Below are 112,599 nucleotides of genomic sequence, written 5' to 3' on the forward strand. Positions count from 1 at the left end.
TCACCGCGGAGAGCCACAATCCGGAATGGGACGTGGACGGGCTCGTCCGCACCGTGGCAGTGGACACCCTGCGCGCCACGGAGGGGTACCAGGCCCGGACCTTCGGCGATGAGACCCTGTACTCCACGCTGACCGGACGTCGTTCCGAGCCAGTTACGGTCGCACTGGGGCACGGCATCAGCGGACGCGCGTACACGGTCCTCGATGAATCGGACTTCCTCACCTACACGAAACTGGTCTTCGAGTGGCAACCGGAGGGGGATATCGCAGAGAAGATCACCGTCATCGCAGTGGATGACCACCGTCCGGAGGCGCGGTTCCCGCAGCTCGCCCCATCGGTGACGCGCATGCTCGCCCAGGTGGCGACGATTCTCCTGCGCGGGAACGCCGTCACAGTGGACAACGACACCGAGTACAAGGATCTTGACCTGGTCACCCAGGTCGGCCGTGACATCGTCTCCGCCGCTGAAAGGAAATCCTGATGAGTTCCATGCACACGGGCAGCCACCCGGTCCTGCCCCTTGAGGCTGATGCGCAGCAGAAGAAGGCCGCACTCATCGACGCCATTGACGGTCTCCGGGTGCGGGACCCGCTGCTGTCGGCTGCGGTGGCCTTCACCAGGAACCAGCAGGTCCTCTTCCTCTCACTGGTGGTCATTCTGGTGGCCGCCATCGTTTTCCGGCCGTACTGGGCCTTGATCGGCGTCGCGGGGGTCTGCACTTTCATATATCTGGTGACCCTGCTGGACCGGTTCATCATGTTCTCCCGTGGGCTGCGGGCGGACGCGATCCTCCGGGTCTCCGATGAGGAGGCGCTCGCCATTGCGGAGGAGCGGTTGAAGTCCTATACGGTGCTTGTACCGGCCTACGGTGAACCCGAGGTGATCGCCCAGCTGCTGGATGCCATGCGCCAGTTCGACTACCCGCGCCACCTCCTCCAGGTCCTGCTCATGCTCGAGGAGGATGATCTGCCCACGATTGCGGCGGCGGAAGCCGCCGGTGTGGACCAGGTGGCCACCATCATCAAGGTTCCACCCGCCCAGCCGCGAACCAAACCGAAGGCCTGCAACTACGGTCTGCACTTCGCCACGGGGGAGATCGTCACCATCTTCGATGCGGAGGACATGCCCGACCCCCTGCAGTTGCGGCGGGTGGTCGCAGCCTTCGAACGCTCGGCCCCCGGAACAGTGTGCATCCAGTCGCGGCTGTCGTACCGCAACGCCCGCCAGAACCTGCTCACCGCCTGGTTCACCATCGAATACGACGTGTGGTTCAACTTCCTCCTGCCCGGGGTGATGCGGATGAACGCCCCGGTTCCTCTCGGGGGGACCTCGAACCATCTGCTCACCAGTGTGCTGCGCGATCTCGGTGCGTGGGACCCGTTCAATGTCACCGAGGACGCTGATCTCGGGGTGCGCATCGCAGCCAAGGGTTACAGCACAGCGGTGCTCGACTCGGTGACGTGGGAGGAAGCCAACTCCGACACTATCAACTGGCTGCGCCAGCGTTCCCGCTGGTACAAGGGATACCTGCAGACGTGGCTGGTGTACATGCGCAGACCCGGCTGGCTTGTCTCCGAGCTCGGTCTCATCCCGGCGGTCCGCTTCACCTTCCTCATGGCAGGCACCCCTGTCATCGCGGTGCTCAACCTGCTGTTCTGGTATCTCTCCCTGACCTGGGTGCTCGGACAACCGGACACCATTGCCGCGATGTTTCCGCCGGCGGTCTACTATCCGGCTCTGGTCTGCCTGGTCATCGGCAATGCCGCCACTATGTACATGAACCTCATCGGTTGCCGGGAGGGCCGTGACCCGCTGCTGGTCATCGCAGTGCTGACTTTTCCGCTCTACTGGCTGCTCATGAGTATCGCGGCGTTGAAGGGGACGTGGCAGCTGATCACGCGGCCCTCCTACTGGGAGAAGACCGCCCACGGACTGGAGGCCTGAGCGTGGCCACCACCCGCAGTACTCCGCGTCTGCCGCTGCTCTCCCCGGTCCCGCCCACCACGACAGTGCCGGGTTTCCCTGAGCGGAGAGGCTGGCGGCGCCAGGCCGACGTGGCCTTCGTGTTCTATCTGGCCGTCTATCTGGTGATGGCGGTGTGGCTCGCCCTCGATGTCGGCTATGTCCTGGGGGATGCGCTCTCAAGGACCCAGGGCGCATTGTCCGTGCTCTACTCCCGTAACCCGGACCTGTCGGTGATCGGTTTCATCTTCACCCCACTGACGACCATCGCCCAGCTCCCTTTCGTCGCGCTCTCCCCGTGGGTGCCGGAGCTGACCCGCGCCGGGCTGGCGGGGGCGGTGGTCTCGGCGCTGTTCATGGCCGGGGCGGTGCGTGAGGTGTGGCTGATCGCGGGCGAGAGGAATGTCCGTCACTGGTTCGCGGTCTGCGCAACGACTCTGTTCGCCCTGAATCCTATGATCGTGCTGTACGGCGCGGTGGGGATGAGTGAGGCCCCTTTTGTATTCGCCACCCTCTGGGCCACGCGCCGGCTGATCAGGTGGAGCTCCACCGATGACGTCCATGACCTCATCGCCGCGGGTTTCGCCCTGGCTCTGGCCTTCCTGGCGCGTTATGACGCCCTCGTCATGGCGTTCGCGGCGATGCTCACTGTGGGTGTCCTGGCATGGTTGGGCAGGCGGCGGATCGGGCGGACCGACTGCATCGGCTTCGCGGTCCTGGACATGATCGTCCTGGTCTGGCCCATCGGATTGGCCTTCCTCACCTGGACGGTGTCCAGCTGGCTGACCACGGGGGAGCTGCTGGCCCAGTTCACGTCCACCGCGGGTAACGCCGCGATCATCGCGGCGGCCGGGGGAGGTGCCACCGGGCTCCCGGCGCTCTCGGAGGCCTCCTTCCGGTCCTTCCTTGTGGCGCCGGCCCTCCTGGGGGTGCTGGCCGTGGCGGTGGTGCTGTCGGTCCGCCGCCGGGACCCGGAGACGGTTTTCCCTGTGGTGATGATGTTGACCGTCATCGTCTTCCAGATCGTCACTTATGCGGCGGGCTCGACCTTCGGGCTGCTGCGGTTTTTCATCGCGGGCATCCCGTTGACGATCGTCCTGCTCATCCAGCTCCATGCCCCGGCCGGACGTTTCCGCTCACTGCGGCCCGGCGCCACCTACCGCGACCGCTCGGCATTGGTCCCCCTGACGCCGGCGGTGGCGGTCACCATGTCTGCCCTGGCGCTGTCCGGGACCCTCCTCACAGCAGGGGCGATGACCAGCCAGAAATGGGCACCGCAGGAGTTCGCGCTGCGGCAGGCGGTGCCCGGGGTTGATACGGGCACCCTGGCAGAACAGGGGGACAGAGAGCGGGTGCTGAGGACGTTCAGCACGGAGGCCCACATCGCGCGGCACCTGGATGCCATGGGTCTGGACGAGGGTGAGGTCCTGGTCTCCACCACCTACGGTTTCGCCGTCCTCACTGCCTCGGAGAATCAACGGCAGTTCGTGATCCCCTCCGATACGGACTTCATCACGGTCCTCAACCGACCGGCGCAGAGCGGCGTACGCTTCCTGCTGGTTCACCCGGCGGAGGGCCGCGGTGCATTGGACCCGGTCAACCTACGTTATCCGGGCATCTATGAGACAGGCAGCCACATCGCCACTCTCGAGCTGGAGTTTCCCAACCAGGGGGAGGGGCAGCCTGACTGGCGCCTGTACCGGGTGCTCAGCACCCCGGACTCCCCTTAGCCCGGCGGATCAGGCCAGGGAGAGGAACATCTTCTCCAGCTTCTTCTCGTCGTAGGCGTCCGGTTCGTCGGTGAAGCACTTCTTCATGCCGGTGGCCACGACGAGGTAGCCGGCCCGGTCGATGGCCTTGGCCACGGCGGCCAGCTGGGTGACCGCCTCCTCGCACTCGTGGCCCTCCTCGAGCATCCGGATGACGGCGTTGAGCTGCCCTGCGGCGCGCTTGAGCCGGGTGGTGGCGGGCTTGGCTTCCTCAGGGGTGAGCTTCATGCCGGTTTTCTCCTCGATTGTCAGTTCCGTGGTCAAAGGTGTGCAACCACTCTAACCCTGATCGTGCGGGGCATATTCCCAGGTCATGAAACCACCGTCGAGGTTGGCGGCTTCAACGCCGTGGTTCTCCAGCAGCGTGACGGCGACATGGCCGCGCAGGCCAACGCGGCAGAAGACCAGCGCCCGGCTGTCGCGGAGCTCCTCAACCCGTTCCCGCATCTCATCGACCGGAATGTTGACGGCACCGGGGATGGTGCTCTTCGCGAACTCGCCCGGGGTGCGCACGTCGACGAGCATCCAGCCGTCGGCGACCATCTCCTCGAGCTCGTGCCACTGCACGGTGCGCTCGCCGGCGACCATGTTGTCGTTGACGTAGCCGAGGAAGTTGACGGGGTCCTTCGCGGAACCGAACTGCGGCGCATAGGCCAGCTCGAGGTCCGCCAGGTCGGTGGCGTTCAGTCCGCCGCGCATGGCGGTGGCGATGACGTCGATGCGCTTGTCCACACCCGCCATGCCCACCCCCTGTGCGCCCAGGATGGCGTTGGTGTCGGCGTCCACCACCAGCTTGAGGTGGAGGGTCTCGGCGCCGGGGTAGTAGCCGGCGTGGTCGGCCGGGTGGACGTGGATGGCCCGAATGTTCTTCCCGGCGGCTCGTGCCCGTCGTTCGTTCCAGCCCACCGAGGCGGCGGCCATACCGAAGAGACCGACGATGGCGGTGCCCAGGGTCGTGGTGCGGCGCACGTCGCGGCCGGTGATGATGTCCGCGACCAGCCGACCGTGGCGGTTGGCGGTCTGCGCCAGGGGGACGAGGGTGTCCTCGCCGGAGACGGCGTCGGCCTTCTCCGCGGCGTCGCCGAGGGCGAAGATCGCCGGGTCCGAGGTGCGCTGCTGGTCATCCACCTTGATGCCGCCGCGTTCGCCGACCTCAAGGCCGGCCTCGGCGGCCAGCTCGCTGGCGGGGCGCACACCGATGGAGGCGATGACGAGGTCAGCGGGGACGGTGCGGCCGTCGGCGAGTTCGAGGGCGTCGCCGGCGATGGTTTTCGTGCCCGCGCCGGTGAGGATCTGCACGCCGTGTCCGGCGAGATGCTTCTCGACGATCGCGGCCATCTCCTCATCCAACGGCGCCATGATCTGCGGGGCGCGCTCGATGACGGTGACCTCAAGGTCGCGGTGGCGCAGGTTCTCGGCCATCTCCAGGCCGATGAAGCCGCCGCCGATGATCGCGATGGACTTCACCTCCGGGGTCAGTGCGGCTTTGATCGCGTCGACGTCCTCGACTGTGCGCAGGTGCAGGGCCCGTTCGATACCGGGGATAGGCGGGATGACCGGGGTTGCGCCCGGGGAGAGGACCAGGTGGTCGTAGGCGATCGTTTCGCCGGTGTCGGTGGTGACGGTATTCGCGGCCCGGTCGATGGCGGTGGCACGCGTGTTCACGCGCACGTCCAGGTTGAAGCGGGCCCTCAGGGATTCGGGTGTCTGCAGGAGCAGGGACTGTCGCTCCGGGATGACGCCGGAGACGTGGTAGGGCAGGCCGCAGTTGGCGAAGGAGACGTGGCCGGAGGCCTCGAGGACGATGATCTCCATCTGCTCGTCGCGGCGGCGCAGCCGGGCTGCGGTGGACATGCCGCCGGCGACGCCGCCGACGATGACGGTGGTGGCCATGGTGGGCACCTTCCTATCGTGCGGAGTGGTCGCAGGTGCACCACTGGTCGGCAGCGACCCGGGCACGGACCTGGTCGACGTGCTCACCGCAGCCGGACCAGGTGGTCTTGTTACAGATGGAGCAGGGGACGGGACGGCACATGTTGTTCTCCTGGGGGTAGAGGATGTTGACGCTTTCTAATATACCCCCAGGGGTATATTAGAGGGTAAATTCGGGTTTCGGGGTGGGGCCGCGGGGTGGGGCCGCGCAACAAGTTACCTTGACGCGTCAATCCCAAGGGTGCGAACAGGGACAATGCGCACCGGTGCACCTGCGGTCTGTCAGATATTGCGCACTGGCTCCGGGCGGGTGGTGAGATTTTCAGGCACCCCCAGGCCCCGCCCCCGCCGCAGCCCGGTCAGCGATCAAGCAGACGCAGCAGGTCCTCCTGCACCTCGCGGCGGCGGATCTTGCCCAACTGATCCCGGGCGAGCTCCTCGAAATGGTAGAAGGTGCGCGGGACCTTGTAGCGGGTGAGACGCTCGCGGGCGAAGTCCTTCAGTCCCTCCGGATCGAGGGCGGCACCCTCGCGCAGGGTCACGCAGGCCACGACATCCTCGGAACCGTCCTCGCGCGGACGGCCCACCACCGCCAGGTCGACGATGTCCGGGTGGGCGCGCATCGCCTCCTCGACCTCCGCCGGGTAGACGTTGAAGCCGCCGGTGATGATGACCTCCTTGATGCGGGCCACCAGACGGATGAAACCGTCCTCCTCCATGACACCCACGTCACCGGTGCGGTACCACTCCCCGTGGAAGCTGGACTCCGTGGCCTCGGGCTGATTGAGGTAACCGGGGAATACCTGCGGCCCGCGGACGAGAATCTCACCCTCGGTGCCGTCCGGCAGGGTCACGTCGAGGTCCTCCGGATCGGCGATCCGCACCTCCGTGTCCGGGAAGGGGATGCCGACGTAGCCGGGGCGTCGCTTGCCGTTCATCGGGTTGCCCACGATGACCGGGGAGGTCTCGGTCAGGCCGTAGCCTTCCACGAGGCGGCCGCCGGTGGCGCGCTCCCACTTGTCCACGGTTGACACCGGCAGGGTGGCCGCACCGCAGAAGGCGTTGCGGATGCCGGAGATGTCCACGTTGTCCTGCTCGGCAGCCTCGACGATCTTCTCGTAGAGGGTCGGCACACCCGGCAGCCAGGTGGGGGTGTGTTTCTTGATCACGTCCATGATCAGCGGGATCCGGGGCGCGGGCAGCAACACCATCTCACCGCCGATGTACACCGACAGGGTGCCCACCATCGTCAACCCGTAGGCGTGGAACATGGGCAGTGCGGCCAGCATCCGTTCGTCCTGCTCACCGAGGCCGGGCACCCAGCTCTTGCCCTGCAGCAGGTTGGCGAAGAGGTTGCCGTGGGTCAGCTGCGCCCCCTTCGGCGCGCCGGTCGTGCCGGAGGTGTAGAGGATCAGGGCGATGGAGTCCCGGGTCACTGACGGCTCAGAGGCGATGTCCTCGCCCTCACCGCCGATGGCGGAACCGATGAGCACCTCCCACGGCACGGTGTTCGGGGCCGGGGAGGACAGGGCCTCCCGCTGTTCCCGGATCTTCTTCACCGGCAGTTTGAGGGCCATCTGCTTGACCTTGGGCATCGCCTCGATCATGTTGACCGAGATAATGGTCTCCAGAGAGGTGGAACCGCGGAGTTTCTCCAGGGTGGGGGCGGCCTTGTCCCAGGCGATGGCCACGCGGGCGCCGTGGTCGGCGAAGGGTCCCGCCAGTTCGTGGGCCGTGTAGAGCGGGTTGTGCTCCACGACGGTCGCCCCCAGCTTGAGCACAGCGTAGAAGGCTGCGATGTGCTGGGGGCAGTTCGGCAGGATGATGGCGACCTTGTCACCGGGTCGCACCCCGAAGGCGCGCAGCCCGGCGGCGGCCCGGCGGACCTGGCGGTCGAGTTCGGCATAGGTCTGGGTACGGCCGAAGAACCAGGTAGCGGACTTCTCGGCGTTGATGGCGAGGTTGTTGTCGTAGACGTCGAGCAACGTTGTGTCGTCATAGTCGAGGGAATGGGGTGTCCACTCCGGATAGTGCTGCAGCCATGCCTTGGTCTCAAATGCCGACATCAGTGCGCCTTCCAGTCAGGTTCCGTGGTGACGACCAGTATAACGACGCGCACACCTATCATTGGAGGCATGCGCGTTGCGATGATCTCCATGCACACGTCACCGCTACAACAGCCGGGTTCCGGCGATGCGGGCGGCATGAACGTCTATGTCCTCAACACCGCACGCCATCTGGCCCGGCAGGGGGTGGAGGTGGACATTTTCACCCGGGCCACCCGGCCCAGCCAGGGTGAGGTCGTGAAGGTGGAACCCGGACTGCGGGTGGTCAACATCGTCGCCGGGCCCTATGACGGACTGGAGAAAGAGGCCCTGCCCACGCAGCTGGCGGCCTTCGCTGGCGGGCTCGTCCAGTTCCACCGCTGCAATGACGTCGACTACGACCTCATCCACTCCCATTACTGGCTCTCCGGCCAGATCGGCTGGCTGCTGCGGGACCTGTGGGAGGTGCCGCTCGTGCACACCGCCCACACCCTGGCCGCGGTGAAGAACGCCCACCGCAGCGCCGACGACTCCCCGGAATCAGAGGCCCGACGCATCTGCGAGCAGCAACTGGTGGACAATGCCGACGTCCTGGTGGTCAACACCCAGGAGGAGACCAATGACCTCATCGACCACTACGACGCCGACCCGGAGCGCATCGCCGTGGTCTCCCCGGGCACCGACACGGAGCTGTTCACCCCCGGCACCGACCGCAACACGGAACGTTCCCGCCGCCTGCTCGGCATCCCGTTGGACGCGGAACTGGTGGCTTTCGTCGGCCGGCTGCAGCAGTTCAAGGGGCCGCAGGTGCTCATCCAGGCCACCGCTGAACTGGTCCGGCGCAATCCTGGGCGCAAGCTGCGGGTGATCATCTGCGGCGGGGCATCCGGAGCGGGGGCCACCGAGCGGCAGTACCTGGATCTGGCGGAGGAGCTGGGGGTGGCGCGCCGGGTGCGTTTCCTGGATCCGCGTCCGCCGGAGGAGCTGGTGACGATCTACCAGGCCGCTGACATTGTCGCGGTGCCCAGCTACAACGAGTCTTTCGGACTGGTGGCGATGGAGGCGCAGGCCTGCGGTACGCCGGTCATTGCGGCCCGGGTGGGTGGTCTGCCTGTCGCCGTCTCCGAGGGGGAGACGGGGCTGCTTGTCGACGGCCACGACACCGCCGACTGGGCGGACGCCATCGAGCAGCTCCTCGACGATGACGACACCCGCCTGCGGATGGCGGGCGAGGCGGTCCTGCATGCCGCGAACTACTCCTGGTCGGCCTCCGCCTCCCAGCTGGCCTCGGTGTATGCCGACGCGTTGAGCACCGAGATCACCGACTGCCTGCCCCGCCGGGAGCGTGCCGGCGGCTGAGGGTGTGGACGGGGGTTGTCACCGGCGTGCGATTCCCGGCGGCACCGGTGCAGGCATGGCATATTAGGAGTATGACCAACGGAAAGCTCATTCTTCTTCGCCACGGCCAGAGTCAGTGGAACAAATCGAACCAGTTCACCGGCTGGGTGGACGTCGACCTCACCGAGCAGGGTGTGGCTGAAGCGATCCGCGGCGGCGAGATGCTCAAGGAGGCCGGCATTCTGCCGGAGGTCGTCTACACCTCCCTCCTGCGCCGCGCCATCCGCACCGCCAACATCGCGTTGAACGCCGCCGACCGCCACTGGATCCCCGTCATCCGGGACTGGCGTCTCAACGAGCGCCACTACGGTGCGCTGCAGGGGCTGAACAAGGCGGAGACCAAGGACAAGTACGGCGACGAGCAGTTCATGGCATGGCGCCGCTCCTACGACACCCCGCCGCCGGAGCTGGCCGATGACGCCGAGTACTCCCAGTCCGATGACGTCCGTTACGCGGACCTGGAGTCCATTCCGCGCACCGAGTGCCTGCTCGACGTGGTCGAGCGCTTCATCCCGTACTACAAGGAGGAGATCGAGCCGCGCGTGAAGAACGGGGAGACCGTCCTCGTCGCCGCACACGGCAACTCCCTGCGTGCGCTGGTCAAGTACCTGGACAACATCTCCGACGAGGACATCGCCGCGCTGAACATCCCGACCGGCATTCCGCTGGTCTACGAGCTCACCGCCGACGGCTCCGTGGTCAACCCGGGTGGCACCTACCTCGACCCCGAGGCCGCTGCCGCCGGTGCGGCCGCTGTCGCCGCCCAGGGCGGCAAGTAGTCTGTAGCGCGTGTCCCCTGTCCTTGCGTTCCTGTTGGGCGTCGTCGTCGCCGGCGTCGCCCTTCCGGCGTTGAACGGGGCGCGTAAGCGCATCATCCGCCACCGTTCCTCAGCGACTCTCGAGGACAACCAGGTCACCACCGTCGGTCAGGTCCTGCATCTGGCCATCCAGGGTTCGCCCACCGGTATCACTGTCCTCGACCAGGGCGGGGATGTGATCCTGTCCAACGCCCGCGCCCATGAGATGGCACTGGTCCATGACCGGTCCGTCAACGATGAGGTGCGCAGGGTCGCGGCGGAGGTGTTCGCGGACAAGGAGACCCGCTCCCTCGACCTGGCGATCCCGAAGCGGCGCACCGGCAACCGTGTCTCGTCGGTACGCGCACTGATCAAACCCCTCACCCTCGTTGATGACCGTTTCGTCATCGTCTACGGCACCGACGAGAGTGAGAACATCCGCATGGAGTCCGCGCGCCGTGACTTCGTGGCCAACGTCTCCCATGAGCTCAAGACCCCCGTCGGCGGCATGGCCCTGCTGGCGGAGGCACTCATGGAGTCGGTGGACGACCCCGAGCACGTCGAATACTTCGGTCAGCGCCTCCATAAGGAGGCCCACCGTATGGCCGACATGATCAACGAGCTGATCTCCCTGTCGAAGCTGCAGGGAGCGGAACCCCTCCCCGAGATGGAGCCCATCTCGGTCGACGCGGTCATCGACGAGGCATTCACCCGTAACCAGGTCGCCGCGGACAACGCCGAGATCACCCTGACCAAGGGTGCCGAATCCGGTGTCCTGGTCATGGGTGATAAATCCCTGCTGGTCACGGCGGTGTCGAACCTCATCTCCAACGCCATCAACTATTCCCCGCAGTCGGTGCCGGTCTCGGTGTCCCAGAAAGTCACCAGCGATGATGTGGTGCTCATCCGCGTCACGGACCGGGGCATCGGCATTTCCCCGGAGGATCAGAAACGGGTCTTCGAACGTTTCTTCCGGGTGGACAAGGCCCGTTCGAGGTCCACTGGCGGTACGGGGCTGGGGTTGGCCATCGTGAAACATGTGGTCGCCAACCACGGGGGTAACATCAAGTTGTGGTCCCGCCCCGGCACCGGGGCCACGTTCACCATCGAACTTCCTATCTATCATCCTGATCCGGCGCCGACGGCGATCCCGCCGGCGGGGCAGGATGAAGAGGCAACGTCCACCGGGCCCCTGCGTCAGGCTGTGTCCCGGGTGGCGACACGTCGAAAGGACAAAGCATCATGACGACCATTCTCATCGTGGAAGACGAGGAGTCCCTCGCGGATCCGTTGGCCTTTCTGCTGCGTAAAGAGGGTTTCGATGTGATCATCGCCGGTGATGGCCCCACCGCGCTCGTGGAGTTCGCGAAGAACGACATCGATATCGTCCTGCTCGACCTCATGCTGCCGGGTATGTCGGGCACGGACGTGTGCAAGCAGCTGCGGACGACCTCATCGGTTCCCGTCATCATGGTCACCGCCCGCGACTCCGAGATCGACAAGGTTGTCGGACTGGAGCTGGGTGCGGACGACTACGTGACCAAGCCCTACTCCTCCCGTGAGCTCATCGCCCGCATCCGCGCGGTCCTGCGTCGCGGGGCAGACAACGACGCGGCAGCCGAGGAAGTCGATGAGCAGGTCCTCGAGGGGGGCCGGGTCCGCATGGACGTCGAACGCCACACCGTCACCGTCGCCGGGGAGCCGGTGTCCATGCCGCTCAAGGAGTTTGACCTCCTTGAGTACCTGCTGCGCAACGCCGGCCGGGTGCTCACCCGTGGCCAGCTCATCGACCGGATCTGGGGTGCTGACTACGTCGGTGACACCAAGACCCTCGACGTGCACGTCAAGCGTCTGCGTTCCAAGATCGAGGAGGAGCCCTCGCGCCCGAAGCAGCTGGTCACCGTCCGGGGTCTGGGCTACAAGTTCGAGGCCTGATCCCGGTTCCGGCTCGCCGGGTGCGGGGCGCTGAGGCCGGCGGCGGCACGGCGTCGGCAGTGGTCGGCGAGGATCCCGTATGAGGGCGCGCCCATCAGTGCGGTGAGTTCCTGCTTCATCGACACCCACACCGGGTCCGGGTGGGTGTGGCAGGAGCTGGAACTGGAGCACCACCAGTCGAAGTCCTCACCGCCGTTGCCCCAGGCGCGGCGGTCGTATTCGCCGATGGTGGTGCGCAGGATCTCCTGGCCGTCGGTGCGCTCCTCGTAGTCCTCGTGGCGGCGCAGCGGGACCTGCCAGCAGACCTCGGGCTTCTCGACGGTCAGGTCACGGCCCTCCGCCACCGCCCACTGGTGGATGGCGCAGCCGGTTCCGGTCGCCCACCCTTCACGGTTGGCGAAGATGCAGGCCCCGCCGACGGTCTTCGTCTTCAGGGAGGGCTCGGGGTCACCGTCCTCGTCGTCGAGTTCGCCCCACTCCAGCCAGGGTTCGAGTTCGATGGCCTCGCCGCTGGCGAGATGCTCGTCCACCCCCTTTGGGCGGTGCTGCCAGTATTTCGCGGGCATGTCGGCGACGGCGTTGTAGAGCTGGTCCCGGTCGGTCTCGTCAGCCAGATAGGCGCCGTGGACGCAGCAGCCGATGTCTGTCTGTTCGAAGTCGATGCCCTGACAGGTATCGGTGCCGAAATGGCAGGTCCAGTGCGATTCGACCCATGTCAGGTCAACGCTGAAGGTGTGTAGCGGATCCTCTGGATTGACGAACTCGAACCATTCTCGGGGGAAATCGGGGGCTTCTTCACCACCGGACAGAATCTGCTTGCCGGCGGGGGATGACTGTGGGAAACCCAGAAAAACCTGGGAGGAACGTGGGCGATTCACACTTCCCCACGCTAGACCGTCTACCCTTGAAGGCGTGCGACTAGGTGTATTGGACGTGGGCAGCAACACTGTCCACATGGTGGCGGTCGATGCCCGCAACGGTGGTCACCCGACCCCGATGAGCGACTGGAAGACGAGTCTGCGTCTCGTGGAGCTCCTCGACAGTGACGGGGCGATCGATGACAAGGGCATCCGACGCCTGACGAAGGCCGTGGCCGAGGCAGCGGACCTGGCGGGCACTCTCGGGTGCCGGGAGATCATGCCCATCGCGACCTCCGCGGTGCGTTCGGCCACGAACTCGGCGGAGGTCCTGGACGCCGTGGAGCGTGAGACCGGCGTCCGGCTGGAGGTCCTCTCCGGGGAGGACGAGGCCCGACTCACCTTCCTCGCCGCCCGCCGCTGGTACGGCTGGTCCGCCGGGCGCATCACCAACCTCGACATCGGCGGGGGTTCCCTGGAGCTGTCGACCGGTTCCGACGAGACCCCCGATGTGGCGATCTCACTCGACCTCGGCGCGGGCCGCTTGACCCACCACTGGTTCGACACCGATCCGCCGGAGCGCAAGAAGGTCAATCTCCTGCGCGACTACATCGACGCTGAACTGGCTGAACCCGCCCGCCAGATGCGCGCCTACGGCGCCGCCGGGCTCACGGTGGGCACCTCGAAGACCTTCCGCACCCTGGCCCGCCTCACCGGCGCAGCCCCCAGCGCCGAAGGCCCCTACACCAAGCGCACCCTGACCGCCCCGGGCCTGCGCCAGCTCATCGCGTTCATCTCCCGCATGACCGCGGCCGACCGCGCCGAGCTGGAGGGCATCAGCTCCGACCGTTCGCACCAGATCGTCGCCGGTGCCCTCGTGGCGGAGGCCAGCATGCGCGCACTCGGCCTGGAGATGATCGAGATCTGTCCGTGGGCACTGCGTGAGGGTGTCATCCTCCGGCGCATCGACAAGGGACTCACCGAGATCCCCCAGGAAAGGAAGTGACATGAGCGACAAACAGTTGACTGTCGCGGAGTTGCTCGCGCGTGCCGGCAGGGAGAAGGAGGGGGAGGAGACCCCCCGACGCCGTCGCCGCAGCCTGGAGGAAGGCGGGATCTCCGTCGCGGAACTGACCGGCTCCATCCCGGCCGTCAAGGAGAAGCCCGTCGAGTCGAAGCACTCATCGGTCCCCATCGACGGTCCGGAGCCGGAATCCCGACCGGAACCGGAGACCGGGGAGGAAGAGACCACGCCTGAGCCGGAGGAGTCGACACCGGCCACCGACCAGACGGTCGTGCTCGACAAGGTCGGGACGGAGCTCCCGGAACCGGAGCCCGAGTCCGCTCCGGAGCAGACCGGTGTGATCGCCCCGGTCGACGCCCCCGAGGAACCGGAGGAGCCGGAGGCGGAGGACGTCGACGCGCAGCTGGCCGGGGAGGAGACCTCCGGGGTCGAGGAGAAGACCTCGCTCACCGGGGTGATCCTCATGACGGCCATCGGTGTGGTGCTCGGCGTGGTGATCTTCAAGGGTTTCGAGATGCTGTGGGAAAGCTTCTCCCGGCCGGTGGTGGCCATCCTGGCTGTCCTCGTGACCGCCGGCATGGTGGGTGTGGTCAAGGCGCTGCGCACCACCAATGATGCCCTGTCGATGGTCCTGGCCGGTTTCGTCGGTCTGTTGATGACCTTCGGCCCCCTGGCCATCGTCATGCTCTGAGCCTGTGTTGTGGCACCCTGGGGTGCATGACAAAAATTGTGGTAATCGGAGGCGGGAAGATCGGCGAGGCGCTGATCTCCGGTCTCGTCAACGCGGGCACTGACCCCCAGTCAATCACCGTGACCAACCGCCGCCCCGAGCGCGGCCGGGAGTTCCGGGAACGCTACGGGGTGCGTGACCTCACCGACAACAGGCAGGCCACAGAGGACGCTGACGTAGTGTTCCTCTGCGTGAAGCCCTACCTGATCCTCGACGTCCTCGCGGAGATCAACGCGGCCGTGGAGGAGAACGACACCGCCACCGTGCTGGTCTCCATGGCCGCCGGTGTGACCTTGGGTGCCATGGAGGAGGCCGTCGTCGCCGGCACCCCCGTCGTGCGGGTGATGCCGAACACTCCGATGCTCGTCGGCCGCGGCATGAACGCCCTTGCCGCGGGCCGCTTCGTCACCCCGGAACAGCTCGACGACGTCACCGGGCTGCTTTCCGCGGTGGGGGAGGTGCTGCCCGTCGCGGAATCTGACATGGACGCTGTCACGGCTCTCGCGGGTTCCTCGCCGGCCTATTTCTTCCTCGTCGCCGAGGCGCTCATCGACGCCGGCGTCTCCCTGGGCCTGAACCGTCAGGTCGCCGAGAAGCTTGTCACCACCTCCGCCGCGGGGGCGGGCATCATGCTCTCCGAGTCCGGCCAGGACCCCACGACCCTGCGCACGAACGTGTCCTCCCCGGCGGGCACCACCGTTGCCGCACTGCGCGAACTCGAGGAATCCGGCCTGCGGGGTGCCTTCTTCCGGGCGACGGAGGCCTGCGCGAAGCGTTCCGCGGAGCTCGGCAACCCCTGATGTGTGGGTGGCCGGGACAAGGGCGGGAGAAAATACGGCACTTAAGTCGCAACCGTCACACAATTCACGCTAAGCTTGTCCAAGCACGTGCGTGTCCGATCTGCGGGAGGGGAAGCCTGCAGCGCGCCACCTGCTGAAGGGTTGATGAATATGGTTAATGCAGACAAAGGAACTTTTCTGACGGTCGCGGAGGTCGCAGAGATCATGCGGGTCTCCAAGATGACCGTGTACCGGCTGGTTCACGCAGGTGACCTGCCGGCCGTTCGCGTGGGACGTTCGTTCAGGGTCCACGAGAAGGCGGTCAACGACTACCTCGACTCTTCGTACTACGACGCCGGATAAGGCTCCCCTCCGCCTGCGGCGCCGGTCACTTCTTTGTGGGTGGCAGGCGCCGCAGGTCTTTTTGGCCGGGGGCCCGGGCGTCGGTATGATGGATCCCATTCGTGCCGACGGTCCGGACGCGCAGCCAGCGCAGTCGAGAGTGCACCTCGAGGTATGTCGGCAGGTTACGTACGTACTCACTCACTATCTGAGGAGACCCCATGGGTTCAGTCATCAAGAAGCGCCGCAAGCGCATGTCCAAGAAGAAGCACCGCAAGATGCTGCGTCGCACCCGCGTTCAGCGCAGGAAACTGGGCAAGTAGTTTCCCGGTGTGCCGGAGGCCGCCGTCCCACCCCTTCGCGGGGGAGGGACGGCGGCCTCCGGTCTTTCACGGCCATGCAACCGTCGCCGGCTACTGGGCCTGCTTCTCCCGGCGGAACACCCGCCAGCTGCCCAGGCTCGCGGCGGCGGTGACCACAGCGGGCAGCCCCCAGGTGCGCACGGCCCGGCGGACGCTGCGATAGTCCCGGATGGCCCAGCCCCGCTGTTGGGCCTCCCTGCGCAGCTTCTTGTCCGGGTTGATGGCCACCGCGGTGCCGACCATGGACAGCATGGGGATGTCGTTGATGGAATCGGAGTAGGCGGTGCAGCGGGCCAGGTCGAGTTGTTCGATGGCGGCGAGGGCAGCCACGGAGTGTTTCTTGCCCGGGCCGTGGAGGATGTCGCCGACGAGGCGTCCGGTGAAATGCCCGTCCTCCACCTCGGCGACGGTACCCAGCGCGCCGGTGAAGCCGAAGCGCTCCGCCAGGATCTGGGCCAGCTGCACGGGGGTGGCGGACACGAGCCACACCTGGTGGCCGGCGGCCAGGTGCATGTGGGCCAGTTCCCGGGTGGCGGGCCAGGCCTTGTCGATCATGGAGGAGTCCACGATCTCCTCGCACAGCTCCACCAGTTCAGCGACGCTCTTGCCCTTGATGAACTCCAACGCCTGGTTGCGTCCCTCGGCCACATCGGCGGCGTTCTCGGAGCCGGTGATGCGGAACTTCAGCTGTTTCCAGGCGATGGGCAGGATCTCGGAGATGCGGAAGTACTTCTTCCGGAAGAGCCCCATTGCAAAGACGATGAGCGAGGACCCCTGGATGAGGGTGTTGTCCACGTCGAAGAAGGCTGCCGCGCCGACATCCTGGGGGACATCGGGGTCGGGTGTGCTGATGTGGATGCCACCGGCGGCCTCGATGGAGCCACTGACGGAGTCGACGCCGGAGGAGAAGGCATCCAGCTCAATGCCGAACGTCTCCTGGACAGCGGCGGCAGCCGCGGCTTCACCTGCGGTGCGCTGGGACTCCTCGTCGATGGGCGGGAGCGCGCGGTCCTCGAGGAATCGGCGGAGATTGCCGCGGGTGGCGCTCCAGCTGGCGAGGAATTCCTGGGGGGTGCCCGGGAAGAGGGGATCGTTGGGGGAGGGGCTCACTGCGCGTTCCGAGCCTTCCTGTGTGCGGGGTGGGTGGGGTCGGGCGGTATCGTGTCCATGGTAGGCGTGAGACGGGTGTTGTGCCCGGCTGAAGGAGACTGGTGGACGATGGCACAGACGGTGGAGTTGATGGTGCGGACGACCTGCGGGTCGTGTGCGCGGGTGGAGCAGCAGATCACCCCCGTCGTGGAGGCGGCCGGGCTGGAGCTGTCGGTGCTCAACGTCGACCACGATCCGGAGCTGGCGATGGAATTCGGGGACCGGGTTCCGGTGGTGGTCATCGACGACGAGGAGTTCGCCTGCTGGGAGGTGGACAGTGACGAACTGGCTGCTGCCCTCGCCTGAGCTGACGGACCCGATGGGGGTTTCCTGTGGATCGGGGGTATCCTTTTGTATGATCCACCCCGACGGCGCCTGCACGGAGCGTTCTCGGGGACCTGTCCCTGGCATGTCCGTGAAGCTGAAAGCGGTGAAGGAAAACGTGAGTGTGCTCGTCGTGGGAATGTCGCACCGGTCGGCGCCGGTGGCGCTGCTCGAGCGGCTGAGTATGGACGAATCGGTCCGGCACGACACAACCTCCCAGCTCGTTGAGCGGCCCTCGCTCAGCGAGGCAATGATCGTCTCGACCTGTAACCGGCTGGAGATCTACTCCGTGGCCAACTCCTTCCACGCCGGCGTGGATGACGTGGTTGAGGTGCTGCACGAGATCTCGGACGTCGACATTGAGACCCTGCGGGGTTACCTCTACGTCCGCTACGCGGATGCTGCGGCCGAACACATGATGGTCGTCGCCTCCGGTCTGGACTCAATGGTGGTCGGCGAACAGCAGATCATCGGCCAGGTGCGCACCGCGTACCAGGAGGCCACCGAGAAGGGCACGGTCGGTCCGGCGCTGCACCGCCTGGCGCAGACCGCTCTGCAGACCGGCAAACGCGTCCATTCGGAGACCGACATCGACGACGCCGGTGCGTCGATGGTCTCCGTGGCCGTGGACGAGGCCCTGGAGAACCTCCACATCGAGGACCTCGGTGGTAGGACCGCCCTGGTGCTCGGAGCCGGGGCCATGGCCTCGCTGGCGGCCACCCACCTGGGGCGGCTGGGCGTCGACAAGCTCATCATCGCCAACCGCACCCGCGAGCGTGCGGAGCGGCTGGCGGAGCATGCCCACCAGGCCGGCGTCGCCGCCGAGGTCGTGGACTTCGAGGACCGTGCCTCCGTGCTCTCCCACGTCGATCTGGCGGTCTCTGCCACCGGTGCGGATGAGTTCACCATCACCGCCGCCGACATCCCGGCGGAACGCCCCCGGGACCTCATGCTCATCGACTTGTCGATGCCGCGTGACATCGAGGACGGGGTCGCCGCACTCGACGGCGTGCACCTGGTCAACATCGAACGCCTCCACCAGACGATCTCCGGCCGCGGGGACAAGGACACCGGCCACAGGGCCGCGCTTGAGATCGTCGCTGAGCAGCTGCGCGAGTACAGTTCGGAGCAGCGCATCCGGGATGTGGTGCCGGCGGTCTCGGCGCTGCGCCGGCATGCGGCGGAACTCGTCGAGGACGAACTGGACCGTCTGCGCGCCCGCGTCCCGGAGGTGGACGGGCCGGATTTCGCGGAGGTCACCCGCACGGTACGCCGGGTGGTGGACAAGCTCCTCCACGAGCCGACGGTGCGCGTGAAGCAGCTCGCCGCCGAGTCCGGCGTCGTCTCCTACGAGTCCGCGCTGCAGGAGCTGTTCGGACTCTCGACGGAGGCCCCGGCCGTGGCCGTCTCCGTCTCTGAACTGCCTGAGGGCAAGCTCACCACCAAATAAATGATGAACCCGAAGGAGATCCGAGGAATTTGAAGACCCTGAAGATCGGCACCCGCCGCTCCAACCTCGCCACCACCCAGTCCGGGCACATGCGTGACGCCCTCATCGCCGCCGGCTACGACGCCGAGCTGCACCTGGTGACCACCGCCGGCGATGTCAACATGGCACCTGTCGAACGCATCGGCGTCGGAGTGTTCACCCAGGCGCTGCGCGAGGCCCTGCATGCCGGGGAATGTGACATTGCGGTCCACTCCTTCAAGGATCTGCCCACTGCCCCGGATGAGCGCTTCCACCTCGTTGTGCCGGTGCGTGCCGACGCCCGCGAGGCCCTCATCGCCCGCGACAAACTCACCCTGGCGCAGCTGCCGCAGGGGGCCCGGGTGGGCACCTCCGCGCCGCGCCGCATCTCCCAGCTCAAGGCCGTGCGCCCTGACCTGGACATCCGCCCGCTGCGCGGCAACATCGAGACCCGCATGGGCTATGTCACCGACGGTGAACTTGATGCCGTCGTGCTGGCCTACGCCGGTCTGTCCCGCGTCGGGCTGGGGGAGCGCGCCACCGAGGTCTTCGGCCCGGACGTGATCCTGCCTGCACCGGCCCAGGGTGCCCTGGCCGTCGAGTGCCGCACCGACGATGAGGAGGCCCGCGCCGCCATCGACCTGCTTCTCGACGCCGCCGCCTACACCTGCGCGAACACCGAGCGCATCGTGCTCAACCGTCTCGAGGCCGGCTGCACCGCCCCCGTCGCCTCCCATTCGACGATCGACGCGGACGGCACCATCCACCTCACCGCGGGTGTCTTCGCCCTTGACGGCTCCACCCAGCTGGTCTACGAGGGGTCCGGCACTGATCCGGTGGCCCTCGGTGAGGCTGCCGCGGCTGATCTTCTGGGCCGCGGCGCGGCGGACCTGATCGACCGTTAGCCGTCGGGCGTATACACTCGCCAGCATCATGGCTGTTCTGAAGATCAGCGACCGGCAGGTGACGGTCGCCCTCGACTGGTGGGAGAAGCTCGCGGCACGACGTTCGCACTTCACCATCCCCACCCGTGTGATCACGGGTGTCTCCGTCGTCGATGACGCCTGCGGGTTGGCGCGCGCCGTGCCCGCCGGGCGGCGTGCCCCCGGCACCCGCATCCGGGGTCTCACCAACACCGGTACGTTCACCGCGGTTGACGGCACCGGCGCCAGCACCTTCGCGGTGTGCCACGGCAGTGGGCCGGGCATCATCCTCGAGCTGAAGTCCGCCACCGTCAACCGCATCATCATCTCCACCCCCAGGGCGGAGGACTACGCACGCGAGCTGTCCATACTCGTGGGCTGAGTCCCGAAAAAACCGCCGTCGCGGGGCTGCTGCGCAGTAGTCCGGGAAACCGGGCTTTTTCGTATTCCGGCGTTCCTAATTTAAGGTGTGAATACCACACTGTGTACGCCCCCGAATGATATGGCCCCCTTTGAAGCCCTCCGACGGGGCGTGCATCCGTGTCATGCCCTGTTGTGAGTAGTCCACACTAGAAAAGATCTGTATGAGCATGGTCCCCCAGACCTCCCAGCCGGGAAAGGTCGTCTTCGTCGGCGCAGGCCCCGGAAACCCCGAACTGCTTACCGTTCGTGCCCGCGAGGTCCTCGCTGCAACATCCATCGCCGTGACCGACCCGGGCGTGCTCAGTGGTGTGCGCGAGGTGGTGGCGTCCGCGCTGCCCGTTCCCCAGGAGCGTCTCGACGCCGCCGAGGCCGAGTACGAGCGCATCTGCGCCGAAGCCAAGGAGGCCGGCGCCCGCCGTCGTCCCCCGCGCCCGCCGGCACCGACCGCCGCTGACATCCGCGAGGTGGCGTCCACCCGGCCCGAGGAGATCGCGGCGCAACTGCGCGGTGCCCTCGCCGAGGACAACGGCGATGTCATCCGCCTGGTCACCGGCAACCCCCTGACGCGTGACTCCACGATGGCGGAGATCGCCGCGGTCGCTGCCGCCGGTCTGGAGTTCCAGGTCGTGCCGGGTATGTCCCTGCCTTCGACTGTCCCGTCCTTCGCGGGCATCGGTCTCGGCTCCACCTACACGGAGACCGACGTCACCGACAACAACGTCGACTGGGATCAGCTGGCCAGCGCCCCGCAGCCCCTGGTGCTGCAGGCCACGGCCGATGACCTGGCCACCATCGCCACCGAGTTGAGCGCCCGCGGCATGGGTGCCGAGACGCCGGTCTCCGTCACCGTCAACGGCACTACCCGCCTGCAGCGCACCCACGACGCCACCCTGGGCACCCTGGGTCGGCTGGATGCCGAACTGCCGGGCCAGCTGGTGGTCACCCTGGGCAAGGGTGTTGACGACCGCACCAAGTACTCCTGGTGGGAGAACCGTCCGCTGTACGGCTGGCGGGTGCTGGTGCCGCGCACCAAGGAGCAGGCCGCCGCGATGAGCGCGCGCCTGTCCGGTTACGGCGCCATCCCGCAGTCGGTGCCGACGATCTCCGTCGAGCCGCCGCGTAACCCCGCCCAGATGGAACGCGCCATCAAGGGCATCGTCGAGGGCCGCTACCAGTGGGTCGTTTTCACCTCCGTCAACGCGGTGTCCGCCGTGTGGGAGAAGATCGTCGAGTTCGGTCTCGACGCCCGCTCCTTCGCCGGTGTCCGCCTGGCCGCCGTGGGCACCAAGACCGCCCAGGCGATCCGTGACCTGGGCATGACCCCGGAGCTGCTGCCCGCCGTGACCCGCCAGAACGCCGCCGGCCTGGTGGAGGTCTTCCCCGAGTACGTCGAAGACCTCGACCCGGTGGCACGCGTCCTGCTGCCGCGCGCCGACATCGCCACCGATGTCCTCGTCGACGGTCTGCTGGAGAAGGGCTGGGAGGTCGACGATGTCGTCGCCTACCGCACCGTCCGCGCGGCCCCGCCGTCGGCGGAGATCCGCGAGATGATCAAGTCGGGTGGATTCGACGCGGTCTGCTTCACCTCCTCCTCGACGGTGAAGAACCTCGTCGGTATCGCCGGCAAGCCGCATCCGCGCACCATCATCGCCTGCATCGGCCCCATGACCGAGGCCACCGCCAAGGAGATGGGACTGCGCGTCGACGTCGTCCCCGAGATCGCCGAGGTCCCCGATCTCGTCGACGCCCTCGCCCACCACGTCGCCGGCCTCCGCGCCGCCGGCCAGCTCCCCCCGCCGCGTAAGAAGCGCCGCACCCGCCGCAAGGCGGAGTGACGGACGGGGCCGGGGACGTAGGCCAGAGGTTTCCCCCATAACGGAGCAACCGGTGACCAGCCGAGAGCCGGTCACCGGTTGTTCCGTTATGGGGGTAGTGTCAACCTGCTGGGAATACCAGAACTAGCCCCGCAGGCACGAGGATCCTGCCCGTCTCCTTGGACGGGAGCCTGCAACAGGCCGATCCTGTGACGATTGAACTTTCACTCATCCTCGGGGGCGAGCGTCACCGTAGTGCCCAGGAAATCTGGACGGAAAGGGACCTGACAGGACAGCCGGGAGCAGTCAGCCTGGAAGCCCTCTGCCTCCTCCAGCAGTTCAATCTCGTCCTCGCTCCGGTCGTCGAGACTGTCGAAGACCTCCTTTTCCACGTACACATGGCAGGTTGCGCACGATTCTGTGCCACCGCAGGATGCCAGGACCGGGAGATCATTGTCCCGGAGGGCCTCCATCAGGGACTGGTCGTCCTCCCATTCGATGACATGGGACTCTCCCTCACGGTCGATGACGTTGATATTCGGGTTGGACATGATGTTTCCTTTCAGGAGATTAAGCGTTGACGAGGAGGAGGGCGGCATCCATCAAGGGAAGTTCAGGGTCGGCGGCTGTTTCAAGATCGAGTACGTTCCCGGCGGCAATCAGCTTCTTCCCCTGCTTGAAGTCGGTTAGTCTGCCGATGGTGTCGATGGCGGCGAGCCGGTTCTCTCGCAGGTACAGAACGGAGAATTTTCCGTCCGTGACGCTGCCCCGCAGGACGACCCGGTCATCCGGGTGGCGTACTCCTGCAGTCTGGAGTCGTTTCCCGTGTTGGACCGTCCAGAACCAGGCGATTTCGGGGTTGACCGGTTCAGCCCCCATGATGCTGCGGGCCGCCTGGGTGGCCTGGTGCACGGCATTCTGGATGCATTCGAGTCGGCGGTCCACCTTCTCGAAGGGGCAGACTGAGCGTGTGACATCCCCGATCGCATAGATATAAGGGTCCGAGGTACGACCGTGGTCATCGACGAGGATGCCGTCCCGACATTCCAGCCCAGCCTGTTCCGCCAGCTGCTGATTGGGTATCACCCCGATACCGACGACCACACAATCGGCCTCGTGGCTTCCGCCGTTGTCGGTGAGCACCCGTTCCGCACGACCTGAACCCTGGATCTCGGTGACGCCGGTGGTGAAATGGAATTTGGTGCCGGCCTGCCGATGCAGATCCTCAAAGAAATGGGAGACGGGCTCCGAGGTGACACGTGCCATGATGCGGTCCTGGAACTCGATGACGGTGGTTTCACATCCGGCCTTCGCTGCTGCCGCAGCGACTTCCATACCGATGTAACCGGCTCCGATGACAACAATTTGTTTTCCGGGTTGCAGTGACTCCCTGAGCTGGTTCGCATCCTCATGGGTTTTGAGCAGCTGGACGCCAGGGAGATCGCCTCCCGGGACGGGCAGGGTACGCGCCGTGGCTCCCGTCGCGATCACCAGCCGGTGGTACGGCTGGGTGGTTCCATCGGAGAGCCGGACGAACTTCTGTCCCCGGTGGATTTCTGTGGCTGTACGACCGGTGATCAGACGGATACCTTTGTCCTCGAACCACTGGGGCTTTCGGAGGAGCGGGGCCGTTCCGTTGGAGCCTGCCTGCAGAACATCCTTCGACAGAGGTGGACGCTCATAGGGGGCGGTGGACTGTTCGTCGATCAGCACCACCCCTCCTGACCAGTTCAGTTCCATCAGGCGTACTGCCATGGTGACACCGGCATGACCGGCACCAACGATGACGATGGGGTTGTCTGCCATGTTCTTTCCTTCCTAACCGACGAGTGCACGGTCGCGGGCGTACAACCGGACGGGGAGTTTCTCGGTGCCATTGCTGATGTTGTTGCCATGTGCGTACTCGATGACGCCCTCCGGGTCGAGTTCGATCTTCTCGACCATGCTGGACAGCAGCTCAACGGTGACGGTGGTTTCCAGGCGGGCCAGGGGAGCACCGACACAGCTGTGGACTCCGTGCCCGAAGCCGAAATGACCGTCGGTCTCCCGATCCATGTTGAAGACATCTCCGTCGGGGAATTTCTCGTGATCCCGGTTTGCAGCGGCAACCATCAAGCGGACAACCGCATCCTTCGGGATGGTCACCCCCGCGACTTCCACCGCCTCCGTGGTTCGGCGGACGGTGCGGTGGATGGGGCCCCGGAAGCGCGCCAGTTCCTCGACGAATTTCTTGATGTCCTCGGGGTTGTTGCGGAGGCGGGAAAGAAGGTCCGGACTCTCGTGGAACTGCAGGAACGCCGCCGCCATCAGCAGTGTGGTGGTGTCGTGACCGGCCACGAACATGAAGGAGCACAGCTCGGAGGCCTCCTTGTCGTTAAGCAGGCCTTCCTTCCACATCCGGGCGATATGCCCACCAACCGCCTCACTTTCCTCCTGGTAGAGGCGCTCGAGGTTGTTCAACAGGTAAGCCAGGAACTCCTTCGTGCTCTCCTCAGCGGTTTCATTACCGGGGGCGTTGCGGGCGAGTTGGGCGAAAAAGGTGAAGATCTCATCCGACCAGAACTTCATCTTGCCGATGTCGGCGGCAGGTACATCGAGGATGCCGCTGATGGTGGCGATGCTCAGCTGCAGGGTGTAGTCGGCGACGGCATCGCCTCCGCCCTTCTTGATCATCTTCTCGAGGAGTCCGGTGCCGACCTCACGGATGCGATCTTCCATGATGCCCACCGCCTTGGGGGTGAATGCCCTGGCGACCACCTTGCGCAGGCGAGCGTGGTTCGGGGCATCGAACAGGGTGAGAAAGGTCAGCGGCACCGGTTGAATCACCTCAGAGGAGAATATCTTCGGCGCGCGGAGGGCTTTGCGGACGTCCTCGTAACGGGTCAGGAACCAGACGTCGGCCCCGGGAGTGGCAGCCCTCATCACCGGTGCATTCTCCCGCATCCAGGCGTAATGACGGTAGGGATTACCCTGGGAGCCGTCTTCGTCGATGACCCGGTAGGGAGCCAGATCCTCCGGCCAGTTCAACTCATGTGAATACGGGGGAATCTGGGTGAGGGTTTCCGGATGCGTAGACATGGACTCTTCCTTTCTGAGAAGAACTGTGGGGGATGAATGGTGGGGCGGTCGTTGCTGGCTCGGCGCTGGGAGCGGGGAATGTCTCATCCGGCGTTCACCCGCTGTCCTGATTGCACTTCGTTGTTCAGCTTGGCGATGTCGCGACCCATCCGGTAACCGAAGACCAGGGCGGGGCCGATGTGGGAGCCGTAGCCGGGGTAGCCACCGCCGAAGACGGAGACCGCGGCTGAACCCACTGCGAACAGTCCGGGGATAGCCCGGCCATCGGCGTCGGTCACCGCTGAGTGGTCATCGACGTCGAGGCCGGCGAAGGAACCGAGATCGCCCATCCGGATCTTCACTGCGTAGTAGGGGGCCTTCTCCAGGGTTGCCAGGTTCGGGTTCGGCTTGTGGGTGGGGTCACCCCGGAAGTGGTTGTAGGCGGTGGACCCCCGGCCGAAGTCCTCGTCCACACCGCTGCGGGCGAAACCGTTGAAACGGGTGACTGTCTCCTCCAGGGTGGCCGGATCTGCACCGATCTTCCCGGCCAGCTCGGCAAGAGTGTTGGCCTTGATGAGGAAACCGATGTCGTGGAAGTACTTCCGCGGGATGGGCCAGGGCTTGGCGTAGCCGATGCCGTAGGTGTGCATGCAGGCGGCGTCCGCGATGATCCACGCGTAGGTATCGTCGTGGTCCTTGTCGTGTTCGAGCAGCTGACGGCCGAAGTCGTGGTAGCTCAAGGCCTCATTGCCGAAGCGTCGTCCGGTGCGGTCCACGGTGATCATCCCGGGTAGGCCGATCTGGCGCAGGTGCGGGAACAGTCGCTGTCTGCCGTCGCGCAGCTGGGTGAACTCGGTGATCGGTGCCCAGGAGCCCGGGGTGAACACGGCGTCGCTGATCCGGCCACCGGCTGCGATGGCCATCTCTGCGCTGGTGCCGTTGTGGCCGATGGTGGGGGTGATGTGGTTGTCGCCGGTCGCATCATGTGGGAAGTGCTTTCGGCGCAGGGTGGTGTTGCCGGTGAAGCCGCCGCCGGCGAGTACCACGCCGAGGCGGGCGTGGACAGTGCCGGAGTGGACGCCGCCGAGGACTGCCCCGGTGATGGCTCCCCTGTCATCCTGTTCGAGGGCCTCCACGGGGGTGGAGGTCCAGATGGTGACACCGGCATCAAGTGCGGAGCGGACCATGCGGGTGATCAGGGCAGAGCCGTTGGTGCGTTTGAGGGGCTGGCGGTGGGCGAGCGCGTCGAACCAGGTGCGGGTGAGCTTGCCGGCCACGTAGCAGAAGGCCCGCACGGAGCGGTTGGCCTGGACGACCTTGTTGAGGTCCGGGCCGACCTGGGGCATGTAACCGAAGACGGTGTAGGAACTCAGGTAGGGCTGGAGTTCATGGCGGCGCTCACCGAGCATGCGGGCATCGGCGTCGTCGGGGAGGATGGCGCGACCGCCGATCTTCGCTCCCGGCAGGTCCATCTGGTAGTCGGGGGCTTTGTCGGGGTAGACGAAGTTGACCTCGGTGTTGTCCTCGAAGAAGGTGATGGCTTCCGGGACGGTGTCGAGGAAGGCTTTCACACCGGCCTCGTTGTAGGTGTCCGGTGCCAGGGCCTTGAGGTAGGTTTCGACCTCTTCGCGGGTGTCGTCGCTGGCGGCTGCTCCCTTGGGGTTGCCGGGGACCCAGGCCCAGCCGGCGGAGATGGCGGCGGTGCCGCCGAAGTGGGCCTCCTGTTCCGCGACGATGACATCGAGACCCTGGTGAGCGGCGGCCAGAGCGGTTGCCAGGCCCGCGACGCCGGAGCCGACGACGAGGACATCGCAGCTGTGGACAGCGGAGGATGCGGGTTTAGTGTTCATGGGGTTTGCTCCTGATGTTGAGGAAGATCGGATGGAGGCTGCTCTCGTACCGCAACCTTGCTCGGGGAATGGTCCTGAAAAGTGATGTCAGGGGTGGGAATGAACGGTCAAGAGGCGCTGTGCGGGACCGGGAGAGAAAAACTTCCTCACCTCATATCCGAGGGCGAAGTAGCAGTCTCGGGGATCTCAAAATCCACGTAGGCCAGCTCTGCTGCGTTCGGCAGGGAATAGGGTTTGATTGCCTCGTGCAGGGGGTGGGAGTTATAGGTTGCAATGTCCTCGACTGAGGCGAAGTCGACGATGATCACGTGGTCCCAGGACTTCTCGGTGTGAAGAATGTCGGGCCCGTGAGACAGCGCGAGCATGCCGGGGATGTTGCCGCGCATCTTCTCCAGCCCCTCAACCCACTTCTCGCGGATGTCGGCGGAGAAGGAGTCCTTCCACCTGATCATCAGTACATGCCGGATCATTGGGCACCTACCTTCACCGGGGTGCGACGCGGCGCTGTCGCAGCGATGGCACGGCCGGCCTGATACGCCATCGTCATGAGGGGGCCGAGGGTTGCACCAGCACCGGGGTAGCCGGCTGCAAACGGAGATTCGGCCACGTTGCCTGCAGCGAAAAGACCCGGAATGGGCTCACCGTCTACATCGATGACCTGCCCGTTACCATCGGTGGCGACGCCGCCGGAGGTGCCGAAAGCGCCGTTGACTACCTCGAGCGCGTAATAGGGGCCGTACTGCAGGGGCCCCAGGGAGGGATTGGGCCACGGACATTCCTTGTCTCCCCAGTAACGGTCGTATTCAGAGGATCCTCGACCGAAGTCATCGTCCACGCCCCGCTCCGCCATCTCGTTGAAACGCTTCACGGTTTCCTCGAGGTTGTCTGCCGGGACGTCGATCTTCTCGGCCAGTTCCCTGAGCGTGGGTGCTTCAATGAGGTAATCCGGAGTCGGTTGGCCAGCACGGTGGTCCAGAATGCCGTAGCGCTCCAGGTAGGAATGGTCGAACACCACGTGCGCGGGAGTGTTGAGAGGCTGGTTGCGGGGTGAGTCCCAGGACTGCAGGCAGCGAGCGAGATCGTTGTAGTTTTGGGCTTCGTTGGCGAATCGCACTCCGTGGCGGTTAACCATGATGGAGCCTGGGCCCTGGCGTTCGAAACGAAGGAGGGAACCGATGGGGGAGCCGTCCCGCATTCCACCGGTCAATGACATGGGGGCCCACCATGCTTCACGGGTGCCGCGGGTGGCCGCGCCGATACGCTGGGCCATTTTGAGGCCATCGCCCGAGTTGGAGGGCGGAGAACAGACGGCGTACAGGCGGGAAGCAAGGAGCGAGTCCGCGAGCTGATGGTCCCACTCGAAGCCGCCGGATGCGAGCATGACAGCATCCGAGGATACGGACTGCCCCTCATCTGTGATGACGCCCGTGATCCCTTCAGGACTGTTCTGGAGATGAGTGATCCGCGTGTCCACGGCGAAAGTCACGTTCAGCTGTTGGCAGGCGGCCAGGAGCATGGAGACCAGGGCATGTCCCTTGGCTGCGAAACCGTCAGCAACCCGCTGGTTCATCTCGTCCCAGGGGAATTTGGTGAAGGCTCCCCAGGTCTCATATTCCTGCATCGTGTACGGGTGACGGCCGTCGGTGCGAACATGATCGGCCAGGTCGCCCAGAGCTTCACGGAAGTTGTACAGCTTCGGTTCGATGGTGCGTCCCCCTTTTACTGCTCCCGGGAGGTCCTGGCGGTAATCGGGGAAATTATCCAGGAAGAGGAACTCCACATCCAGGTGCTCCTCGATGAACTTGAGCATGTCAGCACCATTGTCGATGGCGGCGTCCAGGAGTTCTGCGCGTCCCCGCCCCCGTCCTACTGCCTCGACGTAGGTGCGGCCCTCAGCCTTGGAATCGGTCAGTCCGGACTGGTTGGCATAGTGGTTGTCGACGACCCAGAGCATCCCGCCGGAGACCGCGGAGGTGCCTCCCAGCAGGTGGGACTTTTCTGTGACAAGAACCCTCAGACCAGTATGTGCTGCGGTGGCTGCAGCGGTCAGTCCTGCCGCGCCGGAGCCGACAACTACCAGGTCGTAGTGATCGGACAAGCGGGTGGTGTTCAACAGTTTCATTCTTTGTGTCCCTTCTCACCAAGATTCCGTGGTGTGACTCACAGCATGGAGCCGGGCCGAGGGGAAGGAAACGGTCGTCTCATTCATTGAGACGTAATAGATCAATGAATGAGAATATCGCGCACCGTTATCAAGGGCGGGCTATGGGCGTGCCATGGTGCGGGAAGCGCGGCCGAATCTCCCCGGTTGGAGGCCGCTGCGGGCCGGTCTGTGATATGCCAGCTGGTTAGGGACTGCTCCCGTGTGGAGAGGGTGGGGTTGGGGAATGGGGAGGGGCAGGTCATCTATCGCAGCTCGGCCCGCCCGGCCACATGTGACTCATTGAATGAAACGGCGATCTGGATCGCGAGACTTCATTTTGGAGTGGCTGTACTCTCCGGCCCATGACAAAACAATCTGAACGCGTTGCCGGAAAAGTAGTGCTGATTACGGGAGCAGCGTCGGGGATGGGGGAATCCCATGCCCGCATGCTCGTCGCACATGGAGCTCAGGTGGTGATCACTGATGTCGCTGATGATCAGGGGCAGAAGCTCGCGGATGAACTCGGGAGTGACTGCGCCCATTTCCTTCATCTCGATGTCACCGACTACGCCGACTGGCAGAGAGCTGTGCAGGCGAGTGTCGAGCGATTCGGCAAGTTGGATGTACTGGTCAACAATGCCGGTATTTTTACGGCGGGCAGTGTGGAGGATGCCACGCTAACGGACTGGGAGAGGACCATTGCCATCGATCTGAACGGAGTGTTTTACGGGATGAAGGCGGCTCTACCAGAGCTGAAGAAGAACTCGACTGCCTCGATCATCAACATCTCCTCAATTGCCGGTGTCACCGGCTTTAAGAATCGGGCGGCATATTCCGCCGCCAAGTGGGCAGTTCAGGGATTGACTAAAACCTCTGCACTGGATCTGGGTAAGTACAATATCCGAGTCAACTCCGTTCACCCCGGTAGTGTCGAAACACCATTGACCGCTCATCTTGAGCGGGGTCTCGGACAGGTGCCGCTGGGCCGGGCAGCCCAGGTGGAAGAGATCTCCAGTTTTATCGTCTACCTGGCCTCTGATGAATCGACCTTCGCCACAGGCGGTTCCTTTGTGCTCGATGGTGGTGAGACCGCAGGCAATAACCTGCGGGATGACCAGTAGGCGCAGAGATCATCTAGAAAAGCAGGCGACCACCCCACGCGCTGTGGTCGCCTGCTTGTTTCTGTATCCGGCAGCACCTCTGGCTGCGGGGATGAACCTGCTCTCCTGTCGCGAAGTGGCCTCGGCAGGCGGCGGGTGGTGTCCCGTTGGCCCGAACCGCATTTGCCGAATTGTCCAGCTCTACAATTCATCGGGCGATAACTGCGTCTCCCGGAGAATTCCTGGAAGCTCTTCGGGCGTATTGCCCAGACGGCGTCGGATGGCTCGGGCGGCGAGTTTCAACTGGGGGACCTTCACCTCCAGCTTTTCCTCACCCAAGGGAACAATGACCGTTAAAGCGGCGATGGCGTATTCACCGGTGTCGAAGACCGGCACTGAAATGCCGGTTGATTCCGGGATCAGCGCGCCGGGGACGGTGACAAAACCGTTGCGCCTGATGCTGGCGAAAATTGCGCGTAACTCGGCTGGGCTGGTGGGGGTTGCCTCGGTGAAACGGGGGAGGGTGCGTCTGAGCATCAGTTTCTGTCCCTCCGGCGGACCAAAGGCAGTGAGGACCAGACCCGAAGAAGTTGCATGTGCGGGAAGACGGCCGGCAACCGCGATGGGATTGACCGTGTAATCATTCGGAGTAAGTCGTTCGAGGTACAGAACCTCATGACGATCCAGAATGCTCAGTGAAACATGAAAACGGAGGCTGGCCACGAGGTCCTCCATCGGAGGAAGCGCAGCATCACGCAGAGTCTGGGCATGGGAGCCCCGGGATGCGATCTCCCAGAGACGGTTTCCGTGCTGCCATCGGCTGTCGGTATCGCGGGTCACAATGTCTTCGGACTCGAGTTCCCGCAGCAGGCGGTACGTGGTCGAGACGGGGAGTGCGGCCTCGGCCGCGATTTCCCGGGCACTGAGTGGGCGGGGGTGAGTAGACAGGGCAGCCAGAAGACGCACCACTCTCGTGATCATTGATTCACCAGAGGGGGAGTTAGCCATATCCCGAGCCTAGAACACCGGGAGCGTGCGTGGTGACCGCGGAAATATTACGGCAAGCCGGAGGTTTTCACCTCGGGTTGCAAAAAACCAGGGGCAGGCCCGCAGGGACCAAGGCAGCTGCGGAACAATCTGGCCGGACCGAACGTCATCCGGACGGCCGTCCTGCTGGCTGGCCTACACGAGTTCTGGCAGAAACTGCTGGAACCGGGCTCGCGGGGTTGACCACCGCATACCCGTGGCTGGGGCGCGACGCCTATGATGGCGGGGAGTACCCGAACCCCCCATACCCCGGAAGGACCAGCACCCGCTGTGACTGATCACTCCAACCCGTACGTGCCCGCTCCCGTCCGCCGCCCGCGCCGCCTGCGCGCCAACCCGGCGATGCGGGAACTGGTCGCCGAGACGAGCCTGCGCCCGGCAGATCTCATCCTCCCGATGTTCATCGCCGACGGTCTCACGGAGGCGCGGGAGATCTCCTCCATGCCGGGCGTGCACCAGCACACCCTCGACTCCCTGAAGCGCGCCGCCCACGAGGCGCTGGAGGCCGGTGTACGCTGCGTCGACCTGTTCGGTGTGCCCCGGGACGAGGACAAGGACAATGAAGGCAGCCCCTCCTGCGACCCGGAGGGCGTGCTCAACCGGACGCTGTCCGCGATGCGTGAGGAATTCGGTGATGACCTGCTGCTCATGGCCGACACCTGCCTCGACGAGTTCACCGACCACGGTCACTGCGGGGTCGTCCGGGAGGACCGGTGGGGACGGGCGGTCGTCGACAATGACGCGACGCTCGTGCTCTACCAGCAGATGGCCGTGGCCCAGGCGGACGCCGGAGCCCACATCGTCTCCCCCTCCGGCATGATGGACGGCCAGATCCTGGCCATCCGCGAGGCCCTTGACGCCGCCGGCCACCAGGACGTGTCCATCATGGCCTACTCCGCCAAGTACGCCTCCGCCTTCTACGGTCCGTTCCGTGAGGCCGTCGGCTCGTCCCTCGAGGGTGACCGCCGCACCTATCAGCAGGACCCCGCCAACGTGCGTGAATCCCTGCTGGAGGCGGAACTCGACGTCGAGGAGGGGGCGGACTTCATCATGGTCAAGCCCGCCATGCCCTACCTCGATGTCCTGCGCGCCGTCGCCGAGGCCTCCCCGGTGCCGGTCGCCGCGTACCAGGTCTCCGGTGAGTACGCGATGCTCCAGGCCGCGGCCCGTAACGGCTGGCTGGACCTGGAGGCCGTGATGATGGAGTCACTGACCTCGATCAAGCGGGCCGGTGCGAACCAGATCCTCACCTACTTCGCCACCGACGCCGCCCGGGTGCTGAACAACCGCTGATGAGCACGCCCACCCCACCTGCCCCGACCCCTCCCGGCCCGACCGGCACCACCGACACCCCCGGACCGGATGAGACGAAGAAGCCCGATGCCGTCCGCCTGCTGCTGCTCCTGTTCGCGGTGGCGGTCGGCGGGGAGATCCTCCACCAGATCCTCAACATCATCATCGGTCTGATGGACCCCTCCGCCCTCGTCGCCGCCGCGCGCGAGAGCCTCAGCGCGGAGGAGGTGGAACAGGTCAGCGACGGCCAGATCCGGCTGACCGTCCTCGCGTCGGTGCTGCTGGCGGGAGGCCTGGGCCTGGCGGTCATGGTTCTGCTGGCCTTCATGCTCAACCTCATCCACCGGCGTTCGAAGCACGCGGGTCTGGCCCGCCGGATGCTGATGGTCTTCGGTTTCTACTTCGGTTTCCGCATCCTGCTGCTCTTCATGGCCAGCCCGGGCGGGAACGACGTGCCCGTGGCAATGTATCTCCTTGACGGCAGCGTGCAGATCATCGTCGGGGTGGCGGCTGTCCTCGGCCTGCTCTTCTCGCTGCGGCGGGAGACGTTGAAGTGGACCCGCGAGATCGACGACTCCGGAAACCGGATCGACCCCCGACGAAAGTGAGCTGCCGTGCCCAGCATGTTCCCCGGCATGTACACCTCGCCCGACGACCCCAACCGCGCCCCGCGGCGAGCCGCCACAGGTGATGACAGTGACACCTGGCCGGGCTCCCTGCGCTGGGGCTACTACTTCAGCGTCGCGGCCGCGGTCGTCATGGTGCTCACCGGTCTGGTCGTGCTCACCCAGGACTGGGCCGGTGACCCGTCTGCCTCGGTGGATGTGATCGACGCGTTCCGGCGCAACCTCCGGTTCATCGGTGTGTTCAACATCGTCGCCGGCCTGGTGATCGCCGCTCTGGCGGCGCAGCTGAAGGCCGGCGGGAGGATCTCCCGCCGGGTCCTCATCGTGGTTTTCGCGATCACGGTGTTCTGCAACATCGCCGCCTTCGCGATCCAGGTCGGGGGCCTGGCGATGGTCCTCATCGTCCTGCTGCTCGCTGTCGCAGCGGTCATGATCTTCCGCCCGGAGGCCAACCGTTACATCCAGCGGATGAGCAGCCTGGAGGACTAGTCTTCGGTCTATGGACCGAATCAATCAGGTGACGTCGGCTCTCGACGACGCACGCGCCGCGGCACGCGCCGTCGGCATCGACCTGAATTCCGGGGAACCACAGATCGACGAGGCCCGGCCGAAGGTCTCCTACGCCTTCGAGTTGGAGGGCCTGACCAGCGCCCCGGATGTCCCCGACATCGAGGAGGCTCTCGAGGCGGTCCCCGGTGTCCGCGCCCGCATCGTCTTCCCCAAGGCCACTGCCTGGATCACCGCCCCCGACACCGTCCACCCCGACGAGCTCGCCGCGGTCCTCGCGCGTTTCGGTGTCCGCGCGGTCCTCACCGACGCCTCCCTCCGCCGCCGGGTCATGCGTTCCGACCCGCTGGAGCGTCCCGCGCGCCGGAACCGCCTGCCCTGGAAGTACCGCCGTCACCTGGAGGACGAGGAACGGAGCCTCGAACGGGCCCGGCGCGCCGGCTTCCTCGGGAATCCCGAGGAACGGCTCCGGCAGGCGGTGAGTGCTCAGCCGAAGGACCTGCTGTTCACCGCCCGTGACATGCTCACCCCGACCCGTCTCCTGGTGTGCGTGCTTCTGGCGGTGCCGGTGCTGCTCATGTCCTATTTCCCGGGGCTGCAGTTCAGGGGTTGGCAGTGGCTGGCCCTGGTGCTGGCACTGCCGGTGGTGACGTGGGGTGCCTGGCCCTTCCACCGGGCCATGGCCGGCGGTGCCCGGCGCGGACTGACCGCCCTCGACGCCGCCAGCTCGGTAGCGGTCATCGCGGCGACCGTCTGGTCGGTGGCCATGCTGTTGTTCACCCCTGCCGGTGACCTCGGCTGGCAGTCCCAACCCCAGTGGTTCGCCTTCCAGCACCAGCGCATTGAGGTCGGAGAGCTGTTTCTGGACGTGGCCTGCGGTATGACGGTGCTCCTGCTCGCCGGCCGGCTGTTGACCATGCGCACGCGCGTCAGCCTCCTCGACGAGATGGATGCGCTGCGCCCGGAGCCGCACCACCCGGTGGAGGTGGTGCCGCGGCACCGGACCGGTGGAGAGGCGGAGTGGCTCCCGCTGCAGGAGATCAACGTCGGTGACGACATCATCATCAACGCCGGGGAACTGGTCCCCGTGGACGGCACCGTCGTGGGTGGGTCCTGCACCATCAACCGCGGGTTGATCAACACCGGCGGGCAGGAAGTGGAGCAGGTGAAGGTCAACTCCCACGTCTACGCGGGTTCCCGCAACCTGGACGGGCGCATCAAGGTCCGCGTCGTGCACACCGGCCACCGCACCCGCATGGCGGCGGTGCACCGCTGGGTCAGCGAAGCCAACATCAAGCAGCACCATTCGACACTGTTGTCCACCCGTACCGCCGCGATGCTCATCCCGGCCGCCCTGGGCCTGGCGGCGCTGGACTTCGTGCTGTGGGCGCTCATCGCGGGCAACCTCAACGCCGCCTTCGCCACCGCGCTGGCGGTGTTGGCCAGCGTCGCCCCGGTGGCCCTGGCACTGTCCCCGGCCCTGGCCATCCGTCACGGCATCGAGGCGGCGGTCCGCAACGGCATCCTCATCCGCGACGGTGCCACCATCCGCGGCACCGAGATGATCGACACCGTGGTCTTCAACCGGGTGGGCACCCTCGCCGACGCGGACATGACGGTGGAGACCGTCACCGCCGCCCGCGGTGAGAACCCCGAGCTGATTCTGCGCATCGCGGGTGCCCTTGCCCTGGAATCCGATCACCCGGTCTCCCAGGCCCTGGTGCGTGCGGCCCGTGAGGCCCGCGACACCGGTGCCGGTGGGGAGGAGATCCCGCACTGGATCGAGGTCGCCCACGCGGAGGTCGACGCCGAGGGCAATTTCCGCGGACTCATCGAACTGCCGGTGACCACCCCCGACGGCACGGTGACCACCCAGGTGGAGGCGCTGCTGTGGCGGCCGTTGACCATGTCCAACCTCCGGGGTCGGCTCGCCGCCGCGGTCGTCTCCGGCGGAACTCCGCTCATTGTGCGGTGGAAGGGCCGGGACCGCGGTGTGATCACCCTGCAGGACTCGGTCAAGGATGATGCCCAGGAGGCGGTCGAACAGCTCGGTGAGCTGGGCATCGAGACCATCATGCTCACCCGTGACACCTACCCTGTCGCCCGCCGCTACGCCGACCGGATCGGCATCGCCCAGGTGCTGGCCGGCATTGCCCCGGCGAAGAAACCACAGACTGTCCGTGCCGTGCACACCATGGGCGCGACCGTCGGGATGGTCGGTGACTCCTCCGTGCTGCCTGCTCTGCGTGTCGCCGACATCGGCATTCTCACCGGCGACGGTGATGATGTGGGGCAGCTGACGCTCTCGGGCTATGAGGGTGTGGACATCATCGTCCTGCGCCGGGACGTCTCCGCCATCCCGCAGCTGATCGCCCAGGCCCGCCGGGTGTGCCGCATCATTGACCAGAACATCATCTTCGCCTGGGCCTACAACGCCGTCGCGCTGCTCGCCTCCGTGGCGGGCGTCCTGCACCCCATGGCGGCGACGGTGCTCATGCTCGGTTCCTCTCTGCTGATCGAGGCCCGTTCCAATTCCGCCCGTATCTTCCGCCGCTGAGCAGGGGCGCCCATGATCACCGGCAGACCGCGGAGAGTGCCCCGGGGACGGGGAGAGGGGCACCGCCGGGTCCGTGGCCATGGACCCGGTGGTGCTCCGGCGGGTGGAGAAGAAGCCGAAGATCGCCGAGCTGCAGGCCCGGGGGCCGGCCGGCTGGATCCCGAACCGCGCAGAATGGTGCCGGGTGAGTGGGAGAGGCCTGCCCGGTTCCGGCGCGGGGTTTAGTCTTCCTACAACTTTTGGACCACAATGGGGGCCATGACTCGCCGTAGTATCCCTGACGCCCCGCTCTTGGCCGCCGCTGCCGGCCGCACCCCCTCCCGCACCTCGGTGTGGTTCATGCGCCAGGCAGGACGTTCCCTGCCCGAATACCGCGAGGCCCGCCAGGGGGTCTCCATGCTCGACTCCTGCTTCATGCCGGAGCTGCTGGCGGAGATCACCATGCAGCCGGTGCGCCGCCACGACGTCGACGCCGCGATCCTCTTCTCCGACATCGTCGTGCCACTGCGCGCCGCCGGCATCGGCGTGGAGATCGTCGCCGGCCGTGGTCCCGTGATGGACAAGGCGCTGGCCACCCGCTCCGACATCGACAAGCTGCCCATCCTCGACGAGGACGTCCCGGAGGTCACCCGGGGCATCGAGATCATCCTCGACGAGCTCACCGACTCCCAGGCCCTCATCGGTTTCGTCGGCGCCCCCTTCACCCTGGCCAGTTACCTCGTCGAGGGTGGCCCCAGCAAGAACCACGAGAAGACCAAGGCCCTCATCCACGGCGAGCCGGAGACCTGGCACGCCCTGATGGAGCGCCTCACCCCGACGATCACCCGTTTCCTGCGTCTGCAGATTGACGCGGGTATCGACGCCATGCAGCTCTTCGACTCCTGGGCCGGTTTCCTCACCGAGCGCGACTACCGCGAGCACGTCCTGCCGTACTCCGTGCGCATTCTCGAGGAGATCGCGGGTGAGATCCCGCGCATCCACTTCGGTGTGGGCACCGGTGAGCTGCTCGGCGCGATGAGCGAGGCAGGTTCCGAGGTCATGGGCGTGGACTGGCGGGTGCCGCTGGATGTCGCCGCAGAGCGGATCCACGCCGCCTCCGGCCCGAAGGTCCTCCAGGGCAACCTGGACCCGGCGATCCTGTTCGCCGGCCGTGACGCGGTGGCCTCCGAGGTTGCCCGCATCAAGGCGGAGGCCGCCCGCGCCATTGAGGCGGGCCATGCCACCGGCCACATCTTCAACCTGGGTCACGGCGTCCTGCCCAACACCCAGGCCGAGGCCATCACCGAGGCCGTCGCGATCATCCACGGGGAGGACTGAGCGTGGGCGCCACCCGGTACGCCATCATCGGCGCGGGACTGGCAGGCCTGACCGCCGCCCACGAGATCCGCAGGGCTGATCCGGAGGCCGTCATCCACGTCTTCGAGGCGGAGGACCGCATCGGCGGCAAACTGTTCACGGTGCCCTTCGCCTCCGGGCCGACGGACATGGGCGCGGAGGCCTACCTGGCCCTGCGCTCCGAGGCCACCGACTTCTTCACCGGGCTCGGACTGGCGGATGAACTGGTCAGCCCCTCCGGTGCCCGTTCGCTGGTCTACACCGGTGGCGAGCTCAAGGCGCTGCCCGCGGGCGGGGTCATGGGCATTCCCTCGCATTCCGCGCCGGTGGCGCACCTGGTCTCCCCGGAGACGGCCGCGCGTATCGACGCCGAGGGGGATGCCGCCCCCATCGACTGGCAGGTCGGCGGGGACGTGGCCGTCGGTGCGCTGGTGCGCGAGCGTTACGGCGCGGAGGTCGTCGACCGCATCGTCTCCTCCCTGCTCGGCGGGGTGTACTCCTCCTCCGCCGATGACCTCGGCGTGCGCGCCACCGTCCCGCAGCTGGCGCAGGCCCTCGACGAGCTGGCGGAGGCGGGGGAGAAGGTCACCCTCTCCGCGGCGGTGAAACTGTGCGAGGACCGCCGCACCCCGCGCGATCCCGGCGCGACCCCCACCCCCGTCTTCGCCGCCTTCCGGGACGGTTACGCCACCCTCTATGAGGCCCTGGCGGAGAAATCTGGGGCGGAGATCCACCTCGACGCCTTCGTCGCGGACATCACCCGGGACCTGCGCGGCTTCCACATCTCCGGACCCGGGGTGAGCACCGACGGTGCCTATGAGCGCCTCATCGTCGCCACCCCGGCCCCCACCACCGCGGTGCTCATCCGGCAGATCGCTCCCGAGTCCTCTGCCGCGCTGAAGAGCGTGCAGCTCGCCTCCAGCGTGCTGGTGGGCATGAAATTCGACTCGGATGCGGGCCTGCCCGAGAACTCAGGGGTGCTGGTGGCCATCGACGAACCGGACGTGCAGGCCAAGGCCTTCACCTTCTCCTCGCGGAAGTGGCCGCATCTCGGGGAGCGCGGCGGTGCGCTCGTGCGCGTCAGCTTCGGCCGCTTCGGCGATGACGCCATCGTCCGCGCGGAGGAGGATCTGCTTGTCGACGCCGCCCTCGACGACCTCGCCCGCATCACCGGCTTCGATGGCCGGGCGGCCGGCCTGGCGGAGATCTACGTCCAGCGCTGGTTCGGTGGCCTGCCGCGCTACGGCGCGGAGCATCTCGCGACCGTCGCCAGGGTCCGGGACGGCATCAGCGATGTGCACGGCCTGGAGCTGACCGGCGCGTGGGCCGGGGGTGTCGGTGTCCCTGCGGTCATCGATCACGCCCGTGCCGCCGCGGCCCGGTTGATCCAGCTCGGTTGAGACCTGTGACGGTGTATACGGAAACAGGTGGGGATCCGTCAACCGGGCGGGGGGAAAGTTTAACCCCGGTTGACCCCGGCCGTATGATGGTCGGCATGAGTCTGACCTCCTCCCGTACCCAGCAGTCCGCCCAGCTGCACGACCGTGCACGCACCCTCATCCCCGGAGGGGTGAACTCCCCGGTCCGGGCCTTCGGCTCCGTCGGGGGCCAGGCCCGCTTCATCGAATCGGCCCACGGCTCCACCCTCGTGGATGTGGACGGCAACGAATACGTCGACCTCGTCTGCTCCTGGGGACCGATGCTCAACGGCAACGCCCATCCCGAGATCGTCGAGGCCGTGCGCGAAGCCACCCTCAAGGGCCTGTCCTTCGGTGCACCCACCCTCGCGGAGATCGAACTGGCCCAGATGATCGTGGACCGCACCTCTGTGGAGGAGGTCCGCCTGGTCAACTCCGGCACCGAGGCCACCATGTCGGCCGTGCGCCTGGCCCGCGGTTTCACCGGCCGGCCGAAGATCGTCAAATTCGAGGGTTGCTACCACGGGCACGTCGACGCACTGCTGGCCGCGGCGGGTTCCGGCGTGGCGACCTTCGCCCTGCCGGACTCCCCGGGCGTGACGGGGGCGTCGGCAGCCGACACCATCGTCGTGCCTTACAACGACCTCGAGGCTGTGCGCCGTGCCTTCGCCGAGCACCCCGGTGAGATCGCCGCCGTCATCACCGAGGCGGCCGCCGGCAACATGGGCACCGTCGCCCCGCAGGAGGGCTTCAACGCCGCCCTCAAGCAGCTCGCCCACACCGAGGGTGCACTGCTGATTATGGACGAGGTCATGACCGGTTTCCGCACCTCCTACTCGGGCTGGTACGGCGTCGACGGTGTGGCCGGCGACCTGACCACCTTCGGCAAGGTCGTTTCCGGTGGCCTGCCGGCCGCCGCCTTCGGTGGCCGCGCCGACATCATGGAGCACCTCGCCCCCTCCGGTCCCGTCTACCAGGCGGGCACCCTGTCGGGTAACCCCGTCGCGATGGCCGCTGGCCTGGCCTCCCTGCGCCTGGCCTCCGAGGACATCTACCCCACGCTGCACAGCCACGCGGACCGCATCTCCGGCCTGATCTCCGAGGCGCTGAGCCGCGAGGGCGTGGCCCACCACATCCAGCGCGCCGAGACCTTCTTCTCCGTGCGTTTCGCCGAGGGCGAGGGCCACAACTTCGCGGACATGAAGGCCGCGGACACCTTCCGTTTCCCGCCCTTCTTCCATGCCCTGCTCGACCACGGGATCTACGCCCCGCCGAGCGTGTTCGAGACCTGGTTTGTGTCGACGGCGTTGACGGACGATGATTTCTCCCGGATCGAGGAAGCACTCGTCCCCGCCGCCCGGGCGGCCGCAGCAGCAACCGCATAAGGAACAGGCATGTCGCACACGATCGTCCACCTCGTCCGTCACGGCGAGGTCCACAACCCGGACCGGATCCTCTACGGCACCATCCCCGGCTACCACCTGTCCTCCCGCGGCCGTTCCCAGGCCGCCCGCGTGGCCCGGTCCTTCGAGGACCATGACGTCACCTACCTGGGTGCCTCCCCGCTGCAGCGCGTCCAGGAGACCTCCGAGCCCTTCGCCGAGGTCACCGGCCTCAAGGTGGAGACCGTCCCGGAGATCGTCGAGGCCGGCAACCGCTTCGAGGGCCTGCGCACCAAGGGTTGGCGTTCCCAGCTGTGGAACCCGGTCCGTTGGCCGCTGATGATCAACCCCTTTGAACCCAGCTGGGGCGAGGCCTACGTCGACATCGCCGAGCGGATGATGGGCGCCGTGGAGCAGGCCCGCCAGAAGGCCGAGGGGCATGAGGCGATCCTGGTCAGCCACCAGCTGCCCATCGTCATGGTGCAGCGCTCCGCGCTGGGCCTGCCCCTGGCGCACGCCAGCCGCCAGTGTGACATCGCCTCCGTGACCTCCCTGGTCTTCGAGGGCCGGGACATCACCGACATCTTCTACACCACACCCGCTAAGGACATCTGACATGCGTCTGCGCGCGATCGCAGCCCTGCTCGCCGCCGTCTCCCTGCTGCTCACCGCCTGTGCGACCGACCCGGACGCCGCGAAGAGCGCGGTAGCGGTCGGCGGCACCTTCCAGTTCCACTCGCCCGGCGGGCAGACGGAGATCCGCTACGAAGAGGATGAGCGCGCCCCGCTGCCGGACATCGGCGGCGATTCCCTCATGACCGAGGGAGAGACCATCAACCTCTCGGACTTCGCCGGCGAGGTCGTCGTGCTCAACGCCTGGGGCCAGTGGTGTGCCCCCTGCCGTGCGGAGGTCGACGACCTGCAGAACGTGCAGGACACCCTCGAACCCCTCGGCGGCACCGTCCTGGGCATCAACGTCCGTGACTACAACCAGACCATCGCGCAGGACTTCATCACCGACAACGGTGTGACCTACCCGTCGATCTACGACCCGCCGTTCCGCAGCGCTGCTGCGCTCGGCGGTGTGCCGACCTCGGTCATCCCCACGACGATCGTGCTGGACAAGGAACACCGCCCGGCGGCGGTCTTCCTCCGGGAGGTCACCGCCGAGGACATCCTCGACGTCGCCCTGCCGCTCGCTGAGGCGGACGTGTGACGGAGATCGGAGTCCTCTTCGCTGACATGGCGGCCTCCGGGCCGCTGCTGCTCGGCCTGCTGGCCGCCGCCGCAGCCGGCCTGGTCAGTTTCGCCTCCCCCTGTGTGGTCCCGCTCGTGCCCGGCTACATGTCCTACCTGGCGGGTGTGGTCGGCGGTGAGGTCCGCCCCGACCCCGAGTACGGCGCCGTGGTGACGAAGAAGCGGCAGTGGGCCGTCGCCGGTGCGGCGCTGATGTTCATCCTCGGCTTCACCGTCGTGTTCGTGCTGGCCACCGTCACCGTCTTCGGGGCGATCAGCATGCTCACCCTCAACGCGGAGACCCTCATGCGGGTCGGCGGGGTGATCACCATCCTCATGGGCCTGGTGTTCATGGGCATGGTCCCCGCCCTGCAGCGCGACACCCGCCTGGCGCCGAAACGCTGGACCACCTGGCTGGGCGCACCGCTGCTCGGTGGTGTCTTCGCCCTGGGTTGGACCCCCTGCCTGGGCCCCACCCTGGCGGCGATCATCTCCGTCTCCGCCGGCACTGAGGGCATGACCGCCGCCCGCGGCGTCCTGCTCATCATCGGCTACTGCCTCGGCCTGGGACTGCCCTTCCTGCTCATTGCCCTGGGTTCGGCGCGCGCCATGCGGACCTTCAGCTGGCTGCGGGAGCATTCCCGGAAGATCCAGATGATCGGCGGTGCCCTCATGATCGTGGTCGGCGTGGCACTGCTCACCGGGGCGTGGGCCCACTTCATCAACTTCGTGCGCCAGTGGACCGTCGAGTACGGTGCCACCCTCATCTAGAACTGTTTCAGTAGGAGTCCCATTGCGTACGGTCGTGACGTATCTCAAGAAGGCCTGGCACTGGCTGACCAGCATGCGCACCGCCCTGGTGCTGCTGTTCATCCTGGCCATCGCCGCCATCCCCGGCGCGCTGCTCCCGCAGCGCAGCCTCAACCAGGACAACGTCAACGAGTACATCGCCAACAACGGCCGGCTCGCCGAGATCTATGACTCCCTGCAGCTCTTCGATGTCTTCGAGTCCACCTGGTTCATCGCCATCCTCACGCTGCTGACGATCTCTCTCGTCGGCTGCATTCTGCCGCGTTCGAAGGATCACTACGTCGCGTGGAAGACCCCGCCCACGCGGGCACCGAGGAACCTGGGCCGGCTGCCGCTGCATGCGGAGGGCACCACGGACCGGCCCGTGGCGGAGGTCACGGACCACGCCCGCCAGCTGCTGAAGCGCTGGAAGGTCGCCGAGTACGGCGCAGCGGAGGACCGGGCGGGGAAGTTCTCGCTGTCCGCCGAACGCGGCTACGGCCGGGAACTGGCCAACCTGCTCTTCCACCTGGGTCTGGTCGGCATGATCGTCACCGTCGCGCTCGGTCGGATGGTCTACTACGAGGGCCATGTCATCGTGGTCACCGAATCCGGCAACTACGAGACCCCACCGATCGAGCAGAACACCGAGTTCTGCAACACCTCGACCGCCAACTACGACTCCTTCCGCGCCGGCCCACTCTTCGACGGCACCGGGCTGACCACCTTCTGCTTCGATGCCCATGACTTCGCGGCCGACTACCTGCCCAACGGCCAGGCTGAGATGTTCACGTCGAACATCTCCTACGCCCTGGGCGGGGACATCAACCTGCCCAAGGAGGAGTGGACCGATTACGAGCTGAAGGTCAACCACCCGCTGCGCATTGATGGGGACCGCGTCTACCTGCAGGGCCACGGTTTCGCCCCCACCTTCACGGTGACCTGGCCCGACGGCGAGTCCCGCACCCAGACCGTCCAGTGGCGCCCCGATGACCCGACCTTCTTCCTGTCCTCCGGCGTCATGCGCTTCGACCCGCCCGCGGGCATGTACCCGGACCTGTTCGAACGGCGCCAGAACCAGCTGGCCATCCAGGGCCTGTTCGCCCCCACCGCCCAGTGGGAGGGGGAGAACAACGAGCTGCTGACCTCGCAGTTCCCGGCCATGAACGATCCGGCGGTGGCCATCGACATCTACCGCGGTGACGCCGGCCTGGACACCGGCCGGGCCCAGTCCCTGTTCAGCCTGGACACGGCCCTGCTGCACTCCGGGCAGCTGCAGAAGATCGAGCGCGTCAACCTGCTCCAGGGCGACAGCGTCACCCTCGACGACGGCACCACCGTCACCTTCGACGGGGCCAGCGAGTTCGCGAACTACCAGATCTCCCGGGACCCCTTCCAGAGCTGGGTCCTGGTGACCACCGTGGTCATGCTCGCGGCGCTCGTGGGCTCGCTGCTGATCAGGCGCCGCCGCATCTGGATCCGCTTCACCCCGCTGGCTGACGGCTCCACCCACCTGGAGCTCGGTGGCCTGGCGCGCACCGACCGGGCGGGCTGGGGTCCGGAGTTCGACCGCATCCACCGTGAGCTGCTGGGCCTGCCGGATCCGGACGAGGTGGACGACGATGAACTCGTCCCGGCGGACGCCCTGCGGGTCTCCACCTAAAGTTGGATTCGGCGTCCCCCAAGGGTTGGAGAAGCCTCTCCAGGTGGGGTAGCGTCACAGGAGTATTACTCCCGCTATCCGACTTTTGAGGGTGTCCCCACACATGCCTGTCAATCAGACTCTCTCCAACTTCTCGGACGTTGCCTTCCAGTCGGCGTTCGTCATTTATCTGCTGGCCCTGGTGCTCTCACTGGTGTACTACGGTCGCATGCAGAGCGTCATCGACGCCCGCCGTGCCGTCGCCCGTGCAGAGGAGAAGGAGCTGGTGGCAGTGGGTGCCGGGGGTTCCGACGTGGTGGCCGGGACCGATGAGGCGGTGCCCACCCCCGGGGAAGTGGAGAAGCTTGAGGCGGGTGCCAACAAATTCGGTGGCATGACCCAGTCGGTGGTCTGGCTGGGCATCATCGTCCACGCCGCCTCCGCGGTGCTGCGGGGACTGGCCACGGAGCGTTTCCCCTTCGGCAACCTCTACGAGTACGTGCTGGTGATCACCGCCTTCACCATGGTCGCTGCGGCCGTGGTCATCCAGCGCAAGGAGTGGCGCATCGTCTGGCCGTGGTTGCTGGTGCCCATCCTGGCGCTGCTCTTCTTCGGCGGCACCAAGCTCTACGCCGATTCCGCCCCGGTCGTCCCTGCCCTGCAGTCCTACTGGCTGCCGATCCACGTCTCCACGGTCTCGGCCGGCGGTGCCATCGGCATCCTCTCCGGTATGGCCTCCCTGCTCTACCTCCTGCGCATCTGGCAGCCCCAGGGCAGGGAGCGCGGTTTCTTCGGCATGCTGGCCAAGCCGCTGCCGAGCGCGAAGAAGCTCGACGGGCTGGCCTACAAGTCAGCCATCCTCACCCTGCCGGTCCTCGGTCTGGGCATCGTCCTCGGCGCCATCTGGGCGGAGGCCGCATGGGGCCGGTTCTGGGGCTGGGACCCCAAGGAGACCGTCTCGCTGATCTCCTGGGTCCTCTACGCCGCTTACCTGCACGCGCGTGCGACCGCCGGCTGGCGCAACCACAAGGCCGCCTGGATCAACGTCCTCGCCCTGTCCACGATGATCTTCAACCTCTTCTTCATCAACATGGTCGTCAGTGGCCTCCACTCCTACGCCGGCCTGAACTAGGATCAGATCCATCACCATCTGCTGAACGGAAAGGACGGGACTGTGCCTGGAACATCAGCACCCCGGAAGAAGACGGGCAAACCTGCCGGCGATGACCCGGTCCTGCTCGCTCTCGGTCAGCAGCTGGCGGAACGCCGCCGGGAGATCGGGGCCCTGCAGGCCGACATCGCGGAGCGGGCCGGTGTCTCGCGCTCCACGCTGCACACCATCGAACACGGGGGCACTGGCGTGCGCTGGGAGAAGGTCTCGGCCGTCGCCCATGCCCTCGGCCTGCGCATGAGCTTCGACGCTGAGAGCGACCGGTAGCAGGCACCATCTCCTGAGGCGGTGGCTGTGGACAGGAAAATCCGCGGCCGGTCATGATGACCGGCCGCGGATCTGTTGGTCGTGCAGGCCCTATTTGTCGGGCTCCTCGACCTCCTCCGGGTCTTTCGGTTGGTACCGTTCCTCGGCGCGGCGGCGGCGTTCCTCCTCCTCGCGTTCGGCAGCCTCGCGTGCGCGGCGCTGCTTGAAGCGGTTCTTCTCCAGGTTCCAGAGGAATTCCTCGTCGTCATCCGGGCCCTTGATGGCGCGCGGCTCGGGAGCCGCCGCCTGGTTGCGCTTCCAGGATCCCGGCCCGAAGGCCTTCCACAGCAGCACGATGGCGACAATGATGAGCAGTACGAGTAGCAGACGTCCCATGATTCCTCCTTCTTGGTGTCCAGCTTACGGACCCTAGTAGGCTGCAGTGTGTGACTGCACCTGATGAGCCGATGTCCCAGCACCCCTCTGACGCCCCGCCGGAGCTGGATCCGCAGGTCCGCCGTCGGGCGAACATGTCGCTTCTGAAGTACGGCGGCGCCCGTCTGGGTCTGTTCGTGGTGCTGACGGTGGTGATCCAGTTGTTCGCGGTGCTTATCGACGCCCCCGTCCCGCTGGTCATGTCCGCCCTGCTCGCCCTCATCGTGGCCTTCCCGCTGTCGATGCTGGTCTTCAAGGGTATGCGCGTGGAGGCCAACCAGTCGGTGGCCGCCTGGAACGGGCAGCGCCAGGCCCGCAAGGAGTGGGTCCGCCGGGAGCTGGAGAACCGCTAACGGCCGAAGAGCAGCGCGATGCCGATCATCACGGGCAGCGCCCCGAAGGTGGTGAGGAAGACGGTGTCGCGGGCGATGATCATGCCGCGCTGGTAGGAGGCGGCGTAGTTGTAGACGTTCTGCGCCGCCGGCAGGGCCGCGAGAATGACCGAGGCGTAGAGCTCGTCCCCGGACAGCCCCATACCCAGTGCGACGAGCCAGGCGATCAGCGGCATACCGACCAGCTTGAGGGCGGTGGCGACGATGGTGCCCGGCCGGTCCGCGGGGGTGGCCAGCGGGGCCGTGTTGCGCAGCGAGGCGCCGAAGCTGATGAGGATCATCGGGATGGAGGCCCCGCCGAGGATCTCCAGGGGACGCATAACCGGATCCGGGATCTGCAGGCCGATCACCGCGACGACCAGACCCAGCACGGAACCGATGACCACCGGGGACAGCAACGCGGAACGGACGGAGTCGAGGACCTTTGCCGCGCGGGAACGCCCGCCGGCATCCTCGGCGCCCAGACCGGCGAGGATGAAGGGCGTGAACACCACCATCTGCAGCACGAGCACCGGCACGACATAGGTGGCCTCACCCAGGACGTAGACGCTCACCGGCAGACCGATGTTGACGGAGTTGAAGTAGCAGGCCGAGGCCGCACCCATCGTCGTGGTGGGGATGTCCTGCCGGAAGAACAGTGCGGAGGCGAGGATGTAGACGGCGGCGGTCGCGAGCGTCGCAAAGAAGATGACCACGATGACCGGGGAGAACAACGTCTGCGCATCGGAGTTGGCCACCGAGGTGAACAGCAGCGCCGGGGAGGCGGCGTAGAACGCGACGCGGTTGAGCACGAGGCGTTCGCGGTCCTCCTTGATCACCCCGGTGCGGGCGAGGATCGCGCCGACAGCGATGACCGCCAGGATGATGGCGAACCCCGTTAGTACATTTAACATGTAATTATCCTATGTTCACTAGTCATGACGACTAACCATAATGCGGCCGTAATATACGCCCGCCTAAGCCAACGCCGCGACGACGGCGCCGCCGACCACTCACCGGCCATTGAGCGACAAGTTGCCCTATGCCGCCAACTGGCCACCGACCACGGCCTTGAGGTCACCGCCACGCATGTTGACGACGGGGTGAGCGCGTGGGCGGCGACGGCACGCCCCGGCTTTGAAACACTGTTGAGTGACGTGACCGTTGGCCGCGCTCGTGTCGTGCTGGCCTACGCGCCCGACCGCTTGGCCCGCAACCTCGGGGACTACGCCCGGTTGTTTGACGCCGCCAAGCGGGCGCGTGTCGTGTTCAAGTTCGTCGTCGGCGGTGACGTTGACCCGCGTGACGCCAACCAAGACTTTATGAGCGGGGTGAGTGCCCTCGTGTCGGCGCATGAGTCGGCGCTCAAGTCCACCCGCGTGCGTGCTGCCAACGACCAACGAGCGGCGCAAGGCCGTGTGCACCGGGGCAAGCGCACGTTTGGCTACGCTGCCAACGGCGTTGACCTTGAGCCGCGTGAGGCCGAGGCGTTGCGTGAGGTTGCCCGGCGCATACTTGCCGGTGACTCACTGCGCTCGTGTGCCCGTTGGCTCAACGAGGTCGGCGTGCTCACTGCCGGCGGCAAGGCATGGGCAGCGAATACGCTCAAGTACTCGTTGTTGCGTCCGACCTTGGCCGGTTACATCGTCCACCGGGGTGAGGTCATTGAGGGCGTGGTCGGTGAACAAGCGGCTATTTTCACCGAGGCCGAGCACGCGCAACTCAAGGCGGCCTTGGCCACGCGGGCACGGCCCGACTCACGCCCCAACCACCGACGAGGCCGCGCCCCGTCCACTCTTGGCACCGGCCTTTACCGGTGCATATGCGGTGAGACAATGACGGCCTCACGAGATAAGCAAGGCGTGGACGCCTACCGTTGCCGGGCTACCTTGCTGCCTAAGCGTGAGGGCAAGCACACGACGCGCCGACGTGAGCCCGTTGACGACCTCGTTGGCATGGTCATTGCCGCCCGCCTTGATAGCGGTGACGTGCAACGCCTACTTGCCGCGCAAGCCAACGACGCCGGTGAGGGGCAGCGCTTGGCCGCGCGTCGTGACGAGGTACGTGCCGAGTTGGACGACTTGGCCGACGCCGTGGTTTCCCGCGCCTTGACCGTCAAGCAAGCGGCCACCATTAGCACGGGGTTGCAGGCTGAACTTGGCCGTCTTGACGCTGCCCTTGCCGCCGCCGACAACACCGGCGTGCTTGAGCTCGTCGGTGGCGTCGTGGACGGGCAAGCGTGGTGGAACGAGGCCAGCCTTGAGGCGCGGCGCACGCTCGTGTCGGCGTTGGTGACGGTGACCCTGCTGCCAAGCAAGCGCGGGCCCGGTTTCAAGCCCGAGAGCGTCGGCATTGAGTGGAAGATTTAACCCCGTTTAGGGGTAGCGGCGCCGGGCAACGCCCGAGGTAGCAACTTTATTAGACATTCCAAAAAGGGTACTTGAGCAGCACCTATGTTGACGCGATAGGTGGCGGGCGTTTAGGGTTTAGTCACCGGCAGCCGAGACAAGTGCCTTGACGCTTGCGCCCCGTTCCTGTTCTCGTTCCTGTTCCCGTTCAAAGGCGGCCGTGTGTATATCCCCACGCCTTGAACGAGAGGAACTAGCCGACATGGCTACCCGTAAACGCATTCGCAACCCTTACCCGGCCGTGCAAACGATCACCGGGCAGCTTTCCGCCGCGCGTCGCTGGCACCCCGACAACACCGAGGCCATTGCCGAGCTTGAGCGCACCGCTGCCGCCGCCCGTATCGCCACGTTTGCCGCCAAGGTCATGGCCGGCGCCCCGGCCTTGACCCCCGAGCACGTGGACAAACTCACCGCGCTCGTCACCAAGGGCGGTGAGGCGTAACCATGGCCGCTTTTAGCTGGGAAAACGCTATCGGTGACAACCTCGGTGACGAGCTCTACGACACCCTTTACGGCACGTGGCAGGTGGAGGGTGAGCACACCGGCATACGTGACCACACCTATTGCCGCCCGACGTATGCGGTTTTCTACCGTGAGGACGGCCGCGCCATGGTGTTGCGCTACAACCGTTCCACCAAGGTCGTTGAGGCCTACCTTGCCGACAGCTTTGACATTGGCCACGACACGGCGCACGGCGGCCCCTGCTTTACCCGCCACGCCAAGCACCGCAGCGTCAACGAGCTCGTCATGCTTACCGTGTGCAAGCCAGAGGACACGCTTGACCTCGTGCTCACGTGGGGCGCTATGTGCCCCACCAAGGTACTTGAGGACGACGACGCCTACCGCAAGGCTCGGCGGTACTACCACCGTTGGGGGCTTATGCAACTTTTCGGTGACGACAACCATGACGACCACGACGCCCGGGCGCTCGTCTACTACGGCAAGGCCACCGTCAACGACATGCTCAAGCGCTATGAGAGCGCCGCGCTTGAGGGCGGTGAGGCGTAACCATGGCCGTCATTTTCGCCACCCCGTCCACCGTCACCCGCATTGTCAACGAGCACGCCCACATGAGCGCCTACGCCCGTGCCGTCGTGGACAAGGCGCCCGCGCTCACCGCGCAGCAATCCGCACTTGTCGCCGCCGTCGTCGTCGGCCGGGGCACCGGGGGCGGTGGTCACCGTGCTCGTTAGCCTTGCCGCCCTCAAGTCGCTGCCGTCGGTGGCGTTTGCGCCCGGCACGCACGTCGTGCTCGTTGACCGCAGCGCCGCCGGTGAGCCGGTGGCCGTGGACGAGTTCCTTACGCCCGGCACGCCCTCGGGTGCAACCGTGGTGTTCTACACCGCCACGGGCACGAGCACCCGCACCGACCGCATTGGCCTACGTCGGCGCCTCGGCAATACCGGCACACCGCTCACGCTCACCAAGGCCGACGCCGGCAAGCCGTGGGCACCGGTGCTACCGCCCGAGGCCGCACAGCGCTTGCCCGGCGCGGTGTGCTCGGGCATGCAGCATTGGCGCCCGGTAGCCCTCATGCGTCCGTGGCCGGCGGGCACCGACGCGCCTCAAGACATGAAAACACCGCCGCGTGCTGCCAAGTTGCGCGACGGTGCAATTACCAACCCCGACAAGGATTAGTGACACACATTATGGCACACAACGACACCAACGGCGCCCGCACGGTGGCCGAGTGGGCACGGGATACCGATTGGGCCGAGGTGCTGGCCGGCGCCGACCTTGACCCGGCCGCACGGTGGCACGGTGGCAGCGCCCTTGACCTTGACGCCGACGGCCGCCTTGTCTGGCACGAGCCCGACCCCGAGCACGACGACGACCCCGAGGCCGAGCCGGTCACAAGTGTTGTGGCCGCCGACGAGCGCCTTGAGCTCGTGGACGGTGCCACACCGCCCGAGTGGTGGCCGGTCATTGACGGCCAACCGGCCGACAAGCTCACCGCCTACGCCGGTGTGCGCGGGCGTACCCGTGCCGAGGCCGCCAAGGCCCTCGGGCTCAACGACGACGTGCGTGAGTGGCGTTGGTTTTTCGACCTGCCCGGCCTTGAGCCGGTGCGTGACGCTGCCCTCAAGCGCGGGGCAAGCATGTGGGGCGTACTCGGCGCCGCACTGGCAATCACCCTTGGCCAGATTGACCCCCGCGCCGTGCTGGCCGGTGACGACACCGACCTATGGGGCGCGGCAAGCCTCAACCTGTACGTGTTGAGCGTGGCCGAGTCCGGCAAGGGCAAAGGCTCGTCGGTCAAGGCCGCCAAGCAACTCGTCAAATGGGACGACATGCGCGGTGGCCCGGCCGCCATGATTGTGCCCGAGGGAACACCCGAGGGCATTGCCCGCATGCTATCGCTGCCCAAGCCCAAGCCGACGGCAACCAAGGACGACGACGGCAAAAAGATCACCGTCGTACCCGAGCTCACGCCCGCCGACATTGAGGCGCACATTGCGGGCAACAAGTTCGTCGGCATTTTTGACGAGGCAATCGGGTGGACTGGGCAGGCCCGCACCGAGGACGCCCGGCACCGCCTTGAGCGCTTTTTCAATTCGGCGTTTATGGGTGAGGCCGTCGGCATGAAACTGGCCGACGACCACGCCACGCGCGACGTGCCCGAGCACAGCTACCGCTATTGCGTGCACGCCTCGGCGCAAGAGCCGGTGGCCTTTGACCTTATGAGCAAAACCTTGTCGGGTTTTTCACAGCGGTTTCTTGTGTTGCCCGCTACGCCATTGCACGCCGACTTTAAAGACCCGCGCCGCGTCACCATGCGCATGCCCGAGCTGTACCTTAACCCGCGCATTGCCAGCGTTACCGGCAACATCGTCTACCCGGATTACGTCACCGCCGAGCTCATGGCCTTGCAGGAAAAGCAGCTGTTTGGCGACGACGACGGCAGCAATATGAACTCGTACCGGGGTCTTATCCGGGTCAAGGTCGCCGTCGGCCTTAACGCCATGCTCAACGGTGAGGTGGGCATTGAGCCGCGCACATGGGCCATGGCCGGCGTCGTCATGGAAGCTAGCGACGCCACCCGTGACGGCGTGCTTGCCCGGCAGCGTGAGGCGGCACGGCAGCGTGAGCTGGCCGAGGTGACCGACCGCAAAGAGCTGCACAGTGAAGCCGCCGACGAGGTTGAGCGCAAGGCCGTTGAGCGGGTCACGCATGGCCTTATCAAAAAGGGCGCACGCACATGGGCACCCGCGTCGGGCCTGCGCAAGCTCGTGAGCCACCGTGACCGTAAGGCGGGCAGGTATGAGCCCGCCGTCACCCGCCTACTTGAGCTTGACCGCCTTGAGTACCGGGACAACCCCGAGGGCAAGGGTGAACAATACCGGATAACCCCCGCGTAGACCTCGGCCGCAACGCCCCTAGGCCCGGCCGCAACGCCCCCCCAGGCGTACACGTTTAGCCTCGTGTACACCGGGGGCGTACACGCACATAAGACCAGGCCAGACCCCCTAAATACACCAATCGTGTACTCGTGTACGCGTGTACTCCGACGGGCACACCTACGGGCTCACGCACATGAATGCGTGCCCTTATAATTAAATAAAATAATGTCTAATATTCTTCTTTTTATATATGCGCGTGTGTGCTTGAGTGTGTGTGCGCAAATGTACACGAGTACACGAGTACACGATTGTGCCATTTACACGCCTTGAGCTGCCGTTATGTGCGTGTACATTGTGCGTGTACACGGGGCCAATCGTGTACGCCTTGAGCCAGCAACCTCAAGCGCCTTGAACCAACGACCACGAGCGCGTTGGCGTTGTCGTCGGCTCACCGTCGTCGTTGACCCAAGCACGAGCGTTGTCACCACACTCAAGAGCGTTGTCACCGTCGTCGCTAAGCTTGGTCACGAATCTCACGAGCGTTGGCTCACTGCCCACCCGCCCCGGCAGCATGGCCAATGCCCGTTTGTGTCTGGTCGGGCATGGGGTGGGCGGGGCCTCCCTGCCCTTTTCCCTCGTCCCCCCTACCGGTATAGGGACTTTGCAAGCCCGGAACGTGAACGGTTGGAACCGAAACACACATAAACCCACATTTTCTGCCCCAATCGGACATAACGGGCACCGAGCTACCGGCCTCGGGCCTCGTGGCCACCGCCGACGGGCGGCGCCTCGGGCCCCGACCCACCGGCCACGTGCCCGCCTCGGGCGTTGTGAGCCCCGCATTGACCCCGAGGGCCACCGATACGCCGCCGCGCCGCCTACAGGCCTCGTGGCCGCCGGCCCGCCCGGCAGCGCCTCGGGCCCGCTGGAATTGGCGCCGCCCCTCGACGGCGGACGAGGTACGGAAACCGACCCCCGCCGCGCCGGGCACACAACGGCGGGCACCGACACGACGCCGGCGCCGCCGAGGTCGTCCCCACGACGGCGGGCGAAAAGGGCGCCGGGCCTCGGGCAACCACCCCCGCCGGGCCCGCCTCGGGCCGTGTGACGATATTCACCAAGTGAGGATTATCTCAAAGTGTCAAATACCCCCGCTTAAGGTGGGATAACAGGGGTGATTAACGGCAAGCTGGCACAACCCCAGTGACCGTAAAAGGTACTGTGACCATGCAGTACCTTTTTATTATCATCTACCCCCTTAATTGCAACCTAGGGGGTGGCAAAATAACCTTTGACCTATCCACCCCCCACCGTGTATAGGAGCCCGCGCTATGTCCGCACCCGTTACCCATTTCACCGACCGCGCCGAGGCCGTCGGCGCCGCGCTTGCCCCGGCCGGCGTGCGCCCCGCCGCTACCGCTGCCATGGTCGCCGCCGACGAGGCCATTAATGCCAAGCTGGACGAGCTTGAGGCCGAGCTTGCCCCGCGCGTGGCCGCCGACGAGTTCACCAAGGTCGGCGCCGATTGGGCCACCGGCAAGCTCAAGACGCTGGACAAGGCCCGCAAGCTCATGGCCGCCCCGAGCGTGTCCGCCCCGTCCACCGTCGTGGTGGACGGCCGCATTGACGCCGCCACCGGCACACCGCGCCGTGAGCGGGTCACCGTGGACACGCCCGAGGCCCGCCGTTACGCGCTCGTGCACAAGGGGGCCCGCGCTGCCCTCATTGCCGACGCCGAGCGTGACGAGTGGCAGGTGCCCGAGCTCGCGGCCTCGTGCCGTGACGACGTGGCCACCTACTACGCCAGCGTTGCCGCCAACGCCGTTGAGGGCCTTGAGGGCCTTGACCCCGAGGCCCGTGACCTACTCGGGCGCGGCGGCGGCCACACCAGCAACCTTTTTGACAACGTTGACCCGGCCACTACGCCGACCAACCGCATTGACGCCTACCGCCGAGTGCATTGGGCGTGGCAGGTCATTGACGACACCGAGGGCCTTGTGCGCATTGGCCGCGCTATGGCCGGTGACATTGGCACCGGGCCCGCCGACGAGGCACACGACCTGTGGGCCAAGTTCCCCACCGAGCCGGACGAGCTCGGCGTTGAGGTGTGCCGCACCTACCCGGCGCTTTGGCTTACCGCCGAGGGCATGGCAGCTATGGCCGCCGGTGGCCTTGGACTACTCAACGCCGTGCTTGCCGGGCACGGTGAGCTCAAGCCGCTCATTGACCCGCTCGGCGCCGACGCCGACGAGCTCACCAAGCGCTTGGACGCCTACACCGGCGTGCGCAGTTGGCTTGAATCCCGCCTGTACACCGACGGCGACCGCATGGCCACCAACCTTTTCAAGTATGAGGGCTTGAGCCGTGACGCTGCCATTAAGGTAAGCCGGCGCCGCTACTCGTTGGTTGAGCGGGCAGGTGAGGGCAGCGTTGAGGCCACCCTTGCCGCCTACACCGCCGCCACCGGCCGCACGTTTGACTAGGCCCGTGCCATGCCCGAGCTAGACCTACACCTATGGCCGTGTCACCCCGTCGGCACGTGGCAACGGGCGTTGGTGTTTCAGTGCGCCGGCCTTGAGCCCGAGCACGCCGACGCCGTGGACTTAGAACGGTTGAACCGGCTTACCGAGCACGACCGCCGCGCCGAGGTCGTGGCAGCGCGCCGGCTCACCACGCGCGTGCGCCGGGCCGCCGAGCGGGCCCTTGCCCCCGGTGAGGTTCTTGGCGTGAACAACCTAGCCTTACGCATTAAGTCCACCGACGGGCTACCGGGCTATCACCCGTGCAAGGCTGTGCTCAAGGCGTTGGCACCGCACAACGAGCACGACGACGCCGACCTAGTGGGTAAGGGTCACCAACTGTTCAAGGTCTACCGTGACGACCTCGGCGCCCGGCCTAGTCACCTTTTTGCCCGCCACCCCGACGACGTGGACGCCTACGCCGCCCGGCGCATGGCCCGGTATGAGGAACAAGGCCGCATAGGCACCGCTGCCCGCCTTGCCAAGGCCAGCGCATGAGCACCGCGCCCTTGCCGCCGGGGGCGGGCCCGTTTTGGCCCCGGTAGCGCCGGAACCACAACGGCCGGCACCGGCACACGCCACGCATGGCCCCGATAACAACATTCACCGCAACAACAACCACGAGGTAAACACCATGGCTATTTTTTCCAACGGCCCCGTTGAGATCGCCCCGACACCGACCCCGCCGCCCGAGCCCACCGTTGCCGAGGTCGGCGCCCGAATCTATGGCCACGAGGCCGGTGACGAGCTTGGCCACGTCGGCGCCCGTGTCTATGGTGCCGCGCCGAGCTCGGGTTATAGGGCCGTGACCACCGGCGTTAACGAGTCCTATCACTACCCCAACCCCTACACACCCCCGCCGCGCCCGTACACCGACACCGAGGGCACACTCGGGCAGGTCACCGAGGTCACCGACGACGAGGCCGAGGCCCTTGGCCGGCGTATCTACCCCGCACCGGCCGGGGACATGTCGCCGGCCTCGTTGGGCGCCACGGCCCGGCGCATGTACGGCGCCTAGCCTGCTAACCTCAACCGCGCCGGACATAGCCCTCGTTGGGGCAGGCACAGCAACGCCCCGTACTCGTGACACCGCGCTTGGTCACGACTACGGGGCGTTGTTTTATGCCGTGCTGGCGTCGGGTGCGCCGGCTTGCGCGTTTTGGTGATATTCCTCAAGGTCAATCGGCACAACTGGCCGAGTTTCCATAAGTTCCGGGTGCTCAAGCAACGCCAACCGCGCCATAATCGTTAGCGCCCTAATGCCATGTAGGGCTATGTCGCTCAAGGGGGCCATGCTCTCGGCATGGTCAATCCACTCTTGCCCGCCACGGTTACGGGCGTCCAATAACGGCCGGTAGTCACTTACTAGTTGTTCCCATAGCACCCCCAATTGGGCACTCACGTGCGGTTGGGTGATTTCAATATCCAACAGCGTTAGCTGGTTGGTGGCCTCAACGTAAAAGTGAGTGAGCTCAACGGCCTTGACCAACTTGGCGTGCTCGGTAGTGCCGTTATCGTGCAAGTGCACCCCGGCGGCACGTTCACTAACAAGCGCCGACGCCTTGGTGATTTCCCGCACGCAATCCGCTACCGCACGGCGTTGCCGTGCCCAATCCTCACGTTGCAGTTGCTCTAGGCGCTCACTCTCATGGTCGTCGCGCTCTTGTTGCCGGCGTTGCTCGTCGCGCTCAAAATCCTCACGACGTTGCACCCCGGCACGTGCGTTCTCCTCACGCCGTTGTTGCTCGGCGGCCTCAAGAGTGTCTTGGTGGCGCTTGTCGGCGGCCTCTTGGTCGGCAAGGCGGCGCTTGTCGGCAGCCTTTTCGTCGTCGCTCCGTTGTTCCTTAGCAGCCACAAGGCTGGCTTGGTGGCGCTTGTCGGCGCGGTGAGTGTTCCATAGCACGCCACCAAGGGCGATAAACGCCACGAGCACGGTTGCCCAATGGCCAGCGTCCCACCCGCCCGAGGCCGGCACTTGTTCCGCCGGGGGCTCGGGGACAACGGCGACGGCCTCGGGCTCGGGGACAACGACAGGGGTTGCCGTGGCAGGTATAGCGCTCATGGAGATGAGCATAAGGCCGGGGCGTCGGCAGCCGTGCCGGGTGTCGCGCTACCCCCGCCCGCCTCGGGCTGATTTAGGGCATTAGGGTAGGTCAAGCGGCATTTTGAATGACTGTAGTAATTACACCGTAGCCAAGCCGGTGATGACCCCCGACATCTACAGCCCCTGGGAGGCGAGGAAGAGGGCCAGCGCGGTGCACACGGACCACAGCAGCATGGCCTGCCCGGTGGATTTGATCAGGGGGATCAGGGCCGGGCCGGTTGCCCCGCGCAGGGCGGTGTTCATGCCGCTGATGGCCAGCGGCAGCGCCATGATCGCCAGCAGGAGCAGCGGTTCCCGCACTCCGATGGCCATGGTGATGACGAAGGGCGTGGCGGCCAGGGCGGTGTAGGCCCGGCGGGTCCACCGGTCGCCCAGGCGCACGGCCAGGGTGATCTTCCCGGAGGCGGTGTCCGACGGGATGTCGCGCAGGTTGTTGGCCAGGTTCACCGAGGCGGAGATGGAACCGATGGCCACCGCGCAGGCCAGCCCCAGCCAGCTGACCGCCCCGGCCTGGGTGAACTCGGTGCCCAGCACGGCCATCAGACCGAAGAAGATGAAGACGGCCACCTCACCCAGCCCCCGGTAGCCGTAGGGGTTCTTGCCCCCGGTGTAGAACCAGGCACCCGCGATGGCCACGGCGCCCACGAGGATGAGCCACCAGGAACTGGCCAGGGAGAGCACCACACCGGCCGCCGCGGCCACGGTGAAAGCGAGGAAGGCCGCACGTTTGACGTGGGCGGGCTTCGCGATGCCACCGCCGGTCAACCGTGCCGGGCCGGTACGGTCCTCGTCGGTGCCGCGGATGCCGTCGGAGTAGTCGTTGGCGTAGTTCACGCCGATGATCAGGGCCCAGGCCACCCCCAGGGCCAGCAGTGCCCGCCACCAGGAGAAGCCGCCCGCGTAGGCGGCGGCGCCGGATCCGGCGATGACGGGGGCGAAGGCGTTGGGCCAGGTGTGCGGGCGTGCGGCCTGCCACCAGTCCCGCGGGGTGGCGGAGTAGGTGTGATGATCAACGGACATGGCCACCATTGTCCTCCATGGGCGGGCTCAGCGCCGAGCCGGGGTGGCCAGCCGATCCAGGGTGCGGTCCCACACCGGGGAGGTCGGTGCGGTGAGGTGGAGCAGCTCCCCGGAGGGCAGGGGGATGCGCAGCTCGGCGGCGTGGAGGAACATCCGCGCCCCGCCGAGCCGCTGTACTTCCCGCGTGAAACCGGGGTCGCCGTATTTCCGGTCCCCGGCGATGGGGTGACCGGTGTGCCGGGTGTGCACCCGGATCTGGTGTTTGCGGCCGGTGATCAGCTCGGCGCGCACGAGGGTGGCCTGCCGGCCGAAGCGGCGCAGCACCCGGAAGCGGGTGTGGGCGGGCTGGCCCTGCGGGTCGACGCGCACGCCGTGCTCGGTGGTCAGCAACGGCGCCCGCACATCGGTGGTCTCCTGCGGAAAAAACCCCTGGACCAGGGCGAGGTAGTGGCGGCGGATGGCGGCGTCATCACGCATCACCTGCTGGAGGTGGCGCAACATGTCCGGGGTGCGGGCCACCATGAGCAGGCCGGAGGTCTCCTTGTCGATGCGGTGCACCAGCTCCAGGTCCGGCTCCTCCGGGCGCAGCTGGCACAGAGCCTCGATGACCCCGCCGGTGATCCCGGTGCCCACGTGGACGGCCAGGTCGGCGGGTTTGTTCAGCACGATGAGGGAATCGTCCTCGTGGATGATCGCCCGGTCAATCTGGCGGAGCAGCTCCGCGGGCAGGGCCCTGACCGGGGCCGCCTCGGGGATCTCCAGGGCGGGCACCCGGATCACGTCACCGGCCTGGATACGGTAGTCCGGTTTCGCGCGTTTACCGTTGACCCGTACCGCGCCTTTGCGCAGCAGCCGGAAGACCAGGCCACCGGGGACACCCTTGAGCTGTGAGCGGAGGAATTTGTCCAGGCGGCGGCCGGCGTGCCCGGAGGAGACCTCCAGTTCGCGGGCGGGGGTGGGGCGTGCATTTTCCATGTCCGGCGAATCATACACTGCGGATAAAAATGCCTGGTGACGGCCTTGCCCAGCGGGTATGGCCGATCAGACGTAGGGTGAGGCTGGTCATGTGGATCAGTTATGTGCTCGGTCAGGCGATCAGTTTCTTCTTCACGCTCTTCCGGATGATTCCGTTGGCGTGGGACAACCGTTTCTCCCGTGCCCGTTTCCCCCGGGAGGGGGACGTGATCATCTCCCTGACCTCCCACGGGGAGCGGCTGCACCGCGTGCACTACACCCTGGAGTCCATTGCCCGGGGTGCGGTGCAGGCACCGGTGGTGTTGTGGCTGGATGAGCAGGACTACCACGCCGGGTGGCCGCGCCCGCTGCGCCGCCTGGTTGCCCGCGGACTGCAGGTCCGCTGCTCCGACGGGTGCTACGGCCCGCACACCAAATACTGGGGTCAGTTCCGCGAGGTCGTGGACACCGGGAAACGGGTGGCCACGGTCGATGACGACATGATCTACCCCGAGTGGTTCCTGCAGCGCCTGCTGTTCATCGGGGATCTGCGCGATGACGCCGTCATCGCCTACCGCGCCCACCGCATCGAGCTGCGCGACGATGAACTGCTGCCGTATGTGAAGTGGACCCCCGTCAACACCTGCCGGGCCAGCCACCTGCACTTTGCCACCGGGGTGTCCGGGGTGCTCTACCCGGCCTCCTTCATCACCTACGTGGTGGAGCAGGGCGATGTTTTCCGGGAGCTGAGCCCGCGTGCCGACGACGTCTGGCTCCACGCCTGCGCCCTGCGCTCCGGCCACCGGGTCCGCCAGGTCTACTCCCATCCCCGCAACTTCGCGGTGGTGCCCTCCACGCAGGCGGGGGCGCTGGTCATCGGCAACACGCTCATGGGCGGCAACGACGAGCAGATCGAGCGGGTCTATAACCGTGAGGATGTCGCGGTGCTCGTCGAGGCCAGCCGCCGTGAAGACTAGAAGAGCTTCTCGATGCCCTGCCGGTCCACCTTCCCCGGCCCCGTCAGCGGCAGCTCCGCCAGCCGCTTCAGTTCCTTCGGCAGCTGCCAGCGGGGCAGGTGGTCGAGGCCGGTGATGACCTCCCCGGGGGAGGCGGCACCCGTGTAGGCGGCCACGATCGCCTGTCCCAACCGCGGATCGGGGATGCCCACCACGCAGGCCCCGGTGACGCCCGGGATGGAGAGCATCGCCTGCTCCAGCACTTCCGGCTGCAGCTTGAGCCCGCCGGAGTCGATGACGGCGTCGAGCCGCCCGGTGACGGTGAGGCGGCGGTCCTCGATGAACCCGGCATCCGAGGTGGCGAACCAGCCGGGCTCCGCGAAGGCCTCGTGGCCGGGGTGGTTGCGGTACCCGTGCGCGATCATGGGCCCGCCCAGGTGGATGCGGCCCTCCTGCAGGCGCACCTTCGTGCCGGGGATGGGGCGGCCGTCGTAGACGCAGCCGCCGGCGGTTTCCGAGGAACCGTAGGTGGTGACCACGTTGATCTGCATTTTTTCGGCCGAGCGGGCGAGCTGCGGGTTGAGGGCGGCCCCGCCGACGAGGATGGCGTCGAAGAGCTGCAGCGCCTCGATGCCCTCCAGGGAGTCCATCGCCTTGGCCAGCTGCATGGGCGCGAGTGAGGTGTAGGTGCGTTCCCCCGTGTGCGCGAGTTGCCCGGCGGCGCGGGCGAAATCGGTGATGTCGAAACCGTGGGTGAGGTCGATCTGGAGGGGGTCGACGCCGGCGATCAGCGAGCGCACGAGTACCTGCAGGCCGGCGATGTGGTGGGCCGGCAGGGCCAGCAACCACTGCCCCTCACCCCCGAGGAACTGGTGGGTGGCGTCCGCGCTGGAGACCAGGTTACCGGCCGTCAACTGGGCGCCCTTCGGGGTGCCGGTGGAACCGGAGGTGGACACCACGAGGGCGGTCTCCGCGTCGATCGGCCGCCCGGCGCGTTGCGAGGTGGTCAGCAGGGTGGCGCGGGCACTGTCGTGGGCGGGGACGGGGAGGAGGCTGCGTCGTCCGGCGATGGCGTCCTCGAGATCACCGAGGACACCGGTGGGGTTGGCCGGGTCGATGGGCAGCGGTTCGAGGTTGTGTCTCATGGGTGATGATCGTAGCGGGAGGAAGAGAAGACGGCGCCGCCCTCCGGAAGGAGGCGACGCCGTCAGGTGGGGCGGGTGGTTTAAGCGTTCTGGAGCTGCTTCTCAGTGTCTGCACTGGCCTTATCGGTGCCCCAGGGCAGGAAGGCGTCGACGCTCCAGCGGCCGGCACCGACGGCGGCCAGGATGAGGGTGCCGGCACCGATGGCGCCGACGAGCTCCCAACCGCCGTTGGACACGAAGATGCCCTGGGCGATGTGGGCGAAGATGGCTGCGCCCAGCATGATCAGGGTCATGACGATGCCGGTGATCCGGGTGAAGGCGCCGATGAGGATGAGGATGCCGCCGACGACCTCGAGGAAGGCGACGAGCGGGGCCGCGACGGCGGCGGCCGGGACGCCGATGCTGTCGAAGAAACCGGTGATGCCCTCGAGACCGGTGATCTGGAACTTGTCCCAGCCGTGGGCGATGAGGATGACACCCAGGACGATACGGGCGATGAGCAGAGCTGCTTCCTTAGTTGTTGACATGACACACTATCCTAGGGTGGGAGTTTGTGACATGTCAACTACTGCTGGTGGGTGGGGGTTTCCTGCCGTTGGGCGGGGGCCGGGTGCGGCGCCCTCTGCTAGCCTTGATTTGAATTTATTTTCAACCCCGACCCCTGGAGATCAGTGCCGTGCGGGGGCGGGATGCGAAATTCTGGCGCCGTTTCCTCGACTGGAACCAGCGCATCCGCACCGCCGTCAACCGGTCCGGAATTCGAGGTCCCTGGCCGGTCCGTCTCGGGGAACGTTCCTTCATTGACCGCGCCGGGGCACGCCCGGACCGTCCACCTGGCGGAAAGGGGGGGGCGGCTACATTTGGTGCGCGGTACTGCTGGACGTGATGGGGGACGTCGACAAGCAGGCCTCGACTCCCGCAGGGAGAATCAACCCGCCCCGGGTGGGTGACGAAGAACAGGAAAGATGGATAGTGACTGCTGGTGAACATGGGCGCGAGAAGCCCAGACAACAACTGACGACCGGCCTGCTCTTCGGGCTGGCCCTGCTCTCGGCTGCCGCGCCACTGGCCACGGACCTCTACCTGCCGGCCCTGCCCGACATCGTCGGCAGCCTGGACACCACGCAGGCGATGGTGCAGCTGACGCTGTCCGGCTTCATGCTCGGCCTGGCGGTCGGACAGCTGATCATCGGTCCGATCTCCGATTCCCTCGGCCGTAAGAAGCTGCTGGTGGGCGGCGCAGTGATCGCCCTGGTGGCCTCCGTCATTGCGGCGGTCGCCCCCGGCATCGAGGTGCTCATCCTGGCCCGCCTGCTCCAGGGGCTCGGCTCGGGTGCATGCGTCGTGCTGGCGCGTGCGGTCGTCCCGGACCTGGCCGAGGGGCGTAAGGCGGCCAAGGCATTCTCCCTGCTGATGACCATCCAGGGCATCGCCCCGGTCGCCGCCCCCGTGGTTGGCGGTCTGCTGCTCGAGCCGATCGGCTGGCGCGGGCTGTTCTGGGTGCTCGCGGGCATCAACGTCGTGCAGCTGTTCGTGGCACTGGTGGTCGTGCGGGAATCCCTGCCGAAGGAGGAGCGCACCGAGGTCACCGCGCGGGGCGTCCTGGACAACTGTGTCTACGTGCTGAAGAACCCGGCCTACCGGGGTTACACGATCTCCTTCGCCTTCGGTTTCGCCGCGATGTTCTGCTACATCTCCGCCTCCCCCTTCGTCGTGCAGACCCAGATGGGCATGTCTGTGGGCACCTTCACCCTCGTCTTCGCCGCCAACGCCGTGGGCCTGGTCGCGGGCAACATGCTCAACTCCCGGCTGATCGACCGCTATGACCCCCACGCCATCCTGCGTGCCGCCCAGCTCTTCCTGCTGGCGGCCACGGTTGCGCTGCTCATCGCGGTCAATTTCACGATCTCCCCGTGGGCGATCTTCCCGCTGCTCTTCCTCTCGGTCAGCCCCATCGGCATCATCCTGGGCAACTCCACCGCGCTGGGCACCGGTGAAGTCCGCGAGCGGGCCGGCTCGGGCTCAGCCGTGATGGGCTTCCTGCAGTTCGCCCTCGGCGCCGCCGTCAGCCCCTTCATGGGTCTGGGCGCGAATGCGGCCCTGACCATGGCAGTCGGCATGGTCGCCTGTGTGCTCATCTCCCTGGCGGGCCAGGTCTATGCGGGCCGCCGGATCCTGGGTTAGGTACTGCCCCGGCAGTATGAAAGCAGAAGCGCCGGCCCCTTCATGGGGCCGGCGCTTCTGCTGATTCGGCAGGGGTGGAACATTATGCGATGTTGCCGGTGCCGTCGTCGAGGTGGGCGCGGACGAACCACTGGAACTTCTCCAGCTCCGCCGCGTGCGCGATGTAAATGTCCTCGGTGACGGAGTCGAGCTCGCCGACCTCGCCCATGGACTCGCGGACACCCTCGATGACCTGGGTGTAGAGGTCGTTGACCTGCTTGAGGTGGTCCTGGGTGTTGGCCTTGTTCTTCGGGTACTCCAGCGGCTTTCGGTCCTGGATGTGGCCGGCCGGGGTGCCGATCGGCTCGCCGCCGAGGGTGGAGATGCGCTCCGCGACCTCATCGGCGAAACCGCGGACGAGGTCGATCTGCGGGTCGATCATCTCGTGGACGGCGATGAAGTTGGCACCCACCACGTTCCAGTGCACGTGCTTGAGGATGAGGTGGAGGTCGTTGTAGTCGGTGAGGCGCTCCTGCAGACCGTCGATGATCTGCTTGACGCTGTTCTGGTCGATTCCGGGGACGGTGTAGTTGCTCATGCCACCATTATAGGTGAAATTGAGAAGTCGGCAAGGTTTGGAAGCCTATACTTATTAATCTCAGGCAAGCCTTACCTCATTCCTATTTATACCGTTTGCGGCGGCATGGGCGGTCACCCTCAGTAGTAAAAGGGGAATTCCGACCAGTCGGGATCCCGCTTCTCCAGGAAGGCATCCTTACCCTCCACCGCCTCATCCGTCATGTACGCCAGGCGCGTGGCCTCACCCGCGAAGACCTGTTGGCCCATCAGCCCGTCATCAAGCAGGTTGAAGGCGAACTTCAGCATGCGCTGCGCGGTGGGGGACTTGCCGTTGATCTCCCGGGCCACCTGGATGGCCTCGGCCTCGAGCTCCGCGTGCTCGGCCACGATGTTGACCGCACCCATGCGCTGCATCTCCTCCGCGCCGTAGGCACGGCCCAGGAAGAAGATCTCCCGGGCGAATTTCTGGCCCACCATCTTCGCCAGGTAGGCGGAACCGTAACCGGCGTCGAAGGAACCGACGTCCGCATCCGTCTGTTTGAAACGGGCCTCCTGGCGGGAGGCGATCGTGAGATCACAGACCACGTGCAGCGAATGTCCACCACCGGCCGCCCAGCCATTGACCACGGCGATGACCACCTTCGGCATGGTGCGGATCAGGCGCTGCACCTCCAGGATGTGGAGGCGGCCCCCCTCCACCTTCGTGCGGGCCTCATCGACCGTGGAGTCGTCCGCCCGGGCGTCATCCGAATCGTGGCCGGTGGCGTACTGGTAGCCCGAACGGCCCCGGATTCGCTGGTCACCCCCCGAACAGAACGCCCAGCCCCCGTCCTTCCCGCTCGGACCGTTGCCGGTGATCAGCACGACACCCACATCCGGGGTCCGGCGTGCGTGATCCAGTGCCCGGTAGAGCTCATCGACGGTGTGTGGACGGAAGGCGTTGCGCACCTCCGGTCGGTCGAAGGCGATGCGGACCGTGCCGTCCATGCGCGAGGTGCCCACGTGGCGGTGGTAGGTGATGTCGGTGAGGTCCTCGAAGCCCTCCACCGCGCGCCACTGGGTCGGGTCGAAGGGGTTGTCCGTGCTGTAGTTGCTCATGCCGTTCAGCTTAGGCGGGCATCACTCCTCGCCGGCCGGCACACCCAGACTCCCGGCATGGCCGGTGATGGTGCGCGCCAGGTCGATGTCGCGGCTGGTCACCCCGCCGACATCGTGGCTGGACAGGGTGACGGACACGGTGGGATAGGTAAGTGTGACATCAGGATGATGGTTCGCCACATCCGCCGATTCCCCGATGAGGGTGACCAGGCGCAACCCGGTGTTGAAGTCACCGGTCGCGAACTCGGCCCGGATCGTATCGCCGGCATGGTGCCAGCCGCTCAACCCCGCGGACTCCACATCAGCGGCGGTCAATTTCTGCTTCGGATCAGTCATGACCCCATCCTGCCCGAACTGTGACGTCGGCAACACCTCCGCGCGCGTAACCTGGCACCATGAAGCTCCTGCTGACCTCCTTCGGGCACCCCCACCTCCGGGACTTCGCCACCGGCACGGTCGCCTACATCCCCGACGCCACCCGCACCTTCGCTGACCACCCCGACACGCAGGTCGAACGCACCATGCTTCGCGACGCCGGTTTCACCCTCCTCGAGCTCCCGCTCGCCACCACTGCACCCGCCGAGGTCGACCGCATCCTCGGTGAGGTCGACGCCGTCTATGTCGCAGGCGGGGAGACCTTCGACCTCCTCCACATCATGCGCTCCACCGGGACGGACGAGGTGCTCATCCGCCACGTCCGCGCCGGCCTGCCCTACATCGGCACCAGCGCCGGCTCCGTCATCGCCGGCCCGGACATCGAACCGGTCAGCCTGCTCGACTCACCCGCCGTGGCCCCGGAATTACACGACTACCGCGGCCTGGGGCTCACCAATTACGTGATCATCCCGCACGTCGGCACCGACATCCCCCAGTTCCCCATCGACGTGTTCGCGGAGACGGTCCGCACCTACGGGAAAGACCACCGCCTCGTACTGCTCCGCGACGGCGAGGCCCTGCTCATCGACGAGACAGGTACCCGCCTTATCTAGGGTGGAACCCATGCTTCCCGACATCGATGAAATCCTGGACCGCGCCCACGTCGTCGCACTACCCATGGCGGTGAGATTCCGGGGCGTCGACACGCGCGAGGCCCTGCTCATCGAGGGCCCCGCGGGCTGGGGCGAATTCTCCCCCTTCCTCGAGTACGACGCGCCCGAATCCGCCGCCTGGCTGCGCGCCGGGTTGGAGGCCGCCTTCACCGGGCTGCCCCGCCCCCGCCGCACCCGCGTCGAGGTCAACGCCACCGTCCCCGCCGTCCCAGCCGAGGCCGTCGCCGATGTCCTGGGCCGTTACCCCGGCTGCCGGGTGGTCAAGGTCAAGGTCGCCGAGCAGGGACAGACCCTGGCCGACGACATCGCCCGCGTGCAGGCCGTCCGCGACACGATCCCCGACGCGGTGATCCGTGTCGACGCCAACCGGGGCTGGACGATCGGGCAGGCCCTCGAGGCTGCGCGTTCCCTGGGGCCCCTGGACTACATGGAACAGCCCTGTCATTCCGTCGAGGAGCTGGCCGCCCTGCGCCGCGAGCTCATGCGCTCCGGGATGTTCATCCGCATCGCCGCCGATGAATCCATCCGGCGCGCCGAGGACCCCTACCGGGTGGCCGAGCTCATGGCCGCCGATGTCGCCGTGGTCAAGGTCGCCCCGCTCGGCGGCGTGCGGCGCGTACTGGAACTCGCCGCCGACCTGCGTGCCCGACACATGGACATCACCGTCGCCTCCGCCCTGGACACGGCCGTCGGCATGAACGCCGGGCTCGCCGCCGTCGCGGCCCTGCCCACCCTCACCGACGACGACGCCATGGACGTCCCGCCCGCGGCCGCTGGCCTGGCCACCGGATCGCTCTTCCTCGAGGACGTCGCACCCCCACGGGAAATCACCGACGGCTTCCTCTCCGTCGAGGCTGTCGAACCGGAGGCCGACCGCCTGGCTTCCCTGGCGGCCCCGGCGGACCGTAGGAACTGGTGGTTCCGGCGGGTCCACGAGGCCTACCGGTACCTCTGAGGGCCGGTTGTCCCCGGCAGGGATCAGACCAGGCCGGGCAGCTCAGTGACGTCAGTCTCGCCGGTGCGGAGGTAATCCACCACCAGCTCGTCGACCGCGGTGTGGCCGAAGCCCACGTGCCCGTGTCCGGGGCCGTGCACTGTCACCAGGTGGCTGCCCATGCGCTCCCCCAGCGCGACACCCGTGCCGTAGGGGGTCTGCGGGTCACCGGTGGACTGGATCTGCAGGGGACGGGTGTCCAGGCCGGAGCCGTCCACGGCCGGCAGCTCCGCGATCGCGGGTGCACCGGCACAGGCGGAACCGGACGTGAACTTCGCACTCGGGGCGGTGAAGAGGTCACCGGTGATGTAGTTCGCCCAGACATAGTCCGGGATGTCCGCCGGATCCGACCGCACCTGGTTCTCATTGCACATGATCAGCCGCTGCATGTTGCCCGCCACGATGTTCCGCTCGGTTTCCTCCTCAGAGCCGGGGGTCATCAGCTCCTCCAGCGTCGGAGCCACCTCCGAACCGTTGGTCACCCGCGCCAGCAGATCCCACGCCGCAGGGCGGGGGAGCAGGGAACGGGTCAGATTCAGGGTCGGCGACCAGGCCTGCACCGCGCCGGGGTTCGTGGCCTGGGAGGACAGCCCCTCGACCTGGACACGGGCGCCACCGGTCGCGGTGATGAGGTCGGCAGCCGCAGGGCCCGCCCATTCCAGCCCGGGCGGAATATCACCGATCTGGGCCGGCGGCGGTACAACGGTCGGGTTGGTGCCGGATTCAGCCACCACCTTCGCTGACCAGGCCTGGTAAACCGCCAGCGGGGTCTCGCCGAGGCCGTAGGTTTCATTGCGGGCCGCAACCCAGTCCAGGAAGTCGTGCAGGGAACTGATGAAACCGTTCTGCTGGGAGTCCATCACCCCGTTCCAGGCCAGTTCCGGATCCATCCCGGAGTCCAGGACCATTTTGTCGGTGTGCTGCGGGTATTTCGTCGCGTAGACCGAGCCGAGGAAGGTGCCGTAGCTGAGCCCCATGATGGAGATCTCGTCCTCGCCCAGCGCGCGGCGGACCTGCTCCCAGTCCTCGGCGGTGTTCCCGGTGGTGAGACTCGCGGTGTAGCCCGGGGTGCCGACCTCACAGGAATCACGCACGAAGGCGCCCTCCTGCAGCATGATCTGCAGATCGGAGGTGTAACCGGGAGCAATGGTGGAGCAGTCCACCGGGGTGGAGCCGGTCAGCCCGCGGGGCTGGACGGCAACCCGGTCCCATTCCCGGGTGATGCCCTCCGGCCAGGACATGGCCTCGGCGTTGCCGAAATAGGAGTAGGCGTCACCGCCGGGGCCGCCGGAGTTACCGAAGAGGACCCCGCGGCGCTGAGCCTGATCAGCGGCCGGCACCCGCACGAAACCCACACTGATCTGCGCGCCCTCCGGGTCGGAGTAGTACATCGGCACATCAATGCGCCCGCAGTCGGCGGTCGGTTCCGTCACCTGCGAGGGGCACTGCTCCCAGGTGATGTCGGGGCCGGTGGCAGGCTGGGCCTGGGCCGGCGCCGAGGCCAGACCCACCCCCACGAGAACGGCGGATAGAGAGGATAACAGGGCTCGGTGAGCTGAGCGCATCATTAAATCTTTCTGAAAGGAAAAAGTTCTCCCCTACCGTAGCCAACAGAAGTGGCCTCCGCTACGGGAATTCCCCCGAAGAGAGCACCGGTCGGGGGCTTACCTGGGGGTCACCTGCCCACCGGCGCATCATTCCCCGGATCTTCGCCGAGGGAGTGCTGCAGGAGGGAACCGGGGGAGGTCACCGGCGGTAGGATGAGGGTCTGCGGACTGTTCCCGGGTCGGGTGGACACCTGTGCGGGCAGCTGCGTTTGCAGATCTCCACCAGGTTCCACACAGTGCATCTGACTCGACCATGAGAAAGGGGGAGGGCGCCTCATTCCCGCCGCACGACGGCGGGGCGCGGTGCCGAATCTCCGATGACCCCGCGAAACCCCTCCAACGGAAATGATGAGACCCGCTACCTCGGACCGGTCGGAGGGCCAGGCGATTCCGGCGGCTCCGGTGCAGAGCGTCCCCGGCAGTACTTCCCCGGTGAGCATGACCCGGACTACCACTACGAGGAGCCCCGCTATGCGGCCCCGCAGTACCAGCAGCCGGCGTACCAGCAGCCCTATCAGGAGCCGGGGAAGAAAAAAGCCGGGGGAGCGCTGCCCATGCTGTTGGGAATCCTCTTCGGCCTCACCCTGCTGGCCGCCGTGGCCTTCTTCTTCCTCTGGCGCAACGCCGCTGCGGAGGCTGACCGGGAGCCCCCGGCTCCGGTCACCGTGACCTCGACCGTCTCGCAGACCCTCACCGAGACGGTCACTGAGGAGGCCCCGCTGCTGCCCACCCAGATCCCCACCGAGCTGCCCAGTGACATCCTGCCCTCCGAGGTCCCTGAGTTCGACGTCGATGGACTGCTCGACCGCTTCTTCGGCGACAGCGAACCCGCCCCAGCGCAGTAGCGCAGGGCTCACCGCCCCGTGGAGAGTTCCCTGTGAAACTTCCATACCCCGTCCGTGACTCTCCCGGGTACCGGTCGCGGGTGCCGACGGGTACCTCGCAGACTCCTGCGGTGTTCCACCATCCGTTTGATCTCATCGACGGCGGTGCGCCTGGCCTGCTTGTCATTGAGACAGAAGTCCGTGAACTGGAGATGGCCCCAACCGGCCATCTCCGCATGGTTTGCCTTCCACCTGTCCACGATAAAAGTGTCTGGGGTATCCGGACCATGGAACCGGAGACTGTCCAGATCAACCAGAGCGGTTCCCCGGGGGAAACCCGCGTCCCACGTGTACGGTCCGAAACGGAAATTCGGGATTACATGCAGGCCGACTTTCCGCAGGTCCAGCAGAAAGAGCCGCTCCATGCGGCTTGAGGCCCCGATCACGGCCCTCTTCAGGAGAAGCGCCAGGGCCCCCTTCTGGCTGGAGTTCAGGGCACGGTAATCCGCGGAGAACTCCTCCTTCCCGTTCAGCCCGTCATAGTGTGTCTCCAGGAATTTCACCCGTTCCAGCAGCTCCCACCGCGGGATGTCGGCTGCCACAGCCGCCGGGGTGGTCACCGCCAGTCCGTGCACCTCGCGGTAGCGGCGGTTGCGCGACCGTGATGCGGTGAGCAGTTCATTTTTGATCGGCCGGGCCCCCACCGGCAGTAGACCGGACACAGGAGTCTTGATCTCCCCGAGCCCGTAGACGCCGGCAGCTGTATAGCTGTCGAAAATGATGTGTGGATAGCGGTATCGGATTGCTTGCAGCAGTTCCAGTCCCTCCACCTTCTGTGGCGTGTACAGCCCCCGCCCCACCCGGTGCAGAGTGCCATCACGGATACCTTCCCTGATGGCGCGGTCATTGAGACCTCGTGCGGCGAGGTCCTTCCTGGTCCAGTGCTTTCCGTTCAGCTCCATGACCTATTGGACTGGAGGATGCTGCGCCCGGTTCCCGTCAGCGTCGGGAATGCCGCACGGGAGGAGGATTCCGGGTGGCCGTTTCGGTCGGGGTGTGTGGCATTTCATCCGGGAGGCCCAGCCGGGGAGGTGGGGAGGTCGGGAATGCCACACGGCAACAGGATGCCGGGTGGCCGTTTCCGCCGGGGTGTGTGGCGTTCCAGACCGGGACCCCGGCCGGGACACCCTCGGCGACCCCACCTGCCACCTAAGTAGACTCAGGTCCATGCAGAACGCCGAGCAGGACACCACCCAACCCGAGTCGATCACGCTGGCCCAGGCCGTCGCCGAGCAGCTTTCCCGCCACGTCAGCGACGTGGTGATCTGTCCGGGTTCCCGGAACTCCCCGCTCTCCCTCGCCCTGCTCGCCCGGAAGGACCTCCGGGTCCATGTACGTCTGGACGAGCGTAGCGCCGCATTCCTGGCGCTCGGTCTGGCTCGGGGGCAGAAACGCCACGTCGCGGTAGTGATGACCTCCGGCACCGCGGTGGCGAACTGCCTGCCCGCCATGGTGGAGTCCCATTATGCGCATGTGCCGCTGGCCGTGGTCAGTGCGGACCGGCCCCGCCGATTGCAGGACACCGGCGCCAGCCAGACAATAGACCAGGTCGGCATCTTCGGCCGCTACGCGGAGACCACCGGCATCGGGACAGTCGAGGATATCCCGCTCCTGGCGGAGGCGTTCACCACCCGCAACCAGGTGCACATCAACGTGGAACTGGACGATCCGCTGGTCAGCGACGTCCTGCCCGCTGAACCGGGCAGCTTCACCACCCGGCGCGCCCCGGGACCGCGGCCACGGAATCACGGTGAGGTGGCGGTGGATCTGAGCCGGAACACGCTGGTCATCGCCGGTGATGAGGCATGGTCGGTGGAGGGGCTCGAGGATGTGCCCACCATCGCGGAGCCGACTGCCCCTGCCCCGTACCACCCGGTCCACCCGCTGGCGGCGAAGGTCTTCCGCCGGGAGCAGGTCAGCGCGAATGACTATGTGGTGGACACCCGGCCGGAGCAGGTCATCGTGGTGGGGCATCCCACGTTGCACCGCGATGTGCTGGCCCTGATCAAGGACCCGGAGATCGAACTGATCACCCTGTCACGTTCCGACGCCTTCACCGACCCCCGCCCCGACTCGGTGCGGGGGACGCGGGTGAAGGTCACGGGGGAGCCCACTTCGCAGTGGCTGAAGGTGTGCTCGGCGGCCTCCGAGCTGGCGGGGGACGCGGTGCGTCTGACGTTGGCGGACCCCGGCCACGGTTTCACCGGCCTGCACGTGGCGGCGGCGGTCGCCGACACCCTGGGCACGGGGGACACTCTGGTGCTGGGCGCCTCCAACCCGGTCCGGGACATCAGCTTCGTGGGGCTGCCCTACGACGGTGTGGACACGTATTCGCCGCGGGGGGCGGCGGGGATCGACGGCACCGTCTCCCAGGCCATCGGCGTTGCCCTGGCGGTACAGGCCGCCCACCCGGACGAGCCGCGGGCACCACGCACCGTCGCCCTGATGGGGGACGTGACCTTCCTCCACGATGTCGGGGGACTGTTCATCAGCCCCGGTGACCCGCACCCGGAGAACCTGACCATCGTCGTCGCCAACGATGACGGTGGCGGGATCTTCGAGACCCTCGAGCTCGGGGCGGAGCCTCTGCGCGCCAGCTTTGAGCGGGTGGCGGGGACGCCGCACGGGGCGTCGATAAGCAGCCTGTGCGCGGGCTTCGGCGTCCACCACCGCGAGGTGGCCACCCTGCCCGAGCTTCTCGACGCCCTCGTCAAACAACCCGACGGCCTCACCGTCATCGAGGCCCGCACCACGCGGACCACCCGGCGCGAACTGCATGAGGCGCTGCGGGAGAGGGTCGGCTGGTGAGGGACCGCATCGGCCGGCGGGGGCGGCAGCTGGTGCTGATGCTCTACGCCGTGGCGATGCTCGGCAGCGCGGCCATGGTCATCGGCCCGTTCGTGAACGACACCGCCATCAACTCCGACTCCGGCCGGGCGCTCGCGACGGTGACGGGCGCGGACTGGCTGCGTACCGCCGTGGAGTACCGCGACGAGGCCGGGATCTACCACTCCCCGCCGACCGGACTGCTCTACCCGACCGGCCTGGGGGAAGGGCAGCGCGTGTGGGTGAACTATGCGAAAGCGGACCCTGACCTGGTGAAGGTGGAGGGGCGGGAGTGGACCCTGTCCGTCATCCCGGCGCTGAGCGTCGCGCTGTTGTCAACCGTGACAGCGGCGCTATTGTGGTGGGCGGTAGGAAAAATCACCGGACGGTCGGGGCGTTCACCGAGAATTCGTCCGGAATAAAGCTGGATATCAGAGCGATGTCGCCTGGGCCAGAGAGGATGTCGAGCATGCGTGTAGCCATCGTCGCGGAGTCCTTCCTTCCCAACGTCAACGGGGTGACCAACTCGGTCCTCCGGATTCTCGAGCACCTGCACAGGGAAGGACATGAGGCACTGGTCATCGCGCCGGGGGCGCGCGATTTCCAGGAGGAGATCAGCGAATACCTCGGTTTCGAGATCGTGCGGGTCCCCACCGTCCGGGTCCCACTCATTGATTCGCTGCCGATCGGGGTGCCCAACCCCACCGTCAACGACGCACTGCGCGATTTCGATCCCCACATCATCCACCTGGCCAGCCCCTTCGTCCTCGGCGCTGCCGGGGCCTACGCCGCCCGCCAGCTGCGGGTGCCGGCGGTGGCGCTCTACCAGACGGACGTGGCGGGCTTCGCCACCAAATACCACCTGACCCCGCTGGCCAACGCCGCGTGGGACTGGACCCGGCACATCCACAACATGTGCCAGCGCACCCTGGCACCCTCCTCCCTGACGATCGCGGAGCTGCAGTCCCACGGCATCCACAATGTCCACCACTGGGGCCGGGGCGTCGACGCCGTCCGTTTCCACCCGGAGAAGCGTTGCGTGCAGCTGCGCCGGCAGTGGGATCCCACGGGGGAGAAGCGGATTGTCGGTTTCGTGGGCCGGCTCGCCGCGGAGAAGGGCGTGCGCCGCCTCGTCTCCCTCCACGGCCGCGAGGACATCCAGCTGGTCATCGTCGGTGACGGCCCCTCCCGCACGGAGCTGGAGGAGCTCATGCCCACGGCGGTGTTCACCGGCGCGCTGGAGGGGGAGGACCTCGCCCGCGCCTACGCCTCACTGGACCTGTTCGTCCACGCCGGCGAGTTCGAGACCTTCTGCCAGGCGATCCAGGAGGCGCAGGCCTCCGGCGTGCCCACCATCGGTCCCCGCGCCGGTGGCCCCGTCGACCTGGTCCAGGAACGCTACAACGGCCTCCTCCTGGATGTGGACACCTTCAGCAGTGACCTGCCGGAGGCGGCGGAGTGGCTGCTCGACCCCTCCCGACACGAACGGCTGCGCGGCAACGCCCGCGTCTCCGTGAACGACAAGACGTGGGCGGCCCTGTGTGAGCAGCTGCTGAGCCACTACCGTGACGTCATCGAGGAGACCAGACGCGTCCCGCTGACCTTCTTCGGCCCCCGCCCCGACCTGCCCCGGTGGGCTGCCCGGGCGTTGGGCGCGCGCGTCGCGTGGGGCAGCCTGGCCTAGACTCAGGGGCGTGGCTAAGGCAGACCTGGACAAGAAACCCTTCGACGTCGCGTCAATGTTCGACGACGTCGGGGCGAAATACGACCTGACCAACACGATCCTGTCCTTCGGGCAGGACGCCCGCTGGCGCCGGCGTACCCGCGAGCGCCTGCAGCTGAAGCCGGGGGAGCGGGTCCTCGATCTGGCGGCCGGCACGGCCGTGTCCACGGTGGAGCTGGCGAAATCGGGGGCGTGGTGTGTGGCCTGCGACTTCTCCCAGGGCATGCTCGCCGCCGGGCGGGACCGGGATGTGCCGAAGGTCGTCGGTGACGGCATGCAGCTGCCTTTCGCGGACAACTCCTTCGATGCGGTGACGATCTCCTACGGCCTGCGCAACATCCACGACCACGAGGCCGGTCTACGCGAGATGGCCCGGGTGACCAGGCCGGGTGGCCGGCTGACCATCGCGGAGTTCTCCACCCCGGTGGTGCCGGTCTTCGGCACGGTGTACAAGGAATACCTCATGCGCCTGCTGCCGCAGGTTGCACGCATGGTCTCCTCCAACCCGGAGGCCTACATCTACCTCGCCGAGTCGATCCGCGCGTGGCCGGACCAGGAGGGTCTGGCGCAGGTGATCAACGACAACGGCTGGGCGGACGCAGGCTGGCAGAATCTCAGCCTCGGCATCGTGGCCCTGCACTCGGCCGTCAAGCCGCGGTAGCCCACAGCGGGGTGTCACGGCGCATCCTGGATACCGCAGAGCCGGCGGTCCGCCAGGCCCGGGCGATGAGGTCGCGGTCCTCGTCGGTGATGAGGTTGCCCATCAGACGGGTGGCGGCCGGCATGATCGCCGCGCCGACCGGGCCGCGCAATCCGAGGGGGCCGACCAGCGGCAGGAACCTGGGGTAGGTGAGCAGCCGGGCGGCGGTGCGGGCCAGCAGGAAGGCCTCGCCGTAGGTCTCCCGCAGTACGTGCGGCCACACGAGGGTGAGATCACGGCCGGGCCGCAGCAGGTCCACGGCCATCTCGGCGGATTCCATGCCGTAGTCGATGCCCTCGCCGTTGAGGGGGTTGACCAGGGCGGCGGCGTCGCCGATGAGCAGCCAGTTCGCGCCCGCCACGTTGGAGACGGCCCCGCCCATGGGCAGCAGCGCGGAGGCGATGTCCTGCTCGGGCCCGAGGCCCCATTCCGCGCGGCGCTGCGCGGCGTAGTGCGAGAGCAGCCGCTTCGTGTTCACTTTCGCGGGGCGGGAGTCAGTGGACAGGGCACCGGCGCCGAGGTTCACCCGCCCGTCACCCAGGGGGAAGATCCAGCCGTAGCCGGGCTGGACGGTGCCGTCGGTGTCCCGCAGCTCCACGTGGGAGTGGATCCAGGGCTCCTGCGACATCGCCGAGGTGCAGTAGGACCGTGCCGCGATGCCGTAGACCTCCCCCCGGTGCCACTGCCGGCCCAGCAGTTTGCCGAAGGTCGAACGCACTCCGTCCGCCACCAGCAGCCAGCGGGGACGCACCTGCTTCTCGACGCCCCCGTGACGCACCGTCACCACATCCACGCGGGATCCCGCGAACTGCACGCCGGTGGCCGTCGCGTCCTCCCACAGCGTGGCGCCCCGGGCCACGGCGGTGCGTACCAGCAGGTGGTCGAATTCCGTGCGCGGCATCGCCGAACCCCGCGTGCCGTAGTGACCCTCCGGCCAGGGGGCGGTGACCGAGCCGCCGAAGCCGTGCAGCTTCAACCCCTTGTTGTGGTAATCCGAGGTCACCGCCTCCGCCAGACCGAGCTTCCCCAGCTGGTGGACAGCACGCGGGGTGAGCCCGTCGCCGCAGGTCTTGTCGCGGGGGAAGGAGGCGGCGTCGAGAAGCAGGACCTCGTGCCCCGCCTCCGCGGCGTGGACCGCCGCGGCGGAACCTGCGGGCCCCGCACCGACAATGAGGACATCGACAGAACCCACGTTTCCACTCATGCACCCTATTGTGGCATTCCAGCCCACCCCTGAGTACGGGGTGGGCCCTCTTTGGACTACGGTTGAGTGCGATCATCCCCACCGTCAGACCGCTGCAAGGACACTTCCGACATGACCAACGGCACCACCTATCAGACCACTCCCGCCGGGCACGTGGATCTGGGAGACGCCGGGCTCAACGAGCGCATCGCCACCGGAATGGACGCGGTGGAGGTCCTGTTGCGCGAGGAGCTGGCGAAAGGCGAGGATTTCCTCGCCGACAAGGTCACCCACCTCATGAACGCGGGCGGCAAACGCTTCCGCCCCATGATGACACTGCTGGCCTCCCAGTACGGCCCGAAGGCAGGTTCCCCGAACGTGGTCAAGGCCGCGGCCGTGCTCGAGACGGTGCACCTGGCCACCCTCTACCACGATGACGTCATGGACGAGGCGGAGCTGCGTCGCGGCGTCGAGTCCGCCAACGCCCGCTGGGACAATTCCGTCGCCATCCTCGCCGGTGACATCCTCTTCGCCCACGCCTCCCGGATCATGAGCGAACTGGACACCCATACCGTGGGGCACTTCGCGCAGACCTTCCAGGACCTGGTCACCGGCCAGATGCGGGAGACCATCGGCGCGGAGGGGCGCGACCCCGTCGAGCACTACATGGACGTCATCCGTGAGAAGACAGCCGTGCTCATCGCCTCCTGCGGGCACCTCGGCGCCTACCACGCCGGGGCCAGTGAGGAACACGCCGACGCCCTGATGAAGATCGGCGCCGCCATCGGCATGATCTTCCAGATCGTCGACGACATCATCGACATCTTCTCCGCGCACGAGCAGTCCGGCAAGACGCCGGGGACGGATCTGCGCGAAGGTGTGTTCACCCTCCCCGTGCTCTACGCACTGCAGGAGGAGGGCGAGGTCGGGGACGAGCTCCGTGGGTTGCTCACCGGTCCACTCACCGAGGACGCGGACGTGGACCGCGCGCTCGAGCTGCTCAGCCGCTCCCAGGGGCGCCGACGCGCGCTCGACGACGTCCACCGCTATCTCGCCGAGGCTGAGGCCCAGATGGACCGCCTCCCGGCCAACGCGGCCACCACCGCCCTGCGGCGGCTGGCCAAATTCACCATCCAGCGCGTGGGTTAGCTCCGGTTAGGGCGGTTGACCTGCCGATTTGCTAGCTGGTCGGTAGGTCGTAGTAGAGTATGTCACGCACCATGCGGTGCACGCCAGGTTGCCCGAGCGGCCAATGGGAGCGGACTGTAAATCCGCCGGCTCACGCCTACACAAGTTCGAATCTTGTACCTGGCACACTTCAGACCCACCTGAACCTCTGGTTCAGGTGGGTCTTTTCCATTCCGGAACTTAACCCGGATGTGGCCCGGCAGCGGCATGACCTTCCGTGGATAGGTCTTGTCGGCCAGGTCCGGTGCGTTAGTTTCCCTCACGTATATCGCAGGTGGTGGGGTGCGGCGGGGGAGTGGGATCCCGTGGGATGCATGTCGGGGCCTAACGCACGGGGCCAGAGCCGGCAGGAATCCGCGGGGGCCGTCGGAGTCTCGCCACGGCGGCATCCGTGCATGCCTCAAACAGTGCCTTTGAGGTGCCTGGAAACATGGTCTGAACTGGCGATTTGTGTATGTACGACAAGTAGGGTTAATCTGTTCAAGGCTTCAACGGAGCGGGTCAGAGAGAATCTGGCCGCAGGTCCTGGAAGCTAAGCCCCCTTAGCTCAGTCGGTAGAGTGTCTCCATGGTAAGGAGAAGGTCATCAGTTCGATTCTGATAGGGGGCTCTGTTTCTTTTCTCCCTCGGTCGCAGGGCAAACCGTCGGTGGCTGGGGAAGTGTGAAACTGCCACCAGGCGGTGTAGCTCAGTGGTAGAGCAAGCGACTCATAATCGCTGTGTCGCGGGTTCAATTCCCGCCATCGCTACCGGTTTGCCGGACAGCGGGTACTTTCTAAAAGAATTGCCTGTCTGGTAGGGTGAGCCGTGCTGTTGAATCAGCGCACCAAGGGGCGTAGTTCAATTGGTAGAGCAACGGTCTCCAAAACCGTAGGTTGCAGGTTCGAGTCCTGTCGCCCCTGCCGATACGGGCCGGCACTGAGATGATCCTCAGTGCCGGCCCGTTCTGCTTGCCGGGGCAACCCCTCTGGTAAGCTCAACGGAGTTCTGAACACGAGACATCTTTTGCGAGGAGAGCTGTGACCGATCAGCAGCCCAACCAGTCCGGTGCGGCCCGTCCGACGGGTAAGCGTCAGATGGCAGGTGTTGGCACCACCACGACCTCGTCTTCGTATGAGGCCAAGCGGGTCGCCAGGACTGGTCCGGAGGATGAGAAGCCGGGTGGTGGTGTCGCCAGCTTCCTGCCCGAGGTTGTCTCGGAGATGCGGAAGGTCATTTGGCCGACCGCCCGCCAGATGGTGGTCTACACCCTGGTGGTCTTCGCCTTCCTCATCGTGGTGACTGCGCTGGTGTCCGGTGTGGACTTCGTCGCAGGTCTCGGAGTTGAGAAGATCCTCACCCCTTAGGTACAGTCTTCACCATCAGATTTCATCCCGCCGCGCCCTCCAGGGTCGGCGGGATTATTCATTGGCCGCGGCCGGTAAACTGACCTGAAACGGCCTTTCCGAGTTGCCCTACACATCTGGAGCATCATGAGCGAAGAATTCGCATCCGAGAACATTTCCGAGACCACCGACCCCACCGAGCTGCTCGACGACAGCCAGGAAGGCGCCGAGGAAGCCCTCGCCGCCGAGCCTGTCGCCCTGGAGGAGGAGCCGCAGCAGACCGAGGAGACCTCTCTCGCCGCGGCTGCCGCCGCCCTGGGTGACACGACCGAAGAGGATGCAGAGGCGGAGTACCGTCGCCGTCTACGTGAGTACACCCGTGAGCTGAAGAAGCAGCCGGGTGACTGGTACATCATCCAGTGCTACTCGGGCTACGAGAACAAGGTGAAGACCAACCTCGACATGCGTGCCCAGACCCTGGAGGTCGAGGAGTACATCTACGATGTCGTCGTCCCGATCGAGCAGGTCATCGAAATCAAGGACGGCAAGCGCAAGATGGTCAAGCGCAAGCTGCTGCCGGGCTACGTCCTGGTCCGCATGGAGATGAACGACAAGGCCTGGTCCGTCGTCCGTGACACCCCGGGTGTGACCAGCTTCGTGGGCAACGAGGGCAACGCCACCGTGGTGAAGCACCGCGACGTCGCGAAGTTCCTCATGCCGAAGGAGGCCACCGTCGAGGGTGAGGCCGCAGCCGTCACCGCCGACGGGGAGAAGGTCGTCGCCATGCCGGAGGAGCAGTCGAAGGCGACCGTCGCGATCGACTTCGAGGTCGGCGAGGCCGTCACCATCCTCACCGGCGCCCTGGCGTCGGTGTCCGCGACGATCTCCGAGATCGATCCGGCCACCGGCAAGATCCAGGCCCTGGTCTCCATCTTCGGCCGTGAGACCCCGGTGGAGCTGACCTCCGACCAGATCGAGAAGATCAGCTAGGGGACGGCTCCGCGCCCATTTGGGGGCGGGCGACCTCGTGCCGTAGTGTGGACCGGTGCGCACTGGCCTGTATCAGTGCGCACCGATCAAACATTCATCCCCGGTGGCCGGGATACGTGGAGACCCAGCGGAAATCAGCTGGTAGCGGGGCCCGGCATCCGGACGGTGGCCGTCATCATCGTGACGGTCCGCCGGTACCACGGAACGAGGTAATTCGATGGCTCCCAAGAAGAAGAAGGTCACTGGCCTCATCAAACTGCAGATCGATGCTGGCGCCGCCAACCCGGCTCCGCCGGTCGGCCCTGCCCTCGGTGCCCATGGTGTCAACATCATGGAGTTCTGCAAGGCCTACAACGCAGCAACCGAGTCCCAGCGAGGCAACGTCGTGCCGGTGGAGATCACCGTCTACGAGGACCGCAGCTTCGACTTCAAGCTGAAGACCCCGCCGGCCGCCAAGCTGCTGCTGAAGGCCGCCGGCCTGCAGAAGGGCTCCGGCGTCCCGCACACCGAGAAGGTCGGCAAGGTCACCATGACCCAGGTCAGGGAGATCGCCGAAACCAAGAAGGAAGACCTCAACGCCCGCGACATCGAGGCTGCCGCCAAGATCGTCGCCGGTACCGCCCGCTCCATGGGTATCGAGGTCGAGGGTTAATCCCTCATCTTCCACTGAAGAACTGACTGTGGCAGGGCCGGCTCGGCCCGCCTGACCACACCAATCCCTCCCAAGAAGGAATTGCATAATGAGCAAGAACTCCAAGGCATACAAGGCCGCCGCTGAGCTGGTCGACAAGTCCCGCGAATACGCACCGCTCGAGGCCGCGAAGCTGATCAAGGAGACCTCCTCCAAGAACTTCGACTCCACCGTCGACGTCGCCATCCGCCTGGGCGTTGACCCGCGTAAGGCTGACCAGCTGGTCCGTGGCACCGTCTCCCTGCCGCACGGCACCGGTAAGACCGTGCGTGTCGCCGTCTTCGCCGCCGGCGAGAAGGCCACCGAGGCACAGGAGGCCGGCGCCGACATCGTGGGCACCGACGAGCTGATCGAGCAGATCACCTCCGGCACCATCGACTTCGACGTCGCCATCGCCACCCCGGACCAGATGGCCAAGGTCGGCCGCGTCGCCCGCGTGCTGGGCCCGCGTGGTCTGATGCCGAACCCGAAGACCGGCACCGTCACCACCGACGTCGCCAAGGCTGTCGCCGAGGTCAAGGGCGGCAAGATCTCCTTCCGCGTGGACAAGGCATCCAACCTGCACGCCGCCATCGGCAAGGCATCCTTCGACGAGAAGGCCCTGGCTGAGAACTACGGCGCGCTGCTGGACGAGCTGCTTCGTATCAAGCCGTCCTCCGCCAAGGGTATCTACCTGAAGAAGATCACCCTCTCCTCCACCAACGGCCCGGGTGTCCCGGTCGATTCTTCGGTGCAGAAGAACTACGCCGGCGAGGCCTAAGCCTCCGGCTGCTTCTCGACGCCCCGTTGCTTCCGGCAGGAAGCGACGGGGCGTTTTCTGCTGCGTAGGTCATTGACGTGGTCGGGGAGCTAAACTACGGTCGTATACAGGCCGGAATCCGCTGGCCCGGGACATATAACGCGCCGAAAGGGAGGCGACCTGATGGGTGTGCAGCTAAGGCAACCGCAGTTACAGGTACGCCCCGTCGGTCCCGCAGCGGATCTTTGAATATCCTGCGGACCGACGCGCCCATCCAGGGCGGGAGGACCGGTCCGCAGCCATGCCCCAGCCGTTTCCTTCTGCCACCGACCGGAGAAGGAGAACACCATGTCCGCCCGCCGCCGCCCCAGGGCGCCGATCCGGCGCAACCTCGCGCCCCACGCCCCCAAGGTCATCAACTTCGCCAGCCACATCGAGCAGGGGACTCTCGACCAGGCCGAGCAGCTGGCCTCGATGCCCTTCGTCTGGCCGCATGTCGCACTGATGCCGGACGCCCACGTGGGCCTGGGGTCTGCAGTGGGCACCGTCTTCGGGACGGTCGATGCTGTGATTCCGTCCGCGGTCGGCGTTGACATCGGCTGTTTTGTCGGTGAAACCAAGGTCCCGCTTCTCGATGGTCGACAGAAAACCCTCAGGCAGCTGACCGAAGAGGGAGGAATCCACTGGGTCTACTCCCTCGACAAAGACCACAACATCGTCGCCGGACGGGCCACCGCCCTCAAGACCCGCACCAACGCTGGACTGATGAGCGTGACCGTCTCCGGTGGTGAGGAAATCGTCTGCACGCCCGACCACCAGTTCATGCTCAACGACGGCACGTATCGCGAGGCAAAGGACCTCAAATTCAATGACAGCCTCATGCCCCTCTATCGCAGGTGGCAGACCCGCGACGGATATGAAAGCGTCAGCACCGGCAGGGGGCGTTCGCGACAGACCCACACCATGATCTACGAGGCGTTCAACGGTCCCCTCCCCGAAGGGCACGTCGTCGACCATGAGAACCACATGCATTTCGACAACCGACCGGAAAGCCCGGTGGACATGGAGAGCGGCGAACACTCGCGCCACCACCGATCAGTGGGTCACTCCTTCACCAACCACTCCACAGAGCTCCAGGAACTCCGCCTTGCCGGGATTAAGCGTCGTACCGAAGACCCCGAACAGAGGCAGAAGACGGCCGGGGTCGGGACCGCAGACATTGTCACCTACATGGAGTCCAATCCGGAGCATCTCAAGGAGTCGGTAGCCGATAATGGAAAGCGTGGGGCGCCCTGTCTGACTAAGTTCAACACTTCCCCCCGCTCCTGCGATGAATGTGGCGAGGTGGCAAAGAACCCGGCCGCTCTGCGATGGCACAAGGTACGCGAGCACTCCAGCAACCATAAGGTCACCGGGATTGAGCATCTGGAACGCCGTGAGGATGTCTACTGTCTACAGGTCGAAGAACACAATAATTTCGCACTGGCCGCCGGAGTATTCGTCCACAACTGCGGAATGATCGGTGTACGCACCGGCTTCACCGCCGAGGACATCAGGCGCCGGGACCTGAAGCAGCTGCGCGACACACTTGAGGCGACCATTCCGCTGTCCCCGGGAAACTACAACGACTGGGCCCTGGCCGGGACGACCGCCGATACCCGCACCCGGGAACTGGCGGAACTGGCCGAACTCACCGACGTCGACCTCAGCCACTCGCCGAAGTGGCGTCAGCAGCTGGGTTCGCTGGGCGGCGGCAACCACTTCATCGAACTGTGCCTGGACGAGGAGGAGTCAGTGTGGATGTTCCTCCACTCCGGTTCCCGCGGGGTGGGCAATAAAATCGCCCGCAAGCACATCACCGTGGCGCAGGAGCAGTGTGAGAAGTACTGGATCCCGCTGCCCCATCCCGACCTGGCCTACCTCGTGGCCGAGACCCCGGAATTCGACTCCTACCTGGCGGACCTGGACTGGGCACAGCGTTTCGCCTGGCTCAACCGGGAGGAGATGATGGACCGCTTCGCCACCGCGCTGTCGGAGTTCGTGGGCCGGGAGGTTAAGGAAATTGAGAGAGTGAACTGCCACCACAATTACACGGTGGAGGAGTACCACTATGACCGCCGGGTGTGGGTGACCCGCAAGGGTGCGGTCCGCGCCCGGGAGGGCGACACCGCGCTGATCCCCGGTTCCATGGGGACAGCCTCCTATGTGGTGGCGGGGAAAGGGCATGCTCCCGCGTTCCACAGCGCCCCGCACGGCGCGGGGCGCCGGCTGTCACGTACCCAGGCGAAAGAGCAGTTCACCGCTGCGGATCTGGAACGGCGGATGAAGGGCATCGTCTACCGGCCGGGCAAGGAGTGGGTGGATGAGATCCCGGACGCCTACAAGAACATCGACCGCGTCATGCAGGACGCGGAACCGATGGTGGAGATCCGCCACCGCCTGCGTCAGATCCTCAACGTCAAGGGCACCTGAGCCGGCCCACCATCTCTCAGGTAAGCCTGTACTTGCTGGTGGGAACAGGTTTTCTGGCCGATACTGAGGGACATGGACACCATGCCGACCGCACCTGCCGCCCACCGGTCGTGGGGCCTGTTCTTCCGTTCCCGGGACGGACTGATCACGGTGGCCACGCTGGTGGCCATCGTGCTGCACCTCATCCTCTGGTTCGGCCCCGGGTTGAGCGGGTGGGCGCGGGACTGGCCCCTGGTCGCGGTGGTCATCCTCGGCGGGGTTCCGCTCATGATCGAGGTGGCCCGCTCAGCGATCCGGACCCGGGGTGGGGCGGACACCCTGGCGGCCGTCTCCATCATCACGTCCGTGCTGCTGGGGGAGTGGCTCGTCGCCGCGATCATCGTGCTCATGCTCTCCGGGGGTGAGGCGCTGGAGACGGCGGCGTCGAGACGCGCCTCGGGCACCCTGGCGGCCCTCGCCCGGCGCGCGCCGACCACCGCCCACCGGCTGCGCGGTGCGGATATCTCGGCGGGGACCGAGGAGGTCCCGGTCAACGACATCGCCCTCGGTGATCTGCTGGTCATCCTGCCGCATGAGCTGTGCCCCGTGGACGGGGAGGTCGTCGACGGCCACGGCAGCATGGACGAGTCCTTCCTCACCGGCGAACCCTATGTGGTGGGTAAATCCCGGGGATCGGCGGTGATGTCGGGCGCGGTCAACGGGGAGAATCCGTTGACGATCACCGCGATGCGGCCGGCGGAGGATTCCCGTTATGCGCAGATCGTCGGTGTTCTGCGGGAGGCGGAGGAGAACCGGCCGGCGATGCGCCGTCTCGCGGACCGGCTGGGTGCCTGGTACACGGTCATCGCCCTGGCGTTGGGGGTGCTCGGCTGGGCGGTCTCGGGGGATCCGACGCGTTTCCTGGCGGTGGTCGTCGTGGCTACGCCCTGCCCGCTGCTCATCGGTGTGCCGGTTGCCATCATCGGGGCGATCTCGCTGGCGGCCCGCCGCGGCATCATCGTGAAGAATCCCGGGATGCTGGAGCACACCTCCCGGATCCGGACGGTCATGTTCGATAAGACGGGCACCCTGACCTACGGCCGCCCGGTGGTCACCGACATCCACACCGTGGCGGGTTTCACCGCCGATGAGGTGCTGGCTCTCGCGGCCTCGGTCGAGCGTTACTCGCGTCATCCGCTGGCTGAGGCGATCCGCAACCGGGCGGAGGAACGCGGCCTGGTGCTGCCCGGTGTCACCGAGGTCTCCGAGCGGCCCGGCCAGGGCCTGACGGGCATGGTCGGTGGCCGGCATATCCGCATCACCAACCGGCGCACCTGCCGGGAGATCGATCCCGCCAGCGGTGCGCTCATGCCGGACACCGCCGCCGGGATGGAGTCCGTCGTGCTTGTCGACGACGCCTACGCCGCCCTCATCCGGCTGCGGGACGAGCCGCGGGCATCGGCAGGCGAGTTCATCGCCCATCTGCCGGGCAGCCACGATGTGGAGAGGCTGATGATCGTCTCCGGCGACCGGGAGGCCGAGGTCCGGCACCTGGCGGGGCAGGTCGGTGTCGAGGAGGTCCACGCCGGGATCAGCCCGGAGGGCAAACTCGCCCTGGTGGAGAAATACAATCGGCGTGGGCCGACGCTGTTCCTCGGGGACGGCATCAACGACGCCCCCGCCATGGCCGTGGCGACGGTGGGAGTGGCGATGGGGGCGAACTCCGACGTCACCTCGGAGGCAGCCGACGCCGTCATCCTCGACTCCTCCCTGGAGCGTCTCGACGAGCTCCTCCACATCGGCGCGCGGATGCGGCGGATCGCCCTGCAGTCCGCGCTGGGTGGCATGGCGCTGAGCATGGTCGGCATGGTGCTCGCGGTCTTCGGTCTGCTCACCCCGCTGCTGGGGGCCATCGCACAGGAGGTCATCGACGTGCTGGCGATCCTCAACGCTGCCCGGGTGGGCATGGTCCGTGAACCGTTGAGCGACTTCGACAGGGCACCGGGAGAGTAGTGGCGGCGGGACGGGGCGGCGCTTAGCCTGATGATATGGATCACATCCCCACTGTCCGCTGCACGGGCACCGCCGTCGGGGAGTTCCCCGCCGACACCGCCTCCGTCCGACTACGGGTCAATGCCCGCCACGCCCACCAGGAGGGGGCCTACCGGCTCCGGCAGGAGGGCCTGGCCGTCGCCCGCGCCGTCCTCGGTGCCGTGTCAGGGGTGGAGATCAGCGAGGAGAGCCTGGGGGAGCACACCTGGGATTCCCACACGGTGGCCACCTGGGAGTGCGCGGTGACCGCGGTCGGTGGTGTCGACGGGCTCCGTGAGGTCATCGCCCGTCTCGCGGATGTGCCGTCGGTGGAGGTGCTCGGTCCCACCTGGCGGTTGTCGGAGGTGCGCAGGCGGGAGCTGCGCGAGCGCCTGCAGGTGACGGCGGTGCAGGACGCCCGCCGGGAAGCGGGCCTGCTCGCGGCGGCCCTCGGTGTGCGCGCCGGTGCGCCGCAGCGCATCGACAGCGGGGACGCGCCGCACCTGCTGCCGGAGATGCGGATGGTCGGGATGGACATGGCGCAGGGATCGGATCTGCCCCCGCGCACCCTCGAGCTGGACCTGACGCCGGAGCTGATCACCCTCGAGGAATCCGTCACCGTCGACTTCGCCCTGGAGCAGGAGGGCTGAGGGTGGAGTTTCTGCGTCGAGCAGGCGATTTGGAGTTCCTTCCGGATCGCCGTTAGGATGACACACCGAAGTTTGAATCGGTTCCCCGAAGCGGGGACCGCGCTCAAGTTTCACCGAAGACCGTCGGTCATCCGTAAAGGATCTAAGGATTCCAGGACACTGGAACGGCCCACGCAGGAGACACTTTAGAGCCACCACCTCCTTTACGGGAGATGATGCGCCCCGTGCTCTTGCACGGGGCCTTTTTCGTTGAAGAAGGCCCCGGCGGATCAACACGACACGTAATTGGAAGGAGGCGAAGTAATGGCAAACGCGAAGAACCAGGCCGAGCTCGCAGAGCTCAAGGCCAAGTTCGAGGAGGCGGACACCGTCGTCCTCACCGAGTACCGTGGCCTGACCGTTGCACAGATCTCTGAGCTGCGCGGCGCTCTCGGCTTCGACGTCCAGTACTCCGTCGCCAAGAACACCCTTATCAAGATCGCTGCCCAGGAAAAGGGCATCGAGGGTCTTGACGAGCACCTCACCGGTCCGACCGCAGTCGCCTTCATCAAGGGCGAGGCTGTCGATGCCGCCAAGGTGATGAAGAAGTTCGCCGATGATAACAAGGCGTTCATCGTCAAGGGTGGCTACATGGACGGCAACGCTCTGTCTGCCGACCAGGTCAAGGCCATCGCCGAGCTGGACAACCGCGAGACCACCCTCGCGAAGCTGGCCGGCGCCATGAAGGGCAATCTGGCAAAGGCCGCAGGCCTGTTCAACGCTCCCGCTTCCCAGGTCGCACGCCTCGCAGCTGCGCTCCAGGAGAAGAAGGACGCTTAAGTCGCCATCACGGCGCACCCATTCACACCCCACAACTTCGGGCCTGCTGAAACCGGCCCACAAAGAAAGGAAGCCACCATGGCTAAGCTCACCAAGGACGAGCTCATTGAGGCATTCAAGGAGATGACCCTGATCGAGCTCTCCGAGTTCGTCAAGGAGTTCGAAGAGGTCTTCGAGGTCACCGCTGCCGCTCCGGTCGCCGTTGCAGCTGCAGGTGCCGCTGGCGGCGAGGCTGCTGCCGCTGAGGAGCAGTCCGAGTTCGACGTCGTCCTCGAGGACGCCGGCGCCAAGAAGATCGGCGTGATCAAGGCTGTCCGCGAGCTCGTCTCCGGCCTGGGCCTGAAGGAGGCCAAGGAGCTCGTCGAGGGCGCACCGAAGGCCATCCTCGAGGGTGCTTCCAAGGAAGACGCCGACGCTGCCAAGGCCAAGCTCGAAGAGGCCGGCGCCAAGGTCTCCCTCAAGTAAGAGGAACCTTTTTCGCGCGAACCCCGCACATCCACTTTCCGTGGATGGAGCGGGGTTCTCCCGATTCCGGGGTGTCCCTGACCCGGGTGTTCCGGGACAGTCACCTTTCACGAGGGGCACTTCTGTGCGGCGGGTAGACTCACACCCATGCTGCCCAAGTCCCGCCTGCTCTCCTTTCTCGTGCTCAGCATCGGCGTCGCCCTCCTGGTGGCAGGTCTCGTGGCCCCCAGATTCCTGCCCGGGGACAGCCGTCTGCCGCTGGACCTGGCGGCCACGACATGGACGCTGACCGACGATGAGCCGCAGACGCGTCTGATGACGGATCCGGGCGGGCGGGTGCTGGATGCACCGGTCACGAGGCAGCTCCACGTGGAGATCCAGAACCCGGCCGACGAGGAGACGGTGACGCTGCGGGTGGGGGAGACCCTCATGCGCGACAGCCTGCAGGATGAGCTGGACCGGCTGATCTCCGCCGAGGTATGGACCTTCGGCCTCGACCGCACCACCGGTGGGTTCACCACCCCGGCGACCCTCACCGACCAACTGGCCAGCCCCGTCAGTGAGGTGCCCGTCGAGGGGGTGTGGCTGAAGTTCCCCTCGGATGCACAGCAGGCCACCTACGCGGTCTTCGAGCCCAGGTTGCGGCAGACCCGCCCGGCGGAGTTCGCCGAGGAACTGGACATCAACGGCCGGACCATCCACCGCTACCGTCAGAACGTGGAGCCGACGAACGTTGCCGAGCTCTACGCCTCCCCCTTCAACACCACCACCTTCGCTGACGGGGAGCGCGGCTACCTCTTCCACTCCGTCACGCGTGACTTCCTGGTGGACCGGGTTTCCGGGTTGGTCGTGGAGATCAGGGAGGACGTGGACTCCTACTACGGCACAGTCGACGGGGAGAAGCGTGAGCAGGTCCTGCTCTTCGAGGGACAGATGCCTCAGCAGCAGATTGATGCCCATCTGCGTGCCGCCGGCGAGATCCGGGATCCGGCGGTGGTGGACACGATACGCTGGGCGGTCATGGGCGTGGGCGGCCTGCTGATCCTGCTGGGGCTGGTGGGCGCCGCCGGTGTATTCAGCCGTCGCCGCGGTTGAACAGGGCAGTGGCGCATCCGAGGGCGAGGTGCGAACTGCGCGGGAAGTCGTGGTAGAGTCCCGGCGTGAATCCGGAAGCTAATCGGCGCGTCGGTGGGCTTTACAATTCAAAGAACTTGATATAGGCTGTTTCGTTGCGCTGGAATTCGTCTCTGGTCATCACGTCAACCTTGATCGATCGACATGGAAAAGTCGACTTGACAAGGTGATTTTGTGCTATCTGGGGACGGTCATTCCACAGCAGACCGAATGCTAAATTACCAGCGGATTCGGTGGTTGTACGCCAGAGCAGCCACAGTTCCGCGTGAGGTGCTGGAAGGACCCATCTTGGCAGTCTCCCGCCAGACCAAGTCAGTGGCCGATATCCCCGGAACTCCGAAGCGTTACTCGTTCTCGAAGAACGCAGAGCCGATTGAGGTTCCGGGGCTCCTTGACCTGCAGCGTGAATCCTTCGGATGGCTGATCGGTACGCCCGAGTGGCGCGCCCGCCAGCAGGAGGAGCGTGGGCCGGAAGCCCACGTCACCAGTGGTCTTGAGGACATTCTCGAAGAGCTGAGCCCGATTCAGGACTACTCCGAGAACATGTCCCTCTCCCTGTCCACCCCGCGATTCGAGGATGTCAAGCACACCATCGATGAGTGCAAGGACAAGGACATCAACTACTCCGCGCCACTGTATGTGACCGCGGAGTTCATCAACAACGAAACCCAGGAGATCAAGTCCCAGACCGTCTTCATCGGTGACTTCCCGATGATGACAGACAAGGGCACGTTCATCGTCAACGGCACCGAGCGTGTCGTTGTCTCCCAGCTGGTTCGCTCCCCGGGTGTGTACTTCGATCAGACGATCGACAAGTCCACCGAGCGTCCGCTGCACTCCGTCAAGGTCATCCCCTCGCGTGGAGCCTGGCTGGAGTTCGACGTGGACAAGCGTGACACCGTCGGTGTCCGTATCGACCGTAAGCGTCGCCAGCCCGTCACCGTCCTGCTGAAGGCCCTGGGCTGGACCACCGAGCAGATCAAGGAGCGCTTCGGCTTCTCCGAGATCATGATGTCCACCCTGGAGTCTGACGGCGTCGCGAACGTCGACGAGGCTCTGCTGGAGATCTACCGCAAACAGCGTCCCGGCGAGCAGCCGACCCGTGACCTCGCCCGTTCCCTGCTCGACAACGCCTTCTTCCGCCCGAAGCGCTACGACCTGGCCAAGGTCGGCCGCTACAAGGTCAACCGCAAGCTCGGCCTCGGCGGCGACCACGAGGGTCTGACCACCCTCACGGAAGAGGACATCGCCACCACCCTGGAGTACCTGGTCCGCCTGCACACCGGTGAGCGCAACATGACCTCGCCGACCGGTGAGACCATCCCGGTCAACGTCGACGACATCGACCACTTCGGCAACCGTCGTCTGCGTACCGTCGGTGAGCTCATCCAGAACCAGGTCCGTGTGGGGCTGTCGCGGATGGAGCGTGTCGTGCGCGAGCGCATGACCACCCAGGACGCCGAGTCCATCACCCCGACCTCGCTGATCAACGTCCGTCCGGTCTCGGCCGCGATCCGCGAGTTCTTCGGCACCTCCCAGCTGTCCCAGTTCATGGACCAGAACAACTCGCTGTCGGGTCTGACCCACAAGCGCCGTCTGTCCGCCCTCGGCCCGGGTGGCCTGTCCCGTGAGCGTGCGGGCATCGAGGTCCGTGACGTGCACCCGTCCCACTACGGACGCATGTGCCCCATCGAGACCCCTGAGGGTCCGAACATCGGTCTGATCGGTTCGCTCTCCTCCTACGCACGCGTCAACGCGTTCGGCTTCATCGAGACCCCGTACCTCAAGGTCGTCGACGGCCAGGTCACCGATGAGGTGCACTACCTCACCGCTGACGAAGAGGACCGTTACGCCATCGGTCAGGCCTCCGTCGAGCGCGATGCGGAGGGTTACATCACCTCCGACCGCGTCGAGGTCCGTGTCAAGGACGGCGACATCGCCGTCACGGACGGCAAGGGCGTCGATTTCATCGATGTCTCCGCACGTCAGATGGTTTCCATCGGTACAGCGATGATTCCGTTCCTCGAGCACGATGACGCCAACCGTGCCCTCATGGGTGCGAACATGCAGAAGCAGGCCGTGCCGCTGGTCCGCGCCGAGGCCCCGTTCGTGGGCACCGGCATGGAGAAGCGTGCAGCCTACGACGCCGGTGACATGGTCATCGCCCCGAAGGCCGGCGTCGTCGAGAATGTCTCCGCCGACCTGATCACCATCATGGACGACCAGGGCATCCGCGACACCTTCCTGCTGCGCAAGTTCGAGCGCACCAACCAGGGCACCTGCTACAACCAGACCCCGCTGGTGAACATGGGCGAGCGCGTCGAGGCCGGCCAGGTCATCGCCGACGGTCCGGGCACCCACAACGGTGAGATGTCGCTGGGCCGCAACCTGCTGGTCGCCTTCATGCCGTGGGAGGGCCACAACTACGAGGATGCGATCATCCTCAACCAGAGCCTCGTCGAGCAGGACATCCTGACCTCGATCCACATCGAGGAGCATGAGATCGACGCCCGCGACACCAAGCTGGGCGCCGAGGAGATCACCCGTGAGATCCCGAACGTCTCCGAGGACGTCCTGCGCGACCTCGACGACCGCGGTATCGTCCGCATCGGTGCCGACGTCCGCGCCGGCGACATCCTCGTGGGCAAGGTCACCCCGAAGGGCGAGACCGAGCTGACCCCGGAGGAGCGCCTGCTGCGCGCCATCTTCGGTGAGAAGGCCCGTGAGGTCCGCGACACCTCCATGAAGGTGCCGCACGGTGAAAACGGCAAGGTCATCGGTGTCCGTCGCTTCGCCCGCGAGGACGACGACGATCTGGCACCGGGCGTCAACGAGATGATCCGCGTCTACGTCGCCCAGAAGCGCAAGATCCAGGACGGCGACAAGCTCGCCGGCCGCCACGGCAACAAGGGCGTCGTGGGTAAGATCCTGCCGCCGGAGGACATGCCGTTCATGCCGGACGGCACCCCGGTGGACATGATCCTGAACACCCATGGTGTTCCGCGCCGTATGAACATCGGCCAGGTCCTGGAGATCCACCTCGGCTGGCTGGCTGCTGCCGGCTGGCAGGTCGATCCGGAGGATCCGGCCAACGCCGAGCTCATCCAGACCCTGCCGGAGGAGCTCTACGACGTCCCGGCCAATTCGCTGACCGCCACCCCGGTCTTCGACGGCGCCACCAACGAGGAGCTCGCCGGCCTGCTGCGCAACTCCCGTCCGAACCGTGACGGTGAGGTCATGGTCGACGGAGACGGCAAGACGATGCTCTTCGACGGCCGTTCCGGTGAGCCCTTCCCGTACCCGGTCTCCGTGGGCTACATGTACCAGCTCAAGCTCCACCACCTGGTGGACGAGAAGATCCACGCCCGTTCCACCGGCCCGTACTCCATGATCACCCAGCAGCCGCTCGGCGGTAAGGCCCAGTTCGGTGGCCAGCGCTTCGGTGAGATGGAGGTGTGGGCGATGCAGGCATACGGTGCCGCCTACACCCTGCAGGAACTGCTGACGATCAAGTCCGATGACGTGGTCGGCCGCGTCAAGGTCTACGAGGCCATTGTCAAGGGCGAGAACATCCCGGACCCGGGTATCCCCGAGTCCTTCAAGGTTCTCCTCAAGGAGCTCCAGTCGCTGTGCCTGAACGTCGAGGTCCTCGCCGCCGACGGCACCCCGATGGAGCTGTCCGTTGATGACGAGGACGACATGGACGCCGGTGGATCCTCACTGGGCATCAACCTGTCCCATGACGAGCGTTCCGACGTCGACGCCTCCTAACCTCTGACCCGATATCCGCCATTCAATCCCTCCCGTCCGGGAGGGGAAAGGGAGTTACGTGTTTGACGTAAACCTCTTCGAAGAGCTCCGCATTGGCCTGGCTACCGCCGACGACATCCGTCGTTGGTCCAAGGGCGAGGTCAAGAAGCCGGAGACCATCAACTACCGCACCCTCAAGCCGGAGAAGGACGGTCTGTTCTGCGAGCGCATTTTCGGCCCCACCCGGGACTGGGAGTGCGCCTGCGGAAAGTACAAGCGCGTCCGCTACAAGGGCATCATCTGTGAGCGCTGCGGCGTCGAGGTGACCAAGTCCAAGGTGCGTCGTGAGCGCATGGGCCACATCGAGCTGGCCGCCCCGGTCACGCACATCTGGTACTTCAAGGGTGTCCCGAGCCGTCTCGGTTACCTGCTGGACCTCGCGCCGAAGGATCTCGAGCGGATCATCTACTTCGCCGCGAACATCATCACCTCCGTCGACGAGGAGGCACGTCACAACGACCAGTCCACCCTCGAAGCCGACATGCTCCTGGAGAAGAAGGACGTCGAGGCTGACGCCGAGACCGAGATCGCGGAGCGTGCCGCCAAGCTGGAGGAGGACCTCGCCGAGCTCGAGGCCGCCGGCGCCAAGGCCGACGCCCGCCGCAAGGTGCAGACCGCCGCTGACAAGGAGATGCAGCACATCCGCGAGCGTGCGGAGCGTGAGATCGACCGTCTCGAGGAGATCTGGCAGACCTTCACCAAGCTCGCCACGAAGCAGATGATCATCGATGAGACCATCTACGAGGAGCTCATCGACCGCTACGAGGACTACTTCACCGGCGGCATGGGTGCGGAGGCCATCCAGACCCTCATCCGCAACTTCGACCTCGACGCCGAGGCCGAGGAACTGCACACCATCATCAATGAGGGCAAGGGCCAGAAGAAGATGCGTGCCCTCAAGCGCCTCAAGGTCGTCGCCGCGTTCCAGCGTTCCGGCAACGACCCGGCCGGCATGGTCCTTGACTGCATCCCGGTGATCCCGCCGGAGCTGCGGCCGATGGTCCAGCTCGACGGTGGCCGTTTCGCCACCTCGGACCTCAACGACCTCTACCGTCGCGTGATCAACCGCAACAACCGCCTCAAGCGCATGATCGACCTCGGCGCGCCCGAGATCATCGTGAACAACGAGAAGCGCATGCTGCAGGAATCGGTCGATGCACTGTTCGACAACGGCCGTCGTGGCCGTCCGGTCACCGGACCGGGTAACCGTCCGCTGAAGTCGCTGTCCGACCTGCTCAAGGGCAAGCAGGGCCGCTTCCGTCAGAACCTGCTGGGTAAGCGCGTCGACTACTCGGGTCGTTCCGTGATCATCGTCGGCCCGCAGCTGAAGCTCCACGAGTGTGGTCTGCCGAAGCTGATGGCCCTCGAGCTGTTCAAGCCTTTCGTGATGAAGCGTCTGGTGGAGAACGACTACGCGCAGAACATCAAGTCCGCGAAGCGCATGGTCGAGCGTCAGCGTCCCGAGGTCTGGGACGTGCTGGAGGAGGCCATCTCCGAGCATCCGGTGATGCTCAACCGTGCCCCCACCCTGCACCGACTGGGTATCCAGGCCTTCGAGCCGAAGCTGGTCGAGGGTAAGGCCATCCAGCTGCACCCGCTGGCCTGTGAGGCCTTCAACGCCGACTTCGATGGTGACCAGATGGCCGTCCACCTCCCGCTGTCCGCGGAGGCCCAGGCCGAGGCACGCGTCCTCATGCTCGCCTCGAACAACATCCTGTCCCCGGCCTCCGGTAAGCCGCTGGCCATGCCACGTCTGGACATGGTCACCGGTCTGTACTTCCTGACCATGGACAAGAAGGAAGACGAGATCGGCGGCCAGGGTGCCTACAAGCCGGCCGACGAGAACGGTCCGGCACAGGGCGACTACTCCTCCTTCGCCGAGGCCATCATGGCCCGTGACCTGGGTACCCTGGGTCTGCAGGCGCCGATCCGCGTGCGGATCGACCACCTGCGTCCCCCGGTGGACATCGAGGCCGAGCAGTTCCCTGACGGCTGGGAGCAGGGTCAGTCCTGGACCGCGAACACCACCCTGGGCCGGGTCATGTTCAACGAGCTCATGCCGTGGAACTACCCGTACCTTGAGGGCGTCATGGTCCGTAAGGGTGGCGGCCCGGGCTTCATCATGCTCGGCGACGTCATCAACGACCTCGCGGCCCGCTACCCGATGATCACCGTCGCGCAGACGATGGACAAGATGAAGGACTCCGGCTTCTACTGGGCGACCCGTTCCGGCGTCACCATCGCCATGTCCGACGTTCTGGTTCTGCCGAACAAGGAGGAGATCCTCGAGGCCTACGAGGCCGAGGCACGCGAGATCGAGCACAAGTTCTGGGTCAAGGGTGCGCTGCGTGAGCGTGACCGCTACGACCGTCTCGTCGAGCTCTGGCAGGACGCCACCAACAAGGTGGGTAAGGCCGTCGAGGAGATGTACCCGGACGACAACCCGATCCCCATGATCGTGAAGTCGGGTGCCGCCGGTAACATGCGCCAGATCTGGACCCTGGCCGGCATGAAGGGCATGGTCGTGAACTCGAAGGGTGACTACATCACCCGTCCGATCAAGACCTCCTTCCGGGAGGGCCTGTCGGTTCTCGAGTACTTCAACAACTCGCACGGTTCCCGTAAGGGCCTGGCCGACACCGCTCTGCGTACCGCGGACTCCGGTTACCTGACCCGTCGTCTCGTTGACGTGGCCCAGGACGTCATCGTCCGCGAGGACGACTGCGGTACCCGCCAGGGTGTCCGCGTGCCGGTCGCGGTCGAGGCCAAGAACGCCGCAGGCGAGGTCACGGGATACACCCGCCACTCGCTGGTGGAGACCTCCGTCTCCGGCCGTGTCCTGGCGACCGAGCTGGTCGACGAGGCATCCGGTCTCAACCTGGAGCCCGGTTCCGACCTCACCGAGATGCGTATCGACGACCTCGTGGCCGCCGGCATCACCGAGGTCAAGGTCCGCTCCGTGCTGACCTGCCAGACCCACACCGGTGTCTGTGCCAAGTGCTACGGCAAGTCCATGGCCTCCGGCCAGCTGGTCGACATCGGCGAGGCCGTCGGCATCGTCGCCGCCCAGTCGATCGGTGAGCCCGGCACCCAGCTGACCATGCGTACCTTCCACCAGGGTGGTGTCGGTGGTGACATCACCGGCGGTCTGCCGCGTGTGCAGGAGCTGTTCGAGGCCCGCGTGCCGAAGAACGCCTCCCCGATCGCGGAGTTCTCGGGCACCGTTGAGCTGGAGGATGACGGCAACTTCTACAAGTTGACGCTGACCTCCGACGACGGCACCGAGGAGAAGATCTACGAGAAGCTGTCCAAGCGACAGGGTCTCGCACAGGTCCGGGTCCCGATGGACAACAACCCGTCGGTGCTCATCGAGCGCACCCTGCGCAGCGGTGACCATGTGGAGCTCGGCGACCGCCTGCTCCGCGGCCCTGCTGACCCGCATGATGTGCTCCGCGTGCTGCGTCGCCGTGGTGTGGAGAAGCACCTCATCGACGAGGTGCAGGCCGTGTACCGCACCCAGGGTGTGGCCATCCACGACAAGCACATCGAGATCATCATCCGTCAGATGCTGCGCCGCGGTACCGTCATTGACGCCGGTTCCACGGACTACCTGCCGGGTACGCTGGTCGACCTCACCGAGGCCCGTCGCGTCAATGCGGCACTCCGGGCCGAGGGTGGTCAGCCGGCGGAGCTGCGTGACCAGATCATGGGCATCACCAAGGCTTCGCTGGCCACGGAGTCCTGGCTGTCGGCCGCCTCCTTCCAGGAGACGACCCGCGTGCTCACGGACGCCGCGATCAACAAGCGCTCCGACCAGCTCATCGGTCTCAAGGAGAACGTGATCATCGGTAAGCTGATCCCGGCCGGTACCGGTATCTCCCGTTACCGCAACATCGAGGTCAAACCGACCGAGGCGGCCCGTAACGCGGCCTACTCGATCCCGACCTACGGTGACTCCATCTACGGTGACGACGGCTACGCCGAGTTCACCGGCGCCTCTGTGCCGCTGGACGAGGAGTTCCAGCTCTAGTAAACGCTGGTTGCCTGCCGACGCCCCGTCCCTCCCCGTTTTTTCCGGGGGTGGACGGGGCGTCCGCCTTTCGAGGGTAGGTCAGGGACGGGGTTTGCGGAGGACGCGCCGGACCTCAACCCCACCCATGAGGCCGAGGCCCCGCACCCGTACGACAGGGGCGTCGGCGGGTAGATCCTCGATGCGTTGCCTGACTTCTTCGTCGGTGCTGATGCCGAAACCACCCATGATGCCGATGCCTTCGCTGAGCACCCGGACGTCCTCCGGGACGAGGATCTCCACCCCGCCCATGATGCCGATGGCGTAGATGACAGTTTCTTGTGCGGCCAGGCGAGCCTCTGTGAGATCGATGCCGTTGCCGCCCATGATCGCAATAGAAAGATGGGCGGGCGCGATCAGCCAGTCCCCCTGTTTGTCGGTGCCACCCATGATGGCCAGGCTGAAGGAGCTGCCACCCGTCTCGCCGGTCACCCGACGCCGGGTCGGGGCGGAGGGTGCCCGGGGGGCGGGGGAGCGCTCCGGGAACACCACCGGGACCGGACCTTCGAATACGGCGGTGGGGTCCGGCATGAGGTCGGCCAGGGGTGCGGACAGCTCATCGCGGTAGCGGGCCGCGAGGACCGCCTTCGTGCGGTCATCGAACTCATTGAAGTCGATACGTCCCTCGGAGAACGCACGCCCAAGAGCCTCGTTGGCCCGGTTGCGGTCATCGTCGCTGGCTCGGAGGCGGGGCGGCTGTTCACTCATGTTCCCGATGGTACGGCCCGTGAGGCCACCTTGTCTGGCTCTCTGGCCGCGACGCCCTGCACGATGAGTGGTACCCGCCTGCGATGGCTGTCGAAGAGCAGGCTGGTGAACATCCTCTGCATGTCCCAACGGCGGGGCGCGTGGAGGTTATCCAGGCGCTGCAAGGTAAGCGCGTCGAAAGGGGATTTGGATTGCGGGGGTCTGCTGCTGTAGTGTCAGCTTCTAGTCCCACGTCTCGATGGTGGGAGCCTGCAGTTTTCCCGTAAGCCAGCGAGAGCGGCCGACGGGTTTTCGCACGTTTAAAAGTCGTGTGGCTACGTCGCAGGCGAGGAAGAAACTCTCAGCAAGTTTTCTCGGTCGGCTCATCCGGCCGGATAAGCCGATCAACACAGAAAGACGGTTATGCCCACTATTCAGCAGCTGATCCGCAAGGGTCGCCACGACAAGGCCGCGAAGATCAACGCCGCAGCCCTGAAGGGTTCCCCGCAGCGTCGTGGCGTGTGCACCCGTGTGTACACCACCACCCCGAAGAAGCCGAACTCCGCTCTGCGTAAGGTCGCCCGTGTGCGCCTGACCACCGGCGTCGAGGTCTCCGCCTACATCCCGGGTGAGGGCCACAACCTGCAGGAGCACTCCATGGTGCTCGTCCGCGGTGGTCGCGTGAAGGACCTCCCGGGTGTCCGTTACAAGATCGTCCGCGGCACCCTCGACACCCAGGGTGTCAAGGACCGCAAGCAGGCCCGCTCCCGCTACGGCGCCAAGAAGGGACAGTAAACAATGCGTAAGAACCGTGCACCCGAGCGTCCCGTCGTCAAGGACCCGGTCTACAGCTCCGAGCTCGTGACCCAGCTGGTCAACAAGGTGCTTGTCGACGGCAAGAAGTCCACTGCTGAGCGCATCGTCTACGGTGCCCTCGAGTCCTGCCGCGAGAAGACCGGCACCGATCCGGTCGGCACCCTCGAGAAGGCCCTGGGCAACATCCGCCCGGACCTTGAGGTCCGCTCCCGCCGCGTTGGTGGCGCCACCTACCAGGTTCCGGTTGAGGTCCGCCCGGGCCGCTCCAACACCCTGGCTCTGCGTTGGCTGGTCACCTTCACCCGCCAGCGTCGCGAGAACACCATGGTTGACCGTCTCGCCAACGAGATCCTGGACGCGTCCAACGGTCTCGGTGCCTCCGTGAAGCGCCGCGAGGACGTCCACAAGATGGCCGAGGCCAACCGCGCCTTCGCCCACTACCGCTGGTAGCAGGACAGAAAACCACACATGGCCCAGTCGGCAGCCGCACGCGCGTCCGTCCCTCACCGTCCCACCGCTCCGGCGGGTCGGCCGGGGCGGCGCTGAGGCGACTCGTCGATGGGGCCATTGGTGTCTCCCGGGGCAGGTGTCCCGGGCTGACGCGAGCCACCCGGCCATGGGGTGTCGTAGGGTCTGATGTCGGCGGAGTTCTTCCGACTGATGCCAGTACGACCAATCAATGGCAGAATTGAACGAGAACTATTCACTGACGGCGTCTGAGGCATACCCGCCGAGGGCGTCGAAGATCTACAAGTTGGGGTAAGACTGTGGCACAAGAAGTGCTTAAGGACCTGAACAAGGTCCGCAACATCGGCATCATGGCCCACATCGATGCCGGTAAGACCACCACCACCGAGCGCATCCTCTTCTACACCGGCATCAACCGTAAGGTCGGCGAGACCCACGACGGTGGCGCCACCACCGACTGGATGGAGCAGGAGAAGGAGCGCGGTATCACGATCACCTCCGCTGCCGTCACCTGTTTCTGGGACAACAACCAGATCAACATCATCGATACCCCGGGTCACGTCGACTTCACCGTCGAGGTCGAGCGTTCCCTGCGCGTCCTCGATGGCGCCGTCGCCGTCTTCGACGGCAAGGAAGGCGTGGAGCCGCAGTCCGAGCAGGTCTGGCGTCAGGCCGCCAAGTACGACGTTCCGCGTATCTGCTTCATCAACAAGATGGACAAGCTGGGCGCTGACTTCTACTACACCGTCGGCACCATCGTCGACCGCCTCGGCGCCAAGCCGCTGGTCATGCAGCTCCCGATCGGCGCTGAGGACGACTTCAACGGCGTCGTCGATCTCCTCGAGATGAAGGCCCTCATGTGGCCTGGCAAGACCGAGATCGGTACCGAGGCCACCGTCGAGGAGATCCCGGCCGATCTTCTGGAGAAGGCCGAGGAGTACCGCGAGAAGCTGCTCGAGACCGTCGCCGAGTCCGACGACGAGCTCATGGAGAAGTACTTCGGTGGCGAGGAGCTCTCGATCGATGAGATCAAGGCCGCGATCCGCAAGCTGACCGTCAACTCCGAGATCTACCCGGTCTACTGCGGCACCGCCTACAAGAACAAGGGCGTTCAGCCCCTGCTCGACGCCGTCATCGACTTCCTGCCGAACCCGCTGGACATCGGCGAGGTCGAGGGCCACGCTGTGGGCGATGAGTCCACCACTCTGACCCGCAAGCCGTCCGCCGACGAGCCGTTCTCCGCACTGGCCTTCAAGATCGCCGCACACCCCTTCTTCGGCAAGCTGACCTACATCCGTGTCTACTCGGGCCGCGTGGTCCCGGGCGACCAGGTGCAGAACTCCACCAAGGGCAAGAAGGAGCGCATCGGAAAGCTCTTCCAGATGCACGCCAACAAGGAGAACCCGGTGGAGGAGGCTCGCGCGGGCAACATCTTCGCCGTGATCGGCCTGAAGGACACCACCACCGGTGACACCCTCTGCTCCACCGACAACCCGATCATCCTGGAGTCCATGGACTTCCCGGATCCGGTCATCCAGGTGGCCATCGAGCCGAAGACCAAGTCTGACCAGGAGAAGCTGGGCACCGCGATCCAGAAGCTGGCGGAGGAGGACCCGACCTTCACCGTCCACCTGGACGAGGAGTCCGGCCAGACCGTCATCGGCGGCATGGGTGAGCTCCACCTCGATGTCCTCGTCGACCGCATGAAGCGCGAGTACAAGGTCGAGGCCAACGTCGGTGCCCCGCAGGTCGCCTACCGCGAGACCATCCGCAAGCCGGTCGAGAAGCTCGAGTTCACCCATAAGAAGCAGACGGGTGGCTCCGGCCAGTTCGCTAAGGTCATCATCGGTATTGAGCCTTACGCCCCGACTCCGGAGGAGCTCGAGGAGGGTCAGTCCCCGACCTACCACTTCGAGAACGCCGTCACCGGTGGGCGCATCCCGAGGGAGTACATCCCCTCTGTCGACGCTGGTATCCAGGACGCCATGCAGTACGGCTACCTGGCCGGTTACCCGCTGGTCAACATCAAGGCCACCCTGATCGACGGCGCCTACCACGACGTCGACTCCTCGGAAATGGCGTTCAAGATCGCCGGTTCCCAGGCTCTGAAGGAAGCTGTCGCCAAGGCCAAGCCGGTTCTGCTCGAGCCCGTGATGGCTGTGGAGATCACCACTCCGGAGGAGTACATGGGTGACGTCATCGGTGACGTCAACTCCCGCCGTGGCCAGGTCAACGCCATGGAGGACCGCGCCGGCGCCAAGCTGGTCAAGGCCAAGGTGCCGCTGTCCGAGATGTTCGGCTACGTCGGTGACCTGCGTTCCAAGACCCAGGGTCGTGCAAACTACTCCATGGTCTTCGACTCCTACGCTGAGGTCCCCTCCAGCGTCTCCGAGGAGATCATCTCCGAGCGCACCGGTAACTAGCCGGTAGTCTCCACCGCCGGAGCTGTCTCCTGTCCGCTCCCTGACGCCTGTGCCGGCGTCGGGGAGCAGGGGACGGAACCGGCAACGCGGTGAGGTAGCGGCCGGGCTGAGCAACCACCTTCCTCAGGTGGTGGCTGAGCCGGCCGTTACCCACCGTGAGATCCCGGATTCCACGCCGTGCCCGCACGGTCGGGCGAGCCGGGCCGTGGTTTGAAAAAACAGCGGTTGAAATCTAGGATCGTGTAACTGGCACATTGTGAAAACGTCATCGGGCCCCGTCTGTCACAGGACCGGGGGTCAATGACGACTGTCAACCACGTGGCTGCGAAGTTCGTAGCCACCATGAAGTCCAGGAGGACATACAGTGGCAAAGGCGAAATTCGAGCGTACGAAGCCTCACGTCAACATCGGCACCATCGGTCACGTTGACCATGGCAAGACCACCACCACCGCCGCCATCACCAAGGTTCTGGCCGACGCTTTCCCGGACCTGAACGAGTCCTTCGCCTACGACGCCATCGACAAGGCGCCGGAGGAGAAGGAGCGTGGCATCACGATCAACATCTCCCACGTGGAGTACCAGACCGAGAAGCGCCACTACGCTCACGTCGACGCCCCGGGTCACGCCGACTACATCAAGAACATGATCACCGGCGCCGCCCAGATGGACGGTGCGATCCTCGTTGTCGCAGCCACCGATGGCCCGATGCCGCAGACCCGCGAGCACGTGCTGCTGGCTCGCCAGGTCGGCGTCCCGTACATCCTCGTTGCACTGAACAAGTGCGACATGGTTGACGATGAGGAGATCATCGAGCTCGTCGAGATGGAGGTCCGCGAGCTGCTGGCTGAGCAGGACTACGACGAAGATGCTCCGATCATCCACATCTCCGCTCTGGGCGCCCTGAACGGCGAGCAGAAGTGGGTCGACTCCGTCCTGGAGCTCATGCAGGCCTGCGACGACTCCATCCCGGACCCGGTCCGCGAGACCGACAAGCCGTTCCTGATGCCGGTCGAGGACATCTTCACCATCACCGGTCGTGGCACCGTCGTCACCGGCCGTGTCGAGCGTGGCTCCCTGAAGGTGAACGAGGATGTCGAGATCATCGGCATCAAGGAGAAGTCCACCACCTCCACCGTCACCGGTATCGAGATGTTCCGTAAGCTCCTCGACTACACCGAGGCCGGCGACAACTGTGGTCTGCTGCTCCGCGGCATCAAGCGCGAGGACGTCGAGCGCGGCCAGGTCATCATCAAGCCGGGTGCCTACACCCCGCACACCGAGTTCGAGGGTTCCGTCTACATCCTGTCCAAGGATGAGGGCGGCCGCCACACCCCGTTCTTCGACAACTACCGTCCGCAGTTCTACTTCCGCACCACCGACGTCACCGGTGTCGTGAAGCTGCCGGAGGGCACCGAGATGGTCATGCCGGGCGACAACGTCGACATGACTGTCTCCCTGATCCAGCCGGTCGCCATGGACGAGGGCCTGCGCTTCGCTATCCGCGAGGGCTCCCGCACCGTCGGCGCTGGCCGTGTCACCAAGATCCTGAAGTAACAACTTCACGTATCTGACCTGAGAGGGCCCGGAGGATTTCCTCCGGGCCCTTTTGGTATTTCTGCCCCGGCGGGTATCTTCTCTGTCATGCTCAGAACCATCCTCGGCAGCAAGATCCACCGCGCAACGGTCACCCAGGCCGACCTCAACTACGTCGGTTCCGTCACGGTCGACGCCGACCTGCTCGCAGCGGCCGGCCTCATCGAGGGGGAGAAGGTGGCCATCGTCGACGTCACCAACGGGGCGCGGCTGGAGACCTACGTGATCACGGGCCGCCCCGGCACCGGCGAGATCTGCATCAACGGTGCCGCCGCGCACCTGATCCACCCGGGTGACATCGTCATCCTCATCTCCTACCTGCAGGCCACCCTCGACGAGGCTCTCGAGTATGAGCCACGCATCGTCCACGTCGACGAGAACAACCGCATCGTCGCCCTCGGCAACGACATCGCCGAGGCCGTCCCCGGTTCCGACACCGTCTCCGCCCGGAACATCTGAGCGGCGTGCAGGACCCCATGCGCATCCCGGGTGTCCTCGACGCCGTCCGCCGCGTGTGGGAGGGACAGCCGGACCTGCCGCTCCCCACTCTCTTCGGGGTGCTGGCCAACCGGGGAATCGGCTGGGGCGCGAGCGACGAGGACCTGCTCCGCGAGCTGTCCGCGATGGAACGCGCCCACCCCGGCATGCTCCCGCTTGTCGACGCCCGTGTCACCGCCCGCTTCCTCCTGCTCACCGAGGCTCCCGGCCACCGCGTGATGGTCGACCCCTGGCGGGTCGTAGTCCGCCGTCCGGAGGTCTCCGCCCAGCCCGGGGTGTGGCACTACGCCACGATCCGTCCGGCCTTCGTCGGCTCCCCGCTGGTGGTCACCTCCGCAGAGGGCATTGATCACCGGCTGGGTGTGCTCAGCAGCATCACCCTGCTCGATGACATGCCGGAACCCACAGTCCCGGATCTCACCGGTCTGAACCGCCGCGGTATGGGGGACGCGGTCTACCTGATCACCCTCGCCGACGGGGCGGCTATGGTGCTCTCCCACGGTCTGGATCATTTCACCGCCGGGCGCCGCAGACTGGAGCATGAGACATCCAGCTGGGAATCGTTGCGCACCTGCCGGCCGGGTGCCGGGCTGGTGGTGCAGGGGCCCGGGGGTGGTCCCGCCCGCGAGTACGGGGTGGTGCAGGACATCGTCCTGCTCGAGAATTCCCCTCAGGACTCCACCGGGTAGAGGTGGAGCCGGTAGACGGTGTCCACGTCGATGCCCGGCACCGCGGCGCGGACATCGCGCTCGGTCTGGTTGAGGACCGCCCACAGGGCGGGGACATCGGTGTCGGCGTGGGCCCGGAGAGTCAGCGTCAGGGTCGGCCGGTCCCAGGAATGCGCGACGGTCGCCTGCACCGACTCAACGCGCGGGTGCTCCTCCAGCTGCCGGGCCACGGCCGTGGCCAGCGTAGCCAGGTCGATCTCGATTGAGCCGAGAGCATCGGAGGCCGGGGAGACGACCCGGCCGATCCGGTAGCGGCGCAGGTTGAGGGCGATGAGTCCGCCGCCGAGAACGGCGCTGAGCAGCCCGACGACGATGAGCACTGGATCGAACCAGCCGGCTGAGGGGGCGATGAGCCACGCCGGGGAGTCGATCCGGTCGGCGAGGCCCTGTGCGAGGGGGACGTCGAGGAAGAGACCGACCGCCCAGGCCCCGCCGGCCAGGACGGACAGTCCCACCAGAAGGACGATGATCCGGTCGAGGAGAGCAATCCGGGCGTTCACTGCCGGACCTCCCCGGGGGTGTTCTCCCGGACCCGCAGGGCCAGGTCCAGACCCAGCCGGCCCAGCAGTGGATCGAGCACCGCGGCGACAGCGGGGGAGAGGTTCGCGTCGGGTGCCCGGCCGGTGACACTCACCGTGGCGGTGCGCCCGTTGACGTGGCTGGCCGCGGAGGCCACCCCGGGCACACCGCGGGCGGTGGCGGAGAGCATGCGGGCGATGTCGACCCGGCGCATCCAGACCGCCGCCCCGCGGCCGACGGGCAGGTGGGTGCGGGCACGCGGCCGGAAGGCCACCCACACCAGGAACAGTCCGAGCAGCACCGCCCCGGCTCCGGCCGGGAGCATCCACAGCTGGTAGGTGGCGTTTCCGACCGTCTCAATGAAGGGCTCGACCCAACTCTCCCAGTGGATGGAACGGGAGTTACGCAACCACACCTCCCGCACGCAGATCACCGCGACAGTCAGCAGCAGCAGACCGGTGACCACCGCGGCGGGACGCGCCCACGGGTCGGCGCGGGGCGGGAGGTGCTCAGCGGACACGGGACCTCCCCACGGTGATGGGCCGCAGGGGTGTGGGACGCACGGTGACGGGGCGCAGCCGCGGGTGGGTGGGGTGGGCGTCGATGAGCTCCGCGGTGACAGCCCGGCCGCGGACGACGGGGCCGACGACCACGTTGACCCGGGTGACGGTCAGCCCGGTGCTGTCCCGGACCCAGTCGGCGATGGTGGTGCGCACCGCCTCAGCGACGGCGGTGACGGGGGAGGGCCACACCACCGCGATGAACGCCTCGATGCTGCAGGTGCCGGCGGCGTCGTCAACGATGACGTCATAACGTGGCCACGTCCGACCCGTCGGCCGCTCCAGACTGCGGCCCAGTTCCATGACACCCGGCACGGAAGCGGCCGCGGCGGCGACGATGCGGGAGACCGCCCGCTCGGTGATCCTGAGCGGCATCTATCCCCGGCCTCCCAGACTGCGGAGGAAGGTGCGCAGGTTGATGCGCCGGTCCAGGTGCGCGCCGATGACCGCGCCTGCCCCGCCCAGCGCCACGGCGTAGAGCAGCCCGGCCCAGCCCCCGAGGATGAGCGCGAAGGCCAGGGCCAGGCCGATGAGGGTGCCGGTGCGCGTGTGGCTACTCACGGGGTCCTCCGGTGGCGTCGGCGAAGAACACGTCCACCTCGGTGTCTAGGAAACCCGCCACCACCGCGCGCACCTCCGCCGCGATCTCCGCCAGGGGCCGGGGTGCGGCCAGATCAACGATGAGATGGACCTCGAGGGCGGTGGGGCTCACCCGCAGGCCGTTGACCCGGTGACGGGGATAGAGCAGGGCCACCTCCCCGAATCGACCGGCGTGCAGACCAGCGACGCCGGGGATGGCCCGGATGTCCGCGGCCACCCGGTCGGCGACGTCACTCTCCATCGGGTCCGTGGTGGGGGAGCGGTTAATGGAGGCGCGGTGCGTGCTCGGTGTGCGGGGCATCCGGGTCCTCCTCGTGGCCGGTGTCGAGATGGACGTCGTGGACGGTGATGTTGACCTCCGTGACCTCCATGCCGGTCATCTTCTCGATGGCGCTGATGATGTTGCGGCGGATGGCCTCCGCGAGCTCGTGGATGGCCACCCCGTACTCCGCCACGATCGACACGTCGACCACCACCTGGCGCCCGCCGACCTCGACATGCACCCCGTGCTGGACACTGTGATGGCCGGTGGCCGGGCCAGCGAAGGATTCGCGCAACGCGCCGACCATCCGGCCGGTACCCCCGCCGAGGGAGTGCACGCCGGAGACCTCCCGGGCGGCCAGCGCGGCGATCTTGCCCACGACGACATCCTCGATGCGGGTGATTCCGCGAGGTGCGGCGGGCCCGGCCGGGCCGGGGTTGTGCTCCGACTTCTCCGACATGACTGTGACTCCTCCGACGGCGGGTGTGCCTGTGTGATGCCCATAGTAGTTGAGGTGATGGATTGTGTTTCCGGTCCCTGACGTGGTTTAATACGTAGGTTGCTTTGACACGACGTGCGCCCGGGTACAGCCCGGGTGGCATCGTCGCTGGTGAGGCGAACATGACACCTTCGTCAGGCAGTCCTGCGGGACCGGCTGGGAAGGCTCCGCAATCGGGTCAAGGTCACCGTAACAGGTTGGATATACCCGAGCGTGGGGACCGGAGAAGGGGCATGGCAAATAAACAGCGGCAGTACGCAAGGGTCCACGCTTATCGCGAGATAACTGATCCCTTCCGACTTGACTCACGGGTCTTGTACCCCGTCAGGAGCACTACCGGATGTTGTTTGACCGACGTCCCGGACACCTCCCGGCCAGTCATGGCAGTCAGTAACTGGCGTTGTGCCCAGGCCCCATAGCCCGGACAACGTTATAGAGAAATCGAGAAGCGAATTCCCACCGCTCCATCACGGATGTGGGACAAGCGAGGAAGAGGATAAGCGTGGCCGGACAGAAGATCCGCATTCGGCTTAAGGCCTACGACCACGAGGCGATCGACGCATCCGCTAAGAAGATCGTCGAGACTGTCACCCGTACGGGTGCCCGCGTCGTTGGCCCGGTGCCGTTGCCCACCGAAAAGAACGTGTACGCCGTTATTCGTTCTCCCCACAAGTACAAGGATTCTCGCGAGCACTTCGAGATGCGCACCCATAAGCGCCTGATCGACATCCTCGACCCGACGCCGAAGACGGTTGATGCCCTCATGCGCATCGACCTTCCGGCCAGCGTCGACGTGAACATTCAGTGATCGACGAAATACTTGGCAGCGGAGAATAAATAATGAGTGAGAACGAGATCAAGGGCATTCTGGGCACCAAGCTCGGCATGACCCAGATCTTCGACGACGAGAACCGTGTCATCCCGGTCACCGTCGTTGAAGCTGGGCCGTGCGTGGTGACCCAGATTCGTACCAAGGAAACCGATGGCTACAACGCCATCCAGATCGCCTTCGGCGAGATCGACCCGCGCAAGGCCAACAAGCCTGCCGCAGGTCACTTCAAGAAGGCCGGTGTGACCCCGCGTCGCCACGTGACTGAGATCCGCATGGACGACGTCACCGGCTACGAGGTCGGACAGGACATCACCGTCGAGATCTTCGACGGCATCCAGTTCGTCGACGTCACCGGCACCACCAAGGGCAAGGGCTTTGCCGGCGGCATGAAGCGTCACGGCTTCGCCGGCCAGGGCGCCTCCCACGGTAACCAGGCCGCGCACCGCCGCGTCGGTGGCATCGGTGCCGCCGCTACGCCGGGGCGCATCTTCAAGGGTAAGAAGATGGCCGGCCGCATGGGTAATGACCGCGTCACCACCCAGAACCTCAAGGTTCAGAAGATTGACGCCGATGCCAACCTGCTGCTCATCAAGGGCGCAATCCCGGGTAACCGTGGTGGCATCGTGACCGTTAAGACCGCAGTGAAGGGCGGTGCTCACGCATGACCAATCTGAAGCTCGACGTCCACACCGCTGACGGTAAGACCGACGGACAGGTTGAGCTGCCGGCCGAGATCTTCGACCGCGAGGTGTCTGTCGCCCTGCTGCACCAGGTCGTCAACGCCCAGCTCGCCGCCGCCCGTCAGGGCACGCACTCCACCAAGACCCGTTCCGAGGTCGCTGGTGGTGGCCGCAAGCCGTACCGCCAGAAGGGAACCGGCCGCGCCCGTCAGGGCTCGATCCGCGCTCCGCACTTCTCCGGTGGTGGCATCGCCCACGGCCCGAAGCCGCGCGACTACAGCCAGCGCACCCCCAAGAAGATGAAGGCCGCCGCACTCGCAGGCGCCCTGACCGACCGCGCACGTAACTCGCGTATCCACGTGATCACCGAGCTCGTCCCGGGCCAGGACCCGTCGACCAAGTCGGCACGCACCTTCCTCGAGCGCCTGACCGACCGCAAGTCGGTTCTGCTCATCGTCGGCCGCGAGGACCTCAACGCCCGCCGCAGTGCCAACAACCTGCCCGGTGTCCACATCCTGGAGGCCACGCAGCTGAACACCTACGACGTCCTCAACTCGGACGACATCGTGTTCTCCGTTGAGGCTCTGCACGCCTTCATCAACCGCAACAACGTTGCGGACCAGGAGGAGAACAACTAATGGCAAAGATCGCTAACCCGCGTGACATCATCATCGCCCCGGTTGTCTCGGAGAAGTCCTACGGTCTGATGGAGCAGAACGTCTACACGTTCCTCGTCGACCCGGCCTCCAACAAGACCCAGATCAAGATTGCCGTGGAGAAGATCTTCGGCGTCAAGGTGGACTCCGTGAACACCGTGAACCGCGACGGCAAGCGCAAGCGCACCCGCACCGGTTACGGCCAGCGTAAGAACACCAAGCGCGCCTACGTCACGCTCCGTGAGGGCAGCGACTCCATCGACATCTTCGGCGGCTCCGCCTCCTAAGGGTCGAGAGAAAAGGACACATTATGGCTATTCGTAAGTACAAGCCGACAACTCCGGGTCGCCGCGCCAGCTCCGTCTCCATGTTCGACGAGATCACTCGCTCGACCCCGGAGAAGTCGCTGCTGCGTCCGATCCACAAGACCGGCGGCCGTAACACCCACGGCCACATCACCACCCGGCACAAGGGTGGCGGACACAAGCGCCGTTACCGCCTCGTCGACTTCCGTCGCAACGACAAGGACGGCGTGCTGGCCAAGGTCGCTCACATCGAGTACGACCCGAACCGCACCGCGAACATCGCACTGCTCCACTACTTCGACGGCGAGAAGCGTTACATCCTCGCTCCGAAGGGCCTGAAGCAGGGCACCGTCGTGGAGTCCGGCGCCAACGCCGACATCAAGGTGGGCAACAACCTGCCGCTGCGCAACATCCCGACCGGTACGACCATCCACAACGTCGAGCTGAAGCCGGGCGCCGGCGCCAAGCTCGCACGTTCCGCTGGTTCGTCCATCCAGCTGCTGGGTAAGGAGGGCTCCTACGCTGTCCTGCGTATGCCGTCCTCCGAGATCCGCCGCGTCGACATCCGCTGCCGGGCAACCGTCGGCGAGGTCGGTAACGCCGAGCAGATCAACATCCGCTGGGGCAAGGCCGGCCGTATGCGCTGGAAGGGCCTGCGCCCGTCCGTCCGTGGTGTCGTGATGAACCCGGTCGACCACCCGCACGGTGGCGGCGAGGGCAAGACCTCGGGTGGTCGCCACCCGGTGTCGCCGTGGGGCCAGAAGGAAGGCCGCACCCGCAACCCGAACCGTTACTCGAACAACATGATCGTGCGTCGCCGCCGGTCCAACAAGAAGCGCTAAGAGGAGGTAAAACGATATGCCACGCAGCCTGAAGAAGGGCCCGTTCGTCGATGAGCACCTCCTCAACAAGGTGGATGCTCAGAACGAGGCCGGCACCAAGCAGGTCATCAAGACCTGGTCCCGCCGTTCCACCATTCTCCCCGATTTCATCGGCCACACCTTCGCCGTCCACGACGGTCGCAAGCATGTGCCGGTGTTCATCGACGACTCCATGGTCGGACATAAGCTGGGCGAATTCGCACCCACCAAGACCTTCAAGGGTCACATCAAGGACGACAAGAAGGGACGTCGATAGCGATGAGTGACACCATCACCTCCGCGCGCGCGACGGCCAAGTACGTCCGCACCTCCTCGCTGAAGGCGAGCCGTCTTCTGGACCTGGTCCGCGGCAAGTCCGTCTCCGAGGCACTCGCAATCCTGAAGTACGCTCCGCAGGATGCGGCCAAGGCCATCGCCAAGGTCGTCGCTTCCGCAGCAGCCAACGCCGAGAACAACTTCGGTCTGGATCCGCGCACCCTGGTCATCTCCGAGGCCTACGCCAACGAGGGTCCGACCATGAAGCGTTTCCAGCCGCGTGCTCAGGGCCGTGCTTTCCAGATCCGTAAGCGTTCGACCCACATCACCGTTGTGGTCGAGAGCCAGAAGGAAGGGGCCAAGTAAGTGGGCCAGAAGATTCATCCTCACGGCCTCCGGTTGGGCATCACTTCCGAGTGGAAGTCCCACTGGTTCGCCGAGCAGAGCTATGCAGACTACGTCGCCGAGGACATCAAGATCCGCGATTTCCTGTCCAAGGGCATGGAGCGCGCCGGTATCGCTGATGTTGTCATCGAGCGCACCCGTGACCGCGTCCGCGTCGACATTCACACCGCCCGCCCGGGCATCGTGATCGGTCGTCGCGGTGCTGAGGCCGACCGCATCCGCCGTGAGCTGGAGAAGCTCACCGGCAAGATGGTCGCCCTCAACATCCTCGAGGTCAAGAACATCGACGCCAACGCCACCCTGGTTGCACAGTCCATCGCTGAGCAGCTGGTCAACCGCGTTGCCTTCCGCCGCGCAATGCGCAAGGCCATCCAGTCGGCCATGCGTCAGCCGCAGGTCAAGGGCATCAAGGTCGTCACCGCAGGTCGTCTCGGCGGTGCCGAGATGGGCCGCGTCGAGCGTTACCACGAGGGCCGCGTGCCGCTGCACACCCTCCGCGCCGAGATCGACTACGGCACCGCAGAGGCCCACACCACCTTCGGACGCATCGGCGTCAAGGTGTGGATCTACAAGGGTGACGTCGTCGGTGGCCGTCGCGAGTCCGAGATCAACGCACCGGCCGAGCGCCGGGGTCGCGGCGGTGACCGCGACCGTCGTCCGCGCCGCGGTGGCCAGCGTCGTCAGCGCGCCGAGCAGAAGCAGGAGGGCTAAGAATGCTTATCCCTAAGCGCGTCAAGTACCGCCGCCAGCACCGTCCGACCCGTTCGGGCATCTCCAAGGGTGGCAACAAGATCAGCTTCGGTGACTACGGCATCCAGGCTCTTGAGCCGGCCTACGTCACCAACCGTCAGATCGAGTCCGCACGTATTGCCATCAACCGCCACGTCAAGCGTGGTGGCAAGGTGTGGATCAACATCTTCCCGGATCGTCCGCTGACCCAGAAGGCACTCGGTGTGCGTATGGGTTCCGGTAAGGGCCCCGTCGAGAAGTGGATCGCCAACGTCAAGCCGGGCCGCATTCTCTTCGAGATGTCCTACCCGGATGAGGCAACCGCCCTCGAGGCTCTGCGCCGCGCCGGCCAGAAGCTGCCCTGCAAGGTCCGCATCATCAAGAAGGAGGACCAGTTCTAATGGCAACCGGTACCCCCGCCTTCGAGTTTCGCGAGCTCGACGCCACTGAGCTCGAGAACCGCCTGACCGAGGCCAAGGAAGAGCTGTTCAACCTGCGCTTCCAGCTGGCCACCGGTCAGCTGACCAACAACCGCCGCCTTCGCACGGTCAAGCGCGACATCGCCCGCATCTACACCGTCATCCGCGAGCGTGAGCTGGGCCTGTCTGTCGTTCCGGGAGCTGAGGCTTAATCATGAGTGAGGCAAACGTGAACGAGAAACAGAAGGGCGCCCGCAAGGTCCGCGAGGGCATCGTCGTGTCTGACAAGATGCAGAAGACGATCGTCGTCGAGCTCGAGGACCGTAAGCAGCACGCCCTCTACGGCAAGATCCTGCGCACCAGCTCCAGGGTGAAGGCGCACGACGAGGAAAGCGTCGCCGGCATCGGCGACCGCGTCCGCATCGAGGAGTGCCGTCCGCTGTCCAAGGACAAGCACTTCCGCCTCGTTGAGGTCGTCGAGAAGGCCAAGTAAGCACTCGCTTATCGACGCCTGACCGTCCCCCCCCGGCCCCGCCACAACCTTCCCGGTTGTGCGCGGGGCCGGGGTCTTTTCTGCTATCCAGGTTGATTATGGTTTCTCCTGATGTCCTCGCCGCCCACTTCGCCCGGGAGGCGGCGGAACAGGGCCTGCCGGTGGCTTACCGGCCGCTCCCCGCCTTCCCTGGTTTCTATGATCTGCCCGCCGTCGGAGACCCCGGACAGATCTCCCGGGTCGGTGAGACCAACCTGGGGGAATGCGGGGTGGAGGCCATCCTGAACGTGGTCAGCCTGCTGGATTCCCAGTGTCGCCGCGCCGCGGGAGAAGGGCTGGTCTTCTCCCCGGGGACGGTCAGCGCCCTGGTGCAGGGTACGCAGGTGCAGCTGCACGGCGGTGTCCCGCGGGAACTGGTGACTGCGATTCCCTTGATTGCGGGGCCAGGTTTTCATAACATGGGTGTCCATGCGACGGGTCGAATGGATGTTGAGACCGATCCCACCGACGGCAGTTCCACTGAGCTGCAGGCCCGTCTGGAACCGGTTGTCACTGCTGCGGACCGGCTCGGGGAACTGCTGGCCACTGCGCCCCTCGATGAGAGCCAGGCCCGGCGGGAGCTCAATCTGACCGTGCCGGGGGAGGGCGGGCATAATGCCGTGCAGTTCTTCCTGGACTCGACCCCGGAGTCGGTGCTGTCGGCGCAGTTGCTGGCGGACATGGTGGAGCTGGTCCTGGACCTCATGGAGCTGGTCTCCCCCGTGCAGGTCACGTCCGTGGACAGCCGGGTGGTGAGTCTCTCCGCGGTGGGGACCGGGGTGGACACCGGCGCTCTCGTGGCTGCGGCCGGCCGGGCGGCGGAGCGGGCCCGGCAGCTGCCCGCCTGGCGGGAGATCCACCACCGCGCGCGGGAGGAGGCGGGTGACGGCCCCATCCTGGAGCCGTTGCCCGAGCTGTGGGTCACGGACGCGAACCTGGTCTCCGGGCGGGCGGAGTTGTGGGCGGGGTGGATGGCCGACCAGGAACCGGCCGCCAGTGATTTTGAGGCCCGGCTCCGGGCGGTGGTCACGCAGGAGGCCACGTGCTGAGCATCAGCGACGGGAGGGTTCCGGTATTGGGGCGGTGGCGACCGTCGGCAGGCCCAGTGCCTGCTGCACAGGGCCCAGCTTCGCGTCCGTCTCCCGCACCTCCGCATCGGGGTCTGAGGCGGCGACGATCCCGCCGCCGGCGTGTGCACTGACGGTCCGTCCCTGCACGACGGCGCTGCGGATGGTCACCCACCAGTCACCGTCGCCTGATTCCTCCGTCCAACCCACTGCGCCGGCGTAGAAACCGCGGTCGGGCTCCACTTCCCGCAGGACCGCCTGGGTGGTCGGGGTCGGGTGGCCGCCGATGGCGGGGGTGGGGTGCAGCGCGGACGCAAGTTCCAGAGCGGTG

At 66.2% G+C, this 112,599-nt stretch carries 114 protein-coding genes, 4 tRNA genes and 2 pseudogenes (2 of these 120 running past the window's edge); 86 read left to right on the plus strand and 34 right to left on the minus strand.

Translation table 11 applies throughout. From position 1 onward, the window contains the following. The 3 genes in view from NYP18_RS01675 to NYP18_RS01685 are tightly spaced (at most 8 nt apart) and all read left to right on the plus strand, a layout consistent with a single transcriptional unit that may run on beyond the window. A protein-coding gene (locus tag NYP18_RS01675; protein ID WP_259426383.1) for a hypothetical protein crosses the window boundary here: on the plus strand, positions 1-482 show its 3' portion. It extends 1,009 nt beyond the left edge of the window; 482 of the gene's 1,491 nt are visible here — the last part of the coding sequence; the start codon falls outside the window, past its left edge; its stop codon occupies positions 480-482. A gap of 8 nt (positions 483-490) precedes the next feature. Then, a complete protein-coding gene (locus NYP18_RS01680) occupies positions 491-1,945 on the plus strand; it encodes a glycosyltransferase (RefSeq protein ID WP_259426756.1) in 1,455 nt (484 codons plus the stop codon). A gap of 2 nt (positions 1,946-1,947) precedes the next feature. Beyond that, positions 1,948-3,693 carry a glycosyltransferase family 39 protein gene (locus NYP18_RS01685; RefSeq protein ID WP_259426384.1) on the plus strand — a complete coding sequence of 582 codons (1,746 nt, stop codon included), beginning with the start codon at positions 1,948-1,950 and terminating at the stop codon, positions 3,691-3,693. Between the two features lie 9 nt (positions 3,694-3,702). On the opposite strand, the gene NYP18_RS01690 is transcribed toward NYP18_RS01685, so the two are convergent. The 4 genes from NYP18_RS01690 to NYP18_RS01705 form a co-directional block, all read right to left on the minus strand. Further along, positions 3,703-3,960 (minus strand): metal-sensitive transcriptional regulator, encoded by a 258-nt coding sequence (locus NYP18_RS01690; RefSeq protein WP_126120243.1) that lies wholly within the window; start codon positions 3,958-3,960, stop codon positions 3,703-3,705. Positions 3,961-4,011: 51 nt separating this feature from the next. Then, positions 4,012-5,625: an FAD-dependent oxidoreductase gene (locus tag NYP18_RS01695; RefSeq protein ID WP_259426385.1), complete on the minus strand. Its 1,614-nt coding sequence runs from the start codon at positions 5,623-5,625 to the stop codon at positions 4,012-4,014. Positions 5,626-5,638: 13 nt separating this feature from the next. Beyond that, positions 5,639-5,767: a DUF8730 family Cys-rich protein gene (locus NYP18_RS01700; protein ID WP_259426386.1), complete on the minus strand. Its 129-nt coding sequence runs from the start codon at positions 5,765-5,767 to the stop codon at positions 5,639-5,641. Positions 5,768-6,023: 256 nt separating this feature from the next. Beyond that, positions 6,024-7,730: a long-chain-fatty-acid--CoA ligase gene (locus NYP18_RS01705; RefSeq protein WP_259426387.1), complete on the minus strand. Its 1,707-nt coding sequence runs from the start codon at positions 7,728-7,730 to the stop codon at positions 6,024-6,026. 69 nt (positions 7,731-7,799) lie between these two features. Here NYP18_RS01705 and mshA point away from each other — a divergent pair, with 69 nt between their 5' ends. The 4 genes from mshA to NYP18_RS01725 all read left to right on the plus strand — a co-directional run bounded on the left by mshA (position 7,800) and on the right by NYP18_RS01725 (position 11,839). Further along, positions 7,800-9,068 carry a D-inositol-3-phosphate glycosyltransferase gene (mshA, locus tag NYP18_RS01710; protein WP_259426388.1) on the plus strand — a complete coding sequence of 423 codons (1,269 nt, stop codon included), beginning with the start codon at positions 7,800-7,802 and terminating at the stop codon, positions 9,066-9,068. A 71-nt stretch (positions 9,069-9,139) separates the two neighbouring features. Continuing rightward, the gene (locus NYP18_RS01715; RefSeq protein ID WP_259426389.1) at positions 9,140-9,886 is read left to right on the plus strand and encodes a phosphoglyceromutase; all 747 of its coding nucleotides are present in this window, start codon (positions 9,140-9,142) and stop codon (positions 9,884-9,886) included. Positions 9,887-9,896: 10 nt separating this feature from the next. Beyond that, positions 9,897-11,150 (plus strand): sensor histidine kinase, encoded by a 1,254-nt coding sequence (locus NYP18_RS01720; RefSeq protein ID WP_259426390.1) that lies wholly within the window; start codon positions 9,897-9,899, stop codon positions 11,148-11,150. Further along, positions 11,147-11,839 (plus strand): response regulator transcription factor, encoded by a 693-nt coding sequence (locus NYP18_RS01725; protein WP_126120237.1) that lies wholly within the window; start codon positions 11,147-11,149, stop codon positions 11,837-11,839. Before NYP18_RS01720 ends, NYP18_RS01725 begins: the two co-directional genes overlap by 4 nt. Here NYP18_RS01725 and NYP18_RS01730 read toward each other — a convergent pair. Then, positions 11,821-12,717 carry a DUF3109 family protein gene (locus NYP18_RS01730; protein WP_259426391.1) on the minus strand — a complete coding sequence of 299 codons (897 nt, stop codon included), beginning with the start codon at positions 12,715-12,717 and terminating at the stop codon, positions 11,821-11,823. The two genes, NYP18_RS01725 and NYP18_RS01730, sit on opposite strands and share 19 nt — an antisense overlap. A gap of 34 nt (positions 12,718-12,751) precedes the next feature. Between NYP18_RS01730 and NYP18_RS01735 the strand changes: the two genes are divergently transcribed. The 5 genes from NYP18_RS01735 (at position 12,752) to NYP18_RS01755 (ending at position 15,894) form a co-directional block, all read left to right on the plus strand. Beyond that, positions 12,752-13,702, plus strand: a complete 951-nt coding sequence (locus tag NYP18_RS01735; protein ID WP_259426392.1) for a Ppx/GppA family phosphatase — start codon at positions 12,752-12,754, stop codon at positions 13,700-13,702. 1 nt (position 13,703) lies between these two features. Then, positions 13,704-14,411: an Rv0497 family membrane protein gene (locus tag NYP18_RS01740; protein ID WP_259426393.1), complete on the plus strand. Its 708-nt coding sequence runs from the start codon at positions 13,704-13,706 to the stop codon at positions 14,409-14,411. Between the two features lie 26 nt (positions 14,412-14,437). Beyond that, complete coding sequence (gene proC, locus NYP18_RS01745; RefSeq protein ID WP_126120233.1) at positions 14,438-15,250, plus strand: pyrroline-5-carboxylate reductase; 813 nt, start codon at positions 14,438-14,440, stop codon at positions 15,248-15,250. A gap of 150 nt (positions 15,251-15,400) precedes the next feature. Next, the gene (locus NYP18_RS01750; RefSeq protein ID WP_126120232.1) at positions 15,401-15,592 is read left to right on the plus strand and encodes a helix-turn-helix domain-containing protein; all 192 of its coding nucleotides are present in this window, start codon (positions 15,401-15,403) and stop codon (positions 15,590-15,592) included. A gap of 200 nt (positions 15,593-15,792) precedes the next feature. Continuing rightward, the gene (locus NYP18_RS01755; protein WP_003855542.1) at positions 15,793-15,894 is read left to right on the plus strand and encodes a 30S ribosomal protein bS22; all 102 of its coding nucleotides are present in this window, start codon (positions 15,793-15,795) and stop codon (positions 15,892-15,894) included. A 90-nt stretch (positions 15,895-15,984) separates the two neighbouring features. Here the strand turns inward: NYP18_RS01755 and NYP18_RS01760 are convergent, their stop codons facing one another. Continuing rightward, a complete protein-coding gene (locus NYP18_RS01760) occupies positions 15,985-17,043 on the minus strand; it encodes an HAD-IB family hydrolase (protein ID WP_259426394.1) in 1,059 nt (352 codons plus the stop codon). A gap of 108 nt (positions 17,044-17,151) precedes the next feature. Between NYP18_RS01760 and NYP18_RS01765 the strand changes: the two genes are divergently transcribed. The 5 genes from NYP18_RS01765 (at position 17,152) to NYP18_RS01785 (ending at position 22,055) form a co-directional block, all read left to right on the plus strand. Then, a complete protein-coding gene (locus NYP18_RS01765) occupies positions 17,152-17,388 on the plus strand; it encodes a glutaredoxin family protein (protein ID WP_126120230.1) in 237 nt (78 codons plus the stop codon). Between the two features lie 136 nt (positions 17,389-17,524). Beyond that, positions 17,525-18,856 carry a glutamyl-tRNA reductase gene (locus tag NYP18_RS01770; RefSeq protein ID WP_259426395.1) on the plus strand — a complete coding sequence of 444 codons (1,332 nt, stop codon included), beginning with the start codon at positions 17,525-17,527 and terminating at the stop codon, positions 18,854-18,856. Positions 18,857-18,885: 29 nt separating this feature from the next. Then, on the plus strand, positions 18,886-19,779 hold the full coding sequence (gene hemC / locus NYP18_RS01775; RefSeq protein ID WP_259426396.1) for a hydroxymethylbilane synthase: 894 nt from the start codon (positions 18,886-18,888) through the stop codon (positions 19,777-19,779). Between the two features lie 28 nt (positions 19,780-19,807). Further along, positions 19,808-20,179 (plus strand): hypothetical protein, encoded by a 372-nt coding sequence (locus NYP18_RS01780; protein WP_259426397.1) that lies wholly within the window; start codon positions 19,808-19,810, stop codon positions 20,177-20,179. A gap of 202 nt (positions 20,180-20,381) precedes the next feature. Then, positions 20,382-22,055: a bifunctional uroporphyrinogen-III C-methyltransferase/uroporphyrinogen-III synthase gene (locus NYP18_RS01785; RefSeq protein ID WP_259426398.1), complete on the plus strand. Its 1,674-nt coding sequence runs from the start codon at positions 20,382-20,384 to the stop codon at positions 22,053-22,055. Between the two features lie 203 nt (positions 22,056-22,258). Here the strand turns inward: NYP18_RS01785 and NYP18_RS01790 are convergent, their stop codons facing one another. The 6 genes from NYP18_RS01790 to chcC1 form a co-directional block, all read right to left on the minus strand. Then, positions 22,259-22,585, minus strand: a complete 327-nt coding sequence (locus NYP18_RS01790; RefSeq protein WP_259426399.1) for a 2Fe-2S iron-sulfur cluster-binding protein — start codon at positions 22,583-22,585, stop codon at positions 22,259-22,261. Positions 22,586-22,604: 19 nt separating this feature from the next. Then, on the minus strand, positions 22,605-23,840 hold the full coding sequence (locus NYP18_RS01795; RefSeq protein WP_259426400.1) for an NAD(P)/FAD-dependent oxidoreductase: 1,236 nt from the start codon (positions 23,838-23,840) through the stop codon (positions 22,605-22,607). A 12-nt stretch (positions 23,841-23,852) separates the two neighbouring features. Then, positions 23,853-25,112, minus strand: a complete 1,260-nt coding sequence (locus NYP18_RS01800; RefSeq protein ID WP_259426401.1) for a cytochrome P450 — start codon at positions 25,110-25,112, stop codon at positions 23,853-23,855. 83 nt (positions 25,113-25,195) lie between these two features. Continuing rightward, positions 25,196-26,941 carry a 4-oxocyclohex-2-ene-1-carboxylate 5-dehydrogenase gene (gene chcC2, locus NYP18_RS01805; protein WP_259426402.1) on the minus strand — a complete coding sequence of 582 codons (1,746 nt, stop codon included), beginning with the start codon at positions 26,939-26,941 and terminating at the stop codon, positions 25,196-25,198. A gap of 146 nt (positions 26,942-27,087) precedes the next feature. Continuing rightward, a complete protein-coding gene (locus tag NYP18_RS01810) occupies positions 27,088-27,411 on the minus strand; it encodes a Dabb family protein (protein WP_259426403.1) in 324 nt (107 codons plus the stop codon). Next, positions 27,408-29,063 (minus strand): 4-oxocyclohexanecarboxylate 2-dehydrogenase, encoded by a 1,656-nt coding sequence (chcC1, locus tag NYP18_RS01815; RefSeq protein ID WP_259426404.1) that lies wholly within the window; start codon positions 29,061-29,063, stop codon positions 27,408-27,410. Before chcC1 ends, NYP18_RS01810 begins: the two co-directional genes overlap by 4 nt. A 383-nt stretch (positions 29,064-29,446) precedes the next feature. Between chcC1 and chcB1 the strand changes: the two genes are divergently transcribed. Further along, positions 29,447-30,205: a trans-4-hydroxycyclohexanecarboxylate dehydrogenase gene (gene chcB1, locus NYP18_RS01820; RefSeq protein ID WP_259426405.1), complete on the plus strand. Its 759-nt coding sequence runs from the start codon at positions 29,447-29,449 to the stop codon at positions 30,203-30,205. 180 nt (positions 30,206-30,385) lie between these two features. On the opposite strand, the gene NYP18_RS01825 is transcribed toward chcB1, so the two are convergent. Then, a complete protein-coding gene (locus NYP18_RS01825) occupies positions 30,386-31,192 on the minus strand; it encodes an IclR family transcriptional regulator (protein WP_259426406.1) in 807 nt (268 codons plus the stop codon). Between the two features lie 309 nt (positions 31,193-31,501). Between NYP18_RS01825 and hemB the strand changes: the two genes are divergently transcribed. The 13 genes from hemB (at position 31,502) to NYP18_RS01890 (ending at position 45,454) form a co-directional block, all read left to right on the plus strand. Continuing rightward, positions 31,502-32,524 (plus strand): porphobilinogen synthase, encoded by a 1,023-nt coding sequence (gene hemB, locus NYP18_RS01830; RefSeq protein ID WP_500784490.1) that lies wholly within the window; start codon positions 31,502-31,504, stop codon positions 32,522-32,524. Next, entirely contained in the window at positions 32,524-33,132 is a 609-nt protein-coding gene (locus NYP18_RS01835) for a hypothetical protein (protein WP_259426407.1), read from the plus strand. The genes hemB and NYP18_RS01835 overlap by 1 nt, the downstream gene beginning before the upstream one ends. A gap of 6 nt (positions 33,133-33,138) precedes the next feature. Beyond that, on the plus strand, positions 33,139-33,639 hold the full coding sequence (locus NYP18_RS01840; RefSeq protein WP_259426408.1) for a hypothetical protein: 501 nt from the start codon (positions 33,139-33,141) through the stop codon (positions 33,637-33,639). Between the two features lie 10 nt (positions 33,640-33,649). Next, entirely contained in the window at positions 33,650-36,214 is a 2,565-nt protein-coding gene (locus NYP18_RS01845) for a heavy metal translocating P-type ATPase (protein ID WP_259426409.1), read from the plus strand. 258 nt (positions 36,215-36,472) lie between these two features. Beyond that, entirely contained in the window at positions 36,473-37,531 is a 1,059-nt protein-coding gene (hemE, locus tag NYP18_RS01850) for a uroporphyrinogen decarboxylase (protein WP_439648037.1), read from the plus strand. Between the two features lie 2 nt (positions 37,532-37,533). Then, positions 37,534-38,949: a protoporphyrinogen oxidase gene (locus NYP18_RS01855; protein ID WP_259426411.1), complete on the plus strand. Its 1,416-nt coding sequence runs from the start codon at positions 37,534-37,536 to the stop codon at positions 38,947-38,949. 95 nt (positions 38,950-39,044) lie between these two features. After that, the gene (gene hemL / locus NYP18_RS01860) at positions 39,045-40,352 is read left to right on the plus strand and encodes a glutamate-1-semialdehyde 2,1-aminomutase (RefSeq protein ID WP_259426413.1); all 1,308 of its coding nucleotides are present in this window, start codon (positions 39,045-39,047) and stop codon (positions 40,350-40,352) included. Positions 40,353-40,361: 9 nt separating this feature from the next. After that, a complete protein-coding gene (locus NYP18_RS01865; protein ID WP_259426415.1) occupies positions 40,362-40,964 on the plus strand; it encodes a histidine phosphatase family protein in 603 nt (200 codons plus the stop codon). A 1-nt stretch (position 40,965) separates the two neighbouring features. Beyond that, the gene (locus NYP18_RS01870; protein WP_259426416.1) at positions 40,966-41,565 is read left to right on the plus strand and encodes a TlpA family protein disulfide reductase; all 600 of its coding nucleotides are present in this window, start codon (positions 40,966-40,968) and stop codon (positions 41,563-41,565) included. Between the two features lie 26 nt (positions 41,566-41,591). Beyond that, entirely contained in the window at positions 41,592-42,356 is a 765-nt protein-coding gene (locus tag NYP18_RS01875; RefSeq protein WP_259426758.1) for a cytochrome c biogenesis CcdA family protein, read from the plus strand. A gap of 73 nt (positions 42,357-42,429) precedes the next feature. Further along, positions 42,430-44,037: a cytochrome c biogenesis protein ResB gene (locus tag NYP18_RS01880; protein WP_259426759.1), complete on the plus strand. Its 1,608-nt coding sequence runs from the start codon at positions 42,430-42,432 to the stop codon at positions 44,035-44,037. Positions 44,038-44,140: 103 nt separating this feature from the next. Then, entirely contained in the window at positions 44,141-45,148 is a 1,008-nt protein-coding gene (gene ccsB / locus NYP18_RS01885) for a c-type cytochrome biogenesis protein CcsB (protein WP_259426417.1), read from the plus strand. A gap of 42 nt (positions 45,149-45,190) precedes the next feature. Then, positions 45,191-45,454, plus strand: a complete 264-nt coding sequence (locus tag NYP18_RS01890) for a helix-turn-helix domain-containing protein (protein WP_259426418.1) — start codon at positions 45,191-45,193, stop codon at positions 45,452-45,454. 90 nt (positions 45,455-45,544) lie between these two features. Here the strand turns inward: NYP18_RS01890 and NYP18_RS01895 are convergent, their stop codons facing one another. After that, positions 45,545-45,829: a hypothetical protein gene (locus NYP18_RS01895; protein ID WP_259426419.1), complete on the minus strand. Its 285-nt coding sequence runs from the start codon at positions 45,827-45,829 to the stop codon at positions 45,545-45,547. A 71-nt stretch (positions 45,830-45,900) separates the two neighbouring features. Between NYP18_RS01895 and NYP18_RS01900 the strand changes: the two genes are divergently transcribed. Continuing rightward, on the plus strand, positions 45,901-46,221 hold the full coding sequence (locus NYP18_RS01900; RefSeq protein ID WP_126120362.1) for a DUF4229 domain-containing protein: 321 nt from the start codon (positions 45,901-45,903) through the stop codon (positions 46,219-46,221). Here NYP18_RS01900 and NYP18_RS01905 read toward each other — a convergent pair. After that, positions 46,218-47,153 (minus strand): AEC family transporter, encoded by a 936-nt coding sequence (locus tag NYP18_RS01905; protein WP_259426420.1) that lies wholly within the window; start codon positions 47,151-47,153, stop codon positions 46,218-46,220. The genes NYP18_RS01900 and NYP18_RS01905 overlap by 4 nt on opposite strands. A 24-nt stretch (positions 47,154-47,177) precedes the next feature. Here NYP18_RS01905 and NYP18_RS01910 point away from each other — a divergent pair, with 24 nt between their 5' ends. The 9 genes from NYP18_RS01910 to NYP18_RS01950 all read left to right on the plus strand — a co-directional run bounded on the left by NYP18_RS01910 (position 47,178) and on the right by NYP18_RS01950 (position 55,525). Next, a complete protein-coding gene (locus NYP18_RS01910) occupies positions 47,178-48,608 on the plus strand; it encodes a recombinase family protein (protein WP_259426421.1) in 1,431 nt (476 codons plus the stop codon). 241 nt (positions 48,609-48,849) lie between these two features. Next, on the plus strand, positions 48,850-49,089 hold the full coding sequence (locus NYP18_RS01915; RefSeq protein WP_259426422.1) for a hypothetical protein: 240 nt from the start codon (positions 48,850-48,852) through the stop codon (positions 49,087-49,089). A gap of 2 nt (positions 49,090-49,091) precedes the next feature. Further along, positions 49,092-49,655 (plus strand): hypothetical protein, encoded by a 564-nt coding sequence (locus NYP18_RS01920; protein ID WP_259426423.1) that lies wholly within the window; start codon positions 49,092-49,094, stop codon positions 49,653-49,655. Between the two features lie 2 nt (positions 49,656-49,657). Then, complete coding sequence (locus NYP18_RS01925) at positions 49,658-49,840, plus strand: hypothetical protein (protein ID WP_259426424.1); 183 nt, start codon at positions 49,658-49,660, stop codon at positions 49,838-49,840. Then, positions 49,821-50,285, plus strand: coding sequence for a hypothetical protein (locus NYP18_RS01930; RefSeq protein WP_259426426.1), 465 nt, complete (start codon positions 49,821-49,823; stop codon positions 50,283-50,285). Before NYP18_RS01925 ends, NYP18_RS01930 begins: the two co-directional genes overlap by 20 nt. Before the next feature lie 11 nt (positions 50,286-50,296). After that, positions 50,297-52,006, plus strand: a complete 1,710-nt coding sequence (locus NYP18_RS01935; RefSeq protein WP_259426427.1) for a YfjI family protein — start codon at positions 50,297-50,299, stop codon at positions 52,004-52,006. Positions 52,007-53,319: 1,313 nt separating this feature from the next. Beyond that, positions 53,320-54,471: a hypothetical protein gene (locus tag NYP18_RS01940; protein WP_259426428.1), complete on the plus strand. Its 1,152-nt coding sequence runs from the start codon at positions 53,320-53,322 to the stop codon at positions 54,469-54,471. Between the two features lie 9 nt (positions 54,472-54,480). Beyond that, positions 54,481-55,005 carry a hypothetical protein gene (locus tag NYP18_RS01945; RefSeq protein ID WP_259426430.1) on the plus strand — a complete coding sequence of 175 codons (525 nt, stop codon included), beginning with the start codon at positions 54,481-54,483 and terminating at the stop codon, positions 55,003-55,005. 136 nt (positions 55,006-55,141) lie between these two features. Beyond that, a complete protein-coding gene (locus NYP18_RS01950) occupies positions 55,142-55,525 on the plus strand; it encodes a hypothetical protein (protein WP_259426431.1) in 384 nt (127 codons plus the stop codon). Between the two features lie 102 nt (positions 55,526-55,627). On the opposite strand, the gene NYP18_RS01955 is transcribed toward NYP18_RS01950, so the two are convergent. The 3 genes from NYP18_RS01955 to NYP18_RS01965 form a co-directional block, all read right to left on the minus strand. Next, the gene (locus tag NYP18_RS01955; RefSeq protein ID WP_259426433.1) at positions 55,628-56,569 is read right to left on the minus strand and encodes a hypothetical protein; all 942 of its coding nucleotides are present in this window, start codon (positions 56,567-56,569) and stop codon (positions 55,628-55,630) included. Between the two features lie 156 nt (positions 56,570-56,725). Beyond that, positions 56,726-57,640: a 1,4-dihydroxy-2-naphthoate polyprenyltransferase gene (locus NYP18_RS01960; protein ID WP_439648038.1), complete on the minus strand. Its 915-nt coding sequence runs from the start codon at positions 57,638-57,640 to the stop codon at positions 56,726-56,728. 18 nt (positions 57,641-57,658) lie between these two features. Beyond that, the gene (locus NYP18_RS01965) at positions 57,659-58,606 is read right to left on the minus strand and encodes an RluA family pseudouridine synthase (protein WP_259426435.1); all 948 of its coding nucleotides are present in this window, start codon (positions 58,604-58,606) and stop codon (positions 57,659-57,661) included. Between the two features lie 89 nt (positions 58,607-58,695). Here NYP18_RS01965 and NYP18_RS01970 point away from each other — a divergent pair, with 89 nt between their 5' ends. After that, positions 58,696-59,562 carry a glycosyltransferase gene (locus NYP18_RS01970; RefSeq protein WP_259426436.1) on the plus strand — a complete coding sequence of 289 codons (867 nt, stop codon included), beginning with the start codon at positions 58,696-58,698 and terminating at the stop codon, positions 59,560-59,562. On the opposite strand, the gene menE is transcribed toward NYP18_RS01970, so the two are convergent. Continuing rightward, positions 59,559-60,686, minus strand: coding sequence for an o-succinylbenzoate--CoA ligase (gene menE, locus NYP18_RS01975; RefSeq protein ID WP_259426437.1), 1,128 nt, complete (start codon positions 60,684-60,686; stop codon positions 59,559-59,561). The two genes, NYP18_RS01970 and menE, sit on opposite strands and share 4 nt — an antisense overlap. Before the next feature lie 80 nt (positions 60,687-60,766). After that, positions 60,767-61,213: a DoxX family protein gene (locus NYP18_RS01980; RefSeq protein ID WP_259426439.1), complete on the minus strand. Its 447-nt coding sequence runs from the start codon at positions 61,211-61,213 to the stop codon at positions 60,767-60,769. A 445-nt stretch (positions 61,214-61,658) separates the two neighbouring features. Here NYP18_RS01980 and NYP18_RS01985 point away from each other — a divergent pair, with 445 nt between their 5' ends. After that, on the plus strand, positions 61,659-62,870 hold the full coding sequence (locus NYP18_RS01985; RefSeq protein WP_259426440.1) for a multidrug effflux MFS transporter: 1,212 nt from the start codon (positions 61,659-61,661) through the stop codon (positions 62,868-62,870). Positions 62,871-62,952: 82 nt separating this feature from the next. On the opposite strand, the gene dps is transcribed toward NYP18_RS01985, so the two are convergent. From dps to NYP18_RS02000, 3 genes are all read right to left on the minus strand, one after another. Next, complete coding sequence (dps, locus tag NYP18_RS01990) at positions 62,953-63,447, minus strand: DNA starvation/stationary phase protection protein Dps (protein WP_259426441.1); 495 nt, start codon at positions 63,445-63,447, stop codon at positions 62,953-62,955. Positions 63,448-63,566: 119 nt separating this feature from the next. Then, positions 63,567-64,526, minus strand: coding sequence for a 1,4-dihydroxy-2-naphthoyl-CoA synthase (locus tag NYP18_RS01995; protein ID WP_259426442.1), 960 nt, complete (start codon positions 64,524-64,526; stop codon positions 63,567-63,569). A gap of 21 nt (positions 64,527-64,547) precedes the next feature. Continuing rightward, entirely contained in the window at positions 64,548-64,862 is a 315-nt protein-coding gene (locus NYP18_RS02000; protein WP_259426443.1) for a 4a-hydroxytetrahydrobiopterin dehydratase, read from the minus strand. A 59-nt stretch (positions 64,863-64,921) separates the two neighbouring features. Between NYP18_RS02000 and NYP18_RS02005 the strand changes: the two genes are divergently transcribed. After that, a complete protein-coding gene (locus NYP18_RS02005; protein WP_259426445.1) occupies positions 64,922-65,515 on the plus strand; it encodes a Type 1 glutamine amidotransferase-like domain-containing protein in 594 nt (197 codons plus the stop codon). 10 nt (positions 65,516-65,525) lie between these two features. Further along, positions 65,526-66,530, plus strand: coding sequence for an o-succinylbenzoate synthase (locus NYP18_RS02010; RefSeq protein ID WP_259426446.1), 1,005 nt, complete (start codon positions 65,526-65,528; stop codon positions 66,528-66,530). A gap of 23 nt (positions 66,531-66,553) precedes the next feature. On the opposite strand, the gene NYP18_RS02015 is transcribed toward NYP18_RS02010, so the two are convergent. After that, entirely contained in the window at positions 66,554-68,134 is a 1,581-nt protein-coding gene (locus NYP18_RS02015; protein ID WP_259426760.1) for an alpha/beta fold hydrolase, read from the minus strand. 359 nt (positions 68,135-68,493) lie between these two features. Here NYP18_RS02015 and NYP18_RS02020 point away from each other — a divergent pair, with 359 nt between their 5' ends. Beyond that, the gene (locus tag NYP18_RS02020) at positions 68,494-69,021 is read left to right on the plus strand and encodes a hypothetical protein (protein WP_259426447.1); all 528 of its coding nucleotides are present in this window, start codon (positions 68,494-68,496) and stop codon (positions 69,019-69,021) included. An 8-nt stretch (positions 69,022-69,029) separates the two neighbouring features. Here NYP18_RS02020 and NYP18_RS02025 read toward each other — a convergent pair whose 3' ends face one another. Next, positions 69,030-69,962 carry a type IV toxin-antitoxin system AbiEi family antitoxin domain-containing protein gene (locus NYP18_RS02025; RefSeq protein ID WP_259426448.1) on the minus strand — a complete coding sequence of 311 codons (933 nt, stop codon included), beginning with the start codon at positions 69,960-69,962 and terminating at the stop codon, positions 69,030-69,032. 265 nt (positions 69,963-70,227) lie between these two features. On the opposite strand from NYP18_RS02025, the gene menD reads away from it, so the two are divergent. Genes menD through NYP18_RS02045 form a run of 4 tightly spaced genes read left to right on the plus strand, consistent with a single transcriptional unit; the run spans position 70,228 to position 74,270 of the window. Then, the gene (gene menD / locus NYP18_RS02030; protein WP_259426449.1) at positions 70,228-71,868 is read left to right on the plus strand and encodes a 2-succinyl-5-enolpyruvyl-6-hydroxy-3-cyclohexene-1-carboxylic-acid synthase; all 1,641 of its coding nucleotides are present in this window, start codon (positions 70,228-70,230) and stop codon (positions 71,866-71,868) included. Positions 71,869-71,906: 38 nt separating this feature from the next. Next, positions 71,907-72,308, plus strand: a complete 402-nt coding sequence (locus tag NYP18_RS02035) for a DUF3592 domain-containing protein (RefSeq protein ID WP_439648043.1) — start codon at positions 71,907-71,909, stop codon at positions 72,306-72,308. Between the two features lie 47 nt (positions 72,309-72,355). Then, positions 72,356-73,570, plus strand: coding sequence for a glycosyltransferase family 4 protein (locus NYP18_RS02040; protein WP_259426450.1), 1,215 nt, complete (start codon positions 72,356-72,358; stop codon positions 73,568-73,570). A gap of 10 nt (positions 73,571-73,580) precedes the next feature. Beyond that, a complete protein-coding gene (locus NYP18_RS02045; RefSeq protein ID WP_259426451.1) occupies positions 73,581-74,270 on the plus strand; it encodes a demethylmenaquinone methyltransferase in 690 nt (229 codons plus the stop codon). Here the strand turns inward: NYP18_RS02045 and NYP18_RS02050 are convergent. Then, complete coding sequence (locus NYP18_RS02050; protein ID WP_259426452.1) at positions 74,257-75,513, minus strand: geranylgeranyl reductase family protein; 1,257 nt, start codon at positions 75,511-75,513, stop codon at positions 74,257-74,259. The two genes, NYP18_RS02045 and NYP18_RS02050, sit on opposite strands and share 14 nt — an antisense overlap. A gap of 111 nt (positions 75,514-75,624) precedes the next feature. On the opposite strand from NYP18_RS02050, the gene NYP18_RS02055 reads away from it, so the two are divergent. The 18 genes and pseudogenes from NYP18_RS02055 to NYP18_RS02135 all read left to right on the plus strand — a co-directional run bounded on the left by NYP18_RS02055 (position 75,625) and on the right by NYP18_RS02135 (position 95,814). Next, positions 75,625-76,641: a polyprenyl synthetase family protein gene (locus tag NYP18_RS02055; protein WP_259426453.1), complete on the plus strand. Its 1,017-nt coding sequence runs from the start codon at positions 75,625-75,627 to the stop codon at positions 76,639-76,641. 82 nt (positions 76,642-76,723) lie between these two features. Further along, positions 76,724-76,806, plus strand: a tRNA-Tyr gene (locus NYP18_RS02060). 410 nt (positions 76,807-77,216) lie between these two features. Beyond that, positions 77,217-77,289 (plus strand) — tRNA-Thr (locus tag NYP18_RS02065). A gap of 67 nt (positions 77,290-77,356) precedes the next feature. Next, positions 77,357-77,428, plus strand: a tRNA-Met gene (locus tag NYP18_RS02070). Positions 77,429-77,508: 80 nt separating this feature from the next. Beyond that, a tRNA-Trp gene (locus tag NYP18_RS02075) sits at positions 77,509-77,581 on the plus strand. A gap of 117 nt (positions 77,582-77,698) precedes the next feature. Next, positions 77,699-78,025, plus strand: a complete 327-nt coding sequence (secE, locus tag NYP18_RS02080; protein ID WP_259426454.1) for a preprotein translocase subunit SecE — start codon at positions 77,699-77,701, stop codon at positions 78,023-78,025. Positions 78,026-78,151: 126 nt separating this feature from the next. Continuing rightward, positions 78,152-78,994: a transcription termination/antitermination protein NusG gene (nusG, locus tag NYP18_RS02085; protein WP_259426455.1), complete on the plus strand. Its 843-nt coding sequence runs from the start codon at positions 78,152-78,154 to the stop codon at positions 78,992-78,994. A 217-nt stretch (positions 78,995-79,211) separates the two neighbouring features. Further along, positions 79,212-79,646 carry a 50S ribosomal protein L11 gene (gene rplK, locus NYP18_RS02090; RefSeq protein ID WP_259426456.1) on the plus strand — a complete coding sequence of 145 codons (435 nt, stop codon included), beginning with the start codon at positions 79,212-79,214 and terminating at the stop codon, positions 79,644-79,646. Positions 79,647-79,734: 88 nt separating this feature from the next. After that, complete coding sequence (gene rplA, locus NYP18_RS02095) at positions 79,735-80,445, plus strand: 50S ribosomal protein L1 (protein WP_126120193.1); 711 nt, start codon at positions 79,735-79,737, stop codon at positions 80,443-80,445. 327 nt (positions 80,446-80,772) lie between these two features. Continuing rightward, positions 80,773-81,873 (plus strand): annotated as a pseudogene (locus tag NYP18_RS15505) (RtcB family protein); the annotation flags it as partial. Beyond that, positions 81,874-82,896, plus strand: a pseudogene (locus NYP18_RS15515) (RtcB family protein); the annotation flags it as partial. 72 nt (positions 82,897-82,968) lie between these two features. Continuing rightward, a complete protein-coding gene (locus NYP18_RS02105; RefSeq protein WP_259426458.1) occupies positions 82,969-84,888 on the plus strand; it encodes a heavy metal translocating P-type ATPase in 1,920 nt (639 codons plus the stop codon). Between the two features lie 35 nt (positions 84,889-84,923). Then, entirely contained in the window at positions 84,924-85,556 is a 633-nt protein-coding gene (locus tag NYP18_RS02110) for an SIMPL domain-containing protein (protein WP_259426459.1), read from the plus strand. Positions 85,557-85,859: 303 nt separating this feature from the next. After that, positions 85,860-86,375 carry a 50S ribosomal protein L10 gene (gene rplJ, locus NYP18_RS02115; RefSeq protein ID WP_126120189.1) on the plus strand — a complete coding sequence of 172 codons (516 nt, stop codon included), beginning with the start codon at positions 85,860-85,862 and terminating at the stop codon, positions 86,373-86,375. Between the two features lie 78 nt (positions 86,376-86,453). Beyond that, a complete protein-coding gene (rplL, locus tag NYP18_RS02120; RefSeq protein ID WP_126120188.1) occupies positions 86,454-86,840 on the plus strand; it encodes a 50S ribosomal protein L7/L12 in 387 nt (128 codons plus the stop codon). A gap of 147 nt (positions 86,841-86,987) precedes the next feature. Next, the gene (gene pgfA / locus NYP18_RS02125; protein WP_259426460.1) at positions 86,988-87,935 is read left to right on the plus strand and encodes a cell envelope lipid trafficking protein PgfA; all 948 of its coding nucleotides are present in this window, start codon (positions 86,988-86,990) and stop codon (positions 87,933-87,935) included. Positions 87,936-88,244: 309 nt separating this feature from the next. After that, positions 88,245-91,745 carry a DNA-directed RNA polymerase subunit beta gene (rpoB, locus tag NYP18_RS02130; protein WP_259426461.1) on the plus strand — a complete coding sequence of 1,167 codons (3,501 nt, stop codon included), beginning with the start codon at positions 88,245-88,247 and terminating at the stop codon, positions 91,743-91,745. 58 nt (positions 91,746-91,803) lie between these two features. Then, positions 91,804-95,814, plus strand: coding sequence for a DNA-directed RNA polymerase subunit beta' (locus NYP18_RS02135; RefSeq protein WP_259426462.1), 4,011 nt, complete (start codon positions 91,804-91,806; stop codon positions 95,812-95,814). A gap of 81 nt (positions 95,815-95,895) precedes the next feature. On the opposite strand, the gene NYP18_RS02140 is transcribed toward NYP18_RS02135, so the two are convergent. Further along, the gene (locus tag NYP18_RS02140; protein ID WP_259426463.1) at positions 95,896-96,561 is read right to left on the minus strand and encodes a DUF1707 SHOCT-like domain-containing protein; all 666 of its coding nucleotides are present in this window, start codon (positions 96,559-96,561) and stop codon (positions 95,896-95,898) included. A gap of 402 nt (positions 96,562-96,963) precedes the next feature. On the opposite strand from NYP18_RS02140, the gene rpsL reads away from it, so the two are divergent. The 6 genes from rpsL to NYP18_RS02170 all read left to right on the plus strand — a co-directional run bounded on the left by rpsL (position 96,964) and on the right by NYP18_RS02170 (position 103,028). Next, positions 96,964-97,335 carry a 30S ribosomal protein S12 gene (gene rpsL, locus NYP18_RS02145; protein ID WP_126120184.1) on the plus strand — a complete coding sequence of 124 codons (372 nt, stop codon included), beginning with the start codon at positions 96,964-96,966 and terminating at the stop codon, positions 97,333-97,335. Between the two features lie 3 nt (positions 97,336-97,338). Continuing rightward, entirely contained in the window at positions 97,339-97,806 is a 468-nt protein-coding gene (rpsG, locus tag NYP18_RS02150; protein ID WP_126120183.1) for a 30S ribosomal protein S7, read from the plus strand. Positions 97,807-98,123: 317 nt separating this feature from the next. After that, positions 98,124-100,247: an elongation factor G gene (gene fusA, locus NYP18_RS02155; protein ID WP_259426464.1), complete on the plus strand. Its 2,124-nt coding sequence runs from the start codon at positions 98,124-98,126 to the stop codon at positions 100,245-100,247. A gap of 364 nt (positions 100,248-100,611) precedes the next feature. Beyond that, positions 100,612-101,802: an elongation factor Tu gene (tuf, locus tag NYP18_RS02160; RefSeq protein WP_259426465.1), complete on the plus strand. Its 1,191-nt coding sequence runs from the start codon at positions 100,612-100,614 to the stop codon at positions 101,800-101,802. A gap of 87 nt (positions 101,803-101,889) precedes the next feature. Next, positions 101,890-102,300 carry an aspartate 1-decarboxylase gene (panD, locus tag NYP18_RS02165; protein ID WP_042620704.1) on the plus strand — a complete coding sequence of 137 codons (411 nt, stop codon included), beginning with the start codon at positions 101,890-101,892 and terminating at the stop codon, positions 102,298-102,300. Positions 102,301-102,305: 5 nt separating this feature from the next. Next, a complete protein-coding gene (locus tag NYP18_RS02170) occupies positions 102,306-103,028 on the plus strand; it encodes a hypothetical protein (RefSeq protein WP_259426466.1) in 723 nt (240 codons plus the stop codon). On the opposite strand, the gene NYP18_RS02175 is transcribed toward NYP18_RS02170, so the two are convergent. The 6 genes from NYP18_RS02175 to NYP18_RS02200 are packed head-to-tail and all read right to left on the minus strand — an operon-like array spanning position 103,010 to position 105,468. Continuing rightward, on the minus strand, positions 103,010-103,567 hold the full coding sequence (locus NYP18_RS02175; protein WP_259426467.1) for an Asp23/Gls24 family envelope stress response protein: 558 nt from the start codon (positions 103,565-103,567) through the stop codon (positions 103,010-103,012). The genes NYP18_RS02170 and NYP18_RS02175 overlap by 19 nt on opposite strands. Next, the gene (locus NYP18_RS15520) at positions 103,564-104,106 is read right to left on the minus strand and encodes a DUF6286 domain-containing protein (protein WP_259426468.1); all 543 of its coding nucleotides are present in this window, start codon (positions 104,104-104,106) and stop codon (positions 103,564-103,566) included. Before NYP18_RS15520 ends, NYP18_RS02175 begins: the two co-directional genes overlap by 4 nt. Continuing rightward, positions 104,096-104,521 carry an Asp23/Gls24 family envelope stress response protein gene (locus tag NYP18_RS02185; protein WP_259426469.1) on the minus strand — a complete coding sequence of 142 codons (426 nt, stop codon included), beginning with the start codon at positions 104,519-104,521 and terminating at the stop codon, positions 104,096-104,098. Before NYP18_RS02185 ends, NYP18_RS15520 begins: the two co-directional genes overlap by 11 nt. Continuing rightward, on the minus strand, positions 104,522-104,707 hold the full coding sequence (locus tag NYP18_RS02190; RefSeq protein WP_259426470.1) for a hypothetical protein: 186 nt from the start codon (positions 104,705-104,707) through the stop codon (positions 104,522-104,524). Next, positions 104,700-105,047, minus strand: coding sequence for a hypothetical protein (locus NYP18_RS02195; RefSeq protein ID WP_259426471.1), 348 nt, complete (start codon positions 105,045-105,047; stop codon positions 104,700-104,702). Before NYP18_RS02195 ends, NYP18_RS02190 begins: the two co-directional genes overlap by 8 nt. Further along, the gene (locus NYP18_RS02200) at positions 105,010-105,468 is read right to left on the minus strand and encodes an Asp23/Gls24 family envelope stress response protein (protein WP_259426472.1); all 459 of its coding nucleotides are present in this window, start codon (positions 105,466-105,468) and stop codon (positions 105,010-105,012) included. The genes NYP18_RS02195 and NYP18_RS02200 overlap by 38 nt, the downstream gene beginning before the upstream one ends. A 541-nt stretch (positions 105,469-106,009) precedes the next feature. On the opposite strand from NYP18_RS02200, the gene rpsJ reads away from it, so the two are divergent. The 12 genes from rpsJ (at position 106,010) to NYP18_RS02260 (ending at position 112,250) form a co-directional block, all read left to right on the plus strand. Continuing rightward, positions 106,010-106,315, plus strand: coding sequence for a 30S ribosomal protein S10 (gene rpsJ, locus NYP18_RS02205; RefSeq protein ID WP_003848085.1), 306 nt, complete (start codon positions 106,010-106,012; stop codon positions 106,313-106,315). A 32-nt stretch (positions 106,316-106,347) separates the two neighbouring features. After that, complete coding sequence (gene rplC / locus NYP18_RS02210; protein WP_259426473.1) at positions 106,348-107,004, plus strand: 50S ribosomal protein L3; 657 nt, start codon at positions 106,348-106,350, stop codon at positions 107,002-107,004. After that, positions 107,001-107,657 carry a 50S ribosomal protein L4 gene (rplD, locus tag NYP18_RS02215; RefSeq protein WP_259426474.1) on the plus strand — a complete coding sequence of 219 codons (657 nt, stop codon included), beginning with the start codon at positions 107,001-107,003 and terminating at the stop codon, positions 107,655-107,657. The genes rplC and rplD overlap by 4 nt, the downstream gene beginning before the upstream one ends. Further along, on the plus strand, positions 107,657-107,962 hold the full coding sequence (rplW, locus tag NYP18_RS02220; protein ID WP_126120172.1) for a 50S ribosomal protein L23: 306 nt from the start codon (positions 107,657-107,659) through the stop codon (positions 107,960-107,962). The genes rplD and rplW overlap by 1 nt, the downstream gene beginning before the upstream one ends. A gap of 23 nt (positions 107,963-107,985) precedes the next feature. Then, entirely contained in the window at positions 107,986-108,822 is an 837-nt protein-coding gene (gene rplB, locus NYP18_RS02225; protein WP_126120171.1) for a 50S ribosomal protein L2, read from the plus strand. Positions 108,823-108,838: 16 nt separating this feature from the next. Next, positions 108,839-109,117 carry a 30S ribosomal protein S19 gene (gene rpsS, locus NYP18_RS02230; protein ID WP_126120170.1) on the plus strand — a complete coding sequence of 93 codons (279 nt, stop codon included), beginning with the start codon at positions 108,839-108,841 and terminating at the stop codon, positions 109,115-109,117. A gap of 2 nt (positions 109,118-109,119) precedes the next feature. Then, positions 109,120-109,482, plus strand: a complete 363-nt coding sequence (gene rplV / locus NYP18_RS02235) for a 50S ribosomal protein L22 (protein WP_126120169.1) — start codon at positions 109,120-109,122, stop codon at positions 109,480-109,482. Further along, positions 109,483-110,232, plus strand: coding sequence for a 30S ribosomal protein S3 (rpsC, locus tag NYP18_RS02240; RefSeq protein ID WP_259426475.1), 750 nt, complete (start codon positions 109,483-109,485; stop codon positions 110,230-110,232). It abuts the gene before it with no gap. Positions 110,233-110,234: 2 nt separating this feature from the next. Next, positions 110,235-110,651 (plus strand): 50S ribosomal protein L16, encoded by a 417-nt coding sequence (rplP, locus tag NYP18_RS02245; RefSeq protein ID WP_126120167.1) that lies wholly within the window; start codon positions 110,235-110,237, stop codon positions 110,649-110,651. Beyond that, entirely contained in the window at positions 110,651-110,881 is a 231-nt protein-coding gene (gene rpmC / locus NYP18_RS02250; protein WP_126120166.1) for a 50S ribosomal protein L29, read from the plus strand. Before rplP ends, rpmC begins: the two co-directional genes overlap by 1 nt. Positions 110,882-110,883: 2 nt before the next feature. Continuing rightward, positions 110,884-111,162: a 30S ribosomal protein S17 gene (rpsQ, locus tag NYP18_RS02255; protein ID WP_259426476.1), complete on the plus strand. Its 279-nt coding sequence runs from the start codon at positions 110,884-110,886 to the stop codon at positions 111,160-111,162. Positions 111,163-111,260: 98 nt separating this feature from the next. Continuing rightward, on the plus strand, positions 111,261-112,250 hold the full coding sequence (locus NYP18_RS02260) for a hypothetical protein (RefSeq protein WP_259426477.1): 990 nt from the start codon (positions 111,261-111,263) through the stop codon (positions 112,248-112,250). A gap of 3 nt (positions 112,251-112,253) precedes the next feature. Here the strand turns inward: NYP18_RS02260 and NYP18_RS02265 are convergent, their stop codons facing one another. Beyond that, positions 112,254-112,599: the final stretch of an isochorismate synthase gene (locus NYP18_RS02265; protein ID WP_259426478.1), read on the minus strand. Its footprint extends 758 nt past the window's final position; 346 of the gene's 1,104 nt are visible here — the last part of the coding sequence; the start codon falls outside the window, past its right edge — the gene reads right to left on this strand; the stop codon is at positions 112,254-112,256.

Source organism: Corynebacterium lemuris (assembly GCF_024919295.1).
GTDB lineage: Bacteria > Actinomycetota > Actinomycetes > Mycobacteriales > Mycobacteriaceae > Corynebacterium > Corynebacterium lemuris.

Bases quoted from the DNA above. Each gene is read 5' to 3' on its own strand.
- NYP18_RS02260 (WP_259426477.1), top strand. From the start codon at position 111,261: ATGGTTTCTCCTGATGTCCTCGCCGCCCACTTCGCCCGGGAGGCGGCG.
- rplA (WP_126120193.1), top strand. From the start codon at position 79,735: ATGAGCAAGAACTCCAAGGCATACAAGGCCGCCGCTGAGCTGGTCGAC.
- rplV (WP_126120169.1), top strand. From the start codon at position 109,120: ATGAGTGACACCATCACCTCCGCGCGCGCGACGGCCAAGTACGTCCGC.
- rpsG (WP_126120183.1), top strand. From the start codon at position 97,339: ATGCGTAAGAACCGTGCACCCGAGCGTCCCGTCGTCAAGGACCCGGTC.
- rpmC (WP_126120166.1), top strand. From the start codon at position 110,651: ATGGCAACCGGTACCCCCGCCTTCGAGTTTCGCGAGCTCGACGCCACT.
- NYP18_RS01910 (WP_259426421.1), top strand. From the start codon at position 47,178: ATGACGACTAACCATAATGCGGCCGTAATATACGCCCGCCTAAGCCAA.
- NYP18_RS01865 (WP_259426415.1), top strand. From the start codon at position 40,362: ATGTCGCACACGATCGTCCACCTCGTCCGTCACGGCGAGGTCCACAAC.
- NYP18_RS01800 (WP_259426401.1), bottom strand. From the start codon at position 25,112: ATGTCTACGCATCCGGAAACCCTCACCCAGATTCCCCCGTATTCACAT.
- NYP18_RS02185 (WP_259426469.1), bottom strand. From the start codon at position 104,521: ATGCCGCTCAGGATCACCGAGCGGGCGGTCTCCCGCATCGTCGCCGCC.
- NYP18_RS01705 (WP_259426387.1), bottom strand. From the start codon at position 7,730: ATGTCGGCATTTGAGACCAAGGCATGGCTGCAGCACTATCCGGAGTGG.
- NYP18_RS01880 (WP_259426759.1), top strand. From the start codon at position 42,430: ATGCGCACCGCCCTGGTGCTGCTGTTCATCCTGGCCATCGCCGCCATC.
- rplB (WP_126120171.1), top strand. From the start codon at position 107,986: ATGGCTATTCGTAAGTACAAGCCGACAACTCCGGGTCGCCGCGCCAGC.
- NYP18_RS01900 (WP_126120362.1), top strand. From the start codon at position 45,901: ATGTCCCAGCACCCCTCTGACGCCCCGCCGGAGCTGGATCCGCAGGTC.
- NYP18_RS01965 (WP_259426435.1), bottom strand. From the start codon at position 58,606: ATGGAAAATGCACGCCCCACCCCCGCCCGCGAACTGGAGGTCTCCTCC.
- NYP18_RS01925 (WP_259426424.1), top strand. From the start codon at position 49,658: ATGGCCGTCATTTTCGCCACCCCGTCCACCGTCACCCGCATTGTCAAC.
- NYP18_RS01715 (WP_259426389.1), top strand. From the start codon at position 9,140: ATGACCAACGGAAAGCTCATTCTTCTTCGCCACGGCCAGAGTCAGTGG.
- NYP18_RS02110 (WP_259426459.1), top strand. From the start codon at position 84,924: ATGGATCACATCCCCACTGTCCGCTGCACGGGCACCGCCGTCGGGGAG.
- NYP18_RS02035 (WP_439648043.1), top strand. From the start codon at position 71,907: ATGCTCTACGCCGTGGCGATGCTCGGCAGCGCGGCCATGGTCATCGGC.
- NYP18_RS02020 (WP_259426447.1), top strand. From the start codon at position 68,494: ATGACCCCGCGAAACCCCTCCAACGGAAATGATGAGACCCGCTACCTC.
- rplP (WP_126120167.1), top strand. From the start codon at position 110,235: ATGCTTATCCCTAAGCGCGTCAAGTACCGCCGCCAGCACCGTCCGACC.
- NYP18_RS01960 (WP_439648038.1), bottom strand. From the start codon at position 57,640: ATGGTGGCCATGTCCGTTGATCATCACACCTACTCCGCCACCCCGCGG.
- NYP18_RS01970 (WP_259426436.1), top strand. From the start codon at position 58,696: ATGTGGATCAGTTATGTGCTCGGTCAGGCGATCAGTTTCTTCTTCACG.
- NYP18_RS01915 (WP_259426422.1), top strand. From the start codon at position 48,850: ATGGCTACCCGTAAACGCATTCGCAACCCTTACCCGGCCGTGCAAACG.
- NYP18_RS01780 (WP_259426397.1), top strand. From the start codon at position 19,808: ATGGCTGTTCTGAAGATCAGCGACCGGCAGGTGACGGTCGCCCTCGAC.
- NYP18_RS02010 (WP_259426446.1), top strand. From the start codon at position 65,526: ATGCTTCCCGACATCGATGAAATCCTGGACCGCGCCCACGTCGTCGCA.
- hemE (WP_439648037.1), top strand. From the start codon at position 36,473: ATGACTCGCCGTAGTATCCCTGACGCCCCGCTCTTGGCCGCCGCTGCC.
- NYP18_RS01835 (WP_259426407.1), top strand. From the start codon at position 32,524: ATGAGCACGCCCACCCCACCTGCCCCGACCCCTCCCGGCCCGACCGGC.
- NYP18_RS02025 (WP_259426448.1), bottom strand. From the start codon at position 69,962: ATGGAGCTGAACGGAAAGCACTGGACCAGGAAGGACCTCGCCGCACGA.
- NYP18_RS01755 (WP_003855542.1), top strand. From the start codon at position 15,793: ATGGGTTCAGTCATCAAGAAGCGCCGCAAGCGCATGTCCAAGAAGAAG.
- NYP18_RS01845 (WP_259426409.1), top strand. From the start codon at position 33,650: ATGGACCGAATCAATCAGGTGACGTCGGCTCTCGACGACGCACGCGCC.
- menE (WP_259426437.1), bottom strand. From the start codon at position 60,686: ATGAGACACAACCTCGAACCGCTGCCCATCGACCCGGCCAACCCCACC.
- rpsS (WP_126120170.1), top strand. From the start codon at position 108,839: ATGCCACGCAGCCTGAAGAAGGGCCCGTTCGTCGATGAGCACCTCCTC.
- rplD (WP_259426474.1), top strand. From the start codon at position 107,001: ATGACCAATCTGAAGCTCGACGTCCACACCGCTGACGGTAAGACCGAC.
- NYP18_RS01945 (WP_259426430.1), top strand. From the start codon at position 54,481: ATGCCCGAGCTAGACCTACACCTATGGCCGTGTCACCCCGTCGGCACG.
- NYP18_RS01810 (WP_259426403.1), bottom strand. From the start codon at position 27,411: ATGATCCGGCATGTACTGATGATCAGGTGGAAGGACTCCTTCTCCGCC.
- NYP18_RS01895 (WP_259426419.1), bottom strand. From the start codon at position 45,829: ATGGGACGTCTGCTACTCGTACTGCTCATCATTGTCGCCATCGTGCTG.
- rplK (WP_259426456.1), top strand. From the start codon at position 79,212: ATGGCTCCCAAGAAGAAGAAGGTCACTGGCCTCATCAAACTGCAGATC.
- NYP18_RS02005 (WP_259426445.1), top strand. From the start codon at position 64,922: ATGAAGCTCCTGCTGACCTCCTTCGGGCACCCCCACCTCCGGGACTTC.
- NYP18_RS02200 (WP_259426472.1), bottom strand. From the start codon at position 105,468: ATGTCGGAGAAGTCGGAGCACAACCCCGGCCCGGCCGGGCCCGCCGCA.
- ccsB (WP_259426417.1), top strand. From the start codon at position 44,141: ATGCCTGTCAATCAGACTCTCTCCAACTTCTCGGACGTTGCCTTCCAG.
- dps (WP_259426441.1), bottom strand. From the start codon at position 63,447: ATGAGCAACTACACCGTCCCCGGAATCGACCAGAACAGCGTCAAGCAG.
- NYP18_RS02105 (WP_259426458.1), top strand. From the start codon at position 82,969: ATGGACACCATGCCGACCGCACCTGCCGCCCACCGGTCGTGGGGCCTG.
- NYP18_RS01700 (WP_259426386.1), bottom strand. From the start codon at position 5,767: ATGTGCCGTCCCGTCCCCTGCTCCATCTGTAACAAGACCACCTGGTCC.
- panD (WP_042620704.1), top strand. From the start codon at position 101,890: ATGCTCAGAACCATCCTCGGCAGCAAGATCCACCGCGCAACGGTCACC.
- NYP18_RS01695 (WP_259426385.1), bottom strand. From the start codon at position 5,625: ATGGCCACCACCGTCATCGTCGGCGGCGTCGCCGGCGGCATGTCCACC.
- NYP18_RS01765 (WP_126120230.1), top strand. From the start codon at position 17,152: ATGGCACAGACGGTGGAGTTGATGGTGCGGACGACCTGCGGGTCGTGT.
- NYP18_RS02055 (WP_259426453.1), top strand. From the start codon at position 75,625: ATGACCAACGGCACCACCTATCAGACCACTCCCGCCGGGCACGTGGAT.
- proC (WP_126120233.1), top strand. From the start codon at position 14,438: ATGACAAAAATTGTGGTAATCGGAGGCGGGAAGATCGGCGAGGCGCTG.
- rplC (WP_259426473.1), top strand. From the start codon at position 106,348: ATGAGTGAGAACGAGATCAAGGGCATTCTGGGCACCAAGCTCGGCATG.
- NYP18_RS01920 (WP_259426423.1), top strand. From the start codon at position 49,092: ATGGCCGCTTTTAGCTGGGAAAACGCTATCGGTGACAACCTCGGTGAC.
- NYP18_RS01750 (WP_126120232.1), top strand. From the start codon at position 15,401: ATGGTTAATGCAGACAAAGGAACTTTTCTGACGGTCGCGGAGGTCGCA.
- rplW (WP_126120172.1), top strand. From the start codon at position 107,657: ATGGCAAAGATCGCTAACCCGCGTGACATCATCATCGCCCCGGTTGTC.
- chcC2 (WP_259426402.1), bottom strand. From the start codon at position 26,941: ATGAACACTAAACCCGCATCCTCCGCTGTCCACAGCTGCGATGTCCTC.
- mshA (WP_259426388.1), top strand. From the start codon at position 7,800: ATGCGCGTTGCGATGATCTCCATGCACACGTCACCGCTACAACAGCCG.
- NYP18_RS01980 (WP_259426439.1), bottom strand. From the start codon at position 61,213: ATGTCAACAACTAAGGAAGCAGCTCTGCTCATCGCCCGTATCGTCCTG.
- NYP18_RS01690 (WP_126120243.1), bottom strand. From the start codon at position 3,960: ATGAAGCTCACCCCTGAGGAAGCCAAGCCCGCCACCACCCGGCTCAAG.
- pgfA (WP_259426460.1), top strand. From the start codon at position 86,988: ATGCTGCCCAAGTCCCGCCTGCTCTCCTTTCTCGTGCTCAGCATCGGC.
- rpsQ (WP_259426476.1), top strand. From the start codon at position 110,884: ATGAGTGAGGCAAACGTGAACGAGAAACAGAAGGGCGCCCGCAAGGTC.
- NYP18_RS02000 (WP_259426443.1), bottom strand. From the start codon at position 64,862: ATGACTGATCCGAAGCAGAAATTGACCGCCGCTGATGTGGAGTCCGCG.
- NYP18_RS02195 (WP_259426471.1), bottom strand. From the start codon at position 105,047: ATGCCCCGCACACCGAGCACGCACCGCGCCTCCATTAACCGCTCCCCC.
- NYP18_RS01995 (WP_259426442.1), bottom strand. From the start codon at position 64,526: ATGAGCAACTACAGCACGGACAACCCCTTCGACCCGACCCAGTGGCGC.
- NYP18_RS02015 (WP_259426760.1), bottom strand. From the start codon at position 68,134: ATGCGCTCAGCTCACCGAGCCCTGTTATCCTCTCTATCCGCCGTTCTC.
- NYP18_RS01680 (WP_259426756.1), top strand. From the start codon at position 491: ATGCACACGGGCAGCCACCCGGTCCTGCCCCTTGAGGCTGATGCGCAG.
- chcC1 (WP_259426404.1), bottom strand. From the start codon at position 29,063: ATGAAACTGTTGAACACCACCCGCTTGTCCGATCACTACGACCTGGTA.
- NYP18_RS01795 (WP_259426400.1), bottom strand. From the start codon at position 23,840: ATGGCAGACAACCCCATCGTCATCGTTGGTGCCGGTCATGCCGGTGTC.
- nusG (WP_259426455.1), top strand. From the start codon at position 78,152: ATGAGCGAAGAATTCGCATCCGAGAACATTTCCGAGACCACCGACCCC.
- NYP18_RS01955 (WP_259426433.1), bottom strand. From the start codon at position 56,569: ATGAGCGCTATACCTGCCACGGCAACCCCTGTCGTTGTCCCCGAGCCC.
- NYP18_RS01825 (WP_259426406.1), bottom strand. From the start codon at position 31,192: ATGGCTAACTCCCCCTCTGGTGAATCAATGATCACGAGAGTGGTGCGT.
- hemL (WP_259426413.1), top strand. From the start codon at position 39,045: ATGAGTCTGACCTCCTCCCGTACCCAGCAGTCCGCCCAGCTGCACGAC.
- rpsL (WP_126120184.1), top strand. From the start codon at position 96,964: ATGCCCACTATTCAGCAGCTGATCCGCAAGGGTCGCCACGACAAGGCC.
- NYP18_RS02050 (WP_259426452.1), bottom strand. From the start codon at position 75,513: ATGAGTGGAAACGTGGGTTCTGTCGATGTCCTCATTGTCGGTGCGGGG.
- NYP18_RS01940 (WP_259426428.1), top strand. From the start codon at position 53,320: ATGTCCGCACCCGTTACCCATTTCACCGACCGCGCCGAGGCCGTCGGC.
- NYP18_RS01785 (WP_259426398.1), top strand. From the start codon at position 20,382: ATGAGCATGGTCCCCCAGACCTCCCAGCCGGGAAAGGTCGTCTTCGTC.
- NYP18_RS02140 (WP_259426463.1), bottom strand. From the start codon at position 96,561: ATGAGTGAACAGCCGCCCCGCCTCCGAGCCAGCGACGATGACCGCAAC.
- chcB1 (WP_259426405.1), top strand. From the start codon at position 29,447: ATGACAAAACAATCTGAACGCGTTGCCGGAAAAGTAGTGCTGATTACG.
- rplJ (WP_126120189.1), top strand. From the start codon at position 85,860: ATGGCAAACGCGAAGAACCAGGCCGAGCTCGCAGAGCTCAAGGCCAAG.
- NYP18_RS01725 (WP_126120237.1), top strand. From the start codon at position 11,147: ATGACGACCATTCTCATCGTGGAAGACGAGGAGTCCCTCGCGGATCCG.
- NYP18_RS01905 (WP_259426420.1), bottom strand. From the start codon at position 47,153: ATGTTAAATGTACTAACGGGGTTCGCCATCATCCTGGCGGTCATCGCT.
- rplL (WP_126120188.1), top strand. From the start codon at position 86,454: ATGGCTAAGCTCACCAAGGACGAGCTCATTGAGGCATTCAAGGAGATG.
- NYP18_RS01740 (WP_259426393.1), top strand. From the start codon at position 13,704: ATGAGCGACAAACAGTTGACTGTCGCGGAGTTGCTCGCGCGTGCCGGC.
- NYP18_RS01935 (WP_259426427.1), top strand. From the start codon at position 50,297: ATGGCACACAACGACACCAACGGCGCCCGCACGGTGGCCGAGTGGGCA.
- NYP18_RS01870 (WP_259426416.1), top strand. From the start codon at position 40,966: ATGCGTCTGCGCGCGATCGCAGCCCTGCTCGCCGCCGTCTCCCTGCTG.
- NYP18_RS01790 (WP_259426399.1), bottom strand. From the start codon at position 22,585: ATGTCCAACCCGAATATCAACGTCATCGACCGTGAGGGAGAGTCCCAT.
- NYP18_RS02040 (WP_259426450.1), top strand. From the start codon at position 72,356: ATGCGTGTAGCCATCGTCGCGGAGTCCTTCCTTCCCAACGTCAACGGG.
- NYP18_RS01875 (WP_259426758.1), top strand. From the start codon at position 41,592: ATGGCGGCCTCCGGGCCGCTGCTGCTCGGCCTGCTGGCCGCCGCCGCA.
- menD (WP_259426449.1), top strand. From the start codon at position 70,228: ATGCAGAACGCCGAGCAGGACACCACCCAACCCGAGTCGATCACGCTG.
- NYP18_RS01950 (WP_259426431.1), top strand. From the start codon at position 55,142: ATGGCTATTTTTTCCAACGGCCCCGTTGAGATCGCCCCGACACCGACC.